The following is a 103,211-nucleotide window of genomic DNA, read 5'->3' as shown; positions in this document are numbered from 1 at the left end:
CGCGAGAAGTCCGATGAGTATATAGACAGCGAAATTGTTCTGGCTCTTGAAAACGTTGCTGAAGACAAAGTACAGCACGATGAGCATCAGCAGCGGGTTGAGGAGCGACCAGGCGAACCCGAGGATGGAGTTCGCGTACTTCACCTTCAGGTCGCTGACGACGAGATTCTTGATCAGCTCGCGGTACTCGAATAAGGACATAATGATCGAAAGTCTATTTCAACCCGCCGCCGGCCTTAATATAAGCCTCCGGGGGCTTTTTTATATCTGCCCATGTCCTTATAAACTTGTTGATATCATTTTTAAAGTCGAACGCCCCCGATATAGCAATTAGTATATGATTTTTCTTAGTATCCCGCTCTTCCTTATATGCTTATCATTGTCGTATTAAAAAACCTGCTGGGGCAAATGTGAAACCGAATTTATTCTCTCTATCGATATCGTGCCGAAAATCACCCGGGTGTATTACGAAATATTCCTCTATGGCCTCTAAAGGCCCCTCTCCCCAACCCTTCAATACTGGATGGCCGTTAACGATCCCATCCTCTACGATTAAATAATCGCCTTTTATTAAAATACCGCTTAACAACTCTATTTCCGCTAATACGTGTTTCTTTGTATGGTCGCTATCGATTATAGCAAATATTGGGCCATTATATATTTCCTTTAATTCTCTTAGCCGTTCTTCAACTTTTTTATCTGTCGATGAGCAATTCATTAATTCGATGTGACTATCCTTTTTAACTAAATCCGATATTCTATCCCGATCGATATCTACGGATATTACTTTTGAATCCGGGTTAACTAATTTCAGGATTTGAGAAAAAAACAGGGTCGAACCACCTTGAGAAGTACCGAACTCTATGACCAGTGACGGTTTTAAATCATAAATGATCTCTTGGTAGTTCCACATATCACTTACGGATTTTAAGCAATTTACGCCCATAAAAGTAGTAGTCTTCCATACTCCGGTATCGTAATACCAGACATTATACATCTCTTTAAAATTTCCATTGTAGCCTAAGACATTTCGAAGCAGGCGTTTTGATTCGGTTATAAGGATACCAATCTCCATTTTACCACGTCACATAATTGCTATTTTGAAAGAATAATAAAGCATTTTATAGGCCAGAAATGCCTTAATTTTTAAGAAAATATTGTTATTATTTTTTTTACAGATTAAAACGCAATCCTGCCAGACATCGCTTCCGTCAGGATAATTGTTACTGTCCCACTGTGCATAGACTTCGAGTACATCGAGCTTTGTTAATTTAACCAAGGCCTTAAAACCGTCTGGATGGAATCGCCAGCAATCGACGGGATATTTATGGTCAGGGCCTCCGGCGGGGGCGATGATACAGCATAGTCCCTCTGGCTTTAAGATCCTGCTAATTTCCAAAATAGTAAGCCATGGATATTCAATATGCTCAAAAGCCTGTCCAGAAATGACAACGTCTACCGAATTCGATTTAATCTTATTCCAAGAATATGGATCATTTATAATAATATCAACGTTTTTATCTTTAGCGGTATCTACGCCATAATATTCCCAGCCAGATACGTTAAAAATAGGCTTATATGTGCCATTTACATCACAGCTTCCTATGTCAAGTATTTTCAATTTTTCATTAGTCTTTGTTGAGAGATATTTTTCCTTAAAAGAAGCCATTTTATCATAAGAGCTTTGATGCAAAATACAGCCACCGCCTCTACAAGGTAGACCCATCGATTACTTTTCCATATAACTCTGGCAATAATAATTATTAATTAAGTCCGCCGGCCTTGATATAAGCCTCCGGGGGCTTTTTTATATCTGCCCATGTCCTTATAAACTTGTTGATGTCGTTATTTTCCGCTTTCCGCCTCTTCCCCAGCATCTTCGGGGCGCCCAGCAGCGCATCCATCTTCGCCCTCAATATGGTAACGCCGTGGCCTTTCAGCACATAGTAGGGGATCACGCCCAGGCTGCGGCCGACGATGAACGGCAGCGACGTCAAAAGCAGCCCCGGAGGATAATCCTTCAGCGCGTACCAGACGATATTGCGGTTTCCGTAGTAGACGGTATAGTCCGACACGTAGCCGGCCGTCCCGCCATGCACGTGGCGGACCACGGCCTTCGGCACATAAACGCACTTCCAGCCGGCCAGCCTTCCCCGGAAGGCCAGGTCCGTATCCTCCATGTAAGAAACAAAGTCCTCGTCGAACAGCCCTACCTCGTCGAGCATGCTCTTCCTGTACAGCGCCGCCCCGGCGCAGGGGCCGAAGACCTCGTCCTTCGCCTCATACTGGCCCGCATCCTTCTCGAACATTCCCCGGTCCCAGCAGGCGCCGCTCCGGGAAATGCAGATCCCGGTCGAGTCTATGATCGTCGGGTCGTCCATGCGGAGCATCCTGGAGGCGCACATCCCTATACTCGGGTCCGCCAGCATCTCTTCTGCCAGCGCCTCCAGCCATTCGGGGGCAGCCTCCGTGTCGTTATTCAGCGTGGCGACGAGCTCTCCACGAGAGGCCCTTATGCCAACGTTATTCGCGGGCGCGAAGCCGAGATTCCTGCCGTTCGCGACGACTTTAACGACAGGATAGCCCGTGCTCACAAGCTCGACGGAGCCGTCGCTCGAGCCATTATCGACGAGAATGATCTCGACGTTCGGGTAGGTCTGGCGGAGCAGCGAGTCCAGGCACCGCTTCAGGTACTGCCTTCCGTTGTAGTTGACCACGATGACCGATGCCAGGGGCCTTCCGTCGACGTTCATGGTAACAGCGCCTTCATCCCCTCGAGGAACCGGCCAACGTCATATTTCCCGGCCTGCTCGATGCATCGATACTTATATTTCAGGGGGTCCCGCGAGACCTCTTTTACGGCACGAACGATCTCCCCGATATCTGCATCGACGAGATATCCCGTCACGCCGTCGATGACTGTCTCCACGTATCCGCCCTCTCTCACGGCGACGACGGGCTTGCCGCTGGCCATGGCCTCGACGGCGCTCATGCCGAAGGGCTCGTCCTTCGAGGTCGCGATCAGCCCCCGGCAGTGGCCGTAGTATCCGGCCAGCTCCTCCTCGGAGATGCTGGATAGGAGCTTTACATTCGGCGGCAGCTTCGACTTGATATCGCTGGCGTACGAGTTTGAATAGTCGCCCCGGTCGCTCCCGCCGACGATGACCAGCCGCTCGTCGGGCATCCGGGCAAAGGCCTCGAGCTGCAGCTCGATGCGCTTCTCGGGAAATAGCCGGTTGACGGACAGCCAGTAGCCATCATCGCCGGCGTAGTGGAATTTCGCCGTGTCCACGGGCGGGTATACCACGACGCTGTCCCTGCCCAGGTATTTCTTAAAGCGGCCGGCCGTGAACTCGCTATTGGCGACCACCCGGTCCACGTGCGCGATCGAGCGCCGGTCCAGGCGGCTATGGAGGCCGATCCAGGCGCGCGCCGCGAGCCGGGACAGCGGCGACTTCAGGGACCTTATGGTTTCGTCCCTCAGATCATAAAATACGCGGACGTGGGCGTGATCATAGTATAAGTTCGGGTGATGCCTTCGCGAGGCGTAGTGCGCCCAGTTGCCGCTGAGGATGAAAAAGTCGTACTGGCGCCGGAAGTTGCACGCCGAAAACTTATATGCCGCCTGGATCTGCCGCAGCGGCTCGGCCTTCACGAGAGGGCCCAGGCTTATGATCCTGACATCGCCGAACCCCAGCTTCTCGACGAGAGAATGGTCTACGTCGGTGGTGATTATATCGGCGCCGAGGCCGCGGGCCAGCGTAAGGACGAGCTTTTCGCCGCCGCCTATAAAGCGAAAGTAATCGTGAAAGATGGCCGCCTTCGTCTCGATTCCCCGATGAACGGACGCTACTGGCAGGCTTATACTTTTCGTAGCAGGCCGGACGTCAGAGGGTTTTCAGCGCGGGCTTCGCATACCGGTAATAGTCCTCGAGCTTCTTCGCGATTGCCTCGCTCTTATGGGCCTGGACGATCCCCTTGATCTTCTCCTTCTTTTTGATCGAGTACTCCGCGGCCTGCAACAGTATCTTGTAGGAGATGCCCCGGCCCCGGCGCAGCGCCCAGGCCACGGCTTTCTTCATGCCATAGACTTCGTAGATGTAGGCCAGGTAGAGATAGGAGTGATAATCGATGTTGCTCGTGTCCGCAAAAGTGGTCGTGAAGAGCCAGTAGAGGGCGTTCTCGACGTCGCCCTTCAGCAAGTAGAACTCGCCGAGCCGGCGGCATAGGACGCTCTTGATCTTACAGTTCTTTATCCCATCGAGCAGGATCTTTTTCGCCTCCTCGAAGTTGCCCTTGTCGAAGCGGGCGGTCGCCGCCCAGTAGTAGGGCAGATAGAAGTCGGGCGCTCTCCGTATTTCGCTGTCGAAGGTGAATATCTCGCTCTTTTCGACGTTATCCGGGCTCTGGTACTCCATGATGGCGTTGTTCAGCGTCGGGCTATCGTTTATCGTCCTCGTATCCGCGGTATCCTTTACGCCCTGATCGAACAATCCCGTCACGTCCACCGGCCCGGCCTCTTCATGCTTTCCCAGTAACAAGTCAAGTACGCCCACGTGCTCCACCCAGTTAGAATCGGCGCGTGAGTATTTATTACTTTGTGATGCTAACCTTTCAGCGCGTACAGCATTCCGCCGCAGGTCTTCGCGTATATCGTGTCGTTCTCGTCGATGTAGACCTGCTCCCAGCCGCTGCCGTCGCCCGAGTTGTAGGTGAATATCAGGTCGCCCTGCAGGCTGTCGACGACGTACAGGACCGGGCCGTTTTTAGTATCGGCGCCGATGCAGACGATATCTTTCCCGGCGTAGATGGCGGGGGACGCGCTGCCATTAAATGTGTGCTTCCACTTTAACGAGCCGTCGATGCTCAGGGCGTAGAGGGCCGTCGCGTTCTTTCCGGAATCCCCGGCGACATAGATCGTGCCGTTGCACACGGAGGGCATATAGCTCAGGTTCGCGCCGTACGTCATGGCCGGGTTGAACTTGCCGATCAGCGTGCCCTGCTCATTTACGACGTGCACTGTGCCGAACATGTAGAACATGTACAGCCAGTGGTGCTCGTCCTCCACCAGGCTATACTGGCCCAGGTAGGGCATCGTATGGTCCCACCTGACGTTTCCATAGCTGCTCAAGCAGTCCAGGACGCCCCCGGGCTCGTCGTAGACGTAGACGCCGTCGTCTCTGGCGGCCTTGAGCTTCGTGGTGGAATCATATCCCGGGTACTGGATGGACCATCGCAGGCTCCCTCCCGGGGAGATGCAGTCAAGGTAGACGTCTACCATGTGCTCCGGCGGGCGCGTGAAAAAGTATACGTTCCCGTTTCCGTCCATGACGGGATCGGAGACCAGGCCAGAGGCGTTCCATTGCTCTCGGCCCGAGAGGTCAATGGCCGAAAGCAGGTCATAGGAGCGGATAAGTATCGTGTCGTCCGGGCCCGCGGTCGGCGGGTAGTTCATGCTCTGCCGCGTCAGCGCCTTCAGCGTGCCGTCCGCCCCGACGGCGTTGAGGCCGGAGCTCTGCGAATAGACCAGCAGCCGCCCGTTAATGTAGGCCGACTGCGCGGTGTTCGGGAACGGGATCGACCAGAGTGTCTTGCCCGCGGCGTCGACCAGGGAAATATTCGAGGTGCCGACGACGTAAAGGCCGTCGTCCGACGGGTATATTTTTTTTAGGGGGTCGTCCGCGCCCATCTGCCAGTTCAGGGCGGCGCCGCCGGACCTGTAGACCGTCAGGGCGAGCGCCGATATGAAAATGAGTACGGCGATGGCAGCCATCGCCTTGACGACCGTGTTGCCTTGCATTTTTCCCTTCCCCATACTGTATAAAGGTAATTATGTTAATGAATTGTAGCCCTTACCTTACATATACCTTATGTCAGCACGGGAGAACCTTAGCGGAATACCGGCCGCTGGCTCAGGAGCTTGGGCAGCGGCAGAGGCCTGTAAGGCCGGCCGGCGCAGCTCTTTTTTACCTCGCGGGCCAGCTCGTCCTTCGTCATCGAGACGCGCCTGCCGCTCTCGCGGATGCTCACGGAGAAGAGGCCCGACTCGACCTCCTTATCGCCTACGACGGCCACGTAGGGCACCCACTCCATGCTGGCGCGGGCGATCTTTTTGGAAAGCGTATCGTCGCCGTCGTCCACGTCCAGGCGCACGCCGTCGATGTCCAGATACTTACAATAGTTGAGCTGCTTCTCCGAGACTGGTATGATGCGTACCTGCGTGGGCGAGAGCCAGATCGGCAGCGTGGGCGTCTCCCTCTTCAGTGCCTCCTCCAGTATGGAGTAGTACCAGCGCTCGATGCTGCCGATGCTCGAATGGCAGATGATGCAGCCTTTTTTCTTTCCGTCGCTGTCCGTGTAGTCGATGCCGTAGACGGCGGCGTCCTTGACGTCGAGCTGCACGGTCGACAGCTGGATGCAGCTTCTCGTCGAATCCACGCCCTGGAACTCGTTCTTGACGGCCCAGTAGTGCTTCATGTCGCTGAGCACTTCCACGAAGGCCGGCATGTTCGAGTACTTCACAAGGTCGGCGATCCGCGACTTGTTCTGGAGGTAAAAAGAATCAACGATGCGGAACACGACGGCGTACTCGACGCCTGAGGCGTCGCACAGGTCGGCGTAATTGCGGTAGAGCTCCTGGTACTCGTTCCACCCCTCGTCGATGTCCCGGCAGAAGCAGTGGATGTCGGGCATGTGGAATGCCCGGAGCCGCTTGAGGCCGGACAGCTCGCCGTCTCGCTCGTACCGGAAGCTGTTGCTGAACTCGTACATGCGGAGCGGCAGATTACGGTAGCTGATGGTGGCGTCCTTCATTATCTTGAACAGTCCGAAGTCGCCCGCGAAACGCAGGATGAACTCCTTATCGGGGTTATCGGGCGTTTTAACGGTATAGTGCCTCTCGTGGAACGTGCCGGCCTGCTCCTTGATCTGGGGGTCGTCCCAGTCGAACAGCAGCGGCGAGTCCACCTGGATGGCCTTGAACCGGTTGACGGCGATATCGTAAGCCCAGTCCCTCAGCAATTCGAATATTAAATACCCTTTGGGGTAGAACCGGAAGTTGCCCGAGTCCGAGGACGGCTCGTAGCCGACGAGCTCGTGGCTCTGCATGGCCTTGATGGATGGCGGCTCCTTCATGGGGGGCATCTTAAGCTCCTCGGATACGACGTACGATTCCAGGGGCCGGCATGCCACGTCCTTCAGCGCCTTCAGGACTTCCTCCGGCTTAGTCAGGTCGAGGGGTATCTCCGAGCCGTCAGGCGTGAAAATGAAGTGTCTGCTGCTGATGTTCTTTACGACGTCCTCCCTGTTTTTTGCCTTACTCATCAAGCGTGTAGCCTCCAGCGAAACCCCGCCGGTCTATTATACTTAACTAGCGGGATACCTTATAAAGATATACCGGAGGAAATGCCAATACTTTTACTGCGGTCATTATCGTAACGTTTTTGCCCACAGCCATTATACCTCTACTTATGAGCCAGACCCTGCAGTACGAGATCGACCCGCTGCGTATCTCGGGCGAGTTCGTGGGCAGCGTGCTGGTGGCCGTGGACGTGATGGCGTACTCCAGGGAGGACTACCCGCGCCCGGAATCAGCCATATGCTTAATAGCTGCGGCCCACACGAATAACCTGAGCTCGATCAGCAAGGCCTATACGAGATTGTTCGTCGCCGGCGCCCCGACGCTGCTGGAAGAGAAGCTTATATTGCGGGATTTCGCCGCCTATCTCGATATGTTCGATGGAGGCACGCTGGCCGCCCACTATGGCGCCTCCGACTCGCCCGACGAGGGCTTCGACGTGCCTTATTTATTAGCCCGCGCGAAAAATGAGCATCCGGAGCTGTATGCGTCGCTGAGGCGGCCGCTCGGTCGGCTCCGCCGGCACGATACCTGCGCCTTCGTCAAGGAGAACATGAGCCTGCCCTCGGCGGAGCTCGACTACGTGGAGAGCTACTACGGCCTCGCCCGCCGGCCGGACGCCATCATCCCGGACACGAGGGCGGCGATGGACAGCTACTGGCGGACGGGCGACGCCCCGGCGCTGAAGAGCGGGCTCGCGAACGCGTATAACTGCCTCCGCATCGCCCAGGCCCAGATTAAGAAAACAATTTGCTGCACCGATATTCCGCTATAAAGGCGGAAAAAATAAGCGGAAACCACAAAAGATTTAAAAGACACTAGTGTTAAAAGTGATTTATATGACGAAGACAGATTCTCCCGCTGAACCTTTCTCGGAGCCGCTGGCTGAGAGCCAGGCCCTCGAAAAGGAGAAGCAATCTATCCAGGAAGAGCTCGACCTGCTCAAGCTCCAGTACGAGGAGCTCAAATCCCGGCTCTTCGAATCCACTATCATGAATAGTAATAATCTAAAGGAGATCCAGCGGCTCCAGCAGGAGGTCGCCCACCTCAGGAGGACTCCTTTATTCATCGCCAGCGTCATCGAGATCGTCGACGGCGGCATGGTCCTTTTACGCCAGCATGGCAACAACCAGGAGGTTTTAACGAAACCGTCGGACGAGATCCTGGGCAAGCTGGAGCTGGGCACCCGCGTGGCGGTAAATAACTCCCTGGCCATCGTTAAGATCCTGGAGAAGCCGGCCGACGTTAGGGCAAGGGTCATGGAGGTCATCGAGGCCCCCGGCGTGAGCTACGAGGACATCGGCGGCCTGGAGGACCAGATCCGCGAGGTCGTCGAGACCGTCGAGCTGCCCCTCACCGAGCCCGAGCTGTTCGCCAGCGTGGGCATCGAGGCGCCCCGGGGCGTGCTGCTGTACGGCCCTCCCGGCACCGGCAAGACCTTACTGGCCAAGGCCGTGGCGCATGCGTCCAAATCGACCTTTATCCGCATGTCGGGCTCCGAGCTCGTCCATAAGTTCATCGGCGAGGGAGCCCAGCTTGTGCGTGACCTGTTCCAGATGGCCCGAGACAAGGCGCCGAGCATCATCTTCATCGACGAGCTTGACGCCGTGGGCGGAAGGCGTACGCACGACGGCACCACCGGCAGCGCCGAAGTGAACAGGACCATGATGCAGCTCCTGTCCGAGATGGACGGCTTCACCGACCGGGGCAACGTGCGCATAATGGCGGCCACGAACCGTATCGACATGCTGGACCCGGCCATTCTGAGGCCCGGCCGGTTCGACCGTATCATCGAGATCCCCCTGCCCGATGAGAAGGGCCGTGAGGCGATCTTCAAGATCCACACCCGGAAGATGACCATGGACGCCGACGTGGACGTGCCCAAGATTCTCAAGGAGATGTCCGAGGTCAGCGGTGCCGACATCAAGTCCATCGTCACCGAGGCCGGCATGTTCGCCATCAGGAGGCGCAGCAAGTCGGTCAGCGCCGACGACTTCGAGAAGGCGATCAAGAAGGTCATCCACAAGGAAGAAGTCGCCTTAGCGCCGCCCAACACGGTGTACGCTTAAGATTAAAATGGGGCGCAAGCCCCGTATATTACTTTTTTTATAGTCCTTATCCATCCTTATTTTCGCCTGCGCATAATATAAATACGAAGGCCATCTTAAGGCTTCTATACACTAGAGGCGTAGGTCTATATGGCGAAGGATAACGATAAGGGTAAAAAAGCCAAAAGCGCTTCGAAGAAGGGCAAGAAACAGCAGAGGGACTGGAAAAAGATGATAATACCGCTGTTTCTGGTCGTGACCATGCTGGGGACCGTCGTCGCCTATGTGGCGAGCAGCAACTGGTCCAGCCGCATCGGTAATAATGAGCAGAGCTCGAGCACGACCAGGGCGTTCGGCGGCATCCAGGACGGCCTCAGCCTCATCCCGCAGGGGGCGGGTTTTGCGCGGTACGCGGACCTGAAGAACGATTCCGTGCTCAGCAATGCCGTCGATAGCTATATCTGGCTAAAGGGCTCGCTTCCGTCTTCCCAAATCTTCGGCGTTAGCCCGAAGCGGGACCTGTTCGCAATATACCCGGCGGGGCACTTCGGCAGCTTCAGCGACCAGTTCGTGTCCCTGACAGATTTTGGGACCTCGAAGATCAACACGAGCTATCCGGACTATTACGATATTAACGGAGTGATCGCGAAACAGGTCAACTCGATGTATTACTACACGCCCTCGACCGTGCCCGTTGTGAGCGGCCGGATCGAGAACGTGGCGCCGGTCATCAACGTGATGTTCGGCAGCAACGCGAGCGCCTACAAGAACTATTCGGACCTGTTCGACGAGCTCAAGTACAAGCAGATATCCAATGGCGGGATGACGTTCGAGACTGTGGGCACGACTTCTAACCTGACCTACTCGGACAGGTACTATGCGGCCATCGGGCCCGTCGACCCGTCAAACACGTCGGCGTACCGCCTGTACTCGTACGTCGCGATCTTACACACGAATACCACAATACCGGACGCGGACCTGCAGAACCTGGCGCTGCTGCAGGGAGCGATGGAGAAGATGGGCTTCCAGAGCTATAATACCCAGGTCTATGACGATTATATCGTCATCGAGGCGAAGGGGAGCTTGAGCCTCTGCCTGGACGATATGTATAGCCGTTGGGGATTCATAAAGTATCAGGCGGCACTCTAAGGGTGTCGCTTACTCCTTTTTTTAACTTGCTTATCGCTTTACGGTCCTGATATGGGTTTTACCACAAAGGTATAGTCTGGAATATGACCTAAAAAAGGGATGAAAATTTACTCTTTCACGATCTTGGCGCCGCGCCCGTACGTGTACCAGATGCGGCAGGCGCCTTCGGTGGACACCATGCAGGCGCCGACCGGCTTCAGGGGCGTGCACGCCTTGCCGAAGAGCTTACAGTCGGTGGGCTCCTTGATGCCGCGGAGAAGCTCGTTACACAGGCAGCCCTTCGTTTCCCGGCCCTGCTTGAGCGTGATGCCGTACTTCCTGAGCGCGTCGTACTTCTCGAACTGGGGCTTCAGCTTAAAGCCGCTCTCGGGTATGACGGGGAAGCCCCGCCAGACGATGTCACACACGTCGAAGACCTCGGCCATCATGTGCTTTGCCTTGACGTTGCCCTCGCGCTTGACGACGCTCGCGTATGCGTTCTCCACTTCGGCCCGGCCTTCAGCTATTTGTTTGACCAGCATGTACAGGCCGTACATGACCTGCAGTGGCTCGAACCCCGCGATGACCTGGGGCACGTGGAATTGCTCGTACTCCTCAATGCCGCTGATCGTGCAGACGTGGCCGGGGAGCAGGAATCCTGAAAGGCTGGCCTCGCCCTGCTGCAAGAGCCACTTCATGGCCGGGGGCACCAGGCGGTGGGAAACCAGGATGGAAAAGTTATCGGGGGGGCTGGCGAGGACGACGGCCGCCGTAGTGGGCGCCGTGGTCTCGAAGCCGACGGCCATGAACACGACCTCCTTGTCCGGGTGTTCCCGGGCATAGTCGACGGCCTGGCTGATGCTCTGGACGATATGGATCTCGCCCACCGAATCATATAAGGAGGATTTCGTGCCAGGGACTCTTAAAAGGTCGCCGTAGGTGCATATCACCTTGCCCTGCTCCGCTAATTCGACTACGGCGTCTATTTCGGCCTGCGGGGTGACGCACACCGGGCAGCCCGGGCCCATGACAACTTTCACGTTCTTCGGCAGGAGCGAGCGGATGCCGCTCTTTGTGATGGCGTACTCGTGCGTGCCGCATATGTGCATGATCTTGATCTCTCTGCCCGCCGCCAGCCTGTCTATCTTCTCGGCGAGCCCTTTCGCGATCTGTTCCTCTTCCATGTTACCTGCCCACTTCCAGCATTCTATCCAGTGCTTTTTTTGCGCGGATACGAATATTTTCCGGTATCCGTATCTCCGTCCTCATGTCCCTCAGGCTGTCCCGGACCGTCTCCAGCGTGTTCATCTTCATGTTGGGGCACGTGGTATAGGAGGACAGCGGGTAGTACCGTATGCCCGGGTTCTCCTTTTTCAGGCGGTGGATAATGCCCGACTCGGTGCCTATGATGAGGTCGTTTTTTGCCTCCCGGGCGTACTTGATCATGCCGTCCGTGGAGAACACCTTATCCGCCAGGTCGATGACCTCGGGCCGGCACTCCGGGTGTGCCAGCACTTCGGCGCCCGGGTGGTCCATCTTTGCCACGAGCACGTCCCCCGCCGTGATGAGCTGGTGGGTGGGGCAGTAGCCGTGCCAGGGAAGGATCTCTTTGCCGGTGAACCGCTGAGTGTAAGCGGCCAGGTTCTTATCCGGCACGAATATGACCTCGTCTCCCGGAAGAGAGTTGACGACCTTGACGGCGTTGGAGGACGTGCAGCACACGTCGCTCTCGGCCTTGACGTCGGCGCTGGAGTTAACGTAGCAGACGACTTCGGCGCCCGGGTGCTGCGCCTTGAGCGCCCTGACGTCGGCCGCAGTGATCATCCGGGCCATGGGGCATCCGGCCTCCGGGGCCGGGTTCAGCACGGCCTTGCCCGGGTTCAGGATGGCCGCGGACTCGGCCATGAAGTCCACGCCGCAAAAAACGATGACATCGGCGTCGGCCTCGACGGCCTTCTGGCTCAGCCCGAAGGAATCGCCCACGTAGTCGGCGATGTCCTGGACTTCGCCCCGCTGGTAGTTGTGGGCCAGGATGATGGCCCTGCGCGTTTCCTTAAGCTTCGTGATCTCATCGACTAGATTGGCCATACGATTTCCTTTACAATGACGGTGAAGCTATTCTTAAACTCTGGATTACCATGTATTTCCTAATAATTATACTTGTCTATAATGGCCGCTGAGCTTGATAAAAAAGGCGTTTCCCGTATTAACGGGTCCCGAACATTACGTAGAGAATCGTCCCTGTGACGTACGTCTCGACGAAGGCCGCCAAAAACAGCAGAGGGAAGATCCAGACGATGTAGATGACGAGGGCTTCTTTTATTTTATCGAAGAGCCCTTCCTTTTTGCCGAGTAACGCCCGGAGCACGTCTGCGCCCAGCTTCAGGCCGATCGCCGCAGAAATGAACACCATAGGCAGCTCGATGATGCCGTGGGGCACGACGCCCGCCAGAACGTATAGTAAGCTCGTCCGGGCCATGGTCACGCCGATGACGATGCCCAGGATGAGGCCGTTGGCGAGGATGAAGAACGCGGGCACGATGCCGAAGGCCAGGCCGAGGACGATGACCAGCAGGCACTTCAGGGCGTTATTGGCGAATATCCCGAGCATGAGGCCGGCGGGCGACTGCTCCTTCAGCGGCGCCACCTCGCCCTTGAAGCTGGAGACGACCGTATTGCCGACGTCCGGTATGCTAATCGCGGCCAGATAGCCTAAAGCGTAAAACAGGGCGAAAATGACGATAACGGCCAGTATGTAAAGCCTCAGGTCCCAGATGTACCGCAGGAATGTTCTCGGGCCGGGTATCCTCACATCCAATGGCATCGCTACTCCAGGAAAGACGTATGTTAAATTATAGATTACACTATTATATAATTATGTTTTATTTTTATACGGATGTTTAGACCATATAGCCGACCAGGGCGCCGGTGACGAACGTCTCGATGACGGCCGCGATGAACAGCATGGGGACGATCCAGAAAAGGAATATGAGAAGGGCGTTCACGAGCTCTCCGGTGACCAGGTCCTGCATCTTCAGCAGGGACTGGATGGCGTGGAAGCCCAGCTTAAGCCCGATGGCCGTGGCCAGGATGATGGCCGGCAGCTCGAAGATGCCGTGGGGCAGGATGCCCGCGATGAAGACGAGCACGCCCATGCCGGCGCCCAGCTTCGCCACCATCATCTCCAGCACTATGCCGATAACCATGCCGTTGGACACGATGAAGAACAGCGGGAACACGCCGGCGGCCAGGCCGAAGATCATGTCGACCAGTGCACCCGCGGTGTTATTGGCGAAGATGCCCAGTACCATTATCAGCGGCGGCTGGCCTGTCAGCTGGCTGGCCTTATCCTGGAGGCCGGAGAGGAGCGATTGCGCCATGTAGGGCGCCGTCCCCGGGAGCGCGTAGCCGGCGGCCGTGGAGACGAGGAAGAGCACGACCACGATGCCGATGAATGTTCGCGAGTCGCTCACGTACTTCACGAAACTGGAAGGGCCGGGTATGCGGGGCCGGAGGTCAGCCATGGATGAACACCAGCTCAAGCGTGTTGCGGATGCCCGGGCCGAATCCGAGCACGAGCAGGACGAACTTGAGGATGTAGTATAAATCCTTGTCCTCGATGAAATACTTCTCTATCAGGTATATCACGGGTATGAAAACGGCGAGCTTCAGGAAGTACATGACGAAGGCCGTGTGGGTGATGTCGATGAACAGCGTCGGCACGACATGCTTCTCCGCGAAACCGGTCACGATGTCCACGGCCGTGAACGTGGAGGAGGCGTCGAACATGTGTGCCCCAAGGATGGCGACGTTCAGGGGCATGGTGAGGAAGCCTATTTTCAGGCGGCGGGCGATGAGGTATATGACCCCGGTGAAGGTGAAGGCCAGCGCGATGACGACGATCGGCGCCCACCAGACCCACACCGGCTGCGTCAGCAGCAGGGTGCCCCAGACGATGACGATGCCGGCGATGCCCGCCCAGAAATACGGCTTCGAGTAGTCCCCGGCCCGGCCGGACCTCTCCAGGTAGACGCAGATGAGCAGCACCGCCAGCGTGATGAGGAACGCCAGCACGTACACGAGCGGCGTGATGAACATATAGCTCAGCGGGGGCGAGAGCAGGTGGACGTCCTCCAGGTTCCGCAGCGAGGCCCCCAGGATGATGTAGGGCGCCGTCGCCATTATCAGGCGCTCGTCTATCTTGAGCTTCAGTAACTCCATTAACTTTAATATGGCAAAGAGGCTTATACCAAGGATAATAGCGTAGGTCAGCGTATTTACGACGTTGTAGCCTTCATTGTAGATTATAGGGTCGATAAAGTATTTGGCGATGAATGAGCCTATGTCCATGAAATCCATCGGGGTGTCTATACGGGTGAACTTGACATAAATATATCTAAGCACAGCGAAAAGTGGATGCAGCTCCCGCGCAACGTTATCGCAGGGCCCGGCGCCCTGGAGAGCGTGGGCCCGATTTGCCGCTCCATGCGCCTCAAGGGCCGTGCGCTCATAGTCACGGGCAGGACCACGAAGGGCATCGCCGGCGACGCGGTCGCCGAGAGCCTCCGGAAGAACGGATACGAGGCCGATTTTTTAATCGTCGAGAGCGCTACGATGGAGAACGTGGAAAAAGCCAAGTCGGCCGCGAAGGACGCCAACGCCGAATTTTTACTGGGCGTAGGAGGCGGCAAGGCCATCGACATCGCCAAGCTGGCGTCATCACAGCTCGACATGTACTTCATCAGCGTCCCGACTGCGGCTTCCCACGACGGCATCGCCTCGTCCAGGGCATCCATCATCCAGAACGGCAAGTCTGTTTCCAACCAGGCGGAGGCGCCGCTGTGCGTCATCGCCGACACGGGAATCATCATGAAGTCGCCGTATAGATTGCTCGCCTCGGGCTGCGGCGACATCATTTCGAATTACACGGCGGTGCTCGACTGGCGGCTGGCCGCCAGGCTCCGCAACACCTATATTTCCGAGTATTCCGCGGCCCTTTCGGAGATGACCGCCCGCATGGTGCTGGATTACGCCCGGGATATCAAGCCCGGGCTCGAGGAGTCCGTTCGCCTGGTGGTCAAGGCCCTCGTCTCGTCGAGCGTCGCCATGAGCATCGCGGGCTCTTCCGCCCCCGCGAGCGGCAGCGAGCACAAGTTCTCCCACATGCTCGACCAGATCGCCCCTAAGCCCGCCTTACACGGCGAGCAGTGCGGCGTCGGCACCATCATGATGATGTACCTGCACGGCGGCGACTGGCAGCGCATCAGGGATGCATTAAAGACTATTGGCGCCCCGACTACGGCTGCCGAGCTAGGCATCGATGATAAATATATAATAGAGGCGCTGGTTAAAGCCCATAATATCAGGCCAGAGCGGTACACCATTTTAGGGGACAAAGACCTGCCCCGTGAGGCGGCGGTTAACATTGCGAGAACTACAAAGGTCATTGAGTAATATAAGGGTTAAATCTTTTTTCTTTTAGCGGGTCGACGCCTTGCTGATGCAAGGCTACTCGGCGTTTCGGATGCTCCTACCTCAGGGCCGGTCTTGTCAGCGTGCACGGGCTTCGCCGCGCTGCTTCCAAGCCCTGCTTGAATTGGCATCAGCCAAAAGCAGCGTTTTAGAAAAAAAAATCTCTGTCAGGCCAATAGGGTGGGTTCGTGGTCATGCTGCCAGCAGTTTAGAAGTGATTATTGAAAGTTAGACTTTTAAATTTTGTGGTTAATATAATAAATGCTAGCCCTGCTTCCAGTTTGGTGGTTTAATCGTTAATTTCTTTAATAAATAAATCTTACTTATGTTTTAAAGAGGTTTTTTTTAATGCACGTGGCAGAAACTTAAAGGTTCTATGAGTAGCGGGCAAAAATCGGGGGCTCCGGCTGATAGCTGGGAAGAGAATTGGTCGCTTATAGAGAACTTTCTTGATTTAGTGTATGTGGTCAAGCCTGATGGCGCCATCATCTTTGTCAGCCCGCAGATATCTCAATACGGGTACCAGTCTGAAGAATTATTATCTCGTAACATCTTCGAGTTCATCACCCCGGATTGCCGGGAGTACGTATCCCGGAAATTCGAGAAGAGCCTGGCGAGTGGTGAGAGCTTTCCAACTGAGTTTAAGTGGCAGGGGAAAGGGGGTCAAACCTTTTGGGTTGAGGCATTAGGCAGAACGGTTTACGATGATGCGAGGCGGCCTCTCTACCAGGTAGGCGTGATAAGGGACATCAGTGAACGCAAGCAGGCCGAGGAGGCGCTGCGGAATAGCGAGGAGAAGTTCCATTTGTTGGCTGATTCGGCTAATGTCGGCATTCTGCTTGTCCAGGATGAAGACATTATTTATATTAATCGGGCGCTCGCTGCGATTGCCGGATATACGGTCGAGGAATGCAAGCATTTAAAGTACTGGGACGTGATGCCTCAAGAAAAAAAGGAATATATCCGCTGGGCAGGTAATGCGAGACAGCAGGGATGGGTCGGCCCATCGAGATCCGAACTCAAGGTAATTGGAAAAGATGGGAGGGAAATATGGCTGGATTGTTCTTGGACGGTTCCCATATTGGGGGGAAGGCCCGCTGTGATTGTAATGTGCGTCGATATCACCGAACGCAAACGGGCCGAGGAGGCTTTGCGGGAGAGCGAGAGAAAGTTCAGCGTTTTAGCGGAAACCTCTTCGGCAGCGATCCTCGTGTATCAGGGTAAAAAGAACCTTTATGTTAACCATGCGGCGGAACTGCTTTCCGGGTATACAAAAGAAGAGCTATCATCAATTGATTATTTCGACCTTATACACCCCGACCATCTGGAGTTTATTAAAAACCGTGCGTTCGATCTGCCCAAGGGCCAACAAGTGCCCCAACGATATGATGTTAAAGTAAAAACAAAAAGCGGTGAAGAGAAATGGGTAGACGTTTCCGCGGGATTTCTTGATTTTATGGGTTCGCCTGCCGGGATTATTACGGCTATTGACATTACTGAGAATAAGCGGGCCGAGGCAGAGCGTGAGCGGTTGTTAAAAGAGGTTGATGAGCAGTATGCTCGCTTAAAAGCCATCATTGACGCATTGCCGGTAGGATTATTCATTTATGATATGACGGGAGCCGTACTTGTTCAAAATGAAATTGCGGTTAAAATATGGGGTGGAACCGCGCCGATGGTGAAGAAGTGGAACGAATTTGATGTTTATAAGGCGTGGCGGACGGATACAGATAAGTCCTTAAAAAATGAGGAAAGAGCCACTACCAGGGCGTTAAAAGGCGAGACCGTTATCGGCCTCATGCTGGATATTCAACGGTTCGATGGTCTATACAGCACGATACTTGTTTCCTCGGCGCCGATGAGAGACTCCAAGGGGAGCATCATCGGGGCGGTCGTAATCAACCAGGATATCACCGAGATTAAAAAGATGGAAAAGGAGTTGAGCGAGGCCAGGATGCAAGCAGAACTTTATCTCGACCTTATGGGCCATGATATAAATAATATGCATCAGATCGCTTTAGGCTACCTTGAGCTGGCGAAGGACACGCTGCAGGGCGAGGAACAGACATTGCTCCTCGATAAACCAGTCGAGGTTTTAAAAAGAAGTACACAGCTTATAGACAACGTTAGGAAGCTTCAAAAACTCCGCGATGGGAAGTTTCAGACAGAGGATATTGATATTATCCCTCTGCTCGCGAATTTACAAAGGGAATTTGGGGCATTTCCTAACAAGAGTGTCATTTTAAACGTTAATTGCCATGAGCATTGCCTGGTCAGGGCCAACGAATTACTACTTGACATATACGCCAATCTAATAACTAATGCTATAAAGCATACGGGTGATAAGGCACGCATCACTTTAGATCTGGATATCGCGGACAATAATGGCGTTAAATATTGTCGGGTGGCGGTGGAAGATAATGGGCCGGGCATCCCGGACGATAAAAAGGCCACGATATTTAATAGGACATTGAAGGGCTCAAATAAAGCGAGAGGCATGGGCCTGGGGTTATACATCGTCAAATCACTCGTGGACAGCTATGGCGGCAAAGTATGGGTGGAAGACCGGGTAGTTGGTGATCACACGCAGGGCGCAAGGTTCGTGGTCATGATACCGGCCGTCGAAGAGTGATAACAATCAAAGCATTTTTAAAGCTAAGTGCTGTGTTGAACATGCCTTTTTAAGTCTCGGAGTGTACGGAGGACAGTACTTTTCACCACAAAGGCCGGTAGTTCCGTGTTTGTTATGTGATCGTTCGTCTTTGTTTGTGTCGTTCGCTGATTTGTTCGGTTTTTTAACACTAAAACACGAAAGACTTTTTAGTCCCACGTAAGGGGCACGAACTGCACTAAAGTAGATGCTTTCACGTTAAAACACTAAACAACCTCTCGAAGGGGCACGGACCCCACTAAATTAATTGAAACACTAGAAAAAGCATATAAAATAAAATATAAGGATCATGCCGTCCTCGTGTTTCAATCCTTTGGTGGTTTGGTGTTCATTCGGGAGGTTGTTTCGTGTTTTGAACACAAGGCATGAGCCTTAGTGATTTTAGTGCCCCTTACGTGGGATATAAAAGAATTCGTGCTTTCGTGTTACCAACCGGAGGGATCAACTCCACGGGAACGGCCGGCGAGTCCGAAACGCCTCGACGACCGCATATTGTTACACATGATAATTCGTATCGCCGCCATCTTGGTAGTTTCTCTTTAATTTGTTTACAGGAAATACAATCATAGGATATACTGTATGCGTTTAAGTTAATAAGAACATATAATATTGTATTAACATGGATACATGAGCGTAAAAGATGAAGGAGAAAAATTACCGCTTATTGTTGTGGCTAAATATCAGAGTAAAACCTATATAGCCCTTCCCATGCCCTCGTAACATGAGGATATATTTTATGGGACGGCCTAAATCCTATTAAAAACATTCTCGAACAGGGATCCCGGTATGTCTGAACTCGATAAAATCTTAGAGAGAAAAAAGGAAAGAAAAGCAAGGCTACAGGAGGCTTTAGAATCTATAGTAAGCCAGCTAAAAAACCTTGGGGCATTAAAGATCATCGTTTTCGGTCGTTTACCATGGATGAGGTAGACGTAAATAGCGATCTTGACCTGTTTGTGCTCATGCCTTCCACCCGGGCGGGGAAAGAATGGATGGACATCGTCTATGATACCATTGAAAGAAGAGTTGCATCGGACCTTATCATATATAACGATAGAGAATTCAGAGAGCGGTTGCCGACAAGCGCGTTTCTTCAAAATGTCGTAAAGGGGAAGGTAGTCTATGAGAAGGCCGGCTAAGGAAGAAGCCTTACGGTGGCTAACACAGGCAAAGGACGAGTTCGATGATGCTGGCGAGCTGAGGAAAAGAGGAAGGTTCTACCTGGCCTTATTCCATTTTCAGCAGGCGGCGGAAAAAGCCCTCAAGGCATACCTTTATCTGGGAGCGAAATCGACCGAAATATTCCGCCTTCATTCAATCGGCGACCACGCGGAGATGGCGTTCGACATGGACCCGGACTATGAAAAAGTAAAGAATGCTAAAAAGCTGGATAAGTATTATTTTATTACGCGATACCCTAACGGGCTCCCCGGGGACGTCCCTTCGAGGTTTTTTGACGACCCCGAAGAAGCCGAGGAGGCGATGCGCCTTGCCAAAATCGTTGTCGAGCTGGCCGAAAGGAAGATCAACGCATCGACGTGAGAATTCGAGAACCTTAACCATCTTAGAGGGCCTTGACGATCACATAATTTTAATGCAATACGTTAAATATCAGGGAAGCGGCTCTTCGACGTTCTCCTCTTTCCTGGGCGGCCCCTCGATAATCTCGACCTGCACTTCGTTCTTATCCATGTCTATGAACTTCCACCGGCCGTCCTCCTCGATCAGGTTCAGGCCGGGGCCCAGGCTCTTATCGTTCTTCGTGATGACCTTGCCGTAGCGGTGAACTCCCATGGGCGTGATGTATTTTAGGCGGGTCATTGAATAGTCGGCGGAGCTCATGCACGGGATGACCATGACGTCGGTGATGACGCCCTTATCGCCGATGAGCAGTAAAGGCACTTCGGATTCCCTGCCAGCGGCCGTGGCGGTCTCGTACGCTTCGCGCTCGATCTTCATAAACCGTATATTCGCTTATAATAAAATAAGCCTTTTTACTAGAGTATAAAAAATATAGACAAAAAGGATAAAAAGCTAAATTTTTTTATGGCGACTCGAACACTTTAACGCTCTTCATCTTATCGCCCTGCTTTATCTTAAGGACGACGTCCATGCCCTTCTCGACCTGGCCGAAGACGGTGTGCTTGCCGTCCAGGTGGGGCTGGGGCGCGTGGGTGATGAAGAACTGGCTGCCGCCGGTGTCCCGGCCCGCGTGGGCCATCGAGAGGGCGCCCTTCGTGTGCTTATGGGCGTTCGGCTGGTAGCACTCGCACTTGATCGTGTAGCCGGGCCCGCCGGTGCCGTCCCCCTTAGGGTCGCCGCCCTGGACGACGAAGCCGGGAATGACGCGGTGGAACTTGAGCCCGTTATAGAACCCGGAGTTCGCCAGCTTCTCGAAGTTCTTCACAGTGTTCGGGGCATCCTTGTCGAAGAGGACGATCTCGATGTTGCCCTTATCCGTTTCGATGATGGCCTTTTTCATGATATCAACAGGAAAAAGGTAAAGCTCATACTATTTATATTTACCATGAAAAGCGGCCTGCTTGCATAAGGGTTTTAAGCTAATAGTGCCTATGGGATTTCGTCGGGACATGAAAGGAAAGACTGCGGTTTTACTCGCTATTTTACTCTTACTCTGTGTACCTCCGGCACTCGCCCAGACGGCCGGGGACGTACCGTCCACGGTCTTCCAGGATCGGGGCCTTAACGTCTCGGTCGGGCAGTCCAGCTTCACTTTTAATCAGACCCCCGCCAACGAGACGCTGTCTATCATGGTGGCGAACCCGACGAGCTCCCCGATGGACGTCTACCTCGAGGTCTACCAGGACGAGCAGTGGAACATGGTCGAGAAGCTCGGAAGCCTTGCCGCGGGGAAGTCTGGCACCTTCGACTATCCTGTCAACTTTACCTACAGCGGCAAGAGCCAGGAAGTCGACCAGTTTGGCGTCGTGGGCAGGACCTACTCGGGCTATCTGGGCAACGTATTCTCGGTCACGGAGGACTGGTCGATGTACGAGGACGCGCTCAAGTCCTCGCTGTCGTTCTTCGGCGTCATCTCGGCGGCCGTGCTTATCGTAATATTGATCGTCTTGGTCACCGGCGCCATGTCCATCGCGCAGCGCGAGAGGCACGGCCCGGACAAAGAGTACAATCTGCGCACGCTGTTCTTCCCCATCACGAAGATGCGTCCCGTGGCCGAGCGGATCGCGGATATCATCATCAACCCCTTCTTCTGGGTCATCGAGATGGCGCTGGGCGCTCTGCTGGTGCTCCTCATATTATGGTTCTCGCTTCACGACATCCGCCCCGACATCGGCTGGCTGGTGTTCATCGTGGGCGGCGTGGCGGCCATATTCATGCCCGTGATCTTCCTGATCATCGGCTGGCTGGCGGACTACTACGAGCGCGAGCCTTTACGGTTCATCGTGGGCCTCTTCATGTGGGGCGTGATGGCCACCTTCTTCGCCTTCTTCATCAACACGACAATATCGCTGATAGCGGGCCTCGTCCTTAGCGCCGGGGCCGCCGATCTCGTCGTCGCCGTGCTCGTGGCCCCGGTCGTGGAGGAGACGGCTAAGGGGACCGGTTTATTGATACTGTCTGGCCACCATGACTTCGACAACGTGTTCGACGGCATCATCTTCGGCTTCTCAATCGGCATGGGCTTCGCGTTCATCGAGAACTGGCTGTACTTCGCCACGAACGCCAGCCCGGTGGTCGTGGGAGGCCTGGTGGCGTGGGCGTATAATATCCTGTACCGCTCGTTCCTGTGCTCCCTGGCCCACGGCTGCTTTACAGCGGCCACGGGCGTCGCCATCGGCTATTTCAAGAGCCGGACCAAGTCCACGGGCTTCGCCGTCGCGGGGTTCTCCATGGGCCTGCCCATCGCCATCCTGCTCCACGGGACATTTAACCTGACTGCGGTCTTCGACTCCATCATGCAGACGGCCTTCGGCGTCCCCGTGCCGGTGTTCGACCCCCTGCTGACCATCGTGGTCACCGGAATATACATAATACTTGGCGCATATTTACAGTTACAAATGAAGGATAAGGCACAGAACAGGTGAATGTATAATGCCGACAAGCAAGAAACAGATGGAAAAGCTGAACAAGGTGAAGAAGGCGAAGGCTGAGGAACTGGCGAAACAGGCTGCTTCGGGCAGCGCGTCCGCGAAGAAGAAGCTCCAGAAGCTCCAGAAAAAGCTCAAGTAAACTCATTATTCGTTTTAATTTTCCAATTCATTTTTTTATTGTAGCAGTGGAGTGTGCTCTATCATGCCCGCCGCGCTCACGCAGGAATCCCGCAGCGTCATAGACGGCACCACGCCGAAAGGGGTCTTGAGGGACCTCAAGGCGGCGGTGCGAGAGTACGGTAAGGAGGCGCAGCGCCCCATCACGCCCGAAGAGCGTCGCCGCCTGGAGCTCAAGCTGCACCGCATGCTCGTCTGGGTGGGCGTGCTCACCCCGTTCGAGTTCGAGCTGGGCGGAAAAGTGGTCCCGCTGCACGAAATCGTCTGGGACCTGCTGGCCAAGGACTGCCTGACCGACGAGGAGAAGGAGTACGTCCGCAAGCTGATATACAGGCTGCAGGCGCACGAGCACGTCGACGAGGAGATCCTGCATAGCAGCCAGCTCACCGTCGCCGAGGCGAACGTGATCTTCAAGGAGGCCCGGGGCCTGCTGCGGGCGATATTGAGCCTTAAGTCCCTGGTGGGACGTAAGGACGTCTGTACCGTAAAGACCCGGGCGAGCCAGCGTCATCTCGAAGAGGCGAAGTACTGGCTGGGCTTTTTGAAGCAGATCACCTGAAAAATCATGCCTCGTGCCGGACCTCGTCCTTTTTAAGCACTTCATCGGGGTGGGCGTGCACGTCGCCGGTGACGAACGTCATGACAGTGCCCTCCTTGGTCTTCATGACCAGGGCGCCGTCCTCGCTGATGTCCACGGACTGGCCCTCGTAGAGCCTGTCCTGGTCCTTGACTATTATGTGGCCGCCCAGCGGGTAGGCGAGCTGCTTGTACTCGTCCAGGATGACGCCGTACTGGCCGTCGTTGAAGTTCTGGTACTGGCGCTCGAACTCGACGAGTAACGCGTCGATGAAGTCCCTGCGGGACACTGTCCTGCCCAGCTCCTCCTTGATGGAGGTTGCGGTCTTCTGTATTTTCTGGGGGAAGGAGAGTCTCTCGACGTTCACGTTGACGCCGAAGCCCAGCACGATGTATTTTATGCTGTTCACGTCCATGGCCATGTCCGTGAGGATGCCGCAGACCTTGCGGCCGTCGATTAAAATGTCGTTAGGCCAGTTGATCTTAGCGTCCAGGCCGTAGAGGCCCCGGATCGTCTTGCACACGGCCGACGCGGCCGCTAACGTTATTTTGGTCGCGTGCCGGGGCTGTGCCCGGGGCCGGAGTATTAATGAGAAGCATACGCCGCCGAACGGGGATATCCACTCCCGGCCGATGCGCCCCTTGACGCCGCCGCTCTGGGTCTCGGCGAGCACCATGGTGCCCTCCTCGGCGCCGGCCGCCGCCATTTCTTTCGCTATGCGGTTGGTGGAGGCGACCTCCTCGAAGTACTGGATCCGGTGGCCCAGCACCTTCGTCTTGAGGCCCTTTTTGATTTCTTTGGGGATGAGCTTGTCCTCGTTCAGGATGTTCTTCGATATGAAACTGGTACTGTAGTCGCCCTTGCGGAAATAGGCGTTGAACAGTATCATCTTGTGGAAGGGAATGGTGGTCTTGACGCCCTCGACCACGTACTCGTCCAGCGCCCGCCGCATGCGGTTGATGGCGCCCATCCGCGTCGAATCCCACACGATGAGCTTGGCGATCATGCTGTCATAGTAGGGCGGTATCTCGTAGCCCGCATAGGAGCAGCCGTCGATGCGCACGCCCGGGCCGCCTGGGGCCATGTACGTGGTGATCTTCCCGGGCGATGGGAAGAAGTTCTCCTGCGGGTCCTCCGCGTTGATCCTGCACTCGATGGCGTGGCCGTTTATCTTTATGTCGCTCTGCCTGTATGGGAGCTCGTCGCCCGCGGCGATGCGCAGCTGCTCCTTGACCAGGTCCATGCCCGTGATCAGTTCCGTCACGGGGTGCTCGACCTGGATGCGGGTGTTGACCTCCATGAAATAAAAATTACCGTACTTGTCCAGTAAGAATTCGAAGGTGCCGGCGTTCTCGTACTTGACTGCCTTGGCGCCCTGGACGGCGGCGTTGCCCATGGTCTCCCGCAGCACGGGCGTCATCCTGGGCGACGGGGCCTCTTCGAGGAGCTTCTGGTGTCTTCTTTGTATGGAGCAGTCCCTCTCCCCCAGGTGGATGACATTGCCGCTCTTATCGGCTAAGATCTGGAACTCGATATGGCGCGGGTCCTCCAGGTATTTCTCGATGTAGACGTCCCCGTTGTTGAAGAACGCTTCGGCCTCGCGCTTCGCGCTCTCAAGCGCGTCCGGGACTTCGGCGTCCGAGAACACCAGGCGCATGCCTCGGCCGCCGCCCCCGCCCGCGGCCTTGATAATACAGGGATAGCCGAAGCGGTTGGCCAGCTCTATGGCCTCGTCGGCGCTCCTCACGGTGCCCGGGGAGCCGGGTATGAGCGGCAGGCCCGCCTTCTTCATGGTGCTCCGGGCCACGGTCTTGTCGCCAAGTTTTTTAATGACCGAGGGCGAAGGCCCGATGAACGAGACGCCCGCCTTTCGCACTGCCTCGGCGAACGGGGCGTTTTCGGATAAAAAGCCATAGCCCGGGTGCACGGCGTCGCAGCCCGAGTCCTGGGCGACCTCTAAGAGGGCATCCACGCTGAGGTAGCTGCTCTTTGCCGGCGGGGGGCCGATGCTGTAGGCCTCGTCGGCGTACTTGACGTGCAGGGACTTCGCGTCCGCCTCGGAGTAGACGGCCACGGTGGCTATGCCCAGCTCCTTGCACGCCCTTTCGACCCGGAGCGCGATCTCGCCCCGGTTTGCGATCAGTACCTTGTTGAACATTTTTTCACTCGATGACGGCGAGCACTGAGTTCGCCTCTACGTTCTTGCCCTTCTGTGCGTATACGGCCTTTACGACGCCCGAGCTGTGGGCCACGATGTCGTTTTCCATCTTCATGGCCTCCAGGACGGCGATCACGTCGCCCTTCTTCACGCTGTCGCCCACCTTGACGTTGACTTTCAGTATAGTGCCCTGCATGGGGCTCGTCACGGCGCCGTTGGCGGAGGTCTCCTCCACGGCTTCGGCGACCTGCTGGGTGGCCACTGCTCCGATGGGCGGCATGGGCGCGTCCAGCGCATCGATCCGGATCTCCTTGACCTGGCCGTCCATCTCTATTAAAAAGCGCCTGGCGTTGGGCCCGAGCTTTGACTTCTTCGCCGGGGCCGCTTTTGGCTCCAGCGCCTCGGCCGTGATCTCGCCCCTCAGGAACTTTTCGGCGACCTGCGGGTACAGGGCGTACGTGACGTAGTCCTCCTCGGCGACCTTCTCGAGGCCGAGGCCGTCGACGGCAGCGATGACTTCCGGCATCTCGGGCTTCAGGAGGTCCGCGGGCCGGACGGTGATGGGCTTTTCGTCGCCGATGACCTTCTTCTGGATCGCGGGGTCCACGGGTGCCGGAGACCTGCCGTAGAAGCCCTTGACGTAGTCCTTGACTTCCTTCGGCACGACCTTATAGCGCTCGCCCATGACCACGTTGAGCACCGCCTGGGTGCCCACTATTTGCGAGGTGGGCGTGACCAGGGGCGGGTATCCCAGTTCCCGGCGCACGACGGGCACTTCTTTTAATACTGCGTCGTACATTTCCATCTTATTCTGCTGCTTGAGCTGCGAGACCAGGTTGGAGAGCATGCCGCCAGGTATCTGGTAGACGAGCACGTTGACGTCGATCCTCTCTAAAATGGGGTCTATGATGGCCGCGTAACGTTCCTTGACCTTCCAGAAGTACTCGGCGATCTCCGCCAGCAGTTTTAAGTCCAGGTTCGTGTCGTAGGGCGTGCCCTGCAGGGCGCCCACGATGGACTCCGTGGCGGGCTGGGAGGTGCCGAAGGCGAAGGGCGACATGGCGGTATCCAGTATGTCGACTCCTGCGCGGGCCGCCTCGTAATAGCTCATGGGTGCGATGCCGTTGGTGCAGTGGCAGTGTAAGTCGACGGGCAGCCCGACCTCCTTCCTGAGGCGGGACACCAGGTCGTAGGCCGGCCCGGGCATGATAAGCCCGGCCATGTCCTTGATGCATATCGAGTCGCAGCCCAGCGCCGCCAGCTCCTTCGCGATCTCGACGAACTTATCGTTCGAGTGGACCGGGCTGAGCGTATAGCAGAGCGTTCCCTGGACGTGGGAGCCGCACTTCTTGGCGACCATTATGGAGGCCTCCATGTTGCGGATGTCGTTGACGGCGTCGAATACCCTGAAGATGTCGACGCCGTTCTTCGCGGCCAGCGTGACGAACTTCTCGACGACGTCGTCGGAGTAGTGCCGGTACCCTACGAGGTTCTGGCCCCTCAGGAGCATCTGGATCGGAGTGGTCTTCGCGGCCTTTTTTATGATTCTCAGCCGTTCCCACGGGTCCTCGTTGAGGTACCGTATGCACGTGTCGAAGGTCGCGCCGCCCCATGCCTCTAAGGAGTAGAAGCCGACCTGGTCCAGCTTCTCGATGATGGGGACCATGTCCTCGGTCCTCATCCTCGTCGCCGCCAGGGACTGGTGGGCGTCTCTCAGGATCGTTTCTGTAATCTTAACCATGCCCTTTTCCTCACGGGTTAAGCTAAAAGCCCGGCAATATCATAACATAATATTATGAATGCGTTACGGTATTTTTAAGGTTATAAGATATAACCTTAACGCCTCCGGTTCTACGGGGGCGGGCCAATAATGCTCCAAGCTCGCTGGTGTCCGGTATGGAAAAGATTTCCAAGGTGATGAAAAGGGATGGAAAGATCGTCGATTTCGATCGGAACAGGATCATGGGCGCCGTCCATAGGGCCTTTACGGCCTCGGGCACGGGCGGGAAGGCCGAGGCACGGAAGGTCGCCGACGAGGCCATAAGCCGGCTGGTCGAGAGACATGCGGGCCGTGTGCCCACGGTGGAGAATATCCAGGACGCCGTGGTGGAAACTCTGAGAGATCTGGGATTCGATGAGGTGGCCGATGAATACGAGAGCTACAGGAAAAAAAAGGAGGAGCTCAGGGGCATCGGGAAGGAGCTGGGCATCGAGGAGGAGCCGAAGCTCACCGTGAACGCCTTAGAGGTGCTGAGGAGGAGGTACCTGCTCAGGGATGAAAATGGCGAGGTCGTGGAGACCCCGGCCGGGATGTTCAGGCGCGTGGCCCGGGCTATTGCCGCTGCTGAAGGGAGGTATGGCGACGACCCCCGTGATGCGGAGGAGGACTTCTACCGGGTCATGAGCAGGCTGGAATTCCTGCCCAACTCGCCGACGCTCTTCAACGCCGGATCGGGCACGGGCCTGGCCATGTCCGCCTGCTACGTCCTTCCGGTGGAGGACTCGCTGGAGGGGATATTCACGGCCGTGAGGAACATGGCCCTGATAGAGCAGAGCGGCGGGGGAGTCGGCTTCGATTTCTCGAGGCTGAGGCCGGCGGGGGACATCGTGCGCTCGACCAAGGGGGTCGCCTCTGGCCCGGTGAGCTTCATGAGGGTCTTCGACACCTCCACCGACGTTATCAAGTCCGGGGGAAAGAGGCGCGGGGCGATGATGGCCATACTCCGGGTCGACCACCCCGACATCCTGGAGTTCATAAAGTCCAAGGCGCGGCCGGGAGTGCTCACGAACTTCAACATTTCCGTCGCGGCGACCGACGAGTTCATGAGGGCCGTGGAAAACGGGGAAGAGTATGACCTGGTGAACCCCCGGACCGGGAAGAGCGTGGGAAGGCTCGACGCCCGCCGCGTTTGGACCATGATGGCGGAGAACGCGTGGAAGGGAGGTGACCCTGGCGTGATCTTCATAGACGAGATCGAGAGGCACAACCAGACGCCCCGGGTGGGGCGCATTGAGGCCACGAATCCCTGCGGAGAGCAGCCGCTGCTCCCGTACGAGTCCTGCAACCTTGGCAGCATTAACCTGTCGAGGATGGTCAAAGGTCAGGCGATAGACTGGGAGAAGGTACGGGACACCATATGGATCGGCGTTCACTTTCTGGATAATGTCATAGACGTGAACCCATATCCCCTCGAGGAGATCGGCGACATGACCCGGGCCAACCGAAAGATAGGGCTCGGCGTCATGGGGTTCGCCGAGATGCTCATCCGGCTGGGCATACCATACGATTCGGACGAGGCGCTGGATCGGGGCGGGGAGATAGCCCGCTTCCTGGATGAGGAGGCGGTAAAGGCGTCCGAGGAGCTGGCGGAGCGGCGCGGGCCGTTCCCCAACTATCCGGGCAGTATCTGGCGCCGCCCCAGAAGGAACGCCACGGTGACCACGATTGCACCGACGGGGACCATCAGCATCATCGCCGGGTGCTCGTCGGGCATCGAGCCCCTGTTCGCGGTCGCGTTCATGAGGCACGTGCTCGGAGGGGAGAGGCTGTTCGAGATCAATCCGATATTTGAGAGAATAGCCAAGGACCGCGGTTTCTATGGCAGCGATCTTCTCGACAGGGTCGTGAGGCAGGGCACGGTGGACGGCATCGGGGAGGTGCCGGAAGACGTTAAAAGGCTATTCGTCACTGCTCACGACATATCCCCCGAGCGGCACGTGAGGATGCAGGCAGCCTTCCAGAAATATACCGAGAACGCCGTTTCCAAGACCGTTAACCTGCCCGGGAAGGCGACCTCCGGGGACATCGAGAGGGTCTACAGGCTGGCCTATGACCTGAAGTGTAAGGGCGTCACGGTCTACAGGTATGGGAGTAAGGGTAGGCAAGTACTTAATCTTGGGGCGGGCGACGGGGAGAAGATACCGGTGACGGTGTCCGGGGAATTCGCGGGCGGGACGCCGTCGGACACGTGCCAGGTCTGCGGGTGAGCCTGTATGGGATATGTCTATATATATTATGGGACCGGGGCGGGCAAGACGACCAGCGCCCTGGGCCTGGCCCTGAGGTCAATAGGCCAGGGCAGGAAGGTGGTGATCGTCCAGTTCTTAAAGTGGTGGAAGGATACTGGCGAGTATAAAATAACGGGGCGGCTCAAGCCCGACTACGAGGTCCGACAGTTCGGGAGGCCGGGCTGGATCTGCCGGAACGCCGGGAGGGGCGAGGTGAACGAGGGCGGCGTTGTACTGAAGGTGAGAGGAATAGAGGAGGCAGATAGGGAAATGGCACGGAAGGGCCTGGAATTCGCCGGCCAGAAGCTCGCAGAAAAGCCGGGCCTGCTGGTGCTCGACGAGATCTGCCTGGCCGCCCACATGGGCATCCTGGCCGTGGAGGACGTGCTCGGCCTTATTCGCGATCTGCCGGCGGAAACGGACGTTGTGATGACCGGGAGATTCGCCCCGATTGAGCTGATGGAGAGGGCGGACTTCGTCAACGAGATCGTACCCCGGAAGTTTCCCGGGAAGCTCGTGACGAAGCGGGGGAACCAGTATTAACTTTCCCTTTGCGCGAGGGCGCAGGCCGCGGCCGTTGCAGCGAGCGCCGCAAGCCAGCCCATGCCCGGGCTCGGCTTCGGCGTGGCCGTCGGGGTTGGGCTTCCCGGGGGGGTTGCAGTCGCGGCCGGGGTGGGGGTGGACGTAGGCCAGGGCTCGGGCGTGGCCGTGGGCGATGCCGTGGCCGTGGGCGTGGGCGTCGCCGTCGTGCCGGCCACGATGTAGTTGCTCCGCACGATCTGGCCCTCGCCCCGGACGTTATTCACGGTCAGCGTAACGGTATATGAGCCTTTATTCTGGTAGATGTGGGCCGGGTTCTGCGTGTTCGATGCGGTGCCGTCCCCGAAGTCCCAGAGCCAGCTCACCGGGTACCCGACGCTGGCGTCCGTGAACTGTATGGGCAGGGGCACGGGGCCGCCTGTGCTATCGGAAGTAAAGTCGGCCGCGGGGCGTTCCGGTATGGGCGCGACGAGGGGGGCGTGGTCGCCGTTGTTCTCGGCCAGCAGGACCGCCGTGTCCACGATCCCGTCCCCGTTGGAGTCCGTGCCGCCCAAGTTATCCCAGTAGTTGCCCAGGTAGCCCGAAAACTGCTTTCCGCCATAGCCATAGGAGAGCGGGATGGACGAGTTCCAGCTGTTCACGTACCCGTTGGCCAGGCCGTTCCCTCCGCCGTTGGACTCCAGCGCGTTCATGTAGGCCGAGCACAAGGAGCTGGTCCCTGCCAAGGATATGCCATACTGGTTGCCCTTGACCTCGTTCAGATAAACCGGGCAGCCGTTCGAGTTGAGGATATAGATCCCGATGTTGCTGTTGCCGCTGACAGTGTTGTTCATGACGGCGCAGCCATGCGCCCCGGAGACCGTGATGCCGTACCCGTTGCCGACCACGATGCACTCCATGACGTTCACCAGGCCGCAGTCCCGGACCAGTATGCCGGTGGCGCCGCCCTGGACGCGCAGCCTCTGCACGACGACGCTGTCGGCGGCGACCGTGATGCCCGTGCCCGACGTGACGGCGATGGTAGGCATGCTGCCCCCCGTGTCCCGGCCGATGAGGCTGATGGTCTTATCGATCACGACGTTCTCGTGGTAAGTGCCGCTGGCCACGCTGACGGTATCGCCGGCCGAGGCGTTGGCTATGGCGGCGCTGATCGTGGGGTAGTCCACGGGCACCGAGTACGTGGCGGCCAGCGCGGCGGGGGTCGAAAAGGATAATGCGACGGCCACGGCCGTCGCGATGATGAGGGGATGGCCATGGGGGAACATGTTATCGTACCATAGTTGGCGGCAGGCGATATAAGGGTTACCTGCCGGGGAAAATATACATAGTATTCCCGGCAATATGAAAAAAGGGGCGACCATGGCTACCACGTGCATCCTGTATTTTTCACAGACCGGCAACACCGAGAAGGTGGCCTATACGATCGCCGGCCGCTTCCAGGGTGAAGGCCTGGAAAACGTGACGCTGCACCTGGAGGACGCCCACGACTTCCCCGAGGCCTACGAGGACGTGGACATCCTGGGCATCGGCTTCCCCACGTTCTTCGGCTACCCGCCCCCTCACGTCATGCGCTTCATCGAGGGCCTGAAAGGCAATGGCAGGAGCGCCTTCGTTTTTACGACCTACGGCGGCAGCACGGCGGGCGACAGCCTCTATGATGCGGCCACGGCCCTGGTGAAGCGCGGCTTTAAGGTCCTGGGCGGCCTGAAGATAGAGGCCTCCGATAACTATCCTCAGAGCATATGGCTTAAGATCAACGAGGGCCGCCCGAACGAGATCGACCTGGCCCGGAGCGAAGAGTTCGCTACGATGGTCATAAAATCGTATAACGACGGCCGGAGCATCGACCCGATGGCGCTGGCCAGCTCGAACCCGTTCTTCGTGAAAAAACGCGATAAGCCCAGGAAGAAGACCGTGGACGCCCTGCGCAGGAAGGTCGAGGGCAAGGTCATTTTCAACAAGGACATGTGCCTGTTCTGCGAGACCTGCAAGAAGTCCTGCCCCACGAAGAGCATTTCCTCAGGAGAGGCGCACCCTGTGTTCAGCTGGAAGTGCATGGACGGCATGCGGTGCTACCAGTGCGTCCGGGTATGCCCGGGCAAGGCACTGCTCTACGAGCAGCCCGTGTCGGACAGGGAGTACAAAAAACTGCTCAAGAGCATCGCCGACACGCCCGAGGAAAAGGCCCGGCAATACATCGTCGCCTGACATAGCCTTATGAGCATTAAGAGCATGTTATTGGACGTATGCTTATGGATGCTGCGGCCGTCACGGCCGCTATGTTCGTGATAGGCTTCGCTCTACTCTTTTTCATCTATTATTTCACGTCTCCCATGTATACGGAGTACGGGGATAAGAAGTCCAGGCTCTACTATAGCCTGGTCAACTCGCTGTACTTTTCGCTCGTCCTCGCCATACTCTTTCTCGTTCTGCCGAAGCTGTCGGACGCCTACGGCGTCCTGGTCAGCGTGGCCGCCGGCATAGTCATCATCCTGGCCTCGACGCTCTTACACGTGTACGTCGTCACCACGCTGGTCAGGCGGGGCATCATAAGCATCCGGCAAAAAAGGAGGAAGCGCTAGACCTCGAGCGTCATGTCGTCGAAAGCCACCGTGAGGGCTCCGCCCATGCGGGCCTGGATGCTTTTTCGGGCTTCGAGCGTATCATAGAGATGCGCGTTAAAGTGGGTCAGGACCAGCCTCTTCGCCCCGGACCTCTTCGCCGCCTCCACGGCGTCCTCGGGGTTCATGTGCGGCCAGAGATCGCTGTGCCGGCCCGAAAGCTCGGAGCACTCCGTGATGAGAAGGTCCGCGTCCCGGCCCAGTTTTATTAAGTTATCGCAGAGCCCCGTATCGGTACAGTAGGCGATGGTGCGGCCGCCAAGCCGAAACCTGTAGCCCATGCACGGGTCGGAGTGGACTAAAAGCCTGAAGTCCTCCAGGTAGGGCGCCTTCGCCTTATCCCGGGGAAGCTCGCATACTTCGACCGGGAATGGCCCCTCGCCCAGGGGGACCGTATAGGGTTTTTTAATGATGGCACGGAGCGTATCTTCGGCTCCCTCCATGCCGAATATCCTCAGGCTCTTCAGCGGGAGCTTGACGATGGTGTGCAGGCCCTCGATGTGGTCGAAGTGGTAGTGGCTTAAAAAGAGGTCCACCGCAGCGCGCGAGGCGTAAAGGCCCAGCTTGTGGATGCCGTTGCCGGCATCGAGCACGACGTGCCTGCCATCCGCCTCCAGGAGCGTGCAGACCGTGTTGCCCGTCTCGGAGTCGAACCAGCCGTTCGTGCCCAGGAACCTGACTCGCATACACGCTACAAGGCGGCCGTTAGATATAAAAGGCGCGGGCACAGAGCCTTGTCATACTATCAGTGCCGCCCGGCGAGCCCCCGTACTGCGGAGGCAGATGAAAAAATAGTTCACGCCTGCTCAAGCTTCTTTTCCAGCTCGGCCAGCCGCATGTCGACGAAATCCCGCAGCACATCGTTTCCCGCCTGAGAGCGCTGGATGAAGAACCGGTACGCTTTGATGGCGCCCTTCAGGTCGCCCGCGGCCTCGAGGGCGACGCCCAGGTCGAAATAGGCCATGATCATGTCCGGGTCGACGCTCAGGGCTTCCTTATACTCGGATATGGCCCAGTCCATCTTGTCGAGCACGGCCAGCGTCTTTCCCAGGCTGTAGTGGGCCTCGGCGAACCTCGGGTTCAGCCGTATGGCCTCACCTAACTCCTTTAACGCGGCGTTGTGGTTCTCCCGGGCGCTGTGGGCGAGCGCCATGTTATAGTGCAGGTCCGGGTCCTCGGGGTTGATCTTGAGCCCCTGCTCATACTCGGCCACTGCCCGATCGAGCATGCCGTTATGCGCGAGTAGGGCACCGATGTTATTGTGCGCCTGGTACAGGCTGGGCTCGAGCCGGAGCGCCTCCCGGAACTCGGCCATGGCGATGACGACCGTGCCCTTGCAGGCCAGCTCCACGCCCTTGTTGTAGTGCTCCAGCGCCTGCTTATGCCGGATGTCCCCCACGACCGAGAGCTCGCTCTTCGCGTGGTCGATGAGACCCTTGTTAGTGAGCACCAGGGCCAGGTTGTAGTGCGCCTTCACGTAGTCGGGCCTGAGCCGAACCGCCCGGTTGTATTCCCTTATGGCGTCGTCCGTCATGCCCTTTTTTGAGAATACGACGCCAAGGTTAAAATGCGCTTCCGCGAAGAACGGGTCCAGCTTGATCGCAGATATAAAAGACTCTATGGCATCGTCGAGCTTCCCCTCGCGGAAGAGGGCGACGCCCAGATCGTAATAGACTTCGGGGTCGTTGGGGGTCCTGGTGACGGCCTTCCTGAGCTCGCCGATCACGCCGGAGTAGTCTCCTTTGCCCATGTGCGCCCGGGCATTCTCGATATGAGGCTCCTGCTCCCCGAGCCTGCTATAAATGCCGCCGGACATCCGGTCGTCTACCACCAGGCCTTTTGTTATAAGGCCTATGGCACTATTCAGGTCTTCCATCATGCCCCCTTACGCTCCGCGCTCTGCGCAGGTATCTATATATTTCCCCTTGGTAATCGAAAATTATGTAGTTATACCTAATTAAACTACCGATTATTCACCTTAAAGGGAATAATATATTTTGTTTTGGGTTGTTAATGAACATATTGTTCCAAATATTTAACCGTCCTCGATGCGGATAGCCTTTGCCAGTATCGCCCTGACCTTTTGCCGGATGGCCGGGTCCACGTCGTCCCGGGCCTCGAGCAGCGGCCGTGCCAGGTCATAGCTTCCCCGCCTATCGTAAATGCGCTCCAGCGCGAAGGCGGCCCTTTCGGCCACCTCCGGGTCGGGGTCCTTCAGCGTTTTTATTAATGACCGGACAGTCCGCCCGTCGTCGACCATTCCAGAGAGCCAGGCGCCCAAAGCCATGGCGGCCTCCCGCCGGACTTCCGTGGACGGGTCCCCCAGGGCGTATTCCACGTGGCCGACAACTCTCCCCTGTCCTGTCCGAAATCCGAGCACAGCGAGCGAGTGTACGGCCCCCTGCCTGACGGGCGCCTCAGGGTCGCCCGCGGCCACGATGAGCGGCTCGATGGCCTCCTCGCCGGCCAGGTTTTTAAGATAGTATGCGGCGAACGCGCGCACTTCGGGGTCCGGGTCCCGAAGCTTATCGAGCAACTCCTCATTCATGGGCGTTTTTTCATTATTTCCAGAGTGGCACCTTCCTCGTCCGCGTTAAAAAAGTACTTGCGAGACGAATATTTCGAGTCCCTCAGCTTCTTTATCTGGATGACGTCCCGGGGCTCGTCGTCCACCTCTACCTTGCTGATCCAGATGACGCCGTCCACGATGTGCTCAAGCGCCTTTATTAGCTCGGGGCGGTGCGCTCCCATGTGGATGGTATACAGGGTGGTCGTGCCGTAGTTCTTCTGGATGGCCATCTGGTGGTGAATGTAGTTTAAAATGGCCCGCTCCGAGTCGCTGGCCAGGATGAGCGTGGTGAGCGAGTCCACGACACCCCTTAAATTGTTATACGGCTTGATGTCGGCGATGGCCTCCTTGACCACGTTGTGGACCTCCGTGATGCTGGCCAGGTCGTGGCAGACGTACTTCCACTTCGACACGAACTCGCCCCACCCGAAGGCGTCGGTGAAGCCGTCGATGATGATGAGCTGGTCGTTGTTGATGTTCTCCTCCGGCTCGAGGCCGAAGACGTTGAGCGAGCTCACGATCGCCTGCGGCGGGTGCTCCATGTTAAAGATGTAGCAATACTCGTTGTTGAGCAGCCCGTCGGCGATGAACTTGCTCTGCAGTATCTGGGATTTGGCCCCCGTATCCTCCTCGATGAGCACGAGCGACCCCCTCGGTATGCCGCCATCGAGCGCGTTGTCCAGGTCCTGTATGCCGAACCTGGCCCTATTTTTTATTTCGGTCGTCGAAACCACCCCGTGGATTTCAGTATACCTAGCTTGTGGACGCTCAACCGTAATAACGATTTCGAGGATGAGCTTTTTTTATGATCGCTCACGGTAAGACAACAATGTATATATGGCTCGGGAGTGCTCTTTCATTAAAAGATCACGGGTGGGTCCAAACACGATTAAGGCACAGGCTCTACTGTTGGTAACTCTTTTAGCGGCCGTGGCGATAGCCTCCAGTGGCTGTGTTTATTTCCAGAATGTCATCAGCAACCCGGGGCCGACGAGCACGCCAGTGGTCGTGACTATAACTGCCACGCCGACGGCGACGCCTGCGCCGACGTCGACGCCTGCGCCGACGGCAGTGGCCCGGCAGATGAGCCCGGACGTGGTCATAATGCAGTACGGCGATAAGGGCCTCGTCAGCTTCGACTCGGAGCCGGCCGACGACCAGCAGTACGAGAGCATCATCATCGTGCTGGGCAACGACGGCACGGCGGACGCGAAGAACGTCGTCGTGGCGCTGACCGAGACGGACGCCCACGGCGGGAACATGCTCGTGCAGCAAAATTTCAAGGTCGGCGACCTGAAGCGGGGCGAGCGCAAGGACTTCACGCTCGTGACCGATAAGCACGACCAGGCGGCGTCCATTCTAATCAAGGCCGACCTGTCCTGGGGAGAGAGCGGCGAGTATTATAACCCGATGACATACCTCGACATCACGAAATCGGTCATATGGATGATGAATATACAGCCATAGGCATCGACCTGGCCGCCCTGCCGAAAAATCCCACCGGGGCCGCCGCCTGCGCCGGCGGGCATTACGAGTGCTCGACGGTTTACGGCGATAGCGACATCATCGACTATATTCTGGGCCGCCGCCCTGGCGTTGTAGCCATCGACGCGCCGCTATCTTTGCCCTTCGGCCGGTGCTGCTTCGACGACGCCTGCTGCGGGCCCAGAAAGATACGCACCTGCGACCGTATGCTCATCGGCATGGGCTACAGGGTGTTCCCGCCCGGGTTCTCGTTCATGAGGCAGCTGACCGTGAGGGGCGTCTCCCTGAGAAAAAGGCTGGAGGGCGAGGGCATAAGAGTGATCGAGGTCCATCCCCGCACTACTAAGCGCATACTGGGCCTGGGCCGTTTTCCCGAAGCGGGGAGCGAGCACGAGGACGACGCCTGCGCCGCGGCCCTGGCCGCATGGCTCTACGCCCGGGGAAAATGCGTGGAGCTCACCGGCGCCGACGGGACGATCGTCATACCGCGATAGACCACGGCGGCACGGAGGCACCACGGAGGGCACGGCTAATTTTTTACCACGGCGACACGGCGAACACGGCGCTTTTTTATGATCGGCACGGCGGACGCACGGCGACACGGTTTCCAGATAATATCATTAAGCATGGGGTCTCCGAGGGGTAAGCAAGGGCGCTCAGCGCGGCATTAGCCCCCTTCAGGATATTAAAGTAAGCAGGGGGTCTCCGAGGGGGCATCAGCCCCCTTCAGGAAATAAAAGGCGCCGTGTTCGCCGTGTCGCCGTGGTGAACAAAGCGCTGTGGCCTCCGTGGTGCCTCCGTGTCGCCGTGGTCAGTCGTCGGTTGGCGCCCACCCGCCGGCGAGGCTCTTGAACACGTCCAGGCTCATCTCCAGGTACTGCCGGTTCTTCGAGAACACCTCGAAGGTCACGGTCCTGTTGTATTTTGCAGCCTTGAGCGCGTTCACCACCCTGTGCCAGTCGATGTTGCCCATGCCCAGGGCTAAATGCAGGTCGCCGTCCACGCCGTGGCCGCCCTTGTTGTCGTGCACGTGGACGTGGTACAGGCGATCCTTGAAAGTCTCGATGAAATCGGCGATGTTGGCGCCGCCCTTACAGGAGATGTTGGCGTGGCCGACGTCCAGGTGGAACTTCGCCCGGGGCTCCAGGCCGAACAATTTCTTAAAGTCCTCGACGCTCTGGTCCACGTTCTCAACGGTGACCGTCATGCCCGACTTCTCCGCGCGGTCGCATAAAGCGCCTAGCCCTTCGGCCATGTACCGTATCATCTCGTCCTTCGGGTAGAGCCCGAACCTGGTGTGCATGTGCACCGTGACCAGCCGGGCCTCGATCTCCTCGGCGAAGCCGATGACGTCGATGACCTCGTTCACCGTGGCATCGCGGATGGGCTTATACGGGTTACCCACGTTCCAGCCCCAGGGCGTGTGGCAGGTGAAGAAGATGCCGGTCTCATCCCGGGCTTTTTTAATGTCGCTGACGCGCGATAAAAGCTTCGAGGTCGGGAACTTCGGCCCCTCGGCGCTGATCTCCAGAAAATCGAAGCCGGCATCCTTCGCGTAATAGATCTCCTGCAGGATGTCGCTATCGCCCTTCGGATCGGCGAGCGTTCCATAATACATGAGTAACAATCCGGCGTCCGCGATGATAATGGTTCCGCGCCTGCGAAAAATACATTGGGAAAGCGGCCGTACTGTACTTGCGATGCTGGAACCTGGAGAGCATGACGCCCTGCTGAACGGCGTCCGCGTTCACTACACAGTGTCGGGCTCGGGGCCGGCCCTCATAGCCATATACGGGGGGCCGGGCATGGACGCCCGCGGCTTCGAGAGCCTGGCGGACATCGGCGAGTTTGTCACGCTCATCGTTATGCACCCCCGTGGCTCCGGGCTGTCCGCGGCGGCGCCGTGCGGGGACGGCTATCTGCTGGGGGACTATGCCGCGGACGTTGAGGCGCTGCGGCGGCACCTGAGGCTGGATAGGCCCGCCGTGCTGGGCTGGTCCCACGGCGGCATGATCGCACAGCAGTTCGCCTTCACCTATCCTGACTCCCTTTCAAAGCTCGTCCTGCTGGACACGTCGGCCTACTTCGGCGAGCTCTTAAAGGATATAAACGCCGCAGTCCAGGCGTATCGGGAAAAGCCCTGGTTCCCGGAGTCGTATGCCGCACTGCAGAAGGAGTGGGCGGGGGAATACAGGACGGACGAGGACATGACGAAGCTCTGGGCTGACGAGATCAGGTTCTACTTTAGGGAGTTCGACGGGCGCGCCGAGGCCTATCGCCGTCGTACAATGGGCCTGCCGCTCCGCATGGCGCCGCTCAAGTGCTTCAACGAGCTGGAGGCGCCCTGCATGGACCTGCGGCCCCGGCTGGCGGGAATAAAGGCGCCGACGCTGGTCATCGTGGGCCGGCACGACTTCATCACGACGGCCGGGATGTCGGAAGAGATCCACAGGCGCATACCGGGCTCCCGGCTGGAGATATTCGAGGGCTCCGGGCACTTCACGTTCGTGGAGGAGCCCGGGAAGCTCAAGGCGTTAGTCCGGGATTTCATACTGGAATAGGGCCCGGCCGATTTCCGTGAAAGCGGAGATAAAGAGTCTTTACCAGGCTTGTGCTATTCTTTATCGTGATACTCATGGAGTTCGACCTCGGCAATACGGAGATCGTGCTGGTGGCCGCCCCGGAAGGGTTCAGGGACGAGGAGCTGTTCGTGCCCGAAGACGTTTTTTCCGCGGCCGGCGCCTTCGTGCTCACGGCCAGCACGACGAAGAAGACCATCAACGGCTCGGAGGGCGGGTCGACTGACCCCGACCTGCACATCGAGGACATCAATGTAGATGACCTTAACGCGCTCGTCATCGCAGGAGGCCGGGGCGCGAGACAATATCTGTGGAATGACGAGGCCCTCCTGCGAAAGGTGAGTGAGGCGAACGAGAAAGGCAAGATCATCGGCGCCATATGTATTTCCGGCGCGATACCCGCCATCGCGGGCATCATGCGAGGCCGAAAAGGCACAGTCTATCCCGATCCTGAGGCGCTGGAAGTACTAAAAAAGGCGGGCGAGACATACGTGGGCGAGGGCGTCGTCGTGGACGGGAACGTGGTCACGGGCGCCGGGCCGGAGTACGCGAAGGAGTTTGCCGGCATGATCCTGGCGCTTTTATACAAAAGGATTCAGACGACTGTTCAGAGGTAAGGCTTCAGCTCCTTATACCTTTTTAGCACGATCTCCTTGAATTCCCGTGGCTTGCGGCGGATGCGCTTTGCGGACTCCGTGTCCCCTAAATATTCGAGCCAGGATGCCACCCAGAGCGCCTCCCTGCCCGTGAATGCGACGAGGTAGTCCTTTAAGTCCTTTAAGTCCTTGAGCGGCTTGCCGTTAAAGACATACGGCCTCTTATCCTCGGGCCTGAACAGGCGCCTTGCGACCGCTCTCCTGTCGTCATCGGCGCTCATGTAACAGCTCCTCGTAGATGCTCAGCGTTTCCCGGGCCACCTTATCCCAGGTGAAATATTCCAGCACCCTCTTTCTGGCGGCCTTGCCCCAGCGCTTCATGCGGACCTCGTCCTGGAGCGCTTCATTGATCCCCCAGGCAATGTCAGCGGGAGAGTTGCCGTCGACGTGAACTCCCGTCCTGCCGTCCCCGCCGCTGACCACCTGCTCCTTGAGGCCGGATACGCCGCTCGCCCCGACGACGATGGGCTTCTCCATGGCCATGGCCTCCAGGCTCACGATGCCGAACGGCTCATAGATCGAGGGAAAGACGCAGAGGTCCGAGGCCGCGTAGTGCAGGATGCGCTCGTGCTCGGACACGAACTCGAACCGGCATATGACGCTTTTCTCGAGGCCCAGGCGGGCTGCCAGGTGCCGGACATCGTTCTCCTCGTCCCCGGTCCCCAGGATTACCAGCTTAGCCTCCGGGTGCTCTATGAGCACGGCGGGCATGGCCTGGACAAGGTTCATGATGCCCTTGACCCAGTTGAGCCGGCCCACGAACAGTATCATCTTTCCCGTGTCAATGCCGTAGCGTTTCCTCAGTGCGGCGACTTCGTCCATGGCGGCTTTCGCGGGGTCGTACGTGTCCGGGTCGATGCCGTTCCAGACGACGTGTATCCTGTCCGCCGGCCAGCCGTGGCCGGCCAGGTCCTCCTTCATGGCGTAGCTGACGGTGATAATGCGGTCCGCCGTCGTAGCGCCCAAAAATTCGATGTCGTTCACCGCCTTGCTGCCCCGGCCGCCGCTACGGCCCCATTCGGTCGAGTGGACGTGGAATACCAGGGGCAGGGACAGCTCGCTCTTGAGTGTGGGGGCGGCCATGGCTCCCATCCAGTCGTGGACGCAGGCTATGTCGAACCTGGACCCCTCGGCCCGGACGAGCTGGTTGGACAGCTTTGCGCAGCACAGGATATCGTTCACCAGAATGGAACTGAAAAAGCGGAGCTGGTCTCCCCATGATCGGAGCTCGCCATCGGCGATGACTTTGAGCAGGCCGGAGACATCCACGCCCAGGGGCCTGTGTACCGCGACGCCTTGCATCACCTCGCTGGTCTTCAGGCTCCCGTTGTTCATGGTGAGCACGGTGACGTCGTTCCCCAGCCGGACATACTCTCTCGTTATGTATTCGGCGTATGTGCCCAGGCCGCCGACTAAGCGGGGCGGGTACTCCCATGCGAAAAAGGCGATCCTCACGAATAAAAATTATTTTGTATTTATAAAATATGTGGGGCCGGCTTTTAACGGCTATATCTCCCGCAGGCTTTTCGCCGCGCTTTCGGGAGTTACGGAGTTTATGTGGACCCGCGTGTTAAGCTCGAAGCCGGCCTCGATTCCGAGCTTGGGGTAGATGCACAGGTGCAGGTACACGTCGTCGTCGATCGACTGGACGAACGCATAATTGTACGGAGGGTCCGAAAGCAGCTTCGACAGGCGGGAGAGAGCGTCCCTGGACGTTACGGCGAAGTCGTCCCGCTCCTCGTCCGTCATCTCCGCGATGTTCCTGCACTTCCGCTTCGGGATGACCCAGACCTCGTAGGTATAGCAGGACGCGAAAGGGGCGATGGCCACGGTGTGGGCCGACTCCAGGACGGCCCTCGGGGAGCCCGATTCTTCCTTGATGACCGGGCCATAGTCGAGGCCTCGCTGGTCGGTGATCTCACGGGGCACGATGGGGAGGGCGATGATCTGGGAATGGGCGTGGGCCAGCGACGCACCGGCCTCCCGGCCGTAGTTCCGGAATAAGGAGATGTACCGGACGTACGGTATTTTTGCGATTTTCGAGAACCGGTCCCGGTAGACGCGGAAGAGGCGCTTTATCTCGTCGTCGGACATGAACTGGGGATGGCGGTCGTGCACGGGACTCTCCACGATGACCTCGTGGACCCCGGAAGCGGACAGGCTCATGTCGTTCATGAGCATGACGCCCCCCTCCTTTACGGCCGGGTACAGGTTGGGTATCACCCTTACTGTCCATCCCGTCAGAGGGGGCCTGCCCGGCTCGTCCGGCCGGTGGTCCCCGTCGAAGTAGCTCGCCTTGCTCGGTGGCGTCTTATCCTCAAAGCCTGGACAAAATGAGCAGCCCTGCGCTCCCCCGGGAGGCTCGCGAGCCCTGATAAAGTCGCTTGGCCGCCTGGCGCGGTCGGTCGCGATGATGACCCATCGGTCGAGAAAATAGTCCCGGCGTAACTCGCTCATGAGGATTGTTTTTGAGGGCGCGCGTAGATAAAGGTTATCGCATAGCGCTTACCATAATTATTGGATAATGATATATATGAATCGTGCTATCATATCGCACGGAGCAGGACCATGAATGGCCACGGCATAGCGTTCGGCGCGGGCACGGTCATTAACGCCATCGCCACCTACAAAGGCAGCGCCTTCGGGATAGACTTAAGGACGGAGGCCGATGTAGCGCTAAAAGGCGACCTCATCGAGGGTGAGATCGAGGGGGGAGGCGATACGCGGCTCATCGAGAGGGCCTGCGAGCTGGTGCTGAGGCATTTCGACGTCGACTCGGGCGCGAAAATAAGGACGAAGAGCCAGCTGCCCCAGGCCAGCGGCCTGAAGTCGTCCAGCGCCGCGGCCAACGCGACAGTCCTGGCCACGCTGCGGGCCATCGGCCGGGACATGGAGCCCCTGGAGATGACGCGCCTCGGCGTGCGGGCGGCGCTCGATTCGGGCGTGTCAATCACGGGCGCCTTCGACGACGCCTGCGCTTCCATGCTGGGCGGCGTCGTGATGACGGATAATAAGACGAACGAGCTGCTGAAGCGGGAGACCATCGAGTCGGACGTCGTTATCTATGCCCCGGATAAAAAAGCCTTTTCCAGCCAGACGAACGTTGCCCGTTCCCGGGCCATCGGGCCCTGGGTGGACGCGGCCTTTGAAATGGCCATGCGCGGCGAATACCGGAAGGCCATGACGCTGAACGGCTTCCTCTATACGGCGGCGCTGGGCTACAGCGCGGAGCCCATGGTGGCAGCTCTGGAGCTGGGCGTGGACGCGGTGAGCCTGTCGGGCACCGGGCCGTCCTACGTGGCGCTGGCCGAAGGCGAAAAGCTGGACAGGCTGAAGGCCGCCTGGTCGTCCTACCCCGGTAGAGTGATCATAACAAAGACTAATAATACGGGAGCCTATACGCTCAGGTGAGTTGCATCATGTCCCTTGAAGAAGTGCGAGATGAGGTAAAAAAAGTCGACCTCGAGATTTTACGCCTGCTGGCGAAGCGCATGCAGCTCGCCAGCCGCATCGTGGAGATCAAAAAGAAGGAAGGCATGGCCATTAACGACGACAGGCAGAACGAGCTCGTCGTCAAGCGTGCCATGGAGAGGGCCGTCGAGCTGGGCCTGGATACCGGGGCCGTCAAGGAGCTTTTCAAGATCATCATCGACATGAGCATCAGCCGGCAGCATGAGCTTTCGGGCGAGGGGCGGCTGCCCTAATATTTTTTATAGCGGCTTCATAAATTATCTTATCAGTGCCAGTGAAACGACACTCCGAGACGGCATAGCTGACAGGATCAGGCTATTTTACCTCGAGCCCCAGTCCCCAGATCGTTTTCAAGATCTTCTGTAATACCTCTTCGCTCCGTCCCGCCGGCACACTTATGGTAAAGCGGCAGACGACGAAGTCCGGCCCCGGGGCGTCCGAGGTCTCGAAGCCCGTACACTGAACGCCCTCGATATATGACAGCACCCCCTTGAGTACCGAAGGGTCGGCACCGATGGGCATCTTTACCAGGATATCCCGGCCCACGAAGGGTCCGGCGCCGGGCGTGCCGCTGGCGGCCGAAACGTCCTCGTACTTTAAAGTCATTGGGCCGTCGGGCGTCTCCAGCGTGAAGTCGTCGGGGCCGGCCCTTTTCACGATGCCGTTGACCGCCCTGCCGCCGTATTCGAAGGCGCGCTCCTGGCCCACGGCGTCCAGGACCCGCCGCCGCATCTCCATATCGCAGCGGATGATGCGCTCGGAGCGCTTCCGTGCGCCCGCGGTATCGCCATAGTAGCGGGCGGCGGACTCGAAGTCACGGATGAATTTTTCAATGTCGCCCGCGTCCAGCTCCGACGCCAGCTCCCTGCAGGCATCAACGTAGGCGCGCCGGATCTCGCCCGCTGGTTCCGACGACTGGATGAGCGCGTACAGCCCGGGGCTCTGGGACAGGACACGGCCGAGAAGCTCCTTTGTGATGCCGTAGACCGGCGTCCGGAAGGCCGATGTTTCCTTCAGGTCAACGTTCGCCTTTTCGAGGGTGCGCCCCATGGACACGTACATGAAATGCGTCAAACCCTGGACGACCGCCATGGCCTTGTCGTGCCGCTCTGCCGTCGTCTCTAGCATCCCATAGCCGGCGTCCGTGAAGATATCTTTAATAATGGACAGCCAGCGCTCGCTCCTTTCCGTGGGAACGAGCACGACGCTCATCCCCCGGCTTTCAGAGCCCGGGCCGAAAAGTGGATGAGCGCCGATCACCTCGACGCCGGGCGGCGCGTGCCTGAGCATCGCATCGATGGGCTTCACTTTCAGGGAAGAGAGGTCCATGAGCAGCGAGCCGGGCTTCATGTTAGGCGCCGCCTCCGAAGCGGCGGGGTCGATTGCATCGATCGGCACAGACAGGACTACGATGTCAAAGGCTCCTGAGTGCTCCGGCCGGGACAGGCCGACGCCCAGCGAGCGCGCCATGTCCGTGGCGTCGCCCCGGGAGCTGATCGACACTTCCAGCCCGGCATTCTTGAATAGCGTAGCGCACCAGCGGCCCATGCCCCCGGCGCCGCCGACGATAAGAACCTTAAACGGCATTCCGGGCACTCCTCTCCATGATGCCGAGCGGCGGCTTCACGCCCGTCCAGATCTCGAATGACAGGGCCCCCTGCCTCGCCAGCATGGTGATGCCGTCGACGGTCTTCGCCCCGGCCGCCTTCGCTTCCCCGAGGAGCTTCGTCTCGACCGGCTTATACACGAGGTCGAAGACCACATGTTCCGGCCTTAGCATGCCGGCCGTGACCAGCGTCTCGTCCTCTCCCATGCCGACGGTGGTCGTGTTGACGATGACGTCGGCGATGGCGACCTTTTCTCCGAGCCGTTCCATGCCCGTGCCGAAGACATCGCCGTACTCCCTCAGGTATGCCGCCAGGTCGGCCGCCTTCGGGGCGGTGCGATTGGCGATCGTAACCGTTGCGCCGTTCTTCAGAAGCCCGTAGGCGACGGCCCTCGCCGCCCCTCCGGCCCCCAGGACGAGCACGTTCTTGTTCCTCACTTCGACGCCGCTGTCCCTCAGCGACTGGATGGCGCCGGGCGCGTCTGTGTTGTACGCTTTATTTGTCTTGAGATCGATGGTGTTGGCCGCCCCGATGTTGCGGGCGTCCTGGTCAGCCTCGATGAACCGGATGACGGCCTCCTTGTGGGGAATGGTGACGTTGAGGCCCCCGAAGCCGAGCGAGCGGGCCCCGCTGACGGCCTCGTGGAGGTTGCGGCCCTTTACGTGGAAAGGGGCGTAAAAACAGTCCATGCCGAGGGCCTGGAAGGCCGCGTTGTGCATGGCGGGCGAGAGCGAATGCGCGATCGGGTCGCCGATGACGCCGTACATCGTGATCATACGTAAAAAAATCGCGTTGAATAATGATAAAACTTTGTTACGGAGTAATGTTTTTTACGATCTGGTCGAAGACGGCTTCGGGGGCCACATTACCGTCAACGACCTTCCAGTTCCCCAAAATAAGCAGCGCACGATTCCGATTCTTCTCCAGGTGAGGCAGCGTCTCGAACATCTCCTCGCTATCGCCCCGTGCCTTTATCCGGCGCAGCGCCTCCCCGGGCGAGACGTCCAAAAAGAACATGTTCGGCGACTTAGGGAGAATGAGATTCACGACGGCATAAACGGGCCGGATGAGGGCCTGAGGCAGGTAGGCGCAGGCAAGCGTATAACGGACGAAGATGACGTCCCGGTCGCCATGGGCATAGAGCAGGATAGAGCGCACCACGTCCAGGCCATAGAATAGCGTCGCGACGAGGCGCCAGAGTTGGCCGCTCTTCGTCAGCGAGCGCTTAGATATGCGGCCGAAGGCGTTATCGGGGCTGGGATGTATGCGCAGAACCACCTCTCGGCCGTCCTTAGACAGGTACTCTTTTAGCCTATAGGCCTGTGTATCCTTGCCCGAGCCGTCCAGGCCGTCGATGACGTAGAGCCGCATCATAGCGCCCCGAACAACATAAACATTACGACGGCCGAAAGGGGGATTGCCAGGTTATCAAGGCCCTTGGGCGCCACGCCCTCGACGACCATGACCACGATGCCGATGGCCGCGGACATCCATAAGGCGTTTTGCAGCTGCACGCCGTAGTAGACCATGCCCACGACGAGCGAGACGGCCGTGCCGGCGAACACGGCCAGAGAGCCCTCGACGCTCTTCTTATCGATTATTTTGTACGGATGGCGGCCGAACTTTCGGCCTATGACGGCCCCCAGGCCGTCGCCATAGGCCAGGGGCAGCATGCCGACGGCGACCACCACGGGGGTCTTCGCGAACAGCCCGGCGAGCACCGTGAACATGAGGCAGTAATACACCAGCCCCCACTCGTTCCCCGCGTCCGATGCCGATATGAGAGAGAGCTTCTTTATGATCTTGCGGTACGCCTTGCGGAAAACGCTCTCTCCGCCTGGGCTCACGGTCAGCTTGCTTAAAAAGTAGAGCTGCATGCGCTGCGTGATCAATAAAGAAAAAACCAGGGCGGAGCCGGCGATGAGCACCTCCGCGTACCAGTTATCGAATAGTATGAGGATAAAGACGATGTTCCCCATGGCGATGTGCAGGATCTTCCTGCCCACTGCCCGGTCGCCCTTCCACAGCCTCTCGACGGCTAAAAAGATGATCGCGATGTAAGCGTATACCAGGATGGAGCCCAGCGTGTCCCGCAGGGTAAATCCCAGCATGGCATCACTTCCTCTGGATGGCCAGCACGCCGTCAGGGCAGATCTCCACGCAGATGAAACACTTGATGCACTTCGAGCCGAAGGTCGGCTTTTCGCTCAGCGAAATGTTCTTTGTCGGGCAGGCGTTCATGCAGAGGCCGCATCTTGTGCAGCTCCCGGCGAGGACGATGCGCGAGGGGTCGATGGCGTTCATCTCCCTGCGCGCCTCTTTGAGCGATACGACGTCATTGCCATAAATGCGCCGTGCCAGCGGGTGCGCGACCCGGTTGAGCCTCTGGCTTGTCCAGGCGTCCTCCACATAGGGTATGACCCTGCCGATGAGCGAGCTTTTGATCTTCACGCTGGCGCCCCGGGCGTTGCCCACGGTCTGCGGGTTGATGTCGCCCAGGCCCCTCTCCGAGGCGATGCGCACCATCTCGACGTCGTCCGGGTCAATGCCGATGACGCTTGCGGCCACGGCATCCAGGGCCACGGCGTCCTTACTGGCCAGGACCATGTTTGCCCGGTATGCCGATTTTGCCTCCGACGGCCCGTAGTACGGGCCCGCGGGCCTCACCGACTGGGCGATGCTCGTCGCGTCCATGACGTTGAGGGCGATGCGGGGCTTCAGGAACTCGTAAAAATCGACCAGAGGCTCGTCCAGGCCCAGGACGTGGACCTTCGGCCGGAACGCGGGCTGCACGAGCCCGAAGAGGTTCTTCATGCCTCCGGAAAGGTGAGTGAGAAAGTGATGCTTCAGCACGGGGACGTTGATTATGGCGTCCACCTCGAGGGCCGGCCTCGCGATGGGCACCCGCTTCAGGGTTTTCGCCCCGGGGAGCGAGATATCGATGTGGCTGTCGCTCCAGTCGGCGAGCTCTCCCCCGGCCTTCTCGATGGCGCGGACGCCGGAGGCGTTGAACACCGTTTTCGGGTCCCAGCCGAGTATGGGCAGGTCGCCCACGAGCGGCCTCGCGCCCTGCTCCGCGACCATCTTTACCAGGGCGGTGATGACTTCCACGCTCGTGACCAGGCCGCTGCCCGATGGCTTGGCGCAGCTCAGGTTCGGCTTGATGAGGACGGTGCCGCTGACGTCGAGCCCCCCCGCCAGCTGCACGGCGTCGCTGACGGCCTTCGACGGGTCGCCGTTCTTAACTATTGATACGAATGTCACAGGCTTTCCATCCTTTAGATACCATAAAACATATGGATGGTATAAAAGCTTTTTTTATTTTTCGCTTTATTACAAACCGGCCATTAGCTGCGCGAACGTGTCCGCGCCGATCAGGTTGGTCGGTATGATACCCCAGCAGTAGAAGTAGCCGAAGACGACGATCAGCGGAAAGACGACCATGAACTCCTTCCGGCTGATGATGTCGTCGAATGCCACGATGAGGGCGAAGGGCGCCGCCGGCAGTAAATACCGGCTCACGTCGGGGTGCTCGACGAATGCCATAAACAGGACGTAGACCAGCGAAAAAGAGGCCAGCTCGGGGCGCTTCCAGAGACGAAGGGCCCCCAGGATATAGATGATGTAGAAGCCCATGAAGAGCTCGGCATTATTCGTGTTGCCCTTCGAGGCCGGGTCGAAGAAGTTCATGAACGGCACCGGCTTCATGAAACTGCCATTCCACCTAAAATAGGCGAGAAAGTCGCCGTACGTGAGCTGGTAGACGAGGAAGTTGGCCGCGAGGAATGCCGGGATGATGGCCAGATAAGGTATATACCGGTATTTTTTCTCGTGGACGAGCAGCAACAGATATGAGACCAGCATGAGGACGCCGAAGATCTTGGTGACGGAGGCCAGGCCGGCCAGCGCGAAGGCCAGGATATAACGGTCCTTTTTATAGCAGTAGATGGACGCGATGATCAACAGAATGAACATCGGCTCCGAGGCGCCGACGCTGTGGTAGAGCAGCCAGCGGCTCGGGAAGAAGATAAAGACGACCGATGCCCAGAAAGGGTTGACAGAATACTTGAACTCTTTTAGTAATTGGTAAAATAGTACCGTGGCCAGCGTCGACGCGGCGATGACCACGAGGATCATGGCGTGGTCGTAGCCGACGAAGGAGAGCGCCCTGATCGCGAGCGGGTAAAGCGCCAGGTGGCACGCAAAGTAGTAGGCGGGCAGATTAAAGGGGTTCGTTGCCGGTATGACGTACAGCGTCTTCGCCACGTACATATACAGGGGCCCGTCCAGGTACCGGTAGATGTCGTCCATGCTGCCGATGAACGGCAGATATACGGCCATGGTGGCCAGGATGTTGAGCGCGGCGAGCGCGACCGGCCGATAGTCGAACCGTTCCCGGAGGGTTAAGCCCGGCCTTTCCAGCACCTGCTCCTGCATAAATAGCCCTTTTATATGGCAAATAGAGCTAATACTATAAATGCTGAATGCTCGATTGAAAAGGAACGGTTAAAATAAAGTCGAGAAATGGAGAAAAACGTTTTTATGCGGCGGATTCGACACGCCAGGTGGTGCTCTTGGAATAGCTCCACTTCTCAATGAGGAGGTCCTTACACTCGTCCGAAAGGATCTTCATGTTCGTCCCGACCTCTTTCGGGCTCATGCCAAGGTCCCTCGCGATGTACTTGGACTTGAAGAACTGCTTGCCTTCCTTCAGGCCGTTCTTCAGGTACTCGATGATGACTTCCTGGCTGTGGTTGTATTTATCCTTTAACTGTAGCTTCTTTAACATGGTCTTAATTCCTTCCCCTCTTGAAAGATACTATATAACCAGCAAGTATATATAACCTTCGATTCTAGCAAAATTTTTTTGATTTTTCGACCTGCAGTGGTAATGATATTGTCTTTTATATATAAATCTGTCCCGAAAGAAGGCGGCGCGGGATACCGCTGTATTCATAAAAGTATACAAAAGCTTTTTTAGGCATCAACGTCTTATGTTGGTCTTGATTTTAATGACGAAGGCCGACGAATCGAAAAAACAAAAGGCCCCCGCAAAGACAGAGGATAAAAAGAGCTCCTCAGAAGAGCCCGAAAGCAACCTGGGGCCCTTCGCAAATCTCAAGTGGCCTAAGCTCCCGACCAAACAGGCCATCGGCATACCGCTGGCCATACTGGCCATCGCGTTGCTGATCACGGGATTCACTTTTGTCACCACGGGGTCGCCCCTGCACCTGGGGCTTGACTTCAAGGGCGGCACTATGATCACTTTTAAGACGGATAAGACGGACGCCGCGCTCCAGAGCGAGTTCTCCGCCTACCCGCTTCAGGTGATCACCCGGGACCCGAACCTTGGCACGGCGCAGCTCATGTTCAGCGACATGGACACGGCGACGCTGAACTCTCTGACCGAGTACCTGGCGAAAGCCTACCCGAACGCCACGCAGGCGACCACCGGCAGTACCTTCAGCGCCTCAAACCAGAGCGACGCCGTTCTGGGCATCGTGGTCGCGTTCATACTCATGGCGATCGTCATATTCATAATCTTCCGGGACTTCGTCCCGTCAGTCGCCGTCATCACGTCCGCCTTCTCCGATATCATGATCGCCGTCGCGCTCATGAACGTGTTCCACATCGAGCTCACCTTCGGCACGTTCGCCGCGCTGCTGATGCTGATCGGCTATTCGGTCGATACGGACATTCTCCTGACGACTAAAGTGCTGGGCGAGAAGAAGTACCTGGAAAAGAAGATCACGTCCTGCCGGGCCACGGGCCTGACCATGACGGGGGCGGCCATCGTCGCCTTCCTGGTGCTTCACATCGTCTCGAGCTACGGGTATCTCTTCGGGCTCTCGACCATACCGGTGCTCGCAAGCATCTCGACCGTCATGATCTTCGGCCTCATCGCGGACATCATGAACACATGGTTCCTGAACTCGGGGCTGCTCCAGTGGTACATGGAGTCTCCACAGGGGAGGGCAAAATATGCCTGAGAAGACGCAGGGCATGTGGATGAAGCTGCTCACGGACTACCGCGTGATCATCCTGGTCATCGCCATCTTATTGTCGATCATCTTCCTGGCGCCGAGCTATACCGGCGGCCAGTTCAACACGAACCTGAAGTTCGGGCTGGACTTCGAGGGCGGCTCGTACCTCAAGCTCAAGCTGATAAATAATAGCACGCCGAACGCGCCCATATCCGATGCTCTGCTCGATGATACCAAGTCCATCATGGAGATGAGGATCAACGAGTACGGCCTCAAGAATACGCCCGTCAACACGGTCCGGGACAGCCAGAACAACGCCTACGTGCTAATTAATTTCGCGGGCGTGCCCTACGAGGATGCCATGAACATCGTGGGCAAGCAGGGCGTTTTCGAGATCCGCATCCAGACCCGGGGAAACGAGTCCGTCAAGGTGCTCGACGGCAGTGACGTGCAGGCGGTCTCGGGAGCCACACTCCAGTCGGACGTCTCCGGATCCGCCTGGGGCGTGCCGTTTACTCTGACGAAGGCCGGCGCGGAGAAGTTCCAGCAGGCCTGCATCCAGTACGGGGCGACCACCGACCCGGAGAGCCACTACGTCCAGATGGTCATGGACGGCAACGTATTCTACTCGCGGCCGCTCTCCGCGGAACTGGCAAATAGCCTGAAGACCAAGGCGGTGGATACGATGGTCGCCATGACGGGCTCCGGCACGGACGGCGAGGCCCTCGCCAGGGACGTCAGCGTCCACATGAAGCACTCGCTGCCGGTCAGCGTCGAGGTGGTCAGCTCCGGCCAGGTGCCCGCCGAGCAGGGCGCCACGTTCAAGACCATGGTCATCATCGGCATGATCCTGGCGCAGTGCGCCATCGGCGTCGTCATGTACATCCGCTACCGGGAGCCGAGGATCATCCTCCCCATGTTCCTGACATCCTTGTTCGAGGTGATCATCCTCCTTGGCGTCGCGACCTTCATCGGCTGGGAGATCGACCTGCCTTCGGTGGCCGGCATCATCGCCGTCATAGGCACGGGCGTCGACCAGCTTATCATCATCACCGACGAGGTCATGGCCATGGGCAAGACGCCGACCACGAAGAAGGTCCTGCAGAAGCTGTCGTCCGCCTTCCGGATCATCGTGTCCTCGGCGGCAACGGTCGTCGTCGCCATGATTCCGCTGTATTTCCTGGGCTTCGGCTCGCTCAAGGGCTTCGCCATCACGACCATCCTGGGCGTGTTCATCGGCATCCTCATAACGAGGCCCGCATACGGCCGGATCATCGGCGACATCCTGAGTAAGTAAAGGGTAGGGGGCCGGCCCCCTACTGCATCTTTTTTTAAGTCCGCTTCCTGGCTATATCGCTAAGAGACGGGCAGAAGCTGTCTTCTTTTAACAGCCGGCCATCGGTGTAATTCCCGATATAATAGGGGAACTTTTCGCATACCAGGGGCTTCGTGTCCTGTATGCCGCACGTCGCCATGCCGCCATCCTCACGGAGGAGCGCGCAGGCGCCTCCAGCGCGTTTTACGTATACGGCACACTCAAGTAGCTTTGTCACATATAAAATTTCAAAAACATGCTCGTCTTCGAGGCCGGCCTCCGCAAGGAGCGCCCGCGCCTCTTCTTTTGCAGCTCTGATACTATCTTTCCGAATGGCCAGGAGCGGCGTCCTCCGGCGGTCAATGACGAGGCCCTCCAGAATATCCAGCCTCTTTTGTGCGACCCACCGCTTCACGTCCGCGTGGCATACGGTGACGTACCGGACAGACGAGCAGCACTGCCCGCAGCGCCTGCACTCGAACATGGGCAGCTCCACGGCCTCCGCGTCGCTCAGGAGGCGGGCGCTGTCCGGAAAAAGCTCGCAGATACGGGAAAGCTGGTCCAGGTCCTCGCGGCCCGCATGGCCGTAGACCTGAGGGTTCGCCCGGAAAAATTGCGCCAGTTCTTCCGAAGCCATATTGCGTTCGGAAATGGTTTAAGGCGGGTTGCTTATTAGCTTTTTGCCTCTAAGGGTGACTATTGTACACGATTCCAGGACCCGGTACTAATAGGCGGCGGGCATTCTATCTATAAGCGGGCAACGCCCGGTCATTTTAACCCGAACCTCACCTTACGATGATGACGGAGCAGCAGGCATCCTGCGCCACCCTGGCCGAAACGCTGCCCAGCGGCCGCTTACTGCCTTCGCACTTCCCGGACGCGCCCATGATGACCGCGTCCGCCCCTATCTTGTCGGCCGTCCTGACGATCGTCTCCGCAGGCTCCCCCTGCTCCAGCATCGTCGTGACGCCGACCCCCTTCGTGAGCACTTTCAGCTTGACGCCCTGGACCGCCTCTTTGCCTTCCCCATAGGCAGCCTTCTGGTCACTGCCCGGGGAGAGCACGTAAACGACGAAGAGCGAGGCCTTATAGCGCGAGGCGTACTCGATGGCATACTCAACGGCCTTGTCGGTGTGGGGCATGCCGTCTGTGGCGAGAAGAATCTTCATCGTAAAAAAAATAGGGCTTGCATAGCTTTAAAGATGTCGAAGGTAAACCGCGCCTCATGGATACTGGCAATAGAAAGTTTATTTTATATGGCGCTCATCGCGTCATTGTACAAATATGAGCGATATAAGCCACGACGCGCAGGAGCTGGCCGATAGCTATGACCATATCAGCGATAGCCAGTTTAAAAGAGGAGTGCTCCTGGCAAAAATGATGGGCATACGGGCGGGCGATGCAGTGCTGGACGTCGGATGCGGCACGGGGCGCCTGTCGATGTACTTATCCACGGTCCTGGGGCCACACGGCCGCGTGGTCGGCATCGACCCGTCGCCCTATCGTATCGGCGTGGCCGGTGATAAGCTGAAAGGCCTGAACGACGCGAACGTGCAGTTCGCCATCGGTAGCGGCGAGAGGCCGGGCAGCTTTTCTGCAGGGACGTTCGACCACGTATGTTACTGTTCCGTTTTCCACTGGATCGACGACAAGCCGACAGCGCTTGCCTCGTCGTATAGGCTGCTCAAGCCTGGCGGAAAAGTGGGCATCACGACGGGCGACCGTGAAAACCCGTCGGGAGTCAAGCGCATAACGAACCGGCTTTTTACCCAGACGCCTTATGCGGGGCGGGTGAAGACGGCCGAAGACGCCAGTAAGCCCGTCACGGAAAATGAGCTTGATACGCTACTGAAGGACGCGGGCTTTGAGGATATCGAAATTGTTAAAAGAACAAGTAAACGATATTATTCTTCGCCGGAAGAGGTATTCAGGTTCAACGAAGCCAGCTCGTTTGGAAATTTCCTGAGGCACGTCCCGGAGAGCCTTCGGCCGCAGGCACGGGCCGATATCGCGGATGAGCTTGAAAAATGCAGGACATCCGACGGCATTGAGATAGTGACAAAAACTCTGTACGCGATAGCACGAAAACCGGCTTAAATGTGGCCACTTATACTTCGGATGGGGAAGTATCCCGGGAGGCCTTTGAATGGAGGAAACGATATGGCAGAGTCGCATACACCATGGCTTTAGCGTGCAGGTTCGACGGGTGCGGGTTGCTGCATAAGGAAGACAGGCTAAGATAATTTTAACTAAACGCGGTCTCCCCACAACTTTCCGGCTATTTTTTAAATTATTGTTACCGGGCGTTATGGCATGTGAAGGATAGTCGTATCATATTAAATTAATAATTGCTGTGTTGAATATGCCCTTTTAAGTCTCGGAGTGTACGGAGGCACTATTTTTCACCACAAAGGCACGAAGAGCACGGAGGCCCACAAAGACTTTTTTATAATTAAGAGACAAAGGGCACAGAGCCGCTTTTTGAACTTATAAGATACAAAGGATAAGAAGGCACAGGGGCAAAAAGTGCTCTTGTTCATTCCACTGTGTCTTTGTATCCTTCGTGCCCTGATCGCCGATGAACCGGCTTTGTGTACTTTGTAACTTAATCTAAAAAGAAAACTCCGTGGGCCTCCGTGCCATCGTGCCTCTGTGGTGAAAAATAGTGCCCTCAATGCTCTTCAAAAACTTAAAATACGGGAGTAATTCAACACAGCAATTAATAATTAAAAAATTTATAGAAATAAATTAATATATTATTATACATACTACCTTTTAATTATTTACTTTGTAATCGCTTAGTACGTTATTGGCTTTATAATGTTAAACGAGAGCAGAAGGATGGTAATATTACTAAAAAGACCATTAGGATGATAGAGAGGCAGAGGAAAGCTTATAAAAAAATAACCAAAAGAATGCCGGCGGGGGACAGGATAATCACTCACCCGTATCAGTTCCGGCCCATGTGGATGCATAACGCATATACGTTCATGCTCCATAAGGCCCCACGGTTAATGGAGGCTACATACATTAAATGGCGCCGGAATTGGGATGTAAAAGTATTAAAGCCGATGTATGCCGGACTGGCAGAGCATCTTCACAAGCGGACCTTCCCTCTATTCTCAGCGATAGAGATCGAGACAACGAACTGGTGCAACAACACGTGTGAGTTCTGCCCGGTTAATGTGTACAACAACGACCAGCCAAAAATTATGATGCCTGCCGATCGTTTCCATAATTTAATAGACCAGCTCGGCGCTATGAACTACACCGGTGAAATATACCTATACTCCAATAATGAGCCTCTACTTGATAAACGCATTATCGAGTTCGCACGATATGCCAGGGAGAAGGTGCCGGACGCCACACTCATCATGTGGACGAACGGTAAAGTTATCACCATCGAGAAGTTCGTCGAACTGATGAGATACCTCGATTATATGAAATTAGATAATTACAGCGACGATCTTGATTTCATAGAGCCCATATTAGCGGTTTATGAGTATGCCAAAGAAAAGCCCGAGTATCAGAACGGCCGGTTAAATATACAATTCCGGCTTTTAACCGAACGACTTACTACTCGAGCAGGGGAAGCGAAGAACCGGTCAAATATACCTCCTATTGGCATCCCGTGTTTCAATCCATTCGTTCAAATGGTTGTTAAATCTGACGGTAGAGCCACGTTATGTAGCAATGATTCAAAGGGAATGGTCACGATGGGTGACACCACGAAGCAAAGCCTCGTGGACATATGGAGGGGACCGAAGTACATGGAACTCCGGAGAAAGATACTAGCAGGCCGCAGAGGATTAGAACTGTGCGAGAAATGCGACTTTATGTGACTGACTGCGCCGAGCCCTGCCCTGAGATAAATGAAGGCAGACGGATCAAATCCACTATGGCTATATTATCATTTATCTGAAAATAACCACGTGCCCTCCAATCCGAAAAATCGGCTTACGTAGAGGAGATTTTAAAAGAGATAAAACGTACGTGGCGGGCCCGATGGGATTTGAACCCATGGCATGCGGATTAAGAGTCCGCCGCTCTGCCTGACTGAGCCACGGGCCCAAGACACAAAAGCGGCGCCTTTATATGCATCTTTCCGATGCGGCGCAGCGAACCTTTTATAGTCATATCTTGCATATATATGTTGTGGTTAAAAACGAAAAATAAGCCGCCCGCACAAAGTTTATCAACGTTCATCATACCTATCGCACCTTTTAAGGAAAAAACAAAAACGAGAACGGAGGGCTTATCGTTCAGGTAAAACAGCTCGGAGAACTCCCGCCTTTACACAAGCAAAAATACACATACCTAATCCTCGGCGGTGGCAGCATCGGAGTCGCGCTCGCACGGGAGTTGACCAAATCCCGAAAGGATTTCATAATAGTCGACGCGGACCCGGCGAGGGTCGAGGCGCTCCGCGAGCAGGACTACGAGGCGATCGAGGGCGACATCGGCTCCTACCGGGTCCTCGAGAAGCTGCCCATCAAGGGCGTCGAGGGCATATTTATCCTCAGCTCCAGCCACGCCGCCAACGTCAAGGCCCTCGAATACGTGAAAAGCCACACTCCCGCCCCGTTCGTCATGGCCCGGGCCGTGGACCTGCTCACTATCGACGAGCTCTACCGGGCCGGCGCCGACATCGTGCTCCACCCGCCCACCATCGTCGCGGACGAGGCGCTAAACGAGCTGCAAAAGATGGAGCTCCACGGGGCCTCCTGGCAGCTCATGAGCTACATAAAATCGCTGGATGCCGGCCAGCGCGTCGGCATCGTCGTGCACGACAACCCCGACTCCGACGCTTTCGCCAGCGCGCTCTGCCTCCGGACCATGGCCGAGAGCCTGGGCAGGAGCGCCGACATCCTGTACTATGGCATGATCGGCCACCACGAGACCCGGGCCTTCGTGAATCTCCTGGACATCCCGCTCGTCCACATCGCCAACGGAGTCCTCGATAAATATCCCGTCATCGCTCTCGTGGACTGCAACACGCCCGGGAAGAACAACTCGCTGCCCCCGAACACGCGAGTCAACATCGTCATCGACCACCACCCGCTCCCTGAAGGCGCAGGGCTGAACGCGGACTTCGTCGACATCCGCCCGGAAGTGGGCGCGGCGTCCACCATGATGGCCCGGTACGTGCAGGAGCTGGACTTCGAGCTTTCGAGCCACCTGGCGACGGCTCTGCTCTATGGCATCCGGACGGACACGAACGAGTTCAGGCGGAACACCTCGGCGGCCGACCTCAACGCGGCCGCGTATCTCTACGGGTTCGTGGACAAGGACCTGCTGTCGCAGATCGAGACGCCCTCCATGTCCCCCGAGGCGATGGACGTCCTGGGCGTCGCGATACGGAATAAGAAGATCGAGGGCAGCTATCTTATTTCAAACGTCGGGTTCATCCATGACCGGGACACCCTGCCCCAGGCCGCCGATTATCTTCTAAAGCTGGAGGGCATCTCCACGGTGCTCGTCTTCGGCATATCGGAGGAGCGCATCGTCATCTCGGCCCGGAGCAAGGACATCCGCATCAATATCGGCGACGTCATCCAGAAGGCCTTCGGCGAGATCGGCTCGGCAGGCGGCCACCAGAAGACGGCCGCGGCGCAGATCCCCCTGGGCGTTTTCAGCGGCGTCAAGGACCGCGCTATCTTGATGAAACTGACCGAAGAGGCCGTCACTCGCCGGTTCCTCGGGGCCGTGGGCATGGAAGGCCAGGCCGAGTGAAATAAGCCACTCAAAAAAGTTGCTCTAAGAGTTTTTTAGCCAAGAAGCGACTCTAAGACTTTTAAAAATTATTTGCTGTGTTGAATATGCCCTTTTAAGTCTCAGAGTGTACGGAGGGCACTATTTTTCACCACAAAGGCACTATGGCACGGAGGATCACGAAGACTTTTTTATAATTAAGAGACAAAGGGCACAAAGCCGGTTCATCGGCGATCAGGGCACGAAGGATATGAAGGCACGATGGCAAAAAGTACTCTTGTTTCATTCCACTGTGCCCTTGTATCCTTCGTGCCCTGATCGCCGATGAACCGGCTTTGTGTCCTTTGTACATTAATCTAAAAAGAAAACTTTGTGAGCCTCCGTGCCATCGTGCCTTCGTGGTGAAAATAGTGCCCTCCGTCTCTTATAAAACTTAAAATACGGGAGTAATTCAACGCAGTAAAAATTATTTAAAACGTCTTCGTGTAGCTTCAGGCCAGCTTAAAGTAACTTCGTGGCTGAACGGTCTTCGAGCAGGCTTATCATGCTTAGAGCGGCTTGATCAGGGCTTTTTCTTCGACGGCCGGCTATACTTAGCGTACTCGAGCACGATGAGTAGCAGCATGACCAGCAGGCAGCCGGCGAAGAATAACAGGCCTGCATGCTGGGCGAGAATCGTAACGCTCTGGGCCCCCTGGTCAAGGGCAGAGCTGGCTGGCACGGCCACTGCCGACGGCCCGGCCGTGGGCATGGCGTTCATGAGGTACGGGCCGGTGCCGGCGCTCTTCAGGCTCTCGTCCGCGCTCCGGGAGGTCTGAGTCAGGGGCACCAGGTACTCCACGGCGAGAGATGCGAGGGCGACGACGGGCAGGACGAGAATGTACCGCTTAAGGGCGTCCATGACGGCGCCTGTGCCGGACTTGCCGGGCAGGATGATGATGGCCCGGTTCATGGCCTCGTATAGTTTTACTTCCCGGCCCTTCTCGCTGTATTTAGTGCGGGCTATCTTGACCAGCCCCGCATCCATGAGCTTCTCGATGTTATACTGGGCCGTGGTGAGCGGTATGCTCAGCTTCTCCGCCACGCCGGACGTGGACATGGGGCCTTCCGCGAGCAGCTCCATGATCTCCATGGCCGTATCGTTGGAAACGGTCTGGGTGATGGCCTTGGACTCCTTGCCCAGCGGCACCACCAGGAACTTTTCATTATCCGCCATATGAATGGACTATTGATGTGGCATCATTAATCTCTTTTTCTATAACTACGAAAGAAATTGGAGTTAAAAAAGAAGAGGGAGCCCGTTGGGCTCTCCTTTGCTCTTTCGGTGTTTTTTAGCGCTTCCTGAGGAAAAGTGCCGTGCCGGAGAGGGCCACGAGCGCGAGCACCGCCTCGAATCCCGGAATGCCGAACAGGCCGCCGCCGCTGCCGCTGGGCTTCGCGGCCGGAGTGGGCGTGGGAGTGGCCAGCATGATCTGGGACATGATGGCATTAATATGCGTTTCCTGCTGGTAAGTGGTAAAGTCCACCTTCTCGATGTAATTGTTATTGTTGACATTCGCGGTCACGACCGCCTCGTACAGGCCGTAGGGCAGGTTCTTGACCTCGAACTTTCCGTTCGAGTCCGTTACGGCGCTCGCCTTTATTCCCGGCAGCACCGAGCCGTCGGTCTGGTTGCGCTCGTAGATCGTGACGTTGGCTTTTTGAATGCCGATCGCGTTTGCCAGCAGGTTGCCGCTCTGGACCGTGCCGGTCAGGTCGGTGACCCAGGAATCCATGGCGAGGTCCAGGTATATGGGCTCGGCCTTGGCCGTCTCGGTGGACGTCTCGGGCGGCACGATGTGGACGAGGGCGTAAGCGGTCCCGTCATTCTTCGAGGCCATGACGACGTAGTTGAAGGTCTTTGACGAGTCGTATGGCACGTTCGTGAACGTGAACGACCCCACGCCGGGGCTCGAGTCTTTTGTGGTCACGGTCTTAAGCGGGGTGTTGCCCATGTTCTTGCCGTCCCACGAGTATATCTGCACCTTTGCGCCGCCCATGGGCAGGGCGCCGCTATAGACGTAGCCGTTGATAGTGACCAACGACGAGCTCTGCGCCACGCACACCGGCGTAACGAAGAAGGCTATCGCCACCATAGCCAGTACTATTAATCCGATCCTCTTCACACAGATTCCCTCTACATTTTTCAATGCTATTGATATGTCAATTGTAAAGAAGGGAGCATATATAGCTTTTCTCACAATCGTTCAATTTTATATCCTTAACCTACTTTCTAATATAAACACTTGCCGCTGTTCGATTTACTGAAAAAGAGGCACTTATAAGGTGGTTTGCCTTACAGGTGACAGGTCCGCGAGAGTGCAGGCTTCCCGGCCGTTTTGATTTAAAAATTTGGCGAAGTTAACAGAATTGCCCATCTCGGGGTGGTAAACGATGACGAACTTCGGGTCCACCTGCTCCACGAGTTCCCGTAAACCGTTAAAGTCGGTGTGGTCGCTGATGCAGATGCAGGGGTGGTCATAGTAGTGCTGGCCCGTGAGCACGTACTTCTTCATGCCATAGGGCAGCCGGTCCAGGCTCCATGGGGACGTGATGCACAGGCCCCCGTCGAACTCGCCGAGCCGGCCGATCTCGCCGGCCTCGTCGCCCAGGAGATGCCTCGTCAGCATCAGGGCGCTCCGGTCCATCTCTATGGGGCGCTCGTCGCCCATCTCCCTTATCAAGGATACGGCGCGCTGCGCCTTGCCGAAGGAGTAGGCGCCGAAGCCCACGTGGCGCTCGCCCAGCGCGGCCTCGAAGGCGTCGTAGTCGTCTTTAAATATACAGGACAGGTCGCCCGGGTTGCCGTACGTCGCCTCCATGACGAGAAGGTCGCACTTCGGCAGGTCCTTGTGGTCCTTGATGTCTCCCGTCACGAGAGCCCTGACGCCCACCTCGTTCTCCCAGTAGAAAGCCGTCGAGCCTATTGAGTGGTACGTGTGGTACGTCTTCACCTCGACGCCCTCCACGTCCAGGGCCTCGCCGACGCTGAACCGCATGCCTTCGAAGCGCAGGTCATGCCTCAGCTCCAGGGCCATGGCCGTCTTGTCCGAGGCGATGGACCTCTTCGAGAGCATGGCCGACTTGCCGTAGTGGTCGGTGTGGGCGTGGGTGATTAAAAAGTACTGGTCGTCGCTCCTGGAGAGCCTCGTGGTATCGATGCCGAAGGTAATGTCGTTCCCGCCCGCCTTAAATGACAGCGAGAAGTGCGGCTTGCACTTGCCGCCGGAGGTCCTTCTCCGGATGGCGGTGAAGCCCATATCGCCGAGTCTCCTGGTCACGTCCATCCTGCGAGCGTTATACTCGTGATAGTATTTACTCTTTGTGGGATTTACTGGAAAAAAGTGGCTTAGCTTCGTTGTTTTTATTCACGGCAGCCGGCCGAGGAAGGAGAGCGGGCTTCTATTAAGCTGCTCGTCGACGGCCTGCTTGATGGCGTCCAGGGTGGACTCGCTGCCGACGAGCCTGATGTCGCCATTCACGGTGACGATGGGCACGCGGAGACCGTTCTTCTTTATGCACTCGGCCACGGCGGGATAGTCCTTCATCGCGTCCGAGAAAACGTTGACCAGCGACACCTGGACCCGGTCGCCGTAAGCATCTATCAGCGCCTTCACCGTCCCGTCGTCCTGCCTGTGGGCCTGGCCGCCGCACATCATGAAGTTGGAGCATTCGTTGCAGTTGGCCTCGGGATAGTACCCGAATAGTTTCACGTCCACCTTTCGCGCCATGAGTAATGTTATTTGAACCCGGGCGTGGGTAAAAACTTTTCCATAGCCTGAGAGATCGGACAGCGAAAGCAAGTATATTAACCCATAGCACCTCTGCGATATAATTTTTCATTCATCAGCGGCTTTAAAAAAATAAAATAGAAAATATATTAAAATATTTGAGCAAACTAATATAAATTTGTAGTTATTTTTCGATAAAAAGCCTTAACCTGTGCATTTTTTTCGATTAACGCAATATTTAATATCTATAAGGATTTCGTATTTACTATGGCAAAAATATCTCCCTCTGAGGAGCTTGTGGTAAATATCAGGGAGTTATGCGGCGACGCCATCGCCAACGATTACGTCAACATGATGAACCAGGTCAGCCAGCCCAGGTTCAGCGCTATAAAAAACACCTTCAAGGACTCGACATCAGTCTTTATAATGGCCTGTGCGAACAGCAATATTCTATATAAGGACTTGAGGGAAGCGGGCCTGAAATTAGGCATCGCGAGCGTGGAGACGTTCTCCAGGCGAATATATGAGATGCGCCGGGCTGGGCTCATCTATACGGAGTCAATGCATAACAAGGGCCCTGGTAGGCCAAAGCTCAGGTTAAGGTTTAACCCGAACGCATTCAAGGAAATGTTCAACATGGACCCGGGCACGCTGCTCACGGCCCATCCGGAAGAACACAAAGTTGTAATTTAAGGAAATTTTGCGATGTGCCCCCCATCGTCATCTATTTCCCGCGGACGACGCTTGCTTCCCTGAATTAATCGCCTGTTTTCATTAGCATTTGCCATTTAACAAAAAATATAAGCCATGACAATTATTCTGTGTGCGTTAATCATTTCGAGGAAAGAGCATGGATACATATGATAAGGTCTTTGAGCTCGCCAAGAACCGGGGTTTCATCTGGCCTTCATTCGAGATCTACGGCGGGGCTTCCGGATTCTACGACTACGGCCCCATGGGCGCCACGCTCAAGCGGAAGATCGAGGACGCCTGGCGGCGTCTCTACTGCGTGGGCGAGGGCTTCTACGAGATCGAGGCCCCCACCATCGGCGTCGAGGCGATCTTCGAGGCGTCGGGCCACGTGGGAGGGTTTGCTGACCCCATGACCACCTGCCAGAAGTGCAAGGAATCCTTCCGGGCGGACCACGTCATCAAGGGTGTCATGGAGATCCCTGACGGCCTTAAAAAAGAGCAACTCACCGAGATTATAAAAAATAAAAATAATATTAAATGCCCGGAGTGCGGCGGCCCCCTGGGCGAGGTGTACGATTTTAACCTGATGTTCAACACGTGGATCGGCCCGGGCCAGAAGAAGAAGGGCTACCTGCGGCCCGAGACGGCCCAGGGCATGTTCATCGATTTTCCGAGGCTGCTGCGGTTCTATCGGGAGAAGCTCCCGTTCGGCGTGACGCAGATCGGTAAGTCCTACCGGAACGAAATCTCTCCCAGGCAGGGAGTAATACGCTTACGTGAGTTCACCCAGGCCGAGGCCGAGGTGTTCGTCAACCCCAAGGACAAGAACTCGCACCCGAACTTCGCCGCCGTCAGGGATATGACGCTGAGCCTCTACGACGAGGACTGCCAGCTGAACTGTAAGCCGCCCGTCCCGGTAAAAGTTGGCGACGCTGTGGCGAAGGGCACCATAGCCAACGAGTACCTGGCCTATTACGTGGCCCTCACCAACGTGTTCCTGACCACGGTGGGCGTCGACCCGAAGCGGCTCCGGTTCAGGCAGCACATGAAGACCGAGCGGGCGCATTACGCCATGGACTGCTGGGACGCCGAAGTGCTCCTGGACCGGTTCGGCTGGGTGGAGATCGTGGGCATCGCGGACCGCACGAACTACGACCTCACGGCCCACCAGAAGCGGAGCGAGGTGGACATGACCGTCTTCGTGCCGTTCGAGAAGCCCATGAGGGTGTCCAGGACCGTGGTGACCCCGAACATGGCCGTCCTGGGCCCGAGGTATAAGGGTAAGGCCGGCAAGATCGTGGCCGCTTTAAAGTCCATGCCCCAGTCGGAACTGGAGAAGCCAGAGGTCGTGCTGGACATCGACGGCGAGAAAATTACGATAGAGAGCAGCCTGTTCGACCATAAAACAATACAGGAGGACGTGTCCGGCGAGAGCGTGCTGGCGCACGTCGTGGAGCCCTCGTACGGCATCGACCGGATCCTTTATTCGGCGCTCGAGCACGCCTATGCCGAGGAGATGGTGAAGGGCGAGGAGCGCATCGTTCTGCGGCTGGCGCGCCCGGTGGCGCCCATCGCCGCCGCCGTGCTGCCATTGCTCAGCAAGGAGCCGCTGACGGGCAAGGCCCGTGCCATCGCCCTGGACTTAAAGGAGAAGGGCTTCTTCATCGAGTACGACGAGTCCGGCACCATCGGGAAGCGCTACCGGCGCAACGACGAGGTGGGTACGCCGTTCTCCATAACCGTGGACTTCGACACCATGGAGGACGACACGGTGACCATCCGCGACCGGGACACCATGAGCCAGGTCCGGGTGCCGGCGAAGGATCTTTCGTCCGTTCTCGGCGAGCTCCTCGCGGGCGATAAGCCGCTGACCGACTTCGGCAGGAAGGTCGTCGCCGGATAATGTCCCTTGACCTGGGTCTGCTGGCGAAGGAGGCATCGAGAAAGGCCATCCACATGGCCGGCGTGGTGGTGCCTCTCGCCTACTATTTTTTATTTTCCCGCGAGCTAATACTGCTCATCCTGCTCGCCGCCGTTCTCGTGGCCGCAGTTTTAGAGTATGTTCGATTATCCGGCCACCCGATATTTCCCAGCATACTGCTGAGGGGGCACGAGGAAAACGGAGTTGTCGGCGGGTACTTTTATGCGCTTCTCTCCTCGTTCCTGGCCGTGCTCCTCTTCGATAAGGCCATCGCCGTCGCCGCCATACTGTTCCTGGACCTGGGGGACGCCATCACTGGCCTGGCCGGCGCCATCATGACCATGGTGGACGGGCCGAAGGAGGCCGATAAGCGCAGCGGCGCAGCGGCAAAAAGCTCCCTCGTGGGCGAGCTTCGATACGCGGTCACCCACCCCAAGTCGCCCGCCCTCATGGCCGTCATGCTGGCCGTATGCGGGTGCATCGGCATTGCCCTCTACCCGTCGCTCTCTTTTAAGATGATCGCGGCCGGAGCTTTTGGAGCGATGGTCGCGGACGCGTTCCCATGGCGGCTCCTCAGGTTCACGGTGGACGACAACCTCTCCATCCCGCTCGTATCCGGAGCCCTCATGTGGCTCGCCTCCATGCTGTAATAACAGTCTTTACTGTTTTTTTTAACTCGCCTGCTTCGCTGGACAGTTCGGTTGGTAACACTAAAATACGAATTCTTTTTTATCTAGTGCCATTCGAGCCTTAACTCTAAAAAATTTTCGTGAGGCTCGTGTTACCAACCGAACAAATCAACGAAGCAAAAAGCCAGATAAAGGAGATAAGTAACATAAGCCCAAATTGAATTATTTTCAAGGCGGGCATACAACATATATAACGCCTCGACGATACATAGGCAGCGTACATGCCCGAATTCGTCAGCCACCCACTCCTGAAGCCGGACACCGTGGCGAGCCGCGATTATCAGCTCACGCTGGCGAAAAAAGCCCTCGAAAAGTCGTCCCTCATCGTGCTCCCCACCGGGCTGGGGAAGACCATAATCGCCCTTCTGGTAATGGTCGAGCGCCTCAAGGACGGTAAAAAGATACTGATGCTCTCGCCCACAAAGCCGCTAGTAGAACAGCACGCCGCATTCCTGCGGCGGACGCTTGCCATCCCGCCGGAGAGGATCGCCGTGTTCACGGGAAGCGTCGCCCCGGACGAGAGGGAGATACAGTGGAAGGATTCGTCGGTGGTCGTCTCGACCCCGCAGGTCATCGAGAACGACATATTGATGAAACGGTTCGACCTGAGGGACGTTTCGTTAGTCATTTTCGACGAGGCCCACCGGGCCACGGGCGACTACGCTTACGTTTACATCGCGAAGAAATACCAGGAACAGTCATCGGACCCCCTGGTGCTGGGCATCACCGCGTCCCCGGGCAGTACGCCCGAGAAGATAAACGAGGTCAGGCAGAACCTCTTCATCGAGCAGGTCGAGCTTAAGACAGAGAACGACCCCGACGTTTCGCCCTACATCTACGAGAAGGACGTGGAGTGGATCAAGGTGGACGTGCCCGACAAGGCGGCCGAGATAAAGATCTTGCTCGACTCGCTCATGGACGACCGGCTGGATAAGCTCCGGGCCATGGGCGTCGTGTATAACACTCACCTGAACAAAAAAGAGCTCCTCATGCTCCAGGCGAAGCTCCAGGCGTCGATCAACAAGGGCGGGTCGCCGGAGAGCTATAAGGCCGTCTCCATTTTAGCCGAGATAATGAAGATAGAGCACGCCGTCGACCTCATACAGACGCAGGGCGTCGTGCCCCTCAAGAAGTACTTCGACCGGCTCAGAGAGGAAGCGGGGAGCAAGGGCGGCAGCAAGGCCACGAAGCGGCTCATGCAGGATGCCCGTCTCGCCGGCGCGATGAGGATCGCGGGCACGGCCGACGAGGTCAACCCGAAAACGGAGAAGGTCAAGCAGATCGTGACGGAACAGCTGCGCCAGAACCCGTCGTCCCGAATCATCGTGTTCACGAACTTCCGGGACACTGCCGAGTTCGTATCGAGGGAACTGGCCTCGGTGGAGGGCGTCAGGCCCGTCAGGTTCGTAGGCCAGGCCTCCAGGCTAAACGATAAGGGGCTCACCCAGAAAAAGCAGGTGGAGATACTGGACGCGTTCCGGGCCGGCGAGTTCAACACGCTGATAGCGACCTCCGTGGCCGAGGAGGGGCTGGACATCCCCTCGACGGACCTCGTGATATTCTACGAGCCCGTGCCATCCGAAATACGGAGCATCCAGCGCAGGGGGAGGACGGGCAGGAACGCCGTGGGCCGGGTGGTCGTGCTCATGTCCAGGGGCACCAGGGACGAGGGCACGTATCGCGTCAGCCAGGCGAAGGAAAAGAAGATGTACCGCACCATGAACGACATGAAGGACGGCCAGCGGATGTCCGATATGCTTGAGAATGGCGGGATTCAAAAAATACCGGAGACGACGCCGCCCCTGCCGCCCGCGGGACAGAGCAGCCTTCGGGAGTTCGGGGCCGGGGATAAGCCGCCCGAGGCCGTCGAGATCTACGTGGACATCCGGGAGATGCGCTCAGCCGTCGTAAAGAGCCTCGAGGAAATGAAGGCCTCGCTTAACATAAAAACGCTCGAAGTGGGCGACTACGTGCTCTCCGACCGGGTCTGTGTGGAGCGTAAGACCACGGACGACTTTTTAGACACGCTCTTCGGCGCCGACAGGAGCCTGTTCGAGCAGATAATCGCCATGAAGCACGCCTACATGCGGCCCCTGCTCTTCCTCGAGGGCGACGGCCTCTACACGAAGCGCCGCATCAGCCCCAGCGTCATCCACGGCGTGCTGGCCTCCATCGCGGTCGACTACGGGGTGCCCATCATCTTCACGGCGAACGAGGCCGAAACGGCGGCTTTCCTGTTCTCCATCGCCCGCCGGGAGCAGGTGGAGCGGAAGCGGAGCGTGAACCCCCACGCCCAGAAGGCCTCGCACACCCTCTCCGAGCGGCAGGAGTACCTGGTTTCGGCCATCTCCGAGGTCGGGCCGGTCATCTCTAAAAACCTGCTGCGCCATTTCGGTTCCGTCAAGGGCATCGTGGGCGCCTCGAAGGAGGAGCTCATGGAAGTGGATAAGGTGGGCGAAAAGACGGCCTCCAAGATCCGCGAGATCATAGACTCCGAGTACCGCCCCAGGGATTAGCGGGATAGACCTTTGACAGGACGTGCTGCCGGAAGTAGCCGTTCACCTTGAAGCCCTTGCGCTCATAGAGCCGTATGGCGTCGTAGTTATTGGAGGTCACGGCCAGCACGATCTCGCCATGGCCTTCACGGTAGGCGTCGCCGATGAGGCGGTCGAGCAGCGCACCGCCGATGCCCTTTTTCCTGTAGCCGCCGTCCACGCCTAAATCCAGGATAAGGATGCTGCCGTCGGAGAGCATCGTGGAGACGATGAAGCCGACGAGCCGGCCGCCGGACGATGCCACGAACGACAGCCGCCGGAGGAACCGGCCATGGCGATCCGCCACGACACTGTCCATGAGCGCCCGGACACCCTCAGGGCGGCTGAACATGGGGTACACGGGCAGGTCTGCCGGAGCCTGGTTCTCGCACATGATGCGGCACACTTCGCCCAGGTAGGCGTCCTTCCAGGGCATTATGTCGAAGCCGCCATACGACGGCTTGGCCGGGACAGGGCTCATGCTCATGCCCATGCGCTCGGTCACGATGAACCCCAGGTCCCTTGCGGCAGGAATGAAGCCCCGGGGATCGGGCCAGTTAAAGTTACTCCGGATGGTGTGCATGCCCTCGCTAAAGAGGCCGTCGACCGCGCCCTTCAGGAAAAACGCCTCGCAGCTGCCGCCGATGACGTGGCCGAAGACCAGCTCGGCGTCCCCGTCGAGCGCCCGGTAGCAGATGACGCCGGATACGTGGCCGTCCCGCATGAGCGTGTAGACGCCCAGCTCTCCCTGCCTTGCCCTGTCCATCAGGTTATTGATGTATCGGCGCTCCGACAGGTCGGTAACTGGGACGGTCCTGGCGGCGTCCGAGAAGACGTGCCCGATGCCCTCCGTCGTGCCCCGGCCCACTCTTGCGTTGAGCATGTGAAATGTCATATTGGATTAGCAGGTATTAGTCAGTTGCGCAATCATTAAATAGCGCACTGTCTTATGGAACGGCAATTGTAAATTTGTGCGGATGATAAGATGAAGGTCTGCCTGGTCAACGCGCTGTTCCACCCGTTCTCGGGCGGCGTGGAGAAGCACATGCTCGAGCTGTCGCAGGAGCTGGTGAGGCAGGGCGTGGACGTGACAGTCGTCACGGCCAGAATAGACGGCACGCCGGCCTACGAGGAGCTTAACGGCGTGAAAGTGCACCGCGTGCCCTGCCTGAGCGTGAAAGTGCCGGGCTTCTATCCGCCCCCCCTCGTCCTGTCTGTGCTCTTTCCGCATTACCTGAAAAGGCTGGACGATGAGAACGACTTCGACATAATTCATTTACAGAACCGGTTCTTCGTGGACTTCGATACGGCCGCGCTCTACGCGAAGCTCCGCGGCAAGCCGTTCATTATGACCATCCACAACGCCCGGCCTTTAGGGATTTCGCTGCCCATCACCGTCTTCGGCTCGGCTTACGACTGGGCTATCGGCCGCTGGCCCTTCGCCATGGCCGACCGGATCATCGCCGTCTCCGAGTGGGTCAGGCACGACATCGCCAAATACCACATCGACGAGAGTAAGATCGTGCCTGTGCACAACGGCATCAACGTGAGCGCCTTCAAGCCCACGGCCGCCACGAACGTGCGCCGGCAGTACGGCATCGACGGCCCCATGCTCCTTTTCGTGGGGCGGATGATCACGCAGAAGGGCGTGCCCTACCTCATCGACGCCATGCCCCTCGTGCTTAAAGAACACCGGGACGCGAAGCTGCTCCTCGTGGGCCGGGGCAGTGCCCTGGAAGGCCTGAAAAATAAAGTAAAAGCCATGGGCCTGGAGAAGAGCGTCATATTTTCCGGCTATATGTCCGAGGACATGCTTAAAGAGGCGTATGGGACCTGCGACATGTTCGTGCTGCCCTCGGTGTGGGAGGTACTGCCGATCGCCATTCTGGAGGCCATGTCCTCCTCGAGGCCTGTCGTGTGCACCGACGCGGGCGGCAACGCCGAATTAGTGAAAGACGGCTATAACGGCTACGTGGTGCCCATGCGGAGCCCGGAGGCGCTCGCCAAAAAGATCAACGCCCTGCTGGACGACCCGGAAAAGATGAAGGCCATGGGCCGGGCAGGCCGCAGGCGCGCTGAGGACGAGTTCGACTGGAAGCTCATCGCCCAAAAGACCAAACATGTCTACGAGGACGTGCTCATGGAAAAAAAGAAGGGCAAGGGAAATAATGACCGGTATTATCCTCACATCAACGTTACATAAAAAATGGGCCGCCCAAACCCCTAAGTATTTATTTTTACAGCCAGTATAATTCGAGGGGCGGTCACGCTGGTATCGTTCACTGACATCGCGGCCCTGCTGGCACGGTTTAAAAAAGGCATCCTCTACCTGGCGCTATATGTGCTGGTCATATCGGTGATAGCTTTCCCCTTCACCGGCGCGATCATCGGGCGCATGAGGGATGACCTGATTAAAAATATTACCTCCGGCAGCTTCCATCTCATCCAGACGCAGCCCCTGGAGCTCATGATGCTCGAGCTCAAGCTGTCGCTCATCATCGGCATTCTGGCAGCGCTGCCGATCGTTTTCTATTACGGCTATCGATATTTAAGCCGGCTAAAGCTCGGAGAGCGCTTTAAGGTCAGCAAAGCCACGCTCGTGCTCGTGGCCGTCCTCGCGGTCGCGCTCTTTCTCGTGGGATGCGCCTACTCGTACTTCCTGATGTTGCCGCTGGTGTTCCAGTATCTCATCAACAGCGCGGGCGACGCGGGCGTGGCCAGCAACTGGCGGGTCTCCGACTTCGTGAACTTCGCCATGCTCACAACGCTCGTGTTCGGCCTGGTCTTCGAGCTCCCCCTGGTAATGAACGCTCTGGCCAGGTCGGGCATCGTCAGTGTGGACATCTTTAAAAAATACCGGCGCCACATGTGGGTGATCATACTCATCGTCGCGGCCCTGGTCACGAGCCCTGACGTTATCACCCAGATCATGGTCGGCGTGCCGCTCATCATCTTCTATGAGATCAGCCTGTTCTCCATGCGGTTCACCGTGCCGAAGGCGAATGCCGTTAAGCCCCTTGAAAATTCATAAGCCGGCCCGAAGACTGTCTCGGCCACGAAGTTACTCGAAGCCGGCTCAAAGCTGCTCTAAGACTTTTTTTTAATTTTTGCTATATAAGCCCGCGAAGCCTGCTAAGTCCGCAAAGACTGTTTCGAGCGTGCAGGCCACGAAGCTACATTAAAAGATGATTTAATATTAAATGAATGAGCTTAGTCACAATTGCTGTGCTGGATATGCCCTTTTAAGTCTCGGAGTGTACGGAGGCACAATTTTCACCACAAAGGCACGAAGAGCACGGAGGCCCACAAAGACTTTTTTATAATTAAGAGACCAAGGGCACAGAGCCGCTTTTTGAACTTCTAAGATACAAAGGATACGAAGGCACGATGGCAAAAAGTGCTCGCATGTTCATTCCACTATGCCCTTGCATCCTTCATGCCCTGATGTCAATGAACCGCTTTGTGATCTTTGTAACTTGCTCGAATTCGCATCAGCGAAACATTTAAAAATAAACTTTGTGGGCCTCCGTGCCATCGTGCCTCTGTGGTGAAAAATAGTGCCCTCCGTGCTCTTAAAAAGCTTAAAATACGGGAGCAATTCAACACAGCAGTCATAATTAATTTCTTTAATAGGGCCTTCGCGGACTTAGCAGGCTTCGCGGGCTTAAGCCGGAGAAGCGCAGGACATATAAGACTTATTCAACACGGTAAAATATCTTAAAAGTCTTAGAGCAGCTTTTAGCCGGCTTAGTGTAACTTCGTGGCTGAAACATTCCACGTGCAACTTTATACTTTCTGGGGGTCTGATTAAAAAAACGAGGACAGGTCGGACTGCTTCTGGATGGCCGGCGGCACGGACTCCACGCCCATGATGGACTCGAAAAGCCTGGCGTTCTTCGCCGCATTGGCGTGGGGATGATTGTTGAAGTAGGCCCTCACTCTTCCCCTGAGCAGCGGCTCGATGCGCTTCTTCCAGGGCAGGAGTTCCTCCGGGCGGTAATTGTAATCGTACCGGTTCATTCGGCCATCTTCGGGGCCTTTCTTATACCAGATGTCGTCGTTGTGGCCGTGGAACCGGATGTACCCGTGGCCGGCAGTGTTCTCGACGACGGGCGGCATGGAGGGGCCGTCCACGGCGCAGGCGGCGACGCCCCTCTCGCGCAGCAGGTCGACGGCATCGCCCGCCAGCGCGCCGTTCTCCAGCCAGGAGCGATGCCGGAACTCGACTGCGTACTCGTAGCTTCCCGTGTCAAGATGCCCCAGCAGCGTCTTTAAGCGGTCTAGGTGCTCGGTCTTTTTACCTTTATCGTGGAGCATGAGGTATGGGGACATCTGGAGCAGGATAGCGCCGAGACAGCTAGCGTCCCGCATGGGAGCCAGTACTTTAGCCTCGAACTCCAGGGCATGGCCGACGTCGAGCAAAAGGCTCTCGTGGGTGACCTGCTTCGGCATCTTCAGGGAGAACTCGAATGCCGCCAGCCGCGATGCCTTCGTGATCCAGCTCTGGACGACGGCGGGCGAGGGGAAGCTATAGTAAGTGCTGTTGATCTCCGTGGTGTGGAAATATTTCGCGTAGAACCCGAGCCACTTATCTTTGCTCAGGTTTTTTGGGTAGAACTCGCCCACCCAATCGTCGTATGACCAGCCGGAAGTGCCTACCAGTATCACAAAGGATAGTCGGCCCCGTGCGTTATAAAGATGCCGTGTTGAAGAGGGCAAGCATGAGCCTGGACACGAAGGACGGGCTGCACGCGGGGGGCTTTTGCCCGGATATTTTCTGGGCCACGTGGTATATCTCCGCCGCCATCAGGCCCGATGGGGCGGCCAGCACCGACGGCACTTTATCCTTGCGCCGCACCTCGGGCTCGTCGGGCAGCATGGCGATGACGGGCGTGCCGAAGTGCGCCTCTACCTGGGAGCGTGAAAAATAGGGGTTCTTCATGTCGTAGCGGTTGAGCACTATGCCCATGACGTTCACGTCCAGGATCCGGGCCATCTCCTGCACCTTGAGGCCGTCCGTCATGCTCCCCTCGTCGGGGTTGAGGACCAGGATGAGGTGGTCCGAGGCCGCCAGCGACAGCGCCAGCTCCCTGTTGTACCCGGCGGGCGTGTCGATGACGATGTAGTCGGCTTCTTGAGAAAAATACTCGATGACATCCCTGAGCAGGGAGCGGTCCATCTTCAAAAAGCCCTCGATGGAAAGGCCGCTGGGCACGACGCGCAGGTGGTCGTTAAAGATCCTGTATGTGGCTTTTTCGGGCTCGGCCTCGCCCGCGAGCACCTCGTGCAGCGTGGCTTTCATGCCGTTCGGGTCCATGCCGAGGTACGTGGACAGGTTGCTCATGCTCGCGTCCGCGTCCATTAAAATAGTATCATTACCCAACTCGGCCAGCGCCACGCCCAGATTAATGGAGAAGGTGGTCTTGCCGGTGCCGCCCTTGCCGGCGCCCACGGCGACCACCACGGCATGCCTGGCGGGCGCCGCTTTTTTCGCAGGCTCTTCCGGGGGCTTCAGGGCCGGCCTTTCCTCCGCCTTCGCAGGCGTTTCCACGTCTCCCGTGAGCTTCGGGGGAAGGGAGGCCGTGGAGGATAGCAGGGCCGCGTCGGCCGGCGTGGGCTTCTTCGGGGCATAGCCTTCAAGGGCGTCTCTTATGAGCGATGTGTATACCAGTTCCTTAAGCTCGCCGGGGGCCAGGTTGGCGACTTTCCACAGGATCTTACCGCCGGAGGCCGTAGCCACGGGGGCGACGCCTCCCGATTTTGCGAAGCACAGTATGCCCGAGATGGCCGCGGGGTACTGGTCCTCCACGACGATGCCGCGAAGCGGCCGCTCGCCGTTCTTCAGGATGAGGGACATCCGGCCGCTTTTCTCGTCCCAGTATTTCGTCAGCTTGGGCGTGTCCTGCATGGTAAAGACTTATTTTCATTTTATTGCATATAAGCCTTTCTCATCTTCTGCGAAGGGTTTTAATATCTGTATGATTATAAGCCAACCTAAAACAAGGAGTCACCATGGTCGATTCAGTCACGCCGATATTAGAGGAATACTCAGCATACACGGACGGCCAGATGAAGGCCGTGCTCAACGGCAGGAAAAACGTGGGCCGCCTGTACGACATGATGAAGTACCACCTGGGATGGCTGGATGAGGGCTTTAACGACTGCCGGGCCCCGCGGGGCAAGAGCCTGCGGTCGACCATATGCCTGCTCGCCTGCGAGGCCATAGCCGGAGACCGGAATAAGGCGCTGCCCGCGGCCGCGGCCGTCGAGCTCCTGCATAATTTCTCCCTGATCCACGACGACATCGAGGACGGGGACGAGAAGCGCCGCCACCGGGACACGCTCTGGAAGCTCTGGGGCGTACCCCAGGCGATCAACACCGGCGACGCGATGGATATCGTGGCGAACCTGTCGCTTTTAGACCTGGACGGCTCTGTGAAGCCGGAAATGATGATCGAGATCATGCGCCTCTTCAACGAGACGGTCATCGAGCTGTGCGAGGGCCAGTACCTGGACATGGACTTCCAGTGCCGGAGCGACGTCTCCGTTGATGAGTACATTACCATGGTCAGCGGCAAGACCGCCGCGCTCATCGAGGCTGCGGCCGCCATTGGGGCCATGGTCGCGACGGAGGACGAGGACGTCATCGGCCGCTTTAAGACCTTCGGCCGCAAGATAGGCATCAGCTTCCAGATCAGGGACGACATCCTGGGCATCTGGGGCGACCCTAAGAGCACGGGCAAGTCGGCGAAGAACGACATCCGAAATAAAAAGAAGTCCCTCCCGGTGTTATACGCCATGGAGAAGTCGAAGCGCCGCGCGGAATTAAAGCGCATCTACGTGAAGGAAAAGCTCAGCGACCTGGACGTGGCCCGAGTGTTCGATATCCTCACGGAGGCCGGGGCTTTAGAATACACGCAGAATGAGGCCCAGCGCTATAAGGACGAGGCGATGGCCCAGTTCGAGGGATTGCGCCTGCACAAGGCCCCCATGGAACGGCTGCAGGCCATCGGGCGGTTCCTGGTCGAGCGCGACTACTGATAAATTATTATCCATTAAGGCTATAAGTATTTTAAAAAACTATTCTGGACAAGTGACCGATTTGGACGCCAGGGAAGTGCTGGAAAAATTGGCTGCCGGCGAGCTGGACATCGATGCGGCGGAGCGTTTGCTGAGGCTGGACTACGTGGAGAAGATCGGGAACCACACGGTCTTCGACATGAGCCGCGAGTGCCGCTCCGGCATACCCGAGGTCATCTACGCCGAGGGCAAGACGCCCGAGAAGGCGGGCGAGATCGTCGAGCGCCTCATCGCGAAAAAGGGCATGCTCGTGCTGTCCCGGGCCTCCGATAAGTACTACGAGGAGATTACGAAGCGCATCGGCACCGATGGCGTCACCTACAAGCCAGAGGCCCGGATGATCGTCATCGACCGGCGGGGCTGTGTCCAGGAGAACATCGGCAGGATCGGGGTGCTCACCGCGGGCACGTCCGACATCCCCGTAGCCGAAGAGGCGGCCACCATCGCGGAGATCATGGGCTGTGAGGCGATCAGGGGCTACGACGTGGGCGTCGCGGGCATTCACCGCCTGCTGGACCCGCTCAAGGAGATGATCAGGCAGGACGTGGCCTGCGTCATCGTCGTGGCGGGCATGGAGGGGGCGCTGCCCTCCGTCGTCGCCGGGATGGTGGGCGTTCCTGTGATCGGCGTGCCCACGAGCGTGGGCTATGGCCTGGGAGCAGGAGGCATCGGCGCCCTGACGACGATGCTGCAGTCCTGCGCCCCGGGGCTGGTGGTGGTCAACATCGATAACGGCTTCAACGCGGGCGCAACGGCTGCGCTGATCGCGAAGCACTCTCATTAATGAAAAACCCGGCGTGAAAAAATTTATCATTTGTACGGGATATACTTTTTTTTATGTTAGAGGAGCTATTCTTCGCCATAGGCCTGGTCAATAGCGTCCTTTTGATCGCGATATTCCTGCTCGCGAAGAAAAAGAGGATGGACGACGTAAGTCGCGTTGGAAAGGTCTATTTGCTCCTGGCCATCCCGGCCCTCTACGGGCTTTATCTGGTGGCGGAGGAGAAGAAATCCTGGCAGTTCGGCGTCTTCCTGGGGATCTTCATTACATACCTGGCCCTGGAAGCCCTGTACGATTTCGTCCTGAAGCTCGATTTCCGCCATAACTGGAAGCAGCTCCTGCCTTACCTGTGCCTCTACTTCGCGATGAACTACGGGTTCGTCGTCATGGTCTGGAAATGGTCCTTGCTCCCGGGCCTGCTGATGCTCGCCCTTTTCGTAGCCCAGATAGCGATCAATATATGGGCGAACCATGCCGATATTTTAAAAAGACGCGATAAAAGGTCGCTCAATGGCCGGCCATAAAGGCGGCTCCCTCGACCCGGATGCGTAAAACCCAACGGATACTTTTATCATATTTCCCGCCCATTCTTATTTTGTGAAGGAGCCATAGCGCATGGCTCCCGATGATTCATGGACGCCGGGGGTGTTCAACGAGTTACTTCTTCCAAAGAAGGGTGGCCTTGAGGGGCCAACAAAAACTTATTGAACCGAGACAATAACCTAAACCCAGAATCTCACACAAATGGCATCCCAAACCACACAAACCATATTCGGCGTGGACATCGTCAAAGGCTCGAGCCGCTCCAGAGAGGCCCCTCGCTATGCGGTGGTCATCCTCAACGGGAGCGTCGAAAAATACTCTTCTGTCAGCCGTTTTAAGCTTCTCAGGCTCATCAAGCAGTACCGCCCCGGCATCCTCGCCGTGGACAGCATCACCGAGCTCGCCGAAAACAAGAAAGAGCTGGTCAGCTTTTTGAGGCGGCTGCCGCCCGAGGTCAGGCTCGTACAGGTGACGGGCAACGAGCACCAGGAGCCCCTGACCAGGCTGGGCCGGGACTACGGCATCACTTTTAACCCCCTCATGCCCGAAGAGGAGGCGTTCGCCGCCGCCTGCCTGGCGTCCATGGGCGTCGGCTATATCGTGTCCGTGTTCGAGGACAGGACAGTCATCAAGGTCAGCCGCGGCCGCTCTCTCGGAAGGGGAGGGTGGAGCCAGAACCGCTACCGGCGCAAGGTGCAGGGCAAGGTCCGGGAAAAGGTCCGGGACATCGAGGCGAAGCTCAAGGACCGGGTCTACGACATGACGATCACCGAGGGCTTCGGCGGCTACGTGAACGGCACCTTCGTCGTGAACGCCCGGCGCTCCGACCTGGGCATCCACAACTCCCGTGAGGAGGACGTGCAGGTCACGGTGACCAGCGTGGAGAAGGAGGCAATCGAGTTCATTCCGCTGGAGAGACGGAAGCGGGACTACATCATCGTGGGCGTGGACCCGGGCACGACAACCGCCGTCGCCATCCTGGACCTGAGCGGGCGGCTCATCGAGGTGTCGAGCTCCCGGGTGTCGTCCATACCCGAGATCATCGAGCACATCAGCGAGATGGGGCGGCCCGTGGTTATCGCGACGGACGTGGTGCCCCCGCCCGGCGCGGTGGAGAAGATAAAGCGGGCTTTCAAGGCTGTCCTGTTCACGCCTAACGAGCGCATATCCGTGGAGGAAAAGGTGAGGCTCGCCAGGCCGCTGGGCTATGGCAACGACCACGAGAGGGACGCCCTGGCGGCAGCCGTCAAGGCGTTCAACACCTATAAAAACAAGTTCGCGCAGATCGACCGGAAGACGCCCTCGCACCTCTCGGATGACGTGAAGGCGATGGCCATCGAGGGCAAGCCCGTCGAGGTGGCGCTGGACATGCTCACGGCGCCGCCGGCGCCGGAGAGGCCGAAGGAGGCCGCGCCCGCCGGGGCGGAGTCGGACGCGAAGCTCGAGGAGCTCCGGGCCCGGCTGAAGCAGAAGGACGAGCAGATCGAGAACCTGCGCTCGTACATTAGCGACCTGAGGCGCGAGATGAAGCACCTCGACCTCCGGGTCGCGTCCCAGGACCGCGCCATCCGGAGCCTCAAGAGCAAGGGCATCGACGACCTGCGCCGGACCAGGGAAATAACGATACGGGACGGCGAGATCGCCCGCCTCAAAAAGGAGACGGCCGACCTGAAGAGGCGGAACTCGGAGCTCCAGTCCTACGTGGACCGCCTCAAGCACATCCGGGCCCTGGAGTTCAGGGGGGATAAGGCCCCCGTCAAGGTCATCGAGAACCTGTCCCGGGAGTCCGTGTTGAGCTGCGACCGGAAATTCGGCATCAAGCCCGGCGACGTGATATTCGTGAGGGACGCCGGCGGAGGCGTGGAGGCGGCGGCCATGCTCGTCGAGAGGAATATCAAAGCCCTGATCAGAGGAACGGCCATGTCTCACCTGGCCGAAGAAAAATTTTTAAAGGCGAAGGTGCCCGTGCTTTCCAGGGAAGACGTGCCGCTGAAGTTCGTCGACGGCTACGCGGTCCTCGACCCGGGCCGGCTCGAGTCGGCGATAGAAAAGTGGAAGGTTTACGCGGCAGACGTTGAGAAGCAGGCCCGGGAGGAAAAGCTGATGGGCATCATCGACGAGTACAAGGCGAAGCGGGCCCGGGAGTACCGCCACGATTCGAAGGCGTTCTAATAGTTGCTGCCCGTCACGCTGTCGTAGTAGGGCTTTGATACGTCCACGCCCGTGACGCCCTGGGTCGAGGCGTTGACGTACGTTTTTATGAGCAAGAATTCCCGGAGGTCGACGTTCCTGAGCGAGTACTTGTGCTCGGTCACGTCCATCCAGTCGCCCGTATCGAGCTGAGAGCAGTCGATAGAGCGGGCCGTGGAGCCGGTGACGCTGCCGTTAGAGACGCCGAGGCTCAGGCAGATGTCGGGGGCCAGGCGGCTCGTGTAATATTCGTAGGCGATGTTCTGGACCAGCAGGGACGTGAGGCCCGTCACAGCGTGCGTGGTCGTGTTGACCGTATAGGAGGCCTCCCAGCCCGGGACCCGGGTCATGTTATCGTCGTAGTACTGGCCCAGGTATACTACGGCTTCACCTGGGGCTGTTCCGCCGGCGGTGGAATCCACTCTCGCCCCGGACGAGTCCTGCAAATCCAGGACGACCGTGTACGCGTCCGTCATGATGGAGTCCGCCTCGACCGTAATTCCTTCGTTCTTGAGCGCCACGTACTCCTGCGGGTTGGCCTCGGTCCAGGCGCTGCGGGCGGCTTCCATGTCCCGGGCGTGCTCCTCAAGGAGGACGCGGGAGAGCTCTTTTTGCTGCTTCTGGTAAACGCCGAGCTGCTGGTTCAGCGAGGCTATATCGAGGTATTCGGCGACCGATACGACGAGCAGCACGAGCAGCGCGACGAGCGCCGCCGCATAAACGTACAGTCTCCTGCGTTCCATGTGGCCTCCGCGGTGCTGTTTATCCTCTAAACTATATAAGCGAAACCGTGATTGCCGACGAGCGAAAACATTATTTAAGCTTGTAAGCCTTATTAAAGTAAAAAAAGTAAAATTATCCCGTAAAACTATCTATCTCAACGATCGCCCATGTGGTGAATTGCATGGACATTTCAATTATTATTCCCACCTATAATGAGGAGAAATATATCGGGACGTGCCTGAAGTCGCTCGAATGCCAGGAGTACCCAGGTAACTACGAGGTCATCGTATCGGACGGCAGTAGTACAGACAATACTGTGGCCATCGCGCAGGAGCACGCCGACCGCGTGATCGTAGACTGCAAGGATACCATTGCCTATGGGAGGCAGGTCGGCACCCATGCGGCCCGGTACTCAGTTCTGGCGTTTACGGACGCGGACACTTACATACCGCCCGACTGGCTGGGCAAACTGGCGTCGTCGCTGGGCGACAGACGGGTAGTGGGCGTCCACGGAAAGCTGCTGCCCCTGGACGGCAACCGGTTCGAGAACGACTTTTGCAATTACGTGCTCCCTCCCTACTCGCAGTTCATGGTCGACATCAACAAGCCTTCCGTTCCCGGCTCGAACTTCGCCGTCAGGAAGAAGGCGTTCAACAAAGTCAAGGGCTTCAATACGAAGCTGGTCACGGCGGAGGACGTGGACCTCTGTAACCGGATAAAAAGGCTCGGCAAGTTCGCCTACAACCCGGACGCCGTAGTCTACGTGTCCACGAGGCGCGTCCGGCAGTGGGGATACCTGAAGATGCTCTCGTTCTACACGTCTAACACGATAGAGTACCACACGAAAGGCACGTCCGGCAGGTTCTTCGAGCCGGTCCGCTAATCGCCCCTGGTTATCTTTTCATAGTCGACATCGGCCCGCACGATCCTGGGCAGCTTACCATACGTCGCCATGCGGTCCCCGATGATCCCGACGGCGCCGTCGACCTCGGGGATATCCTTTAAGAAGTCGAACGCGGTCGCCAGGGACTCCTTATCGACAATGCGGTTCCCCAGGGCCGTGGCCGCGGCGTCCGCCAGCGAGACGTCGTCCGAGACGATCAGGGCGGCGTCGGAATTCCCCAGGCTGATGGAGGGGCCCACCGTGGCGGAGGACGTACAGATGCCCAGTATGCGGTCACGGGGCCCGATCTCCAGCCCCAGGTTTTTTATCGGCGACGGGCCCGCATAGATGCCCACGACGACGCTGTGGTCATTTATCAGGGCGATGTCTCCGCCGTTGTCGATGATGCCATGGGTGCAGCCGGCCTTTACCATGTCCTCCAGGGCGAGCCAGGCGATGGTGCCGGCCACGGCGGCCATTGGGCCGACGCCGGCCCGGGCCGACGCCCTGACCATGCGCCTTACGACCTCCGGGGCATCGGCATGGCACTGGTAGGGCTCGAATGTGACCTTAAAAAAGGGGTCCTCCAGGATATGGCGCTCCAGGTCACCTCGGGAGCGCCCGATGGAAGCCAGGCAGACGGGATGGTACCGCTCGTCGGCCGTGACGGTGACGATGGTCTCCTTTACCCGGTATTTTTTCGCCAGCATGTCAATAGTCGGAGAGCCGGATGACCCTCACCGGGCAGGCGATGACACAGTTACCGCACTGCACGCAGGCCTTCTCGTCCATCCGCACGCGCCAGTCGTACTCGAAGGCGATGGCGCCGACCGGGCAGACGGAGACGCAGGCGCCGCAGTGGATGCAGTTCTCCTCGTCCTTCGTGATGGGCACGTCCAGGCGGACTACATCGACCTTCTTTCTTTTTAGTATATTGACGACCTCGCGGCAGCTGTCGTCCGGCACGTTGAGCACGATCTCGCCCTGCGGTCCCTCGACCCGGGCACGCTCGATGTCCAGCTTCACTCCCGACTCCAGCACCGTCTCCGCGATGATGGGCCTTTTTATTATTTCCGAGTTGAAGCGCAGAAGGAGCTTCATGGCCGCACCCCCCTCGATATGAGCTTGCTCAAGCCTTCGCCCGTCACGATGCCCAGGACCTTTTTATCCTTGTCGATCACGGGCAGGGCGGAGATATTGTGCTTCTCCAGGAGACGGACGGCCACGTCCGCCGGGTCGTCGGGCGCGACGGTGATGACGTTCTTCGTCATGATGGGCGCGAGCCGGTCGCTCTTCGCCAGCGCCAGCGCCTTGGACACGTCCCAGGAGGTCACGATGCCCACCAGCCGGCTGTTCTCGTCGACCACGGGCAGGTGGTTGAACTTGTCCTGGATGATCTTTTTAGCGGCCTCCTGGACGCTGAAGCCCAGATTGATCGTCGCCACTGGCGCCATTACGTCCTTGATGAGGGGCATCTCCAGGGTCTGCTTCATCGGCTTCGCCGAGCCCTGGGCCGGTATGCTCTGTGCCGGCAGCGAGAGGAAGAACTGGCCCTTCCGGATCCAGGCCTTGAGCTCGCTCGCCACCTGGCGGGCCTTGTAGAAGCTGGAGAGGGAGGAAGTCTTGACTTCCTTGCCGTTCAGGTCGATCATGCCGCTCTTGAGCTCCTCGTAGGTGACGTCCCGGAGGGCGGGCTTCACCCGCCGGGGCGTGGAGTAGTCGTAAATGGTCGTCGTGATGTCCGCGTCGCCCACCGCGGCCGCTTTCGCGATATCGTCGTCCAGCACGGGGATCGGTATGCCGAGGCCCACGTACATGGTCGTGCCGTACTTGTAGAACGTGGCCGCCCTGATGTACTCGCGGCTCATCTTCCTGAGGTCGCCGGTCACCATCAGCGTGCCGAAGCCGCTGGACGGGCTGTGCTGGGTGCCCTCGGAAACCACGTAGCCCTGGGCTCCGCCCAGGAATATCCGGGTGCCGATGCCGATGGTGCGGTATGTCGGGTCGTTGGACAGCGGCGAGAGCACGCCGGCCCCGCTATAGGCGACGTTGCCGCAGTTCGGCAGCAGGGTCCCCATGTAAGTGTATATCGTCTTGGATGAGCAGTTCGTGGCGGAGTTATATTTCTGGTAGGCGTTCCTGGGGTTTACCATGGTCGCCTGGTTCATATCGTCTAATGTGATCGATGTGTCGATCCTTTTCCTGGGGTAGCAGTCGGTGCCATAGGCCGTGGCCTTGAGCCAGATCTCCTTACCCTGGAGCAGGTCCTCGATGACGTGCGAGCCGCCATACTCCATGCCTTTCGTGTCGGATAGCTGCGTGGCCCCCAGGTAGGCGTCCACGGCCGCGATGCCCGTGTACGCTTCCACGTCGTTCATCCACACCTTCTGCATCTTGATGGGCGGGTCCGAGTGCCCGAAGTTGAAGAAGACGCCCGAAGAGCACATGGCGCCGAAGGTCCCCGTCGTCACGACGTCCACCTGCTTCGCCGCCTCCTTAACGCCCAGCTCCTGCACGAGCGCGGTCATCTCCTCGGCGGTGACCACGTGAACGGAGCCGTCTTTAATCTTCTGGTTGATCTCTTCGATCGTCCTTCGAACCATAATATCACTTGACTATTGTTTAACGCTGATTCTGTAATAATACCTATGACTATTTATAATTGCTGGTAATAAGGCGCCTCGCGCATCCGTGCATAAAGGCTAAAACAAAATTGCTGTGTTGAATATGCCTTTTTAAGTCTCAGAGTATACGGAGGCACTATTTTCACCACAAAGACACGAAGAGCACGGAGGCCCACAAAGACTTTTTTATAATTAAGAGACAAAGGGCACAAAGCCGCTTTTTGAACTTCTAAGATACAAAGGATACGAAGGCACAGGGGCAAAAAGTGCTCTTGCTCATTCCACGATGCCCTTGTATCCTTCGTGCCCTGATGTCAATGAACCGGCTTTGTGTACTTTGTAACTTAATCTAAAAAGAAAACTCCGTGGGCCTCCGTGCTCTTCGTGCCTCTGTGGTGAAAATAGTGCCCTCCGTGCCCTTATGAAGCTTAAAATACGGGAGCAATTCAACACAGTAAAACAAAATAAAAAAAAGAAAAAGGCTTACTTGAGCTCGGTCAGGGCCGGCCGGTCGGCCGGGACGGGGTTGGCACCAGAGGAGTTCACCGGTACGGCGAACTTTTTCTCTATCTCTTGCCGGTATAGGATGTTGTACGTGCAGAACGGTATGATCCTGCCATCGGGCGTGGCATAGTGGATGCCGCAGCTCTGCACCCGCTCCATGTCCAGGTTATATGGGTCCATGAAGTGCATGGCGCCGATCATGAGGGCGTTATAGTGGAATTCGGAGAGCGCCTTGACCGGATCTCCGCTGGTGACGAAGGAGAGCAGCAACTTCGTGACGTTCATGCCTGGCGGCATTTTTTTCATTTCGACGTATTTCGGCACTTCGCGGATGAGCTTCTCACCGATTAAGGCCTTCGCGTGCTTCGAGCCGCGGGATTCATGGCTGATGCGCTCCACCGTCTCCACGAGGCCGTCTACGTCGACGAAGCGGGTGATCGGCGTATAGTTGCCCTTTTCATCCACGAACACGTAGGTGGCTGCGCCGCAGTGCGGGTGTATGGTGAAAATGACCTGGGGCTGGCCGGTCCAGGCCTCCATGATGTCGGACAGGGCGGTTACCGTGGGACAGGTGAAGAAGTCGCTCTTCATGAGCGCGCCGCCACTCTGCTCCTCGAGCATGTCCAGCAGGTCAGGTATGGTGATGCGGCCTTTCTTCAGCTCATCGGTCTCCACCCGGCCGGAGAAGGACACGGGCTGGAAATTCACTCCCCGGACGATGTCGATGTTCTTCGCAGCGAACCGGATGATATCGGCCGCCTGGCCGGAGTTGACGTCCCGGACCAGGGTCGGGACGAGCACGATGTTCCCGAGGCCCGTCTCGCGCATGTTTTCGATGGCCTTCAGCTTGTAGGGGAGCGCGTTGAAGCCCCTTAACTTTATAAACGGCTCCTCTGTGACGCCGTCGAACTGGAGGTAAACGGTCGACAGCGGAGTCTTCCGGAGTTCCTTGCAGTACTCCTTGCTCCTCGCCATCTTCATGCCGTTCGTGGCGATCATGATCTGGAAAAAGCCCATGTCTCTCGCCATATTGATGATCTCGGGAAGCTCCTCCCGCATGGTGGGCTCGCCTCCGGCGAACTGGACGGCATAGCAGGGCACGGGCTTTTCGTCCCGCAGGGCCTGGAACATGCCCCGGATCTGCTCCATCGTGGGCTCGTAGACGTAGCCGCTCTTGCTGGCGTTGGCGAAGCAGAGCGGGCAGGAAAAATTGCACCTGTTCGTCACGTCGATGTTCGCCAGCAGCGTGGAAGTCTTATGGTTAGGGCAGATGCCGCAGTCGTAGGGACAGCCGTGCTTCTCGTCCATGTTAGGGTTGGCCAGGCCTTTGCCTTTCACGCCAAACTTCGCAAATCGGTCGTATAGCTTGCTGTCGGAATAATATACATCGCTAAAAGTGCCGTGGTCCTTACATTCTTTGGTAATCAATACCCGGCCATCCTTTTTCTCGATGGTGGCATCTATGACACTGTGGCATTCCGGGCATATCGATCGGGTCTGACTCATTAAATCTCCCCCTGTTATGGTTCCTATTGCGTTAGTATTACAATACTAGAGTCTTCAATGATTGTTCACTTTGCTATATTAAATACATTGGTTGTTAGTATTGCTATACTGAATATTGTGTCATTATAGCAATGGAAAGTTATATAAAGATTACGGAAGCTATGTATTTTTTATGAATGACATGTGGACAGTGGATGCGCTCAAGCGCCTGGGCCTGACGGAGTATGAGGCGAAGGTATACGTGGCCCTGAACCACATTAAGGTCGGAACAGCCTCGGACGTCCACATGGCCTCCGACGTCCCCAGGTCCGCCATCTATGGCGCCCTGGCAAAGCTCGAGGAAAAAGGCCTGGTCGAGGTCGAGCATGGGAAGCCCATGCGATACCGCAGCATCGACCCGGTCAAGGCGATCGAGAAGCTCCGGAGAGCCATCGACGAAGACTGCATGAAGGCCCTGAAGGAGCTGGAAGAGGCCCATGCGCGGGGCGAGTGCAAGGAGCAGTCCGAGTCCGTCTGGACTGTACGCGGCGGCATGAACCTTTATAACAAGCTATCCGATATGGTCAGCGATGCGGAGAGAAACATCATCCTGATCGCCACCGATCCCATGTACTTCGACTTACAGAAACGCTACCCGATATTCGGCAACCTGATGAACATCGTAAGAAAGAGGATCGCAGCTGGCGTACGGCTGCGCGTCGTCTGCGTTGACGACGATACTGCCCGCCGCATTAAGGGTGAATTGCCGGGAGTAGAGGTAAAGGTCCTGGACCCCAAAAAGCCGTCCTCGAATATATCGATCACTGGCGGCGTGCTCATGGTGGACGACGCCGAAGTGCTATTCAACATCACGGGCGGCATGAGGCACGGCATCAAGGATATTACCGCCATCCACACCCGCATGGACAGCATCACTTCCGTCCTGAGGCACTTCACCGAAATGGAGTGGGACGGGGCCCTTTCCATTAAATCCACGCCCTTAAACGAATAGGATTATATCCTTATCGATTATTTTTTATATTGCAATGGACTTCGGGTTTTTTATCAGCGTGGTCATCTCGATATTCGTCATGGTCGACCCCTTCGGGAACATCCCCATATTCCTGGGATTGACCGGCGGCATGAGCGGCACTGAGCGCCGATACGTGATCACGAAGGCCTCGGTCATCGCGACAATAATCCTCGTGATCTTCGCCCTGGTCGGGAAGCCATTCTTAGACGTGCTGGACATTTCCATCAATTCCCTCCGCATCGCGGGCGGCATCCTGCTCCTGCTGATCGCCTTCGACATGCTCATGGGCAGCGAGTCGAGGGCCAAAAAGACCGACGTCCCGCAAGAGGAGGAGGACTTAGACTCCATCTCGGTGACCCCCATGGCCACGCCCCTCATCGCCGGCCCGGGCGCCATGACCCTCACCATGGTCTATATGAACGATGCCGCCGGGCTCGATAAAATATGGGTCCTGGCCGCGATAATCATCGCGATGCTGGGCTCCTGGATCATCATGGTCAACAGCGACCTGCTCTTTAGCATCATACACAAGGACGGCACCCGGGTACTCACCAAGGTCATGGGCATCGTGCTCGCGGCCATCGCCACCAACATGATGATCAACGGCATCAGCGGCTCGTTCCCTGGACTGCTCGGCTGAGCGCAGCCCGATGAGCTTGCGATACTACTTTTTCACACCGTTTTTTAAAGGGCTTTATAAAGAGTATATAAAGTTTATATATCATTGGAGTGCTTAAATCTTAGTGTATTTAAATACCCCGGTGGGAAAATCGTCCTGCCGGCAGTCATGCTAACGCCAGTATATTATCCGTATGCTTATATACGATAAATACCCGTTATAGGAAAGGTTGCTATAGGAGTATATTTATGAGCAAAGCCGAAGAAGCGAAGAAGACGATCACCATCGAGAACGTCGTGGCCTCCACCGCAATCGGGCAGGAGATCGACCTCAAGTCGGTCACGCTCCAGCTCGAGGGCGCCGACTATGATCCCGAGCAGTTCCCGGGCCTCGTGTACCGCACCAAAGACCCCAAGACCGCCGCCCTCATTTTCCGTAGCGGCAAGATCGTGTGCACGGGCGCGAAGAGCATCGAGGACGTGGACAGGGGCCTGAAGAAGGTCTTCAAAAAGATGGACAGCGTGGGCATCAAGGTGGACCAGAATCCCGAAATTACCGTCCAGAACATCGTCGCATCGGCCGACCTCGGCTCGGTGCTTAACCTGAACGCCATCGCCATCGGCCTCGGCCTCGAGAACATCGAGTACGAGCCCGAGCAGTTCCCCGGTTTAGTCTACCGGCTCGACAGCCCCAAGGTCGTCGTCCTGCTATTCGGCTCCGGCAAGCTCGTGGTGACGGGCGGCAAGAAGCCGAAGGATGCGGAAGAGGCCGTCGACCGCATCGTCAAGGAGCTCGAGGGGCTCGCCTTACTGTAAGGCGGACCCTGAACTCTTTTTTAATTATTTTCTTTAGCATTTTCCGTTGAGCCGTTTCGGGTATCGTCGAATGCCGCGATACCACTATATACAACAATAATCCAGGACGGCATAATGGAAAAAAGCTATACCCAGAACCGCCGGGTACGCACGTAGTCCCGCTCAGCCCTTAATATATCCCGGTAAAAGTCGTCCTCGTCTTCCTTGAGCTTCGCTATCACGCGCGAAGCCGTCTCCGGCCCCAGGCCTCTCGATGCTAAAGCAATGACGGCCTTCTTGCCGTGGGAGAGCACGATGTTGGCGTTCCGGTAGACCCGCTTGACTTTTATCTTATCGTCCTCGGACTTGAGCTTCTCCGGGTGCTTCGCCAGCTCCATCTCGTCCCGCTCCCAGGGCTTGAGCGCCGCGATGAGCTTCGAGCCGCAGACGGGGCAGACCGGCGGGTCGTCCACGTCCTCGACCCGCTTCTTGGCCGAGTACTTCTTGCAGTTCAGGCAGAACAAAAGGACGTGGTCGTTCATGATGCGGTCCTTCAGGGCCATCAGTATAGAACGGTCGGCCGTCTCCGGTGCCATTAATTCTCTGCCGCCGGTGAAGCCGGAGCCGCCGATGAAGCTGAGCCTCCCCGCCGAGAGCGAGATCTCGCCGCTGCGGAGCATTTTCAGCACTTTGCAGGCGTTCTCCACGTCCAGCTTGTCGTGGAAGATCTCCCTGACGGCCTCTTCGTACATGGGCGTGCCCTCGAAGATCTTAAGTAATTTATCCATGCTGATGCGCTCGTAGTCCACGTCCCTCGATAGGGCGCCGAACTTGCGGGCGACGTGCACCATCTTCCACTTCAGGAGCATGGTGTTCTTGAGCGTCTTCTCGATGATGGGCTCGACGAAGATGGGGTCGATGTCCATGATGAGCTTAGTAATATCAGTCGCCCGGATGCGCCTGGGCAACTCTAATTTTATGCGGTACGGATCGATCTCCATGGCCACGCCGCTGCCGAACCGCGACGCTAAAAGGGCCGTGATGACCCTGCCCAGCGTCTCGTTGACCTTGTGGCCGAAGCAGGCGTTGATGACGATGGTCCGCTGCTCGTCCTCGACGACGACGCGCTTATCGGTCGGCACCAGGTAGCTGTCGCCCATCTGGCGCTTCACGTATTCGACCAGCTTCCTCGCCGTGTGGGCGTCCGTGGGATAGCGTTTCATGAGAAGATCGACGATCTCCTGGTCCGGCCTGTCTTTCATTTCCTCGACGACGCGCCGGATGGCGCCCACCTCCACGGCGATGGCGAAGGGCACGGGTATCTCTTCCCCGGCCCACGAAGGCACCTCGGCCTGCGGGTTCTCCACTGGCTCGACCCGGACCCTGTCCTCGGTGATCTCGACGATGCGCCACATGTCGCCCTTGGTGATGAACACGGCGCCCAGGTCCATGTTTATGACGAACGCCTCGTCCAGCGTGCCCACGAATCGGCCGCTTATGACGTCCTGGATCTGGTAGCGCTTCTCGTCGGGGATCATGGACAGGTTCTCGTACATGTAGGACCGTGTCTTACCCTTCCTGCCGATGACGCCCGCCTCGCTGACAAAAATGAGCCTTTCTTCGGCGAGCTGTTTCAGCACCAGGTCGAACTCCTTTCGTGAGAGTTCCCTGTAGGGATATGCTTTCCTGGCCAGGCCGAAGGCTTTGCTAGAGGGAATATCTCCGTACTCGAGGGCCATGGCGCAGACCTGGTTGGCCAGCGCGTCGTAGGGCCTCTCGTAGAGGCCGACGCTCTCGATCTGGCCGGCGGCAGCCCTCCGGGTGATGGCCCAGGCCTCGCTGGCGTCGTCCTCGTTGATGGCGATGACCGTGCCCGTGGACGTCTCGCCCACCCGGTGGCCGGCCCGGCCGACCCTCTGGACCAGGCGGCACACCTCCCGGGGAGACATGTACTGGATGACGTGGTCGATGTCGCCGATGTCTATGCCCAGCTCCATGGACGACGTGCAGACCAGCGCCGGGACCCGGCCGTCCTTGAAGGCGTCCTCGGCCTCGATCCTGGCCTCTTTGGAGAGAGAGCCGTGGTGCACGGCGATGCTCTCCCCGAGGCGCTTGAACCTGGCGCCGATGGCCTCGGCCGACTGGCGGGTGTTCACGAACATCAACGTAGACTTGTTCCTGTGAATTATCTCGATCATTTCCCGGATCTGGGAGGCGATGTCCGGGTCGGTAAGCAGCTTTCTCGCGAGCCGCTTATCCTCTTCGCCCACTCTGGGCACCGTCACGTGGAAGTCCAGGGTCTTCTCGATGGAGACCTCGACGACGCGGACCTCCCTGCCCACGCCGCCCAGAAAATTAGCCACTTCATCGGGGCGCCCGACCGTTGCCGAGAGGCCTATTCTCTGGAAGTCGGCGTACTCCGCCAGCCTCTCCAGGGCGATGGACAGCTGCGTGCCCCGCTTGGAGGAAGCGAGCTCGTGCACCTCGTCGACGATGACGTATTTTACCGTTCTGAGATGGTTACGCATGCGCGGGCCCATGAAGATGGCCTGGAGCGTCTCGGGCGTGGTGATGAGCACGTCGGGAGGCTTGAGCGCCTGCTTCCGCCGCTCGTGCGCCGGGGTGTCGCCATGCCTTACCTCGATGGAGACGCCCAGCTCCTTCGACCACTGGGTGAGACGCTTCATCATGTCCCGGTTCAGCGCCCTGAGCGGCGTAATATATAGTACTTTGAAGCCTTCGCCGCCTTCGCCGTTCAGTACGCCGTGGAGCGCGGGGAGCATGGCAGTCTCGGTCTTGCCGGTGCCCGTGGGGGCGATGACAAGCACGTGATCGCCCGGCATGATGACGGGTATTGCCTTCTCCTGCGTCTCAGTGGGCTCCGTGAAGCCCATGGAAGCGAGGGCTTCCCGTATCCTCGGGTCAAGCAGCTCAAAACAGTTTTTCATATGGCCGGAATCAAGTCTAATGTTACCTGATACGATTAATCCTTTGTGGTTTCAGTAGTTCCGTGTTTGTTGTGTGGTCGTTCGTCCTTTGTTTGTGTGGTTCGCTGATTTGTCCGGTTTTTCAACACTAAAGCACGAATTATTTTATACCCCACGTAAGGGGCACGAACCACACTAATGTGGATGCTTTCGCGTCAAAACACCAAACAACATCCCAAAAGCACGAACATCACAAAATTAACTTGAAACACTAGAGAAAGCATTAATTTCATGCCGTCCTCGTGTTTCAATCCTTTAGTGTTTTAGTGCCATTCGGGAGGTTGTTTCGTGTTTTAAGCGCCAGGCATGGACCTTAGTGATTTTAGTGCCCTTACGTGGGATATAAAAATAATTCGTGCTTTCGTGTTGAAAAACCGACGGGCAGTACGAAAGTGGAAAACAGGGCAGAGGACCACTAAACAAACACGGAACCACTGGGTTTTATAAAGCGCCTCGAACCGTCTTCGCAGGCCTATAAAGATAACTTTGAGAACTTCGTGGCAGAAACAGTCTTAGAGCAGTCTTATCCCTTTTCGAGGGCCTTGGCAGGGCTGGCTTTCCGGTTATTCTTGCAGCACAGGTTGGCCACGCATAACAGTTCCGTGAGCAGCTCGTGCTCCTTCACGGCGATCTCTTCGACCACCGTGGCGGCCTCGGTGATGGAGGCGCAGCCGCAGGGCACGTCCCTGAGGATCTTCGCCGCCTGGGACCACATGCGCCCGGCACTGTGGTAGCCGCCTGCGATGCCTTCAAGCTCTTTTACGCCCGTCAGGCCCCGGGCGTACTCCAGGAACTCGGCGTACATGTGGCGGTAGAGGCCGCCGCCCGTGCCGTTCGCCTCGATGGAGCTGTAGGCGGCGTTGCAGGCGATCTCCAGGTCCCGCTTATTCAGGTCGGTCTTCCACTGGTGGATGCAGCTCGCCAGAAAATAGATGCCACCGATGCCCACGTTCCGCGCGTCGGAGTTGAGCATCTCCACGGCGTTCATCCCTATGGCGCCCATTACACGGTCGCCGTCCAGAGAAAGGCTCTCAGGGAACGTGAAGTCGAACCAGAGATTCTTCGGGGGGAACGGCTTGTGGAGCGACGCCCTCGCGTCGATCAACCGCGAGACCGGCAGCTCGATGAGCCCGTCCGCGACGTGATCCGCCACGTAGACGGTGTCGGACGCCTCGTCCAGGCCGGCGACCACGATGTTGTACGCGCCGCAGTGATGGCGGGAGCGCCGGTACTCGAGGTAGTAGATGTCCGCCCTCATCATTACCGGCTTATAGTCGTCGAGCATCGCCTTCATGACGTTGTAAGCCCGCTTCGGGCTGGTCGAGGTGTTAATTTTTAAGCCGACGCCCAGGTTCCGGCAGGCCCGCCGGTCCAGCTCGAGAGGCTTGATCCGCCCGCCGACGACCGGGTGCCGAATGTTGCGGCCCTTCCAGTAATAAAAGCCCAGACCTTCGCCGATGCCGAAGAACGCGGACTCCGGGAGCGCGTGGCCCGAGTATCCGAACACGTCCCTCAGGGCCGTGGTGTCGCAGTGCATGCCGCGCCGGTGAACGAAATTGTCCAGGACCTTTTTCATCAGCAGGTAAGAAGGCTATTCAAAAATTAAAGTTTGGTATGTCCCGGATGCGCTTTTTCACTACAGCAAGGGCTTATTGTGCGGCCGCCGTTTCATCGCGATAATGTTATATATGAGATGGTTCCAAAGAATCGTGAAAGTCGCTGTGGAGGACCCAATTTGTACACACCGATCGCGATACACAAGAATGAGCTCGTCGTCATTGACAGCATGGATACGTTCTCAAGGTACTTCTGCCTGGCGAAAAAGCAAAAGATGACGCCGCTGGTGACGGACGAGATCGTGGCGACGCCGGAAGAGCTCGAGGAAGAGAGAGTCGCGGGCGAGTTCGAGGAAGAGGAACACGCCGCGAGCAGCGACGGCGGGTCGTCGGACGCCGACGAGGACGACATATAAAAGATCAGAGCTTTTTTAGCTCTTCCGCTTTTTCCATCTTATACATGTAGGAGACGAGGATCGCCCCTCCCAGTATTATGGCCGAGGCCAGCACGATGAGGCCGAGGGCGATATAGTACTGGTGAAGGTACGAGGCCGCGATGGCGCACAGCGCTATCAAAAAGGCCAGCGCGATATAGGCGACCTTTGCGTCCTGCGCCTTCATTGTCCCACCTTCAGGATACGCACGGCCAGGTGCGCGGCGTTGTCGCCGTTATCGATGCCCACGCAGGCCACGGGAACGCCCTTGGGCATCTGCACGATAGACAGTAACGCGTCCAGGCCCCCGAGCTTGGCTGAAACGGGGACGCCGATGACCGGCCTGCTCGTCTTCGACGCGATGACGCCCGGGAGCGCGGCCGCGAGGCCGGCGATGGCGATAAAGACTCTGGCATCCGTCTTTTTTACGAACGTATCCAGCTCGTCCGGGTTACGGTGAGCGGATAAGACCTGGAGCTCAAAAGAGACATTGTTCTTTGTTAATACCTCGATCGCCTTATCGGCGATGGCGCGGTCCGAGGCGGACCCGAGGATGACTGCCACATCTACCATGAGGGGCTTATATGTTGGCAGGGTATTCTTTAAACTTTTTATAAGTCAGGAGAATGTCCATGGAGCCGAGCGCCAGTTCCTCGATGCGCTGGAGAAATTTCTCGTAGTCGGACTTTTTGAGCAGCACGAGCTCGTGAAGGACTTCAGACGTTATTTTGGTCATCATTTCCACCCACAAAGTGCTAAGATAGCAACAGCAATATCCTGGACATGGTTTAAAAACCTTGTCCTTAAGTTCAATAAATGTGAAAATAACGTAAAAGCAGGCAGAATTAAAATAATTGTTATTTTATAAATTTGTTCATGGGTACGAGGAGAAGCCAGCAACTACGAAAACTGGGGCCGGAAATCGACCCCCTGAAGATCTCCATGGACTGGACCATGGAGGATTTAGAAAAACCGCAGGTCATGGTCGACGACGTCTGGGGCGACGCCCTGCCGGGCAGCTATCATCTTTTACGCTTATCGGAAATGGTCTGCCGGGGCGTATACGCCGCGGGCGGCAAGCCGTCGAACTTCCACGTCACCGACATGTGCGACGGCATCGCCCAGGGCACCGAGGGCATGGACTACTCGCTGCTATCGCGGGAAATCATTTGCGACATGATCGAGATCCACTGGAAGACCCAGCCCCTGGACGCGATCGTTCTTTTATCGAGCTGCGACAAGGGCGTCCCCGCGCAGCTCAAGGCCATGGCCAGGCTGCACGATGTCCCGGCCATACACGTGCCGGGAGGCACCATGATGGAGGGCCCGCGGATGTTCACCCTCGAGAGGGTTGGCACCATCTATGCGGAGCTGCGGAAGAACGAGATATCGAAGGACGACTACCAGTTCCTCCAGCGGAGTGCCTGCCCGACGGTGGGGTGCTGCTCGTTCATGGGCACGGCCAACACCATGCAGGCCATGTCCGAGACGCTGGGCCTGGCCATGCCCACGTCGGCTTCCATGCCCGCCTTCATGAACGATATCCGGCAGAATGCCGAGGCCTGCGGGCGGCGGGCCGTAAAGATGCTGGACGAGGGCCTCACGACCCGGGACATCCTCAAGCCCGAGGCCTTCGAGAACGCCATCATGGTGCACGCGGCCCTGGGCGGCTCCCTGAACGCGCTCCTGCACATGCCGACGATAGCCCGGGAGGCGGGCATAAAAATGAAGCCAGAGCTCTGGGACGAGCTGAACCGGGGCATCCCGTTCCTGCTGAACGTCAGGCCCAGCGGCACCTACCCCGCGATCTTTTACTGGTACGCAGGAGGAGTGCAGGGCGTCATCCGGGAGATCAGGGACCATCTGCATCTGGACGCCATGACCGTCACGGGCCGGACGCTCGGCGATAACCTGAAAGAGCTGGAGAGGCGGGGCTACTTCGACCGGGTAAGACAATACCTGATCAACTATCGCATGGACGCGGAGGACATCATCGCGCCGGCCTCGAAGCCGAGGGGCGAGGGGGCGCTGGCCATCCTGAGCGGCAACCTGGCGCCCGGGCACGCCGTCGTCAAGTATTCGGCCGTGCCCAAGGAGATGTTCAGGCACATGGGCCCCGCCTTGGTGTATGATAATGACCGGGACACGTTCGACGACATCGTGGGCGGTAAGATAAAGAAGGGCTCGGTGATCGTGATCCGGTACGTGGGCCCTAAAGGCTGTGGCATGCCCGAGATGTTCTACCCCACGGAGGCGCTGGCGTCGAGCCCGGAGCTGAGCCGCACTACGGCGCTCGTGACGGACGGGCGCTTTTCCGGCGCGAGCCGCGGCCCGTGCATCGGCTACGTGTCCCCGGAAGCCATGGAAGGCGGGCCCATCGCGGTCGTGGAAAAAGACGACCTCATCGAGATCGACATCCCGGGCAGGAGGCTCGACCTGGTGGGAACAAGGGGCAAAAAAGAGGGCGCGGAAGCGATGGATGCGGTCATCAAGGAAAGGCTGTCGAAGTGGAAGAAGCCGCCGGAGAAGTATGGTGGGGTCCTGGGGCTTTATACGCGGCTGGCCACATCGGCCATGGAGGGCGGGTACATGGATTATGGTATATGCCCGGTGAGATGACCATGAGCGCCGGACGGGCAGAATATCGATACTACCGGGCGCCGGGCATCCTGGAGAGGGCGGCCCGTGCCCTGCTGAATAACTTCGTCGTGGAAGCCGTGCTGGTGCTCCTCATCACGCTCTTCTACATCGGCGCGAGCGGCGTCGACCACGTCCTGGGCACCCGGCTCCGCCGGACGTTCGTCGGGATGATGCATGCAGTCTCCCGGGACCGGCTGAACTTCATTCGGAAGGCCCGGATGCGGCACGTTTTCAAGAAGGAGTACGGCATGAAAAAGCTGAAAATAAAGCTGGCCGGAGGCTCGTACTGGCTCTCCATACCCTGCATCGTCCGGGGCATCGACAAGAAAACGCATACCGAAGTCAAGTACCTGGCGAAGATCATGAACGAGCGTAGCGCCGTCAAGCACCGGTACATGACGCTGATGCGGAAGATGGGCGTCATCGCCGAGGGCGTGGACCTCCGGTTCGACGAGTACCACTGCGGCCGGGAGATGGGCGAGTACGAGAAGCGCTGCCTGGAAAGGCTGAGAGATGCTTCCGTGAACGCCCCGAAGGTCTACGGCTTGCACAATCTGGGCGCCGATGATTACATGCTCGTCATGCAGTTCATCGAGGGGACGCCGCTCTCGAAAGTCACCATTAACGACGAGATCATGGACCGGCTGTTCATTATTCTAAGGAAGATGCGGGAGAACGGCATCTTCCACGGGGACGTGAAGATGGATAACTTCATGCTCTCGGGCAGCGCGGTCTACGTGTTCGACTGCCTCAAGATCGACCGCAGCGGCGCGGAAGAGGCCGCGGCCTTCGACCTGGCGTGCCTGCTCTGCGCTTTAGCGGACCGGGCGCCGGCGGAAGCGGTGCTGGCCCGGGCGAGGCAGTACTACTCGGCATCCGACCTCGAAAGGGCGGCGGGCATGATCGACATGGCGCTCTACAAGAGCGACCTGGAACTGAGCGAGGACAGGATAAAAAAGCTGAAGCAGAACATTACCGCCTAGACTCGGAGGTCACGGCCACATATACGTTATCGGTGGTCCGCGTGACCTCGGCGAATACCGTCGAGCCGACTGGCCTGTCCGTCAGGACGCCGATGACGCAGCCCCGGTCGACGGCGAGCATCTCGCCGAACACCCGGCCCGGAGCCACGAGCTCAAGCCTGAGACGCTCTCCCTTCTTGAAGGCCTTCGGAAGCGCGGGGGCCTTGTGGATGTTGAAGTCGGCGGGCGTCAGCTTAAGCCGCAGTCCGTACTGGCTTTCGTATTCCTCGAGGCGCCTGAAGAATTCCGCGAACTTCATGGGCTTGCCTTTGACCTTTTTGCCGAACTGGTACCGGACGTAGTTCTGGATGCCGAAGCCCGGCCATCGCTTGCCGGCGCCGATCTCCAGGCCGAACTCGATTAATTTAGGAATGTCCTCGTCGTTGAATCCCGGCACCCACACCGGCGCCAGGAGCAGGTCGATCTGGCTGGCTGCGATAGCCCTTGCGACGTCCTTGACGTGCTCCACGTCGTATAAATTGGTGCCGGCCAGCACGCGAGACCGGCGGCTGTCCAGCGACGATATTGACAGGTTAATGCGGTCGAGCAGTCCCTCCCACTCCGTTATTTTTTCCGCGCCGAGGAGCATGCCGTTTGTCTGCGCCGATATGACCTTCACCTGCGGCACCTTCCGCAGCTTTTCCAGCAGCTCCGTCATGTACGGGTATATGAACGGCTCGCCCTGGCCGTCGATGTGCGCCTCCACGTCATCGCCTTTGAGCGCGGCCAGCTTCGCGAACTCCTCCACCAGGTAGTCCGTATCGACGATGAAATCGGCCTTCCGGCTCTTGCTCACGCCCTCGTCGACGCTGCAGAAGATACAGTTCAGGTTGCAGCCGGACACGGGCCGGACCTGTATCAGGTTCGTGCCCCGGTCGATCAAACCGAAAGCCGTGTGGCCGATTAATGGTAATCCCGATTCCTTCGTCACATAGACGAGCTCCCGCTTCGTGTGGTGGTGCCTTAAGATTTTAGGCTCCTGCATGGACACGATCTCTTCGTCCGAGTATTTTCTTTTTAGCTGAGAGTAAAAATTTTTAGGGATACGCACTTCGATGGTGCCGCGTATCACGAACACCTTATCGTTGTCCTCGTCGTAGACCTCTGAAAAGACCGCCATCGATAGACCATGCGGCCTCAAGACAGAAAAACATTTTCTCGCATAAACAATGATATAGGATGACGTTAGAAGTATTTGCGTCGCAGAGGCGTATCGGATGAAGAACAATGAGGACATACTGCGCAGGGGCAGGCTTTCTGCCGCCAAGAGCGAGGAGATCAACGCGTTCACTTCGTCCCTCCAGGCGGACCGGTGGATATTCCCCTCGGACATCATGGTCGATGAGGCCCACACGGCCATGCTTGCGAAGCAGGGGGTCATCGTCAAAAAGGATGCCGCCGCCATACTGAAGGCGCTGGGCAAGATCGAGAAGGCGGGGGTCGACGCTATTGATATTCAGGCGTTCGAGGACGTCCACATGGCCATCGAGTCGAACCTCATCAGGTCCGCCGGCGAGGACGTCGGCGGGCGCATGCACTCCGGGCGCTCCCGGAACGACGAGGTCATCACCTGCGTCCGCATATCCGCGCGAAAAGAGCTCCTGGGCCTCATGGCCGATCTTTTAGAGTTACGAAAGGCCCTCGTTTCGCTGGCCACCGGCAACGTAGCCACGGTCATGCCGGGCTTCACGCACCTCCAGCATGCGCAGCCGACCACGCTGGCGCATCAACTAATGGCACATGCCTCCGCCTTCGACAGGGACTTCGAAAGGCTTATCGACGCGTATAGGTTCATCAACATCAACCCCCTGGGCAGCGCCGCGTTCGCCTCCACGGGCTACCCGCTGGACAGGGAATACACGACAAAGCTGCTCGGCTTCGACCGGCCAATGGATAACTCCATGGACGGCGTTTCCTCAAGGGACTTCATTCTAACCACGATCAGCGCCATCGCCATTTTAGAGACGGATCTAAGCCGGCTGGCGGACGAGCTTGTCCTGTGGGGCACCCCCGAGTTCGGGTTCGTGGAGCTGGATGACGCGTACGCCTCCACGAGCAGCATCATGCCCCAGAAGAAGAACCCGGACATCCTCGAATTAATAAGGGGCCGCACGGGCACGGTCATCGGCCACATGGTCGCGGCGTTCACCATCGTAAAGGGGCTGCCATACAGCTATAATAGCGACCTGCAGGAAGTCACCCCGCAGCTATTACGCTCATTCGAGATCAGCCGCTCCTCCGTGCGCATCATGGCCGGAGCGGTGAGCACGCTTAAAATTAATAAGAAAGAGATGGCCCGGAAGAGCACAATGGGCTTTACTACGGCGACGGAGATCGCCGACACTATCGTGCGCTCCACGGGGCTGCCGTTCAGGACGGCCCACGGCATCGTAGGCCGGCTGGCCCGCGGCGACGGTAACCCATCCCTGCAGGACGTCGACCAGGCCTCGATGGACATGATCGGGAAGAAGCTGAGCACGATGGGGCTGACCGAGAAAGCGCTTGAAGAGGCAAAGGACCCCATGAAGAACGTGCAGCGCCGCAGCGTCCTCGGGGGCCCTGCGAAGGAGACCGTCACTAAAAAGATCGCCGCGGAAAAAGAGCGCCTGAAGACAGACGAAAAGGCGGCTTCGGACCTGGGTAAAAAGCAGGAGAAGGCTCAGGGCGAGCTGGCGAAAGCCGTGGAAGCGATCATTAAGGGGTAATATCATGGCTGAATACGCAGAGGGCGACCTCGTAAAGGTCGTCAAGGACGGAAGAGAATACAACGGCATCGTAATGCCCTCTCGTAGCGACAAGATCGTGCTGAAGCTGAAGAGCGGCTACAACGTGGGCCTGTCCCTGGACGGGGCCGACGTGACCCTCGCGGAACGCTCCCAGCAGCCACCGAAGCCCGCGAGGAAAACGCATCCCCGCAACCCGGGGCTGCCTAACATATCCATCTTATCCACGGGCGGCACCATCGCCAGCCGTGTCGATTATCGCACGGGCGCCGTGTCGAGCCAGTTCACGGCGGACGATATATTAGACGCCATACCCGAGCTCACGGACATGGCGAACTTCAACGGCCACGTGCTGAGCATGATCTTCAGCGAGGACATGGACGCCCCAGTATGGCAGAACCTCGCCCGGGCCTGCCACGAGGAAATAAGGAACGGCGCGGATGGGATAATAGTCACGCACGGGACGGACACGCTGAGCTACACGGCCGCGGCCCTCTCGTTCATGGTCCGGTCGCCCGTCCCCATCGTGCTCGTCGGAGCACAGCGGTCCTCGGACCGGCCCTCGAGCGACAACGCAATGAACATGATCTGCGCCGCGGCGGTAGCCACGTCCGACATTGCCGGGGTGACGGTCGTCATGCACGGCGAGACGTCGGACGACTTTTGCTATGTTCACCGGGGCACCAAGGTCCGGAAGCTCCATACGTCCATGAGGACGGCGTTCCAGAGCGTGAACGTGCCGCCCATCGCAAGAGTGGACTACGCCACCAGGAATATCACGCCCATAACGGGCTACCCGAAGCGCGGCGAGCAGGAACTTGCGCTAATGGATAAAATGGAGACGAAGTGCGCCCTCGTCAAGTTCTACCCGGGCATGTCCCCGGAGATTATCGACTATTATCGTGAGAAGGGATACCGGGGCATCGTTCTGGAAGGCACCGGGCTCGGCCACGTGAGCACTGCCTGGATTTCGACCCTCAAAAAGGCTATAGATGCGGGCATGGCCGTCGTGATGACGTCCCAGTGCATCAACGGCCGTATCTGCGACCGAGTCTACTCCACGGGCATCGACCTGCTGAACGCGGGCGTCATCGAGGGCGAGGACATGCTGCCCGAAACGGTGCTGGTGAAGCTCATGTGGGCCCTGGGCAGGGCGAAGGATGCCGATGAATTGAAAGATATCATGCATAAGGACTATGCGGGCGAGATCCACTGGAGGTCCACCTTATGAGCCTCGACTATGCAAAGCTGGGCCTGAAGGCCGGCCTGGAGATTCACCAGCAACTGGCCACCGCGCATAAGCTGTATTGTTGCTGCCCCCCCATGGACAGGGACGTGAAGGAGTCGAACTTCGAGTTTTTCAGGTACCTGAGGGCGAGAGAGAGCGAGCTGGGCGAGGTTGACCGGGCAGCCGCGGAGCAGGCCATGGCCCGGAAAAAGTTCCTGTATAAGGCCTACGACACCACGTGCCTCATCGAGAACGACGAGGAGCCGCCCCGGCCGCTGAACAAGGAGGCGCTGGACGTTGCCCTCAAGGCCTCGCTGATGCTGAACATGAGGCCCGTGGACGAGGTCTTCACCATGCGAAAGATCGTGGTGGACGGCTCGAACACGACCGGCTTCCAGAGGACGTGCTTCGTGGCCTCGGGCGGGTACCTGGAGACCGCCTCGGGCCGGGTCGGGGTAGACACGCTCTGCCTGGAGGAGGACGCCGCCTCGAAAGTGGAGGCGAAGGCCGATACCATTACCTATTCGCTGGACAGGCTGGGCATACCGCTCGTCGAGATCGCTACGGCCCCGGATATTCACACGCCGGCGCAGGCCCGGGAAGTGGCCCTGTACATCGGCACGTTGCTGAGGTCGCTGCCCGAGGTCAAGCGGGGCCTGGGCACCATACGGCAGGACGTGAACGTCTCCATCGCAAGAGGCGCCAGGGTCGAGATCAAGGGCGTTCAAACACTAGATCTGGTAGAGCAGGCCGTCGAAAGCGAGGCGCTGAGGCAGGTCAGCCTGCTCGATATCAGGGACGAGCTGCTCGCCCGCGAAGCCAGCGTCGACGGTGAAATATTCGACATCACCGACGCCCTGGCGGACACGGCCTCGAAGGTCGTTAAGAAGGCGCTGTCCTCTGGAGGGATCGCTCTTGCCGTCAGGCTTTCTGGATTCCGTGGCCTGGTCGGCAGGGAGATACAGCCAGGCCGCCGCCTCGGGTCGGAGCTCTCGGACCGCGCCAAGAGGGCCGCCGGCGTGGGAGGCATCTTCCACATCGACGAGCTCCCGAACTACGGCATAACGCAGGCCGAAACAGACGCCATCGCCCGAAAGCTCTCGCTTGGCCCGCAGGACGCTTTCGTCATGGTGGCCGACACGAAGGAGAAGTCGATGCGCGCCATGGACGCCGTTAAGATTAGGGCCTCGGAGGCGCTGAAGGGCATACCTGAGGAGACCAGGGGAGCCCTGCCTACCGGAAGCACGGAATACATGAGGCCGCTCCCAGGCAGGGCCCGCATGTACCCGGAGACGGACGTGCCCCCGGTAGATGTCACTCCCTACCACATCGAGAAGCTCGGGAATGAGCTGCCCGAGACGCTGCCGGAAAAGAAGGCCCGGCTCATTAAGGATTACGGCCTCAACGATGAGCTGGCCGGCGGCATCGCCTATTCGGCCCAGGGCTACGGGTTCGAGGACGTCGCAAAGGCGTGCGGCAACCCGACGCTCGTGGCCCGCACCATGCTGGGCACGACTGTGGAGCTCAGGCGCGATGGCGTACCCGTTGAAAACCTCACTGAAGACCATTACATGCAGCTCTTCAGGTACGTATCCGAGGGACGTATCGCCAAGGAGGCCATACCGCAGGTGCTCGCCGAAATGGCCCGCGGCGTGAGCATCGACGAGGCCCTGGGAAGGCTGGGGCTGGGCGGCGTCGGCGAGGAAGACATCCGCAGGACAATCAAGGAAATAGTCCAATCAAGAAAAGACTTCGTCAAGGAAAAAGGCGAGGCATCCCAGGGCGGCCTCATGGGCCCCGTCATGGCAAAGCTCCGGGGCAAAGCGGATGGCAAGCTCATCAGTAAAATTCTTCGGGAAGAGATACAGGTGGAGCTTAAGAAATAGGCTCTCTCTTTTTTATTTGTACGGGACGAAGATTTCCCTGTAGCTTTTTATCCCGAACAGGTCCTTTGCCCACAACAGTATAATTGCCGAGAGCAGCGATATGGCGATTATGGCCAGCGCGCCCAGCGTAAACGTCGAGTTCGAAAAGCCCCGGCTGATAAGGGCCAGGGCCGGCATGAACACGCCGGCCGCCGAGAGCAGGAGCGTATAGAGCCAGCCATTATACGTCAGGGTAAAGAGCTTTAAGGCCAGGTAAACGCCCAGGCCGAAGTACGCCAGGACGATGAGCATCATGAGAAGGGACCTATAATGCGAGATGACCAGAAAGCCAAACCCGGCGACGATGGCGAGCAGCGCGAACGCGATGAGCTTCAGTGAATAGGCCTTCATATGGCCCCGCCTGACGCCTAAGTCGGGCTTACGCTCCGGTAATCGTCCCGGCACGACGGCCTTATCGAGCTCTTTGGTAATATCGTTAAGATCCATAGCCTATGAACATAATCAAGAGGATTCGATAAGAAGTTTGCGATTAAAAGAGTGCCGGGCCCATGGCCCGGCAAAAGGGTTTACCGGCCCTTCCTTCGGACAAGCATCGCGGCTATTATTACCGAGGCGAGGGCGAGGGGCAGGGCGAACCCGGGCAGCCTGGTCATCGTCCCGGCGGGCGTGGGGCCCGCGGGCGGAGTGGGCGTGGGCGTATCCATGACATACCTGGAATAATTGATAGTGCTCCCGGCTGTCGGAGACGGGATCGGCGTCGCAGCCAGGGTGGGCGCAGGCGTCGCTATGAGGGTAGCTGCAGTGCCCTGGCCGGAGGAGGCTGGTTTTGCGGTCGGCGCCACCGTGGGCGTTACTGTCGGCGATGCAGTAGGCGATGCAGTAGGCGATGCAGTAGGCGTCGGCGAAGCCGTCGGAGAGGGCGTGACAGTCGGCGAAGCCGTGGGGGTGGGAGTTGGAGTGGGTGTAGGCGTGGCCGTAGCGACCGGCATTGTGATATCGAGGTTGATTGTCGTCATGCCATAGCTCGTATCAAAGGAATCCGACGATTTCGAATAGCCGTGATACGAGGCGGTGACATGCGTGGTGATGCCGGCGGGCACCAGGAGGTAGTAAAAGCCGTTAGCCGTCGAGGTCGTGCTCTTGCCCGTGTACGCATCAGACACAGTTATATTGGCTGACCCCACGCCGTTGATCGAAACGGTGCCGGTGATGACGCAGCCATCGCTTGCCGCAGATAAAGCCGGCAGGACGGCCGGCCACAAGGTAAAAATGAGCATTAATGCGACGCATAAGCATATGCCTATAATTCGATTCACAATATATCACCCAAATATTTAACCGGATTATGCTATACTAGTATTTGTTTGGAATATAATCCGTTAATTTATATGTTAAACGCCGTGAATAAAAATATAAAGCTTATTTTTTATGTTATTAGCATCGCAGTGGTTATAGAAAGAGCGGATATGCCAGTTATGATCGTAAAGTAAAATGTTATTAGAAGAGTGTTAAATTGGCGTGTGTCTTGGTGGGTGGTTGGCGGCGTTCCGGTTTTCCCGGGGACTCGCGTACCTCAGTACTGGCTGGAACGTGGGCGGGCTTAACTTCCGGGTTCGGTATGGGACCGGGTGTGCCCCGCCGCTTTGGCCGCCAAAACCACC

At 57.7% G+C, this 103,211-nt stretch carries 100 protein-coding genes, 1 tRNA gene, 1 rRNA gene and 1 pseudogene; 46 read left to right on the top strand and 57 right to left on the bottom strand.

The window, feature by feature from the left end; genetic code table 11:
- The 8 genes and pseudogenes from VMC84_RS11330 to VMC84_RS11295 form a co-directional block, all read right to left on the bottom strand.
- Positions 1 to 201: pseudogene (locus VMC84_RS11330) on the bottom strand (ABC transporter permease); the annotation flags it as partial.
- Positions 202 to 376: 175 nt separating this feature from the next.
- Complete coding sequence (locus VMC84_RS11325) at positions 377 to 1,075, bottom strand: CmcI family methyltransferase (RefSeq protein ID WP_325380698.1); 699 nt, start codon at positions 1,073 to 1,075, stop codon at positions 377 to 379.
- A 9-nt stretch (positions 1,076 to 1,084) separates the two neighbouring features.
- Positions 1,085 to 1,726 (bottom strand): methyltransferase domain-containing protein, encoded by a 642-nt coding sequence (locus tag VMC84_RS11320; RefSeq protein ID WP_325380696.1) that lies wholly within the window; start codon positions 1,724 to 1,726, stop codon positions 1,085 to 1,087.
- Between the two features lie 37 nt (positions 1,727 to 1,763).
- On the bottom strand, positions 1,764 to 2,753 hold the full coding sequence (locus tag VMC84_RS11315) for a glycosyltransferase family 2 protein (protein ID WP_325380694.1): 990 nt from the start codon (positions 2,751 to 2,753) through the stop codon (positions 1,764 to 1,766).
- A complete protein-coding gene (locus VMC84_RS11310; protein ID WP_325380706.1) occupies positions 2,750 to 3,790 on the bottom strand; it encodes a glycosyltransferase in 1,041 nt (346 codons plus the stop codon). The genes VMC84_RS11315 and VMC84_RS11310 overlap by 4 nt, the downstream gene beginning before the upstream one ends.
- Before the next feature lie 97 nt (positions 3,791 to 3,887).
- Positions 3,888 to 4,556 carry a hypothetical protein gene (locus VMC84_RS11305; RefSeq protein ID WP_325380692.1) on the bottom strand — a complete coding sequence of 223 codons (669 nt, stop codon included), beginning with the start codon at positions 4,554 to 4,556 and terminating at the stop codon, positions 3,888 to 3,890.
- 50 nt (positions 4,557 to 4,606) lie between these two features.
- Positions 4,607 to 5,815 carry a hypothetical protein gene (locus VMC84_RS11300; protein ID WP_325380690.1) on the bottom strand — a complete coding sequence of 403 codons (1,209 nt, stop codon included), beginning with the start codon at positions 5,813 to 5,815 and terminating at the stop codon, positions 4,607 to 4,609.
- Positions 5,816 to 5,889: 74 nt separating this feature from the next.
- On the bottom strand, positions 5,890 to 7,323 hold the full coding sequence (locus VMC84_RS11295) for an aminoacyl--tRNA ligase-related protein (RefSeq protein WP_325380688.1): 1,434 nt from the start codon (positions 7,321 to 7,323) through the stop codon (positions 5,890 to 5,892).
- A 146-nt stretch (positions 7,324 to 7,469) separates the two neighbouring features.
- On the opposite strand from VMC84_RS11295, the gene VMC84_RS11290 reads away from it, so the two are divergent.
- The 3 genes from VMC84_RS11290 (at position 7,470) to VMC84_RS11280 (ending at position 10,554) form a co-directional block, all read left to right on the top strand.
- A complete protein-coding gene (locus tag VMC84_RS11290; RefSeq protein ID WP_325380686.1) occupies positions 7,470 to 8,132 on the top strand; it encodes a hypothetical protein in 663 nt (220 codons plus the stop codon).
- Positions 8,133 to 8,196: 64 nt separating this feature from the next.
- Positions 8,197 to 9,426 (top strand): proteasome-activating nucleotidase, encoded by a 1,230-nt coding sequence (locus tag VMC84_RS11285; protein WP_325380684.1) that lies wholly within the window; start codon positions 8,197 to 8,199, stop codon positions 9,424 to 9,426.
- A gap of 129 nt (positions 9,427 to 9,555) precedes the next feature.
- Positions 9,556 to 10,554 carry a hypothetical protein gene (locus tag VMC84_RS11280; RefSeq protein ID WP_325380682.1) on the top strand — a complete coding sequence of 333 codons (999 nt, stop codon included), beginning with the start codon at positions 9,556 to 9,558 and terminating at the stop codon, positions 10,552 to 10,554.
- 107 nt (positions 10,555 to 10,661) lie between these two features.
- Here the strand turns inward: VMC84_RS11280 and hypD are convergent, their stop codons facing one another.
- From hypD to VMC84_RS11255, 5 genes are all read right to left on the bottom strand, one after another.
- Positions 10,662 to 11,717 carry a hydrogenase formation protein HypD gene (gene hypD, locus VMC84_RS11275; protein WP_325380680.1) on the bottom strand — a complete coding sequence of 352 codons (1,056 nt, stop codon included), beginning with the start codon at positions 11,715 to 11,717 and terminating at the stop codon, positions 10,662 to 10,664.
- A 1-nt stretch (position 11,718) separates the two neighbouring features.
- Complete coding sequence (gene nadA / locus VMC84_RS11270; RefSeq protein ID WP_325380678.1) at positions 11,719 to 12,621, bottom strand: quinolinate synthase NadA; 903 nt, start codon at positions 12,619 to 12,621, stop codon at positions 11,719 to 11,721.
- Positions 12,622 to 12,739: 118 nt separating this feature from the next.
- The gene (locus tag VMC84_RS11265; protein ID WP_325380676.1) at positions 12,740 to 13,357 is read right to left on the bottom strand and encodes a stage II sporulation protein M; all 618 of its coding nucleotides are present in this window, start codon (positions 13,355 to 13,357) and stop codon (positions 12,740 to 12,742) included.
- Between the two features lie 76 nt (positions 13,358 to 13,433).
- A complete protein-coding gene (locus tag VMC84_RS11260; RefSeq protein WP_325380674.1) occupies positions 13,434 to 14,057 on the bottom strand; it encodes a stage II sporulation protein M in 624 nt (207 codons plus the stop codon).
- Positions 14,050 to 14,892, bottom strand: coding sequence for a DUF63 family protein (locus VMC84_RS11255; RefSeq protein WP_325380672.1), 843 nt, complete (start codon positions 14,890 to 14,892; stop codon positions 14,050 to 14,052). Before VMC84_RS11255 ends, VMC84_RS11260 begins: the two co-directional genes overlap by 8 nt.
- Positions 14,893 to 14,919: 27 nt before the next feature.
- Between VMC84_RS11255 and VMC84_RS11250 the strand changes: the two genes are divergently transcribed.
- The 5 genes from VMC84_RS11250 (at position 14,920) to VMC84_RS11230 (ending at position 20,218) form a co-directional block, all read left to right on the top strand.
- Positions 14,920 to 15,987 carry an NAD(P)-dependent glycerol-1-phosphate dehydrogenase gene (locus tag VMC84_RS11250; protein WP_349256775.1) on the top strand — a complete coding sequence of 356 codons (1,068 nt, stop codon included), beginning with the start codon at positions 14,920 to 14,922 and terminating at the stop codon, positions 15,985 to 15,987.
- Positions 15,988 to 16,381: 394 nt separating this feature from the next.
- Positions 16,382 to 18,637 carry a PAS domain S-box protein gene (locus VMC84_RS11245; protein WP_325380670.1) on the top strand — a complete coding sequence of 752 codons (2,256 nt, stop codon included), beginning with the start codon at positions 16,382 to 16,384 and terminating at the stop codon, positions 18,635 to 18,637.
- An 825-nt stretch (positions 18,638 to 19,462) separates the two neighbouring features.
- Positions 19,463 to 19,606 (top strand): hypothetical protein, encoded by a 144-nt coding sequence (locus VMC84_RS11240; RefSeq protein ID WP_325380668.1) that lies wholly within the window; start codon positions 19,463 to 19,465, stop codon positions 19,604 to 19,606.
- A complete protein-coding gene (locus VMC84_RS11235) occupies positions 19,594 to 19,815 on the top strand; it encodes a hypothetical protein (protein ID WP_325380666.1) in 222 nt (73 codons plus the stop codon). Before VMC84_RS11240 ends, VMC84_RS11235 begins: the two co-directional genes overlap by 13 nt.
- A complete protein-coding gene (locus VMC84_RS11230; RefSeq protein WP_325380664.1) occupies positions 19,799 to 20,218 on the top strand; it encodes a HEPN domain-containing protein in 420 nt (139 codons plus the stop codon). The genes VMC84_RS11235 and VMC84_RS11230 overlap by 17 nt, the downstream gene beginning before the upstream one ends.
- 69 nt (positions 20,219 to 20,287) lie before the next feature.
- Here the strand turns inward: VMC84_RS11230 and VMC84_RS11225 are convergent, their stop codons facing one another.
- Together VMC84_RS11225 and VMC84_RS11220 are read right to left on the bottom strand one after the other, a co-directional pair.
- Positions 20,288 to 20,635 (bottom strand): hypothetical protein, encoded by a 348-nt coding sequence (locus VMC84_RS11225; RefSeq protein ID WP_325380662.1) that lies wholly within the window; start codon positions 20,633 to 20,635, stop codon positions 20,288 to 20,290.
- An 85-nt stretch (positions 20,636 to 20,720) separates the two neighbouring features.
- Positions 20,721 to 21,158, bottom strand: a complete 438-nt coding sequence (locus tag VMC84_RS11220; RefSeq protein ID WP_325380660.1) for a peptidylprolyl isomerase — start codon at positions 21,156 to 21,158, stop codon at positions 20,721 to 20,723.
- 91 nt (positions 21,159 to 21,249) lie between these two features.
- On the opposite strand from VMC84_RS11220, the gene VMC84_RS11215 reads away from it, so the two are divergent.
- The 3 genes from VMC84_RS11215 (at position 21,250) to VMC84_RS11205 (ending at position 23,485) form a co-directional block, all read left to right on the top strand.
- Positions 21,250 to 22,743: a PrsW family intramembrane metalloprotease gene (locus VMC84_RS11215; RefSeq protein WP_325380658.1), complete on the top strand. Its 1,494-nt coding sequence runs from the start codon at positions 21,250 to 21,252 to the stop codon at positions 22,741 to 22,743.
- Positions 22,744 to 22,750: 7 nt separating this feature from the next.
- Positions 22,751 to 22,888: a hypothetical protein gene (locus tag VMC84_RS11210; protein WP_325380656.1), complete on the top strand. Its 138-nt coding sequence runs from the start codon at positions 22,751 to 22,753 to the stop codon at positions 22,886 to 22,888.
- A gap of 63 nt (positions 22,889 to 22,951) precedes the next feature.
- Complete coding sequence (locus VMC84_RS11205; RefSeq protein WP_325380654.1) at positions 22,952 to 23,485, top strand: DUF5788 family protein; 534 nt, start codon at positions 22,952 to 22,954, stop codon at positions 23,483 to 23,485.
- 4 nt (positions 23,486 to 23,489) lie between these two features.
- On the opposite strand, the gene accC is transcribed toward VMC84_RS11205, so the two are convergent.
- Both accC and oadA read right to left on the bottom strand, forming a co-directional pair.
- Positions 23,490 to 25,661: an acetyl-CoA carboxylase biotin carboxylase subunit gene (accC, locus tag VMC84_RS11200; protein WP_325380652.1), complete on the bottom strand. Its 2,172-nt coding sequence runs from the start codon at positions 25,659 to 25,661 to the stop codon at positions 23,490 to 23,492.
- A gap of 4 nt (positions 25,662 to 25,665) precedes the next feature.
- A complete protein-coding gene (oadA, locus tag VMC84_RS11195) occupies positions 25,666 to 27,402 on the bottom strand; it encodes a sodium-extruding oxaloacetate decarboxylase subunit alpha (protein WP_325380650.1) in 1,737 nt (578 codons plus the stop codon).
- Positions 27,403 to 27,557: 155 nt separating this feature from the next.
- Here oadA and VMC84_RS11190 point away from each other — a divergent pair, with 155 nt between their 5' ends.
- Positions 27,558 to 29,648 carry an adenosylcobalamin-dependent ribonucleoside-diphosphate reductase gene (locus VMC84_RS11190; protein WP_325380648.1) on the top strand — a complete coding sequence of 697 codons (2,091 nt, stop codon included), beginning with the start codon at positions 27,558 to 27,560 and terminating at the stop codon, positions 29,646 to 29,648.
- 6 nt (positions 29,649 to 29,654) lie between these two features.
- Positions 29,655 to 30,212, top strand: a complete 558-nt coding sequence (locus VMC84_RS11185) for a cob(I)yrinic acid a,c-diamide adenosyltransferase (RefSeq protein WP_325380646.1) — start codon at positions 29,655 to 29,657, stop codon at positions 30,210 to 30,212.
- On the opposite strand, the gene VMC84_RS11180 is transcribed toward VMC84_RS11185, so the two are convergent.
- A complete protein-coding gene (locus VMC84_RS11180) occupies positions 30,209 to 31,474 on the bottom strand; it encodes a PKD domain-containing protein (protein WP_325380644.1) in 1,266 nt (421 codons plus the stop codon). The genes VMC84_RS11185 and VMC84_RS11180 overlap by 4 nt on opposite strands.
- Positions 31,475 to 31,568: 94 nt before the next feature.
- Between VMC84_RS11180 and VMC84_RS11175 the strand changes: the two genes are divergently transcribed.
- The gene (locus VMC84_RS11175) at positions 31,569 to 32,417 is read left to right on the top strand and encodes an EFR1 family ferrodoxin (RefSeq protein ID WP_325380642.1); all 849 of its coding nucleotides are present in this window, start codon (positions 31,569 to 31,571) and stop codon (positions 32,415 to 32,417) included.
- 38 nt (positions 32,418 to 32,455) lie between these two features.
- Positions 32,456 to 32,791 (top strand): hypothetical protein, encoded by a 336-nt coding sequence (locus VMC84_RS11170; protein WP_325380640.1) that lies wholly within the window; start codon positions 32,456 to 32,458, stop codon positions 32,789 to 32,791.
- On the opposite strand, the gene VMC84_RS11165 is transcribed toward VMC84_RS11170, so the two are convergent.
- The 4 genes from VMC84_RS11165 to VMC84_RS11150 all read right to left on the bottom strand — a co-directional run bounded on the left by VMC84_RS11165 (position 32,788) and on the right by VMC84_RS11150 (position 36,133).
- Positions 32,788 to 33,516, bottom strand: coding sequence for a ribonuclease Z (locus VMC84_RS11165; protein WP_325380638.1), 729 nt, complete (start codon positions 33,514 to 33,516; stop codon positions 32,788 to 32,790). The two genes, VMC84_RS11170 and VMC84_RS11165, sit on opposite strands and share 4 nt — an antisense overlap.
- A 110-nt stretch (positions 33,517 to 33,626) precedes the next feature.
- Complete coding sequence (locus VMC84_RS11160) at positions 33,627 to 34,709, bottom strand: tetratricopeptide repeat protein (RefSeq protein WP_325380636.1); 1,083 nt, start codon at positions 34,707 to 34,709, stop codon at positions 33,627 to 33,629.
- 156 nt (positions 34,710 to 34,865) lie between these two features.
- Entirely contained in the window at positions 34,866 to 35,378 is a 513-nt protein-coding gene (locus VMC84_RS11155) for a HEAT repeat domain-containing protein (protein WP_325380634.1), read from the bottom strand.
- Entirely contained in the window at positions 35,375 to 36,133 is a 759-nt protein-coding gene (locus VMC84_RS11150; protein WP_325380632.1) for an RAD55 family ATPase, read from the bottom strand. The genes VMC84_RS11155 and VMC84_RS11150 overlap by 4 nt, the downstream gene beginning before the upstream one ends.
- A 175-nt stretch (positions 36,134 to 36,308) precedes the next feature.
- Between VMC84_RS11150 and VMC84_RS11145 the strand changes: the two genes are divergently transcribed.
- The gene (locus VMC84_RS11145; RefSeq protein WP_325380630.1) at positions 36,309 to 36,866 is read left to right on the top strand and encodes a hypothetical protein; all 558 of its coding nucleotides are present in this window, start codon (positions 36,309 to 36,311) and stop codon (positions 36,864 to 36,866) included.
- A complete protein-coding gene (locus VMC84_RS11140; RefSeq protein ID WP_325380628.1) occupies positions 36,842 to 37,378 on the top strand; it encodes a hypothetical protein in 537 nt (178 codons plus the stop codon). The genes VMC84_RS11145 and VMC84_RS11140 overlap by 25 nt, the downstream gene beginning before the upstream one ends.
- A gap of 317 nt (positions 37,379 to 37,695) precedes the next feature.
- On the opposite strand, the gene VMC84_RS11135 is transcribed toward VMC84_RS11140, so the two are convergent.
- Positions 37,696 to 38,502: a sugar phosphate isomerase/epimerase family protein gene (locus VMC84_RS11135; protein WP_325380626.1), complete on the bottom strand. Its 807-nt coding sequence runs from the start codon at positions 38,500 to 38,502 to the stop codon at positions 37,696 to 37,698.
- Positions 38,503 to 38,584: 82 nt separating this feature from the next.
- On the opposite strand from VMC84_RS11135, the gene VMC84_RS11130 reads away from it, so the two are divergent.
- Both VMC84_RS11130 and VMC84_RS11125 read left to right on the top strand, forming a co-directional pair.
- Entirely contained in the window at positions 38,585 to 39,445 is an 861-nt protein-coding gene (locus tag VMC84_RS11130) for an alpha/beta hydrolase (protein ID WP_325380624.1), read from the top strand.
- Between the two features lie 74 nt (positions 39,446 to 39,519).
- Positions 39,520 to 40,080 (top strand): DJ-1/PfpI family protein, encoded by a 561-nt coding sequence (locus VMC84_RS11125; protein WP_325380622.1) that lies wholly within the window; start codon positions 39,520 to 39,522, stop codon positions 40,078 to 40,080.
- On the opposite strand, the gene VMC84_RS11120 is transcribed toward VMC84_RS11125, so the two are convergent.
- The 3 genes from VMC84_RS11120 to VMC84_RS11110 are packed head-to-tail and all read right to left on the bottom strand — an operon-like array spanning position 40,071 to position 42,576.
- Complete coding sequence (locus VMC84_RS11120; RefSeq protein WP_325380621.1) at positions 40,071 to 40,340, bottom strand: hypothetical protein; 270 nt, start codon at positions 40,338 to 40,340, stop codon at positions 40,071 to 40,073. The two genes, VMC84_RS11125 and VMC84_RS11120, sit on opposite strands and share 10 nt — an antisense overlap.
- Positions 40,327 to 41,574 (bottom strand): glycosyltransferase family 4 protein, encoded by a 1,248-nt coding sequence (locus VMC84_RS11115; protein ID WP_325380619.1) that lies wholly within the window; start codon positions 41,572 to 41,574, stop codon positions 40,327 to 40,329. The genes VMC84_RS11120 and VMC84_RS11115 overlap by 14 nt, the downstream gene beginning before the upstream one ends.
- Before the next feature lie 51 nt (positions 41,575 to 41,625).
- Positions 41,626 to 42,576, bottom strand: a complete 951-nt coding sequence (locus VMC84_RS11110) for a galactose-1-phosphate uridylyltransferase (protein ID WP_325380617.1) — start codon at positions 42,574 to 42,576, stop codon at positions 41,626 to 41,628.
- 111 nt (positions 42,577 to 42,687) lie between these two features.
- On the opposite strand from VMC84_RS11110, the gene VMC84_RS11105 reads away from it, so the two are divergent.
- Together VMC84_RS11105 and VMC84_RS11100 are read left to right on the top strand one after the other, a co-directional pair.
- Positions 42,688 to 43,530: a shikimate kinase gene (locus VMC84_RS11105; RefSeq protein ID WP_349256774.1), complete on the top strand. Its 843-nt coding sequence runs from the start codon at positions 42,688 to 42,690 to the stop codon at positions 43,528 to 43,530.
- Positions 43,531 to 43,538: 8 nt separating this feature from the next.
- On the top strand, positions 43,539 to 43,823 hold the full coding sequence (locus VMC84_RS11100) for a chorismate mutase (protein ID WP_325380612.1): 285 nt from the start codon (positions 43,539 to 43,541) through the stop codon (positions 43,821 to 43,823).
- Positions 43,824 to 43,905: 82 nt separating this feature from the next.
- Here VMC84_RS11100 and VMC84_RS11095 read toward each other — a convergent pair whose 3' ends face one another.
- The 7 genes from VMC84_RS11095 to VMC84_RS11065 all read right to left on the bottom strand — a co-directional run bounded on the left by VMC84_RS11095 (position 43,906) and on the right by VMC84_RS11065 (position 49,986).
- Positions 43,906 to 45,177 (bottom strand): prephenate dehydrogenase/arogenate dehydrogenase family protein, encoded by a 1,272-nt coding sequence (locus tag VMC84_RS11095; RefSeq protein ID WP_325380610.1) that lies wholly within the window; start codon positions 45,175 to 45,177, stop codon positions 43,906 to 43,908.
- Positions 45,167 to 45,973 carry a shikimate dehydrogenase gene (gene aroE / locus VMC84_RS11090; protein WP_325380608.1) on the bottom strand — a complete coding sequence of 269 codons (807 nt, stop codon included), beginning with the start codon at positions 45,971 to 45,973 and terminating at the stop codon, positions 45,167 to 45,169. Before aroE ends, VMC84_RS11095 begins: the two co-directional genes overlap by 11 nt.
- Positions 45,974 to 46,010: 37 nt before the next feature.
- A complete protein-coding gene (locus VMC84_RS11085) occupies positions 46,011 to 46,571 on the bottom strand; it encodes a thymidylate kinase (protein ID WP_325380606.1) in 561 nt (186 codons plus the stop codon).
- Complete coding sequence (locus VMC84_RS11080; protein ID WP_325380604.1) at positions 46,568 to 47,308, bottom strand: hypothetical protein; 741 nt, start codon at positions 47,306 to 47,308, stop codon at positions 46,568 to 46,570. The genes VMC84_RS11085 and VMC84_RS11080 overlap by 4 nt, the downstream gene beginning before the upstream one ends.
- A gap of 4 nt (positions 47,309 to 47,312) precedes the next feature.
- Positions 47,313 to 48,461, bottom strand: coding sequence for a DUF362 domain-containing protein (locus VMC84_RS11075; protein ID WP_325380602.1), 1,149 nt, complete (start codon positions 48,459 to 48,461; stop codon positions 47,313 to 47,315).
- A 69-nt stretch (positions 48,462 to 48,530) separates the two neighbouring features.
- A complete protein-coding gene (locus VMC84_RS11070) occupies positions 48,531 to 49,634 on the bottom strand; it encodes a hypothetical protein (RefSeq protein ID WP_325380599.1) in 1,104 nt (367 codons plus the stop codon).
- Positions 49,635 to 49,737: 103 nt separating this feature from the next.
- The gene (locus tag VMC84_RS11065) at positions 49,738 to 49,986 is read right to left on the bottom strand and encodes a DUF7123 family protein (RefSeq protein ID WP_325380597.1); all 249 of its coding nucleotides are present in this window, start codon (positions 49,984 to 49,986) and stop codon (positions 49,738 to 49,740) included.
- A 205-nt stretch (positions 49,987 to 50,191) separates the two neighbouring features.
- On the opposite strand from VMC84_RS11065, the gene VMC84_RS11060 reads away from it, so the two are divergent.
- The gene (locus tag VMC84_RS11060) at positions 50,192 to 51,187 is read left to right on the top strand and encodes a protein translocase subunit SecF (RefSeq protein WP_325380595.1); all 996 of its coding nucleotides are present in this window, start codon (positions 50,192 to 50,194) and stop codon (positions 51,185 to 51,187) included.
- Entirely contained in the window at positions 51,180 to 52,478 is a 1,299-nt protein-coding gene (locus VMC84_RS11055; protein WP_325380593.1) for a preprotein translocase subunit SecD, read from the top strand. The genes VMC84_RS11060 and VMC84_RS11055 overlap by 8 nt, the downstream gene beginning before the upstream one ends.
- Before the next feature lie 34 nt (positions 52,479 to 52,512).
- Here the strand turns inward: VMC84_RS11055 and VMC84_RS11050 are convergent, their stop codons facing one another.
- A complete protein-coding gene (locus VMC84_RS11050) occupies positions 52,513 to 53,133 on the bottom strand; it encodes a YkgJ family cysteine cluster protein (RefSeq protein ID WP_325380591.1) in 621 nt (206 codons plus the stop codon).
- Between the two features lie 148 nt (positions 53,134 to 53,281).
- A complete protein-coding gene (locus tag VMC84_RS11045; protein ID WP_325380589.1) occupies positions 53,282 to 53,665 on the bottom strand; it encodes a universal stress protein in 384 nt (127 codons plus the stop codon).
- A gap of 115 nt (positions 53,666 to 53,780) precedes the next feature.
- Between VMC84_RS11045 and VMC84_RS11040 the strand changes: the two genes are divergently transcribed.
- Together VMC84_RS11040 and VMC84_RS11035 are read left to right on the top strand one after the other, a co-directional pair.
- A complete protein-coding gene (locus tag VMC84_RS11040; RefSeq protein WP_325380587.1) occupies positions 53,781 to 54,593 on the top strand; it encodes a class I SAM-dependent methyltransferase in 813 nt (270 codons plus the stop codon).
- Between the two features lie 773 nt (positions 54,594 to 55,366).
- Positions 55,367 to 56,338 carry a radical SAM/SPASM domain-containing protein gene (locus VMC84_RS11035; RefSeq protein WP_325380585.1) on the top strand — a complete coding sequence of 324 codons (972 nt, stop codon included), beginning with the start codon at positions 55,367 to 55,369 and terminating at the stop codon, positions 56,336 to 56,338.
- Between the two features lie 152 nt (positions 56,339 to 56,490).
- Here the strand turns inward: VMC84_RS11035 and VMC84_RS11030 are convergent.
- Positions 56,491 to 56,567 (bottom strand) — tRNA-Lys (locus VMC84_RS11030).
- A 186-nt stretch (positions 56,568 to 56,753) separates the two neighbouring features.
- On the opposite strand from VMC84_RS11030, the gene VMC84_RS11025 reads away from it, so the two are divergent.
- The gene (locus tag VMC84_RS11025; protein ID WP_325380702.1) at positions 56,754 to 58,229 is read left to right on the top strand and encodes a DHH family phosphoesterase; all 1,476 of its coding nucleotides are present in this window, start codon (positions 56,754 to 56,756) and stop codon (positions 58,227 to 58,229) included.
- 541 nt (positions 58,230 to 58,770) lie between these two features.
- On the opposite strand, the gene VMC84_RS11020 is transcribed toward VMC84_RS11025, so the two are convergent.
- From VMC84_RS11020 to VMC84_RS11005, 4 genes are all read right to left on the bottom strand, one after another.
- A complete protein-coding gene (locus VMC84_RS11020; RefSeq protein WP_325380583.1) occupies positions 58,771 to 59,424 on the bottom strand; it encodes a winged helix-turn-helix domain-containing protein in 654 nt (217 codons plus the stop codon).
- Positions 59,425 to 59,539: 115 nt separating this feature from the next.
- The gene (locus VMC84_RS11015; protein ID WP_325380582.1) at positions 59,540 to 60,373 is read right to left on the bottom strand and encodes a PGF-CTERM sorting domain-containing protein; all 834 of its coding nucleotides are present in this window, start codon (positions 60,371 to 60,373) and stop codon (positions 59,540 to 59,542) included.
- A gap of 153 nt (positions 60,374 to 60,526) precedes the next feature.
- Positions 60,527 to 61,534: a hypothetical protein gene (locus VMC84_RS11010; RefSeq protein ID WP_325380580.1), complete on the bottom strand. Its 1,008-nt coding sequence runs from the start codon at positions 61,532 to 61,534 to the stop codon at positions 60,527 to 60,529.
- 81 nt (positions 61,535 to 61,615) lie between these two features.
- Positions 61,616 to 61,978: a hypothetical protein gene (locus tag VMC84_RS11005; protein ID WP_325380578.1), complete on the bottom strand. Its 363-nt coding sequence runs from the start codon at positions 61,976 to 61,978 to the stop codon at positions 61,616 to 61,618.
- A gap of 267 nt (positions 61,979 to 62,245) precedes the next feature.
- On the opposite strand from VMC84_RS11005, the gene VMC84_RS11000 reads away from it, so the two are divergent.
- From VMC84_RS11000 to VMC84_RS10985, 4 genes are all read left to right on the top strand, one after another.
- Entirely contained in the window at positions 62,246 to 62,671 is a 426-nt protein-coding gene (locus tag VMC84_RS11000; protein ID WP_325380576.1) for a transcriptional regulator TbsP domain-containing protein, read from the top strand.
- 157 nt (positions 62,672 to 62,828) lie between these two features.
- A complete protein-coding gene (gene glyS / locus VMC84_RS10995; RefSeq protein WP_325380574.1) occupies positions 62,829 to 64,574 on the top strand; it encodes a glycine--tRNA ligase in 1,746 nt (581 codons plus the stop codon).
- On the top strand, positions 64,574 to 65,242 hold the full coding sequence (locus VMC84_RS10990) for a dolichol kinase (protein ID WP_325380572.1): 669 nt from the start codon (positions 64,574 to 64,576) through the stop codon (positions 65,240 to 65,242). The genes glyS and VMC84_RS10990 overlap by 1 nt, the downstream gene beginning before the upstream one ends.
- Positions 65,243 to 65,502: 260 nt before the next feature.
- A complete protein-coding gene (locus VMC84_RS10985) occupies positions 65,503 to 67,797 on the top strand; it encodes a DEAD/DEAH box helicase (RefSeq protein ID WP_325380570.1) in 2,295 nt (764 codons plus the stop codon).
- On the opposite strand, the gene VMC84_RS10980 is transcribed toward VMC84_RS10985, so the two are convergent.
- A complete protein-coding gene (locus VMC84_RS10980; protein WP_325380568.1) occupies positions 67,766 to 68,698 on the bottom strand; it encodes a GNAT family N-acetyltransferase in 933 nt (310 codons plus the stop codon). The genes VMC84_RS10985 and VMC84_RS10980 overlap by 32 nt on opposite strands.
- Before the next feature lie 102 nt (positions 68,699 to 68,800).
- Between VMC84_RS10980 and VMC84_RS10975 the strand changes: the two genes are divergently transcribed.
- Entirely contained in the window at positions 68,801 to 70,018 is a 1,218-nt protein-coding gene (locus VMC84_RS10975; protein WP_325380566.1) for a glycosyltransferase family 4 protein, read from the top strand.
- A gap of 30 nt (positions 70,019 to 70,048) precedes the next feature.
- The gene (tatC, locus tag VMC84_RS10970; RefSeq protein ID WP_325380700.1) at positions 70,049 to 70,846 is read left to right on the top strand and encodes a twin-arginine translocase subunit TatC; all 798 of its coding nucleotides are present in this window, start codon (positions 70,049 to 70,051) and stop codon (positions 70,844 to 70,846) included.
- Positions 70,847 to 71,622: 776 nt separating this feature from the next.
- Here the strand turns inward: tatC and VMC84_RS10965 are convergent.
- Positions 71,623 to 72,483 carry a DUF72 domain-containing protein gene (locus VMC84_RS10965; protein ID WP_325380564.1) on the bottom strand — a complete coding sequence of 287 codons (861 nt, stop codon included), beginning with the start codon at positions 72,481 to 72,483 and terminating at the stop codon, positions 71,623 to 71,625.
- Between the two features lie 22 nt (positions 72,484 to 72,505).
- On the bottom strand, positions 72,506 to 73,723 hold the full coding sequence (gene minD / locus VMC84_RS10960; RefSeq protein WP_325380562.1) for a cell division ATPase MinD: 1,218 nt from the start codon (positions 73,721 to 73,723) through the stop codon (positions 72,506 to 72,508).
- 104 nt (positions 73,724 to 73,827) lie between these two features.
- Here minD and VMC84_RS10955 point away from each other — a divergent pair, with 104 nt between their 5' ends.
- From VMC84_RS10955 to VMC84_RS10940, 4 genes are all read left to right on the top strand, one after another.
- Positions 73,828 to 74,856, top strand: coding sequence for a polyprenyl synthetase family protein (locus tag VMC84_RS10955; RefSeq protein ID WP_325380560.1), 1,029 nt, complete (start codon positions 73,828 to 73,830; stop codon positions 74,854 to 74,856).
- A 52-nt stretch (positions 74,857 to 74,908) separates the two neighbouring features.
- Positions 74,909 to 75,679: a nickel pincer cofactor biosynthesis protein LarB gene (gene larB / locus VMC84_RS10950; RefSeq protein WP_325380558.1), complete on the top strand. Its 771-nt coding sequence runs from the start codon at positions 74,909 to 74,911 to the stop codon at positions 75,677 to 75,679.
- A 53-nt stretch (positions 75,680 to 75,732) separates the two neighbouring features.
- Positions 75,733 to 76,200: a YwiC-like family protein gene (locus VMC84_RS10945; protein ID WP_325380556.1), complete on the top strand. Its 468-nt coding sequence runs from the start codon at positions 75,733 to 75,735 to the stop codon at positions 76,198 to 76,200.
- 220 nt (positions 76,201 to 76,420) lie between these two features.
- The gene (locus tag VMC84_RS10940) at positions 76,421 to 78,391 is read left to right on the top strand and encodes a DUF460 domain-containing protein (protein ID WP_325380554.1); all 1,971 of its coding nucleotides are present in this window, start codon (positions 76,421 to 76,423) and stop codon (positions 78,389 to 78,391) included.
- Here the strand turns inward: VMC84_RS10940 and VMC84_RS10935 are convergent.
- Positions 78,388 to 79,152: a hypothetical protein gene (locus VMC84_RS10935; RefSeq protein WP_325380552.1), complete on the bottom strand. Its 765-nt coding sequence runs from the start codon at positions 79,150 to 79,152 to the stop codon at positions 78,388 to 78,390. The genes VMC84_RS10940 and VMC84_RS10935 overlap by 4 nt on opposite strands.
- 161 nt (positions 79,153 to 79,313) lie before the next feature.
- Here VMC84_RS10935 and VMC84_RS10930 point away from each other — a divergent pair, with 161 nt between their 5' ends.
- On the top strand, positions 79,314 to 80,015 hold the full coding sequence (locus VMC84_RS10930) for a glycosyltransferase (protein WP_325380550.1): 702 nt from the start codon (positions 79,314 to 79,316) through the stop codon (positions 80,013 to 80,015).
- Here the strand turns inward: VMC84_RS10930 and VMC84_RS10925 are convergent.
- The 4 genes from VMC84_RS10925 to tes form a co-directional block, all read right to left on the bottom strand.
- Positions 80,012 to 80,725, bottom strand: a complete 714-nt coding sequence (locus VMC84_RS10925; protein WP_325380548.1) for a UPF0280 family protein — start codon at positions 80,723 to 80,725, stop codon at positions 80,012 to 80,014. The genes VMC84_RS10930 and VMC84_RS10925 overlap by 4 nt on opposite strands.
- Position 80,726: 1 nt before the next feature.
- Complete coding sequence (locus VMC84_RS10920; RefSeq protein WP_325380546.1) at positions 80,727 to 81,116, bottom strand: 4Fe-4S binding protein; 390 nt, start codon at positions 81,114 to 81,116, stop codon at positions 80,727 to 80,729.
- Positions 81,113 to 82,618 (bottom strand): homocysteine biosynthesis protein, encoded by a 1,506-nt coding sequence (locus tag VMC84_RS10915; RefSeq protein WP_325380544.1) that lies wholly within the window; start codon positions 82,616 to 82,618, stop codon positions 81,113 to 81,115. The genes VMC84_RS10920 and VMC84_RS10915 overlap by 4 nt, the downstream gene beginning before the upstream one ends.
- A 504-nt stretch (positions 82,619 to 83,122) precedes the next feature.
- A complete protein-coding gene (tes, locus tag VMC84_RS10910) occupies positions 83,123 to 84,649 on the bottom strand; it encodes a tetraether lipid synthase Tes (protein ID WP_325380542.1) in 1,527 nt (508 codons plus the stop codon).
- Between the two features lie 172 nt (positions 84,650 to 84,821).
- Between tes and VMC84_RS10905 the strand changes: the two genes are divergently transcribed.
- The 3 genes from VMC84_RS10905 (at position 84,822) to VMC84_RS10895 (ending at position 87,095) form a co-directional block, all read left to right on the top strand.
- Positions 84,822 to 85,640, top strand: a complete 819-nt coding sequence (locus VMC84_RS10905) for a TrmB family transcriptional regulator (RefSeq protein ID WP_325380540.1) — start codon at positions 84,822 to 84,824, stop codon at positions 85,638 to 85,640.
- Positions 85,641 to 85,674: 34 nt separating this feature from the next.
- Entirely contained in the window at positions 85,675 to 86,301 is a 627-nt protein-coding gene (locus tag VMC84_RS10900) for a MarC family protein (RefSeq protein WP_325380538.1), read from the top strand.
- Between the two features lie 227 nt (positions 86,302 to 86,528).
- Positions 86,529 to 87,095 (top strand): TATA-box-binding protein, encoded by a 567-nt coding sequence (locus VMC84_RS10895; RefSeq protein WP_325380536.1) that lies wholly within the window; start codon positions 86,529 to 86,531, stop codon positions 87,093 to 87,095.
- A 125-nt stretch (positions 87,096 to 87,220) separates the two neighbouring features.
- On the opposite strand, the gene VMC84_RS10890 is transcribed toward VMC84_RS10895, so the two are convergent.
- Both VMC84_RS10890 and VMC84_RS10885 read right to left on the bottom strand, forming a co-directional pair.
- Positions 87,221 to 90,022, bottom strand: coding sequence for a DEAD/DEAH box helicase (locus VMC84_RS10890; protein ID WP_325380534.1), 2,802 nt, complete (start codon positions 90,020 to 90,022; stop codon positions 87,221 to 87,223).
- Between the two features lie 562 nt (positions 90,023 to 90,584).
- A complete protein-coding gene (locus VMC84_RS10885; RefSeq protein ID WP_325380532.1) occupies positions 90,585 to 91,637 on the bottom strand; it encodes a BtrH N-terminal domain-containing protein in 1,053 nt (350 codons plus the stop codon).
- A gap of 159 nt (positions 91,638 to 91,796) precedes the next feature.
- Here VMC84_RS10885 and VMC84_RS10880 point away from each other — a divergent pair, with 159 nt between their 5' ends.
- Positions 91,797 to 92,033, top strand: coding sequence for a hypothetical protein (locus VMC84_RS10880; protein ID WP_325380530.1), 237 nt, complete (start codon positions 91,797 to 91,799; stop codon positions 92,031 to 92,033).
- Positions 92,034 to 92,037: 4 nt separating this feature from the next.
- Here the strand turns inward: VMC84_RS10880 and VMC84_RS10875 are convergent, their stop codons facing one another.
- The 3 genes from VMC84_RS10875 to VMC84_RS10865 are packed head-to-tail and all read right to left on the bottom strand — an operon-like array spanning position 92,038 to position 92,790.
- Positions 92,038 to 92,238: a hypothetical protein gene (locus VMC84_RS10875; protein ID WP_325380528.1), complete on the bottom strand. Its 201-nt coding sequence runs from the start codon at positions 92,236 to 92,238 to the stop codon at positions 92,038 to 92,040.
- Entirely contained in the window at positions 92,235 to 92,624 is a 390-nt protein-coding gene (gene purE / locus VMC84_RS10870; RefSeq protein WP_325380526.1) for a 5-(carboxyamino)imidazole ribonucleotide mutase, read from the bottom strand. Before purE ends, VMC84_RS10875 begins: the two co-directional genes overlap by 4 nt.
- 7 nt (positions 92,625 to 92,631) lie before the next feature.
- A complete protein-coding gene (locus VMC84_RS10865; protein WP_325380524.1) occupies positions 92,632 to 92,790 on the bottom strand; it encodes a hypothetical protein in 159 nt (52 codons plus the stop codon).
- Between the two features lie 137 nt (positions 92,791 to 92,927).
- Between VMC84_RS10865 and ilvD the strand changes: the two genes are divergently transcribed.
- Positions 92,928 to 94,670, top strand: coding sequence for a dihydroxy-acid dehydratase (gene ilvD, locus VMC84_RS10860; protein WP_325380522.1), 1,743 nt, complete (start codon positions 92,928 to 92,930; stop codon positions 94,668 to 94,670).
- A gap of 2 nt (positions 94,671 to 94,672) precedes the next feature.
- A complete protein-coding gene (locus VMC84_RS10855) occupies positions 94,673 to 95,674 on the top strand; it encodes an RIO1 family regulatory kinase/ATPase (protein WP_325380520.1) in 1,002 nt (333 codons plus the stop codon).
- Here VMC84_RS10855 and VMC84_RS10850 read toward each other — a convergent pair.
- A complete protein-coding gene (locus tag VMC84_RS10850; protein ID WP_325380518.1) occupies positions 95,664 to 96,833 on the bottom strand; it encodes a radical SAM protein in 1,170 nt (389 codons plus the stop codon). The two genes, VMC84_RS10855 and VMC84_RS10850, sit on opposite strands and share 11 nt — an antisense overlap.
- Before the next feature lie 97 nt (positions 96,834 to 96,930).
- Here VMC84_RS10850 and argH point away from each other — a divergent pair, with 97 nt between their 5' ends.
- Genes argH through gatE form a run of 3 tightly spaced genes read left to right on the top strand, consistent with a single transcriptional unit; the run spans position 96,931 to position 101,550 of the window.
- The gene (gene argH / locus VMC84_RS10845) at positions 96,931 to 98,418 is read left to right on the top strand and encodes an argininosuccinate lyase (protein WP_325380516.1); all 1,488 of its coding nucleotides are present in this window, start codon (positions 96,931 to 96,933) and stop codon (positions 98,416 to 98,418) included.
- A gap of 4 nt (positions 98,419 to 98,422) precedes the next feature.
- Positions 98,423 to 99,667 carry a Glu-tRNA(Gln) amidotransferase subunit GatD gene (gatD, locus tag VMC84_RS10840; protein ID WP_325380514.1) on the top strand — a complete coding sequence of 415 codons (1,245 nt, stop codon included), beginning with the start codon at positions 98,423 to 98,425 and terminating at the stop codon, positions 99,665 to 99,667.
- Positions 99,664 to 101,550, top strand: a complete 1,887-nt coding sequence (gene gatE / locus VMC84_RS10835; protein ID WP_325380512.1) for a Glu-tRNA(Gln) amidotransferase subunit GatE — start codon at positions 99,664 to 99,666, stop codon at positions 101,548 to 101,550. The genes gatD and gatE overlap by 4 nt, the downstream gene beginning before the upstream one ends.
- Positions 101,551 to 101,562: 12 nt before the next feature.
- Here gatE and VMC84_RS10830 read toward each other — a convergent pair whose 3' ends face one another.
- From VMC84_RS10830 to rrf, 3 genes are all read right to left on the bottom strand, one after another.
- The gene (locus tag VMC84_RS10830) at positions 101,563 to 102,036 is read right to left on the bottom strand and encodes a hypothetical protein (protein WP_325380510.1); all 474 of its coding nucleotides are present in this window, start codon (positions 102,034 to 102,036) and stop codon (positions 101,563 to 101,565) included.
- Between the two features lie 80 nt (positions 102,037 to 102,116).
- Complete coding sequence (locus VMC84_RS10825; RefSeq protein ID WP_325380508.1) at positions 102,117 to 102,827, bottom strand: hypothetical protein; 711 nt, start codon at positions 102,825 to 102,827, stop codon at positions 102,117 to 102,119.
- Positions 102,828 to 103,084: 257 nt separating this feature from the next.
- A 5S ribosomal RNA gene (rrf, locus tag VMC84_RS10820) occupies positions 103,085 to 103,205 on the bottom strand.
- Positions 103,206 to 103,211 lie beyond the last annotated feature (6 nt).

This window comes from Methanocella sp. (genome assembly GCF_035506375.1).
Classification (GTDB): Archaea; Halobacteriota; Methanocellia; order Methanocellales; family Methanocellaceae; genus Methanocella.
The sequence above is the reverse complement of the archived record's forward strand: the minus strand, read 5'-3'. Positions and strand labels throughout refer to the sequence as shown.

Bases quoted from the DNA above. Each gene is read 5' to 3' on its own strand.
- VMC84_RS11300 (WP_325380690.1), bottom strand. From the start codon at position 5,815: ATGGGGAAGGGAAAAATGCAAGGCAACACGGTCGTCAAGGCGATGGCT.
- VMC84_RS11060 (WP_325380595.1), top strand. From the start codon at position 50,192: ATGTTGGTCTTGATTTTAATGACGAAGGCCGACGAATCGAAAAAACAA.
- aroE (WP_325380608.1), bottom strand. From the start codon at position 45,973: ATGATCACGATGTACGGCGTCATCGGCGACCCGATCGCGCATTCGCTC.
- VMC84_RS11095 (WP_325380610.1), bottom strand. From the start codon at position 45,177: ATGCCGTTTAAGGTTCTTATCGTCGGCGGCGCCGGGGGCATGGGCCGC.
- VMC84_RS11170 (WP_325380640.1), top strand. From the start codon at position 32,456: ATGCTTATGGATGCTGCGGCCGTCACGGCCGCTATGTTCGTGATAGGC.
- VMC84_RS10875 (WP_325380528.1), bottom strand. From the start codon at position 92,238: ATGAAGGCGCAGGACGCAAAGGTCGCCTATATCGCGCTGGCCTTTTTG.
- VMC84_RS11050 (WP_325380591.1), bottom strand. From the start codon at position 53,133: ATGGCTTCGGAAGAACTGGCGCAATTTTTCCGGGCGAACCCTCAGGTC.
- VMC84_RS10975 (WP_325380566.1), top strand. From the start codon at position 68,801: ATGAAGGTCTGCCTGGTCAACGCGCTGTTCCACCCGTTCTCGGGCGGC.
- VMC84_RS11205 (WP_325380654.1), top strand. From the start codon at position 22,952: ATGCCCGCCGCGCTCACGCAGGAATCCCGCAGCGTCATAGACGGCACC.
- VMC84_RS11190 (WP_325380648.1), top strand. From the start codon at position 27,558: ATGGAAAAGATTTCCAAGGTGATGAAAAGGGATGGAAAGATCGTCGAT.
- VMC84_RS11285 (WP_325380684.1), top strand. From the start codon at position 8,197: ATGACGAAGACAGATTCTCCCGCTGAACCTTTCTCGGAGCCGCTGGCT.
- VMC84_RS11185 (WP_325380646.1), top strand. From the start codon at position 29,655: ATGGGATATGTCTATATATATTATGGGACCGGGGCGGGCAAGACGACC.
- VMC84_RS11055 (WP_325380593.1), top strand. From the start codon at position 51,180: ATGCCTGAGAAGACGCAGGGCATGTGGATGAAGCTGCTCACGGACTAC.
- minD (WP_325380562.1), bottom strand. From the start codon at position 73,723: ATGCAGGACACGCCCAAGCTGACGAAATACTGGGACGAGAAAAGCGGC.
- VMC84_RS10930 (WP_325380550.1), top strand. From the start codon at position 79,314: ATGGACATTTCAATTATTATTCCCACCTATAATGAGGAGAAATATATC.
- VMC84_RS11065 (WP_325380597.1), bottom strand. From the start codon at position 49,986: ATGTTAAAGAAGCTACAGTTAAAGGATAAATACAACCACAGCCAGGAA.
- VMC84_RS11265 (WP_325380676.1), bottom strand. From the start codon at position 13,357: ATGCCATTGGATGTGAGGATACCCGGCCCGAGAACATTCCTGCGGTAC.
- VMC84_RS11215 (WP_325380658.1), top strand. From the start codon at position 21,250: ATGGGATTTCGTCGGGACATGAAAGGAAAGACTGCGGTTTTACTCGCT.
- VMC84_RS11280 (WP_325380682.1), top strand. From the start codon at position 9,556: ATGGCGAAGGATAACGATAAGGGTAAAAAAGCCAAAAGCGCTTCGAAG.
- tes (WP_325380542.1), bottom strand. From the start codon at position 84,649: ATGAGTCAGACCCGATCGATATGCCCGGAATGCCACAGTGTCATAGAT.
- VMC84_RS10945 (WP_325380556.1), top strand. From the start codon at position 75,733: ATGTTAGAGGAGCTATTCTTCGCCATAGGCCTGGTCAATAGCGTCCTT.
- gatE (WP_325380512.1), top strand. From the start codon at position 99,664: ATGAGCCTCGACTATGCAAAGCTGGGCCTGAAGGCCGGCCTGGAGATT.
- VMC84_RS11220 (WP_325380660.1), bottom strand. From the start codon at position 21,158: ATGAAAAAGGCCATCATCGAAACGGATAAGGGCAACATCGAGATCGTC.
- purE (WP_325380526.1), bottom strand. From the start codon at position 92,624: ATGGTAGATGTGGCAGTCATCCTCGGGTCCGCCTCGGACCGCGCCATC.
- VMC84_RS10990 (WP_325380572.1), top strand. From the start codon at position 64,574: ATGTCCCTTGACCTGGGTCTGCTGGCGAAGGAGGCATCGAGAAAGGCC.
- VMC84_RS10865 (WP_325380524.1), bottom strand. From the start codon at position 92,790: ATGATGACCAAAATAACGTCTGAAGTCCTTCACGAGCTCGTGCTGCTC.
- VMC84_RS11180 (WP_325380644.1), bottom strand. From the start codon at position 31,474: ATGTTCCCCCATGGCCATCCCCTCATCATCGCGACGGCCGTGGCCGTC.
- oadA (WP_325380650.1), bottom strand. From the start codon at position 27,402: ATGGTTAAGATTACAGAAACGATCCTGAGAGACGCCCACCAGTCCCTG.
- VMC84_RS10940 (WP_325380554.1), top strand. From the start codon at position 76,421: ATGGCATCCCAAACCACACAAACCATATTCGGCGTGGACATCGTCAAA.
- VMC84_RS11320 (WP_325380696.1), bottom strand. From the start codon at position 1,726: ATGGGTCTACCTTGTAGAGGCGGTGGCTGTATTTTGCATCAAAGCTCT.
- VMC84_RS10825 (WP_325380508.1), bottom strand. From the start codon at position 102,827: ATGCTCATTTTTACCTTGTGGCCGGCCGTCCTGCCGGCTTTATCTGCG.
- VMC84_RS11080 (WP_325380604.1), bottom strand. From the start codon at position 47,308: ATGCTGGGATTTACCCTGCGGGACACGCTGGGCTCCATCCTGGTATAC.
- VMC84_RS11210 (WP_325380656.1), top strand. From the start codon at position 22,751: ATGCCGACAAGCAAGAAACAGATGGAAAAGCTGAACAAGGTGAAGAAG.
- VMC84_RS11070 (WP_325380599.1), bottom strand. From the start codon at position 49,634: ATGCAGGAGCAGGTGCTGGAAAGGCCGGGCTTAACCCTCCGGGAACGG.
- VMC84_RS11225 (WP_325380662.1), bottom strand. From the start codon at position 20,635: ATGAAGATCGAGCGCGAAGCGTACGAGACCGCCACGGCCGCTGGCAGG.
- VMC84_RS10935 (WP_325380552.1), bottom strand. From the start codon at position 79,152: ATGGAACGCAGGAGACTGTACGTTTATGCGGCGGCGCTCGTCGCGCTG.
- VMC84_RS11135 (WP_325380626.1), bottom strand. From the start codon at position 38,502: ATGTATTATGGAACGCTCGCCGATCCGAAGGGCGATAGCGACATCCTG.
- VMC84_RS11165 (WP_325380638.1), bottom strand. From the start codon at position 33,516: ATGCGAGTCAGGTTCCTGGGCACGAACGGCTGGTTCGACTCCGAGACG.
- VMC84_RS11140 (WP_325380628.1), top strand. From the start codon at position 36,842: ATGGATGATGAATATACAGCCATAGGCATCGACCTGGCCGCCCTGCCG.
- VMC84_RS11125 (WP_325380622.1), top strand. From the start codon at position 39,520: ATGGAGTTCGACCTCGGCAATACGGAGATCGTGCTGGTGGCCGCCCCG.
- VMC84_RS11100 (WP_325380612.1), top strand. From the start codon at position 43,539: ATGTCCCTTGAAGAAGTGCGAGATGAGGTAAAAAAAGTCGACCTCGAG.
- VMC84_RS11110 (WP_325380617.1), bottom strand. From the start codon at position 42,576: ATGAGCGAGTTACGCCGGGACTATTTTCTCGACCGATGGGTCATCATC.
- VMC84_RS11240 (WP_325380668.1), top strand. From the start codon at position 19,463: ATGTCTGAACTCGATAAAATCTTAGAGAGAAAAAAGGAAAGAAAAGCA.
- VMC84_RS11235 (WP_325380666.1), top strand. From the start codon at position 19,594: ATGGATGAGGTAGACGTAAATAGCGATCTTGACCTGTTTGTGCTCATG.
- VMC84_RS11315 (WP_325380694.1), bottom strand. From the start codon at position 2,753: ATGAACGTCGACGGAAGGCCCCTGGCATCGGTCATCGTGGTCAACTAC.
- VMC84_RS10885 (WP_325380532.1), bottom strand. From the start codon at position 91,637: ATGAAAAAGGTCCTGGACAATTTCGTTCACCGGCGCGGCATGCACTGC.
- VMC84_RS11105 (WP_349256774.1), top strand. From the start codon at position 42,688: ATGAATGGCCACGGCATAGCGTTCGGCGCGGGCACGGTCATTAACGCC.
- VMC84_RS10855 (WP_325380520.1), top strand. From the start codon at position 94,673: ATGAGCGCCGGACGGGCAGAATATCGATACTACCGGGCGCCGGGCATC.
- VMC84_RS11085 (WP_325380606.1), bottom strand. From the start codon at position 46,571: ATGATGCGGCTCTACGTCATCGACGGCCTGGACGGCTCGGGCAAGGAT.
- VMC84_RS10905 (WP_325380540.1), top strand. From the start codon at position 84,822: ATGAATGACATGTGGACAGTGGATGCGCTCAAGCGCCTGGGCCTGACG.
- VMC84_RS11035 (WP_325380585.1), top strand. From the start codon at position 55,367: ATGATAGAGAGGCAGAGGAAAGCTTATAAAAAAATAACCAAAAGAATG.
- VMC84_RS11325 (WP_325380698.1), bottom strand. From the start codon at position 1,075: ATGGAGATTGGTATCCTTATAACCGAATCAAAACGCCTGCTTCGAAAT.
- VMC84_RS10850 (WP_325380518.1), bottom strand. From the start codon at position 96,833: ATGGCGGTCTTTTCAGAGGTCTACGACGAGGACAACGATAAGGTGTTC.
- VMC84_RS11255 (WP_325380672.1), bottom strand. From the start codon at position 14,892: ATGGATTTCATGGACATAGGCTCATTCATCGCCAAATACTTTATCGAC.
- VMC84_RS11120 (WP_325380621.1), bottom strand. From the start codon at position 40,340: ATGAGCGCCGATGACGACAGGAGAGCGGTCGCAAGGCGCCTGTTCAGG.
- VMC84_RS10985 (WP_325380570.1), top strand. From the start codon at position 65,503: ATGCCCGAATTCGTCAGCCACCCACTCCTGAAGCCGGACACCGTGGCG.
- VMC84_RS10925 (WP_325380548.1), bottom strand. From the start codon at position 80,725: ATGCTGGCGAAAAAATACCGGGTAAAGGAGACCATCGTCACCGTCACG.
- accC (WP_325380652.1), bottom strand. From the start codon at position 25,661: ATGTTCAACAAGGTACTGATCGCAAACCGGGGCGAGATCGCGCTCCGG.
- VMC84_RS11295 (WP_325380688.1), bottom strand. From the start codon at position 7,323: ATGAGTAAGGCAAAAAACAGGGAGGACGTCGTAAAGAACATCAGCAGC.
- glyS (WP_325380574.1), top strand. From the start codon at position 62,829: ATGGATACATATGATAAGGTCTTTGAGCTCGCCAAGAACCGGGGTTTC.
- VMC84_RS11000 (WP_325380576.1), top strand. From the start codon at position 62,246: ATGGCAAAAATATCTCCCTCTGAGGAGCTTGTGGTAAATATCAGGGAG.
- VMC84_RS11260 (WP_325380674.1), bottom strand. From the start codon at position 14,057: ATGGCTGACCTCCGGCCCCGCATACCCGGCCCTTCCAGTTTCGTGAAG.
- VMC84_RS11040 (WP_325380587.1), top strand. From the start codon at position 53,781: ATGAGCGATATAAGCCACGACGCGCAGGAGCTGGCCGATAGCTATGAC.
- VMC84_RS10915 (WP_325380544.1), bottom strand. From the start codon at position 82,618: ATGGTTCGAAGGACGATCGAAGAGATCAACCAGAAGATTAAAGACGGC.
- VMC84_RS11130 (WP_325380624.1), top strand. From the start codon at position 38,585: ATGCTGGAACCTGGAGAGCATGACGCCCTGCTGAACGGCGTCCGCGTT.
- VMC84_RS11175 (WP_325380642.1), top strand. From the start codon at position 31,569: ATGGCTACCACGTGCATCCTGTATTTTTCACAGACCGGCAACACCGAG.
- gatD (WP_325380514.1), top strand. From the start codon at position 98,423: ATGGCTGAATACGCAGAGGGCGACCTCGTAAAGGTCGTCAAGGACGGA.
- VMC84_RS11230 (WP_325380664.1), top strand. From the start codon at position 19,799: ATGAGAAGGCCGGCTAAGGAAGAAGCCTTACGGTGGCTAACACAGGCA.
- nadA (WP_325380678.1), bottom strand. From the start codon at position 12,621: ATGGCCAATCTAGTCGATGAGATCACGAAGCTTAAGGAAACGCGCAGG.
- VMC84_RS11245 (WP_325380670.1), top strand. From the start codon at position 16,382: ATGAGTAGCGGGCAAAAATCGGGGGCTCCGGCTGATAGCTGGGAAGAG.
- VMC84_RS10955 (WP_325380560.1), top strand. From the start codon at position 73,828: ATGGTCGATTCAGTCACGCCGATATTAGAGGAATACTCAGCATACACG.
- VMC84_RS10895 (WP_325380536.1), top strand. From the start codon at position 86,529: ATGAGCAAAGCCGAAGAAGCGAAGAAGACGATCACCATCGAGAACGTC.
- ilvD (WP_325380522.1), top strand. From the start codon at position 92,928: ATGGGTACGAGGAGAAGCCAGCAACTACGAAAACTGGGGCCGGAAATC.
- VMC84_RS10980 (WP_325380568.1), bottom strand. From the start codon at position 68,698: ATGCTCAACGCAAGAGTGGGCCGGGGCACGACGGAGGGCATCGGGCAC.
- VMC84_RS10900 (WP_325380538.1), top strand. From the start codon at position 85,675: ATGGACTTCGGGTTTTTTATCAGCGTGGTCATCTCGATATTCGTCATG.
- VMC84_RS10890 (WP_325380534.1), bottom strand. From the start codon at position 90,022: ATGAAAAACTGTTTTGAGCTGCTTGACCCGAGGATACGGGAAGCCCTC.
- hypD (WP_325380680.1), bottom strand. From the start codon at position 11,717: ATGGAAGAGGAACAGATCGCGAAAGGGCTCGCCGAGAAGATAGACAGG.
- VMC84_RS10830 (WP_325380510.1), bottom strand. From the start codon at position 102,036: ATGGATCTTAACGATATTACCAAAGAGCTCGATAAGGCCGTCGTGCCG.
- VMC84_RS11290 (WP_325380686.1), top strand. From the start codon at position 7,470: ATGAGCCAGACCCTGCAGTACGAGATCGACCCGCTGCGTATCTCGGGC.
- VMC84_RS11155 (WP_325380634.1), bottom strand. From the start codon at position 35,378: ATGAATGAGGAGTTGCTCGATAAGCTTCGGGACCCGGACCCCGAAGTG.
- VMC84_RS11045 (WP_325380589.1), bottom strand. From the start codon at position 53,665: ATGAAGATTCTTCTCGCCACAGACGGCATGCCCCACACCGACAAGGCC.
- VMC84_RS11010 (WP_325380580.1), bottom strand. From the start codon at position 61,534: ATGGACGTGACCAGGAGACTCGGCGATATGGGCTTCACCGCCATCCGG.
- VMC84_RS11020 (WP_325380583.1), bottom strand. From the start codon at position 59,424: ATGGCGGATAATGAAAAGTTCCTGGTGGTGCCGCTGGGCAAGGAGTCC.
- VMC84_RS10920 (WP_325380546.1), bottom strand. From the start codon at position 81,116: ATGAAGCTCCTTCTGCGCTTCAACTCGGAAATAATAAAAAGGCCCATC.
- VMC84_RS11005 (WP_325380578.1), bottom strand. From the start codon at position 61,978: ATGGCGCGAAAGGTGGACGTGAAACTATTCGGGTACTATCCCGAGGCC.
- VMC84_RS11160 (WP_325380636.1), bottom strand. From the start codon at position 34,709: ATGATGGAAGACCTGAATAGTGCCATAGGCCTTATAACAAAAGGCCTG.
- argH (WP_325380516.1), top strand. From the start codon at position 96,931: ATGAAGAACAATGAGGACATACTGCGCAGGGGCAGGCTTTCTGCCGCC.